The sequence below is a fragment of the Sphingomonas sediminicola genome, assembly GCF_014489515.1.
GTDB lineage: Bacteria > Pseudomonadota > Alphaproteobacteria > Sphingomonadales > Sphingomonadaceae > Sphingomicrobium > Sphingomicrobium sediminicola.
This window is the reverse complement of the sequence record NZ_CP060782.1, coordinates 112,250-221,814: the sequence shown is the minus strand read 5'-3', so window position 1 is coordinate 221,814 and position 109,565 is coordinate 112,250. Positions and strand designations below refer to the sequence as shown.

General features: G+C 63.6%; 109 protein-coding genes, 2 tRNA genes and 15 pseudogenes (2 of these 126 running past the window's edge). 49 read left to right on the top strand and 77 right to left on the bottom strand.

The window, feature by feature from the left end:
* Positions 1–2,264 carry the 3' portion of a ligase-associated DNA damage response DEXH box helicase gene (locus H9L14_RS01205; RefSeq protein ID WP_187709817.1) on the top strand. 157 nt of this gene lie to the left of the window's left edge, so 2,264 of the gene's 2,421 nt are visible here — the last part of the coding sequence; its start codon lies beyond the left edge, outside the window; its stop codon occupies positions 2,262–2,264.
* Between the two features lie 100 nt (positions 2,265–2,364).
* The gene (locus tag H9L14_RS15385) at positions 2,365–3,660 is read left to right on the top strand and encodes an extracellular catalytic domain type 1 short-chain-length polyhydroxyalkanoate depolymerase (RefSeq protein ID WP_187708899.1); all 1,296 of its coding nucleotides are present in this window, start codon (positions 2,365–2,367) and stop codon (positions 3,658–3,660) included.
* On the opposite strand, the gene H9L14_RS01195 is transcribed toward H9L14_RS15385, so the two are convergent.
* A complete protein-coding gene (locus H9L14_RS01195) occupies positions 3,661–5,166 on the bottom strand; it encodes a M20/M25/M40 family metallo-hydrolase (protein ID WP_187708898.1) in 1,506 nt (501 codons plus the stop codon).
* Between the two features lie 93 nt (positions 5,167–5,259).
* On the opposite strand from H9L14_RS01195, the gene H9L14_RS01190 reads away from it, so the two are divergent.
* From H9L14_RS01190 to H9L14_RS01180, 3 genes and pseudogenes are all read left to right on the top strand, one after another.
* Positions 5,260–5,712, top strand: coding sequence for a hypothetical protein (locus H9L14_RS01190; protein ID WP_187708897.1), 453 nt, complete (start codon positions 5,260–5,262; stop codon positions 5,710–5,712).
* Positions 5,713–5,735: 23 nt separating this feature from the next.
* Positions 5,736–6,397, top strand: a pseudogene (pdeM, locus tag H9L14_RS01185) (ligase-associated DNA damage response endonuclease PdeM).
* A gap of 56 nt (positions 6,398–6,453) precedes the next feature.
* A complete protein-coding gene (locus H9L14_RS01180) occupies positions 6,454–6,657 on the top strand; it encodes a hypothetical protein (protein ID WP_187708896.1) in 204 nt (67 codons plus the stop codon).
* Between the two features lie 11 nt (positions 6,658–6,668).
* On the opposite strand, the gene H9L14_RS01175 is transcribed toward H9L14_RS01180, so the two are convergent.
* The 3 genes from H9L14_RS01175 to H9L14_RS01165 all read right to left on the bottom strand — a co-directional run bounded on the left by H9L14_RS01175 (position 6,669) and on the right by H9L14_RS01165 (position 7,616).
* Positions 6,669–6,744 (bottom strand) — tRNA-Glu (locus H9L14_RS01175).
* A gap of 43 nt (positions 6,745–6,787) precedes the next feature.
* Positions 6,788–7,093 (bottom strand): hypothetical protein, encoded by a 306-nt coding sequence (locus H9L14_RS01170; protein ID WP_187708895.1) that lies wholly within the window; start codon positions 7,091–7,093, stop codon positions 6,788–6,790.
* The gene (locus H9L14_RS01165; RefSeq protein WP_187708894.1) at positions 7,086–7,616 is read right to left on the bottom strand and encodes a DNA-deoxyinosine glycosylase; all 531 of its coding nucleotides are present in this window, start codon (positions 7,614–7,616) and stop codon (positions 7,086–7,088) included. The genes H9L14_RS01170 and H9L14_RS01165 overlap by 8 nt, the downstream gene beginning before the upstream one ends.
* Positions 7,617–7,666: 50 nt before the next feature.
* Here H9L14_RS01165 and H9L14_RS01160 point away from each other — a divergent pair, with 50 nt between their 5' ends.
* On the top strand, positions 7,667–8,836 hold the full coding sequence (locus H9L14_RS01160) for a glycosyltransferase family 4 protein (protein ID WP_187708893.1): 1,170 nt from the start codon (positions 7,667–7,669) through the stop codon (positions 8,834–8,836).
* Here the strand turns inward: H9L14_RS01160 and H9L14_RS01155 are convergent, their stop codons facing one another.
* Positions 8,837–9,463 (bottom strand): PadR family transcriptional regulator, encoded by a 627-nt coding sequence (locus H9L14_RS01155; protein ID WP_187708892.1) that lies wholly within the window; start codon positions 9,461–9,463, stop codon positions 8,837–8,839. It abuts the gene before it with no gap.
* 98 nt (positions 9,464–9,561) lie between these two features.
* Here H9L14_RS01155 and H9L14_RS01150 point away from each other — a divergent pair, with 98 nt between their 5' ends.
* The 4 genes and pseudogenes from H9L14_RS01150 (at position 9,562) to H9L14_RS01135 (ending at position 14,952) form a co-directional block, all read left to right on the top strand.
* The gene (locus tag H9L14_RS01150) at positions 9,562–10,890 is read left to right on the top strand and encodes a replication-associated recombination protein A (protein WP_187708891.1); all 1,329 of its coding nucleotides are present in this window, start codon (positions 9,562–9,564) and stop codon (positions 10,888–10,890) included.
* 12 nt (positions 10,891–10,902) lie between these two features.
* Positions 10,903–12,216, top strand: a complete 1,314-nt coding sequence (locus tag H9L14_RS01145; protein WP_187708890.1) for a mechanosensitive ion channel — start codon at positions 10,903–10,905, stop codon at positions 12,214–12,216.
* A pseudogene (locus H9L14_RS01140) lies at positions 12,213–13,066 on the top strand (hypothetical protein). The gene H9L14_RS01145 and the pseudogene H9L14_RS01140 overlap by 4 nt, the downstream one beginning before the upstream one ends.
* A gap of 8 nt (positions 13,067–13,074) precedes the next feature.
* Positions 13,075–14,952, top strand: coding sequence for a glycoside hydrolase family 15 protein (locus H9L14_RS01135; protein ID WP_187708889.1), 1,878 nt, complete (start codon positions 13,075–13,077; stop codon positions 14,950–14,952).
* Between the two features lie 24 nt (positions 14,953–14,976).
* Here H9L14_RS01135 and H9L14_RS01130 read toward each other — a convergent pair whose 3' ends face one another.
* From H9L14_RS01130 to H9L14_RS01105, 7 genes are all read right to left on the bottom strand, one after another.
* Complete coding sequence (locus tag H9L14_RS01130) at positions 14,977–16,404, bottom strand: hypothetical protein (protein WP_187708888.1); 1,428 nt, start codon at positions 16,402–16,404, stop codon at positions 14,977–14,979.
* A complete protein-coding gene (locus H9L14_RS01125) occupies positions 16,401–16,580 on the bottom strand; it encodes a hypothetical protein (RefSeq protein WP_187708887.1) in 180 nt (59 codons plus the stop codon). The genes H9L14_RS01130 and H9L14_RS01125 overlap by 4 nt, the downstream gene beginning before the upstream one ends.
* A complete protein-coding gene (locus H9L14_RS01120) occupies positions 16,577–17,092 on the bottom strand; it encodes a DUF302 domain-containing protein (RefSeq protein ID WP_187708886.1) in 516 nt (171 codons plus the stop codon). Before H9L14_RS01120 ends, H9L14_RS01125 begins: the two co-directional genes overlap by 4 nt.
* 103 nt (positions 17,093–17,195) lie before the next feature.
* Positions 17,196–17,930 carry a DUF3734 domain-containing protein gene (locus H9L14_RS16405; RefSeq protein ID WP_343070272.1) on the bottom strand — a complete coding sequence of 245 codons (735 nt, stop codon included), beginning with the start codon at positions 17,928–17,930 and terminating at the stop codon, positions 17,196–17,198.
* Positions 17,888–18,334, bottom strand: coding sequence for a patatin-like phospholipase family protein (locus H9L14_RS15375; RefSeq protein ID WP_281389401.1), 447 nt, complete (start codon positions 18,332–18,334; stop codon positions 17,888–17,890). The genes H9L14_RS16405 and H9L14_RS15375 overlap by 43 nt, the downstream gene beginning before the upstream one ends.
* Positions 18,331–19,629, bottom strand: a complete 1,299-nt coding sequence (locus H9L14_RS01110; RefSeq protein WP_187708885.1) for an NAD(P)/FAD-dependent oxidoreductase — start codon at positions 19,627–19,629, stop codon at positions 18,331–18,333. The genes H9L14_RS15375 and H9L14_RS01110 overlap by 4 nt, the downstream gene beginning before the upstream one ends.
* A 7-nt stretch (positions 19,630–19,636) precedes the next feature.
* On the bottom strand, positions 19,637–20,461 hold the full coding sequence (locus H9L14_RS01105) for a 3-hydroxybutyrate dehydrogenase (RefSeq protein ID WP_187708884.1): 825 nt from the start codon (positions 20,459–20,461) through the stop codon (positions 19,637–19,639).
* A 244-nt stretch (positions 20,462–20,705) separates the two neighbouring features.
* On the opposite strand from H9L14_RS01105, the gene H9L14_RS01100 reads away from it, so the two are divergent.
* The 4 genes from H9L14_RS01100 (at position 20,706) to H9L14_RS01090 (ending at position 22,837) form a co-directional block, all read left to right on the top strand.
* Positions 20,706–21,155, top strand: coding sequence for a cupin domain-containing protein (locus H9L14_RS01100; protein WP_187708883.1), 450 nt, complete (start codon positions 20,706–20,708; stop codon positions 21,153–21,155).
* 88 nt (positions 21,156–21,243) lie between these two features.
* Positions 21,244–22,047, top strand: coding sequence for an MFS transporter (locus H9L14_RS01095; RefSeq protein WP_222949880.1), 804 nt, complete (start codon positions 21,244–21,246; stop codon positions 22,045–22,047).
* 11 nt (positions 22,048–22,058) lie between these two features.
* On the top strand, positions 22,059–22,436 hold the full coding sequence (locus tag H9L14_RS14890) for an MFS transporter (protein ID WP_222949879.1): 378 nt from the start codon (positions 22,059–22,061) through the stop codon (positions 22,434–22,436).
* The gene (locus tag H9L14_RS01090) at positions 22,436–22,837 is read left to right on the top strand and encodes a carboxymuconolactone decarboxylase family protein (RefSeq protein WP_187708882.1); all 402 of its coding nucleotides are present in this window, start codon (positions 22,436–22,438) and stop codon (positions 22,835–22,837) included. Before H9L14_RS14890 ends, H9L14_RS01090 begins: the two co-directional genes overlap by 1 nt.
* Here H9L14_RS01090 and H9L14_RS01085 read toward each other — a convergent pair.
* The 4 genes from H9L14_RS01085 to H9L14_RS14885 form a co-directional block, all read right to left on the bottom strand.
* Entirely contained in the window at positions 22,772–23,707 is a 936-nt protein-coding gene (locus tag H9L14_RS01085) for a LysR family transcriptional regulator (RefSeq protein ID WP_187708881.1), read from the bottom strand. The two genes, H9L14_RS01090 and H9L14_RS01085, sit on opposite strands and share 66 nt — an antisense overlap.
* Before the next feature lie 111 nt (positions 23,708–23,818).
* Positions 23,819–24,454, bottom strand: a complete 636-nt coding sequence (locus H9L14_RS01080; RefSeq protein ID WP_187708880.1) for an NrsF family protein — start codon at positions 24,452–24,454, stop codon at positions 23,819–23,821.
* The gene (locus tag H9L14_RS01075; protein WP_246444318.1) at positions 24,444–25,013 is read right to left on the bottom strand and encodes a sigma-70 family RNA polymerase sigma factor; all 570 of its coding nucleotides are present in this window, start codon (positions 25,011–25,013) and stop codon (positions 24,444–24,446) included. The genes H9L14_RS01080 and H9L14_RS01075 overlap by 11 nt, the downstream gene beginning before the upstream one ends.
* Positions 25,014–25,034: 21 nt before the next feature.
* On the bottom strand, positions 25,035–25,244 hold the full coding sequence (locus H9L14_RS14885) for a hypothetical protein (protein WP_222949878.1): 210 nt from the start codon (positions 25,242–25,244) through the stop codon (positions 25,035–25,037).
* Here H9L14_RS14885 and H9L14_RS01070 point away from each other — a divergent pair.
* The 5 genes and pseudogenes from H9L14_RS01070 (at position 25,243) to H9L14_RS01050 (ending at position 28,305) form a co-directional block, all read left to right on the top strand.
* Complete coding sequence (locus H9L14_RS01070) at positions 25,243–25,521, top strand: BufA1 family periplasmic bufferin-type metallophore (RefSeq protein WP_187709815.1); 279 nt, start codon at positions 25,243–25,245, stop codon at positions 25,519–25,521. The genes H9L14_RS14885 and H9L14_RS01070 overlap by 2 nt on opposite strands.
* Positions 25,522–25,525: 4 nt before the next feature.
* Positions 25,526–26,352, top strand: a pseudogene (gene bufB / locus H9L14_RS01065) (MNIO family bufferin maturase).
* On the top strand, positions 26,342–27,061 hold the full coding sequence (locus tag H9L14_RS01060; RefSeq protein WP_187708879.1) for an HvfC/BufC N-terminal domain-containing protein: 720 nt from the start codon (positions 26,342–26,344) through the stop codon (positions 27,059–27,061). The pseudogene bufB and the gene H9L14_RS01060 overlap by 11 nt, the downstream one beginning before the upstream one ends.
* Before the next feature lie 80 nt (positions 27,062–27,141).
* Positions 27,142–27,522: a DoxX family protein gene (locus H9L14_RS01055; RefSeq protein ID WP_246444666.1), complete on the top strand. Its 381-nt coding sequence runs from the start codon at positions 27,142–27,144 to the stop codon at positions 27,520–27,522.
* A 21-nt stretch (positions 27,523–27,543) separates the two neighbouring features.
* Complete coding sequence (locus H9L14_RS01050) at positions 27,544–28,305, top strand: isocitrate lyase/PEP mutase family protein (protein ID WP_187708877.1); 762 nt, start codon at positions 27,544–27,546, stop codon at positions 28,303–28,305.
* Between the two features lie 149 nt (positions 28,306–28,454).
* Here H9L14_RS01050 and pnp read toward each other — a convergent pair whose 3' ends face one another.
* The 18 genes and pseudogenes from pnp to H9L14_RS15365 all read right to left on the bottom strand — a co-directional run bounded on the left by pnp (position 28,455) and on the right by H9L14_RS15365 (position 44,637).
* A complete protein-coding gene (pnp, locus tag H9L14_RS01045) occupies positions 28,455–30,839 on the bottom strand; it encodes a polyribonucleotide nucleotidyltransferase (RefSeq protein WP_187708876.1) in 2,385 nt (794 codons plus the stop codon).
* 164 nt (positions 30,840–31,003) lie between these two features.
* Complete coding sequence (rpsO, locus tag H9L14_RS01040) at positions 31,004–31,273, bottom strand: 30S ribosomal protein S15 (RefSeq protein ID WP_187708875.1); 270 nt, start codon at positions 31,271–31,273, stop codon at positions 31,004–31,006.
* A gap of 17 nt (positions 31,274–31,290) precedes the next feature.
* Entirely contained in the window at positions 31,291–32,172 is an 882-nt protein-coding gene (gene truB / locus H9L14_RS01035; RefSeq protein WP_187709814.1) for a tRNA pseudouridine(55) synthase TruB, read from the bottom strand.
* Positions 32,172–32,792, bottom strand: coding sequence for a thymidine kinase (locus H9L14_RS01030; RefSeq protein ID WP_187708874.1), 621 nt, complete (start codon positions 32,790–32,792; stop codon positions 32,172–32,174). Before H9L14_RS01030 ends, truB begins: the two co-directional genes overlap by 1 nt.
* Positions 32,793–32,795: 3 nt before the next feature.
* Entirely contained in the window at positions 32,796–33,191 is a 396-nt protein-coding gene (locus H9L14_RS01025; protein ID WP_187708873.1) for a hypothetical protein, read from the bottom strand.
* A complete protein-coding gene (locus tag H9L14_RS01020; protein ID WP_187708872.1) occupies positions 33,179–33,715 on the bottom strand; it encodes a GNAT family N-acetyltransferase in 537 nt (178 codons plus the stop codon). Before H9L14_RS01020 ends, H9L14_RS01025 begins: the two co-directional genes overlap by 13 nt.
* A complete protein-coding gene (gene rbfA / locus H9L14_RS01015; protein ID WP_187708871.1) occupies positions 33,712–34,104 on the bottom strand; it encodes a 30S ribosome-binding factor RbfA in 393 nt (130 codons plus the stop codon). The genes H9L14_RS01020 and rbfA overlap by 4 nt, the downstream gene beginning before the upstream one ends.
* 3 nt (positions 34,105–34,107) lie before the next feature.
* Positions 34,108–36,623, bottom strand: a pseudogene (gene infB / locus H9L14_RS01010) (translation initiation factor IF-2).
* Position 36,624: 1 nt separating this feature from the next.
* The gene (locus H9L14_RS01005) at positions 36,625–37,341 is read right to left on the bottom strand and encodes a DUF448 domain-containing protein (RefSeq protein ID WP_187708870.1); all 717 of its coding nucleotides are present in this window, start codon (positions 37,339–37,341) and stop codon (positions 36,625–36,627) included.
* Positions 37,322–38,902 carry a transcription termination factor NusA gene (gene nusA / locus H9L14_RS01000; protein WP_222949957.1) on the bottom strand — a complete coding sequence of 527 codons (1,581 nt, stop codon included), beginning with the start codon at positions 38,900–38,902 and terminating at the stop codon, positions 37,322–37,324. Before nusA ends, H9L14_RS01005 begins: the two co-directional genes overlap by 20 nt.
* Positions 38,903–38,949: 47 nt before the next feature.
* Positions 38,950–39,494: pseudogene (gene rimP, locus H9L14_RS00995) on the bottom strand (ribosome maturation protein RimP).
* Positions 39,495–39,595: 101 nt separating this feature from the next.
* Entirely contained in the window at positions 39,596–40,099 is a 504-nt protein-coding gene (locus H9L14_RS00990) for an isoprenylcysteine carboxyl methyltransferase family protein (RefSeq protein ID WP_187708869.1), read from the bottom strand.
* A complete protein-coding gene (locus H9L14_RS00985) occupies positions 40,099–41,145 on the bottom strand; it encodes a type III polyketide synthase (protein WP_187708868.1) in 1,047 nt (348 codons plus the stop codon). Before H9L14_RS00985 ends, H9L14_RS00990 begins: the two co-directional genes overlap by 1 nt.
* A gap of 105 nt (positions 41,146–41,250) precedes the next feature.
* Positions 41,251–41,568, bottom strand: coding sequence for a hypothetical protein (locus H9L14_RS00980; protein ID WP_187708867.1), 318 nt, complete (start codon positions 41,566–41,568; stop codon positions 41,251–41,253).
* A 125-nt stretch (positions 41,569–41,693) separates the two neighbouring features.
* Positions 41,694–42,347: a TorF family putative porin gene (locus H9L14_RS00975; protein ID WP_281389400.1), complete on the bottom strand. Its 654-nt coding sequence runs from the start codon at positions 42,345–42,347 to the stop codon at positions 41,694–41,696.
* A gap of 55 nt (positions 42,348–42,402) precedes the next feature.
* Entirely contained in the window at positions 42,403–43,653 is a 1,251-nt protein-coding gene (locus tag H9L14_RS00970; RefSeq protein ID WP_187708865.1) for a S8 family peptidase, read from the bottom strand.
* A complete protein-coding gene (locus tag H9L14_RS00965; protein WP_187708864.1) occupies positions 43,650–44,282 on the bottom strand; it encodes a zf-HC2 domain-containing protein in 633 nt (210 codons plus the stop codon). Before H9L14_RS00965 ends, H9L14_RS00970 begins: the two co-directional genes overlap by 4 nt.
* 10 nt (positions 44,283–44,292) lie before the next feature.
* Complete coding sequence (locus H9L14_RS15365) at positions 44,293–44,637, bottom strand: RNA polymerase sigma factor (protein ID WP_246444315.1); 345 nt, start codon at positions 44,635–44,637, stop codon at positions 44,293–44,295.
* Between the two features lie 372 nt (positions 44,638–45,009).
* Here H9L14_RS15365 and H9L14_RS17245 point away from each other — a divergent pair.
* Positions 45,010–46,127 (top strand): annotated as a pseudogene (locus H9L14_RS17245) (PQQ-dependent sugar dehydrogenase).
* A 4-nt stretch (positions 46,128–46,131) separates the two neighbouring features.
* Here H9L14_RS17245 and H9L14_RS00950 read toward each other — a convergent pair.
* From H9L14_RS00950 to trmB, 3 genes and pseudogenes are all read right to left on the bottom strand, one after another.
* Complete coding sequence (locus H9L14_RS00950; RefSeq protein WP_187708863.1) at positions 46,132–46,836, bottom strand: peroxiredoxin; 705 nt, start codon at positions 46,834–46,836, stop codon at positions 46,132–46,134.
* A gap of 40 nt (positions 46,837–46,876) precedes the next feature.
* A pseudogene (locus H9L14_RS00945) lies at positions 46,877–47,907 on the bottom strand (cysteine synthase A).
* A gap of 18 nt (positions 47,908–47,925) precedes the next feature.
* Positions 47,926–48,633 carry a tRNA (guanosine(46)-N7)-methyltransferase TrmB gene (trmB, locus tag H9L14_RS00940; RefSeq protein WP_187708862.1) on the bottom strand — a complete coding sequence of 236 codons (708 nt, stop codon included), beginning with the start codon at positions 48,631–48,633 and terminating at the stop codon, positions 47,926–47,928.
* 57 nt (positions 48,634–48,690) lie between these two features.
* Between trmB and H9L14_RS00935 the strand changes: the two genes are divergently transcribed.
* The gene (locus H9L14_RS00935; protein ID WP_187708861.1) at positions 48,691–49,041 is read left to right on the top strand and encodes a hypothetical protein; all 351 of its coding nucleotides are present in this window, start codon (positions 48,691–48,693) and stop codon (positions 49,039–49,041) included.
* On the opposite strand, the gene metK is transcribed toward H9L14_RS00935, so the two are convergent.
* From metK to H9L14_RS15340, 3 genes are all read right to left on the bottom strand, one after another.
* A complete protein-coding gene (metK, locus tag H9L14_RS00930; protein WP_187708860.1) occupies positions 49,038–50,267 on the bottom strand; it encodes a methionine adenosyltransferase in 1,230 nt (409 codons plus the stop codon). The two genes, H9L14_RS00935 and metK, sit on opposite strands and share 4 nt — an antisense overlap.
* Before the next feature lie 62 nt (positions 50,268–50,329).
* Complete coding sequence (locus H9L14_RS15345) at positions 50,330–50,920, bottom strand: apolipoprotein N-acyltransferase (protein ID WP_246444308.1); 591 nt, start codon at positions 50,918–50,920, stop codon at positions 50,330–50,332.
* 59 nt (positions 50,921–50,979) lie between these two features.
* A complete protein-coding gene (locus tag H9L14_RS15340; RefSeq protein ID WP_246444305.1) occupies positions 50,980–51,855 on the bottom strand; it encodes an apolipoprotein N-acyltransferase in 876 nt (291 codons plus the stop codon).
* Positions 51,856–51,929: 74 nt separating this feature from the next.
* Between H9L14_RS15340 and H9L14_RS00920 the strand changes: the two genes are divergently transcribed.
* Positions 51,930–52,352, top strand: a complete 423-nt coding sequence (locus H9L14_RS00920) for a VOC family protein (protein ID WP_187708859.1) — start codon at positions 51,930–51,932, stop codon at positions 52,350–52,352.
* On the opposite strand, the gene H9L14_RS00915 is transcribed toward H9L14_RS00920, so the two are convergent.
* The 17 genes and pseudogenes from H9L14_RS00915 to H9L14_RS00835 all read right to left on the bottom strand — a co-directional run bounded on the left by H9L14_RS00915 (position 52,349) and on the right by H9L14_RS00835 (position 64,717).
* Positions 52,349–53,230, bottom strand: a complete 882-nt coding sequence (locus H9L14_RS00915; protein ID WP_187708858.1) for a hemolysin family protein — start codon at positions 53,228–53,230, stop codon at positions 52,349–52,351. The two genes, H9L14_RS00920 and H9L14_RS00915, sit on opposite strands and share 4 nt — an antisense overlap.
* Positions 53,230–53,733 carry an rRNA maturation RNase YbeY gene (gene ybeY, locus H9L14_RS00910; protein WP_222949956.1) on the bottom strand — a complete coding sequence of 168 codons (504 nt, stop codon included), beginning with the start codon at positions 53,731–53,733 and terminating at the stop codon, positions 53,230–53,232. The genes H9L14_RS00915 and ybeY overlap by 1 nt, the downstream gene beginning before the upstream one ends.
* 10 nt (positions 53,734–53,743) lie before the next feature.
* Positions 53,744–54,744: pseudogene (locus H9L14_RS00905) on the bottom strand (PhoH family protein).
* Positions 54,744–56,057, bottom strand: coding sequence for a tRNA (N6-isopentenyl adenosine(37)-C2)-methylthiotransferase MiaB (gene miaB, locus H9L14_RS00900; RefSeq protein WP_187708856.1), 1,314 nt, complete (start codon positions 56,055–56,057; stop codon positions 54,744–54,746). The pseudogene H9L14_RS00905 and the gene miaB overlap by 1 nt, the downstream one beginning before the upstream one ends.
* A 127-nt stretch (positions 56,058–56,184) precedes the next feature.
* Entirely contained in the window at positions 56,185–56,919 is a 735-nt protein-coding gene (locus H9L14_RS00895) for a lysophospholipid acyltransferase family protein (protein ID WP_187708855.1), read from the bottom strand.
* Positions 56,813–57,235, bottom strand: a complete 423-nt coding sequence (locus tag H9L14_RS00890; RefSeq protein ID WP_187708854.1) for a Fur family transcriptional regulator — start codon at positions 57,233–57,235, stop codon at positions 56,813–56,815. The genes H9L14_RS00895 and H9L14_RS00890 overlap by 107 nt, the downstream gene beginning before the upstream one ends.
* Before the next feature lie 70 nt (positions 57,236–57,305).
* Positions 57,306–57,737, bottom strand: a complete 432-nt coding sequence (locus H9L14_RS00885) for a Ros/MucR family transcriptional regulator (protein ID WP_187708853.1) — start codon at positions 57,735–57,737, stop codon at positions 57,306–57,308.
* Positions 57,738–57,857: 120 nt separating this feature from the next.
* A complete protein-coding gene (locus H9L14_RS00880) occupies positions 57,858–58,343 on the bottom strand; it encodes a GNAT family N-acetyltransferase (protein WP_187708852.1) in 486 nt (161 codons plus the stop codon).
* A complete protein-coding gene (gene tsaB / locus H9L14_RS00875; protein ID WP_187709812.1) occupies positions 58,340–58,948 on the bottom strand; it encodes a tRNA (adenosine(37)-N6)-threonylcarbamoyltransferase complex dimerization subunit type 1 TsaB in 609 nt (202 codons plus the stop codon). Before tsaB ends, H9L14_RS00880 begins: the two co-directional genes overlap by 4 nt.
* 72 nt (positions 58,949–59,020) lie before the next feature.
* Positions 59,021–59,593, bottom strand: coding sequence for a NifU family protein (locus H9L14_RS00870; protein WP_187708851.1), 573 nt, complete (start codon positions 59,591–59,593; stop codon positions 59,021–59,023).
* Between the two features lie 31 nt (positions 59,594–59,624).
* Positions 59,625–59,765 (bottom strand): hypothetical protein, encoded by a 141-nt coding sequence (locus H9L14_RS00865; protein WP_187708850.1) that lies wholly within the window; start codon positions 59,763–59,765, stop codon positions 59,625–59,627.
* An 8-nt stretch (positions 59,766–59,773) separates the two neighbouring features.
* Positions 59,774–60,271, bottom strand: coding sequence for a cytochrome b/b6 domain-containing protein (locus H9L14_RS00860; RefSeq protein WP_187708849.1), 498 nt, complete (start codon positions 60,269–60,271; stop codon positions 59,774–59,776).
* A gap of 14 nt (positions 60,272–60,285) precedes the next feature.
* The gene (locus H9L14_RS00855) at positions 60,286–60,834 is read right to left on the bottom strand and encodes a c-type cytochrome (RefSeq protein ID WP_187708848.1); all 549 of its coding nucleotides are present in this window, start codon (positions 60,832–60,834) and stop codon (positions 60,286–60,288) included.
* An 8-nt stretch (positions 60,835–60,842) separates the two neighbouring features.
* Positions 60,843–61,745: a 3-hydroxyisobutyrate dehydrogenase gene (gene mmsB, locus H9L14_RS00850; protein WP_187708847.1), complete on the bottom strand. Its 903-nt coding sequence runs from the start codon at positions 61,743–61,745 to the stop codon at positions 60,843–60,845.
* A 2-nt stretch (positions 61,746–61,747) separates the two neighbouring features.
* On the bottom strand, positions 61,748–62,524 hold the full coding sequence (locus H9L14_RS00845; RefSeq protein ID WP_187708846.1) for an enoyl-CoA hydratase: 777 nt from the start codon (positions 62,522–62,524) through the stop codon (positions 61,748–61,750).
* Positions 62,521–63,578, bottom strand: a pseudogene (locus tag H9L14_RS00840) (enoyl-CoA hydratase/isomerase family protein). The gene H9L14_RS00845 and the pseudogene H9L14_RS00840 overlap by 4 nt, the downstream one beginning before the upstream one ends.
* The gene (locus H9L14_RS00835) at positions 63,575–64,717 is read right to left on the bottom strand and encodes an acyl-CoA dehydrogenase family protein (RefSeq protein WP_187708845.1); all 1,143 of its coding nucleotides are present in this window, start codon (positions 64,715–64,717) and stop codon (positions 63,575–63,577) included. The pseudogene H9L14_RS00840 and the gene H9L14_RS00835 overlap by 4 nt, the downstream one beginning before the upstream one ends.
* Before the next feature lie 157 nt (positions 64,718–64,874).
* On the opposite strand from H9L14_RS00835, the gene H9L14_RS00830 reads away from it, so the two are divergent.
* Entirely contained in the window at positions 64,875–67,235 is a 2,361-nt protein-coding gene (locus H9L14_RS00830) for a PAS domain-containing protein (RefSeq protein ID WP_187708844.1), read from the top strand.
* A gap of 35 nt (positions 67,236–67,270) precedes the next feature.
* Positions 67,271–67,555, top strand: coding sequence for an EF-hand domain-containing protein (locus H9L14_RS00825; protein WP_187708843.1), 285 nt, complete (start codon positions 67,271–67,273; stop codon positions 67,553–67,555).
* Between the two features lie 5 nt (positions 67,556–67,560).
* Here H9L14_RS00825 and H9L14_RS00820 read toward each other — a convergent pair whose 3' ends face one another.
* From H9L14_RS00820 to H9L14_RS00810, 3 genes are all read right to left on the bottom strand, one after another.
* Positions 67,561–69,897 carry a putative bifunctional diguanylate cyclase/phosphodiesterase gene (locus H9L14_RS00820; RefSeq protein WP_187708842.1) on the bottom strand — a complete coding sequence of 779 codons (2,337 nt, stop codon included), beginning with the start codon at positions 69,895–69,897 and terminating at the stop codon, positions 67,561–67,563.
* Between the two features lie 69 nt (positions 69,898–69,966).
* A complete protein-coding gene (locus tag H9L14_RS00815; protein WP_246444300.1) occupies positions 69,967–71,826 on the bottom strand; it encodes a M1 family metallopeptidase in 1,860 nt (619 codons plus the stop codon).
* A 66-nt stretch (positions 71,827–71,892) separates the two neighbouring features.
* Positions 71,893–72,477, bottom strand: a complete 585-nt coding sequence (locus H9L14_RS00810; protein ID WP_187708840.1) for an HD domain-containing protein — start codon at positions 72,475–72,477, stop codon at positions 71,893–71,895.
* A gap of 184 nt (positions 72,478–72,661) precedes the next feature.
* On the opposite strand from H9L14_RS00810, the pseudogene H9L14_RS00805 reads away from it, so the two are divergent.
* Positions 72,662–73,746: pseudogene (locus H9L14_RS00805) on the top strand (sensor histidine kinase).
* Positions 73,743–74,546 carry a LytR/AlgR family response regulator transcription factor gene (locus H9L14_RS00800; protein WP_187708839.1) on the top strand — a complete coding sequence of 268 codons (804 nt, stop codon included), beginning with the start codon at positions 73,743–73,745 and terminating at the stop codon, positions 74,544–74,546. Before H9L14_RS00805 ends, H9L14_RS00800 begins: the two are co-directional and overlap by 4 nt.
* 77 nt (positions 74,547–74,623) lie before the next feature.
* Here the strand turns inward: H9L14_RS00800 and H9L14_RS00795 are convergent, their stop codons facing one another.
* Entirely contained in the window at positions 74,624–74,890 is a 267-nt protein-coding gene (locus H9L14_RS00795) for an SPFH domain-containing protein (RefSeq protein ID WP_187708838.1), read from the bottom strand.
* Positions 74,891–75,041: 151 nt separating this feature from the next.
* Here H9L14_RS00795 and H9L14_RS00790 point away from each other — a divergent pair, with 151 nt between their 5' ends.
* Positions 75,042–75,917 carry an isocitrate lyase/PEP mutase family protein gene (locus H9L14_RS00790; protein WP_246444299.1) on the top strand — a complete coding sequence of 292 codons (876 nt, stop codon included), beginning with the start codon at positions 75,042–75,044 and terminating at the stop codon, positions 75,915–75,917.
* Here the strand turns inward: H9L14_RS00790 and H9L14_RS15335 are convergent.
* From H9L14_RS15335 to H9L14_RS00780, 3 genes are read right to left on the bottom strand one after another with little or no spacing between them, the layout of a single operon-like run.
* The gene (locus H9L14_RS15335) at positions 75,914–76,315 is read right to left on the bottom strand and encodes an ABC transporter permease family protein (RefSeq protein WP_246444298.1); all 402 of its coding nucleotides are present in this window, start codon (positions 76,313–76,315) and stop codon (positions 75,914–75,916) included. The two genes, H9L14_RS00790 and H9L14_RS15335, sit on opposite strands and share 4 nt — an antisense overlap.
* Positions 76,279–77,115, bottom strand: coding sequence for an ABC transporter permease (locus H9L14_RS00785; RefSeq protein WP_246444297.1), 837 nt, complete (start codon positions 77,113–77,115; stop codon positions 76,279–76,281). Before H9L14_RS00785 ends, H9L14_RS15335 begins: the two co-directional genes overlap by 37 nt.
* Positions 77,112–78,077: an ABC transporter ATP-binding protein gene (locus tag H9L14_RS00780; RefSeq protein ID WP_187708837.1), complete on the bottom strand. Its 966-nt coding sequence runs from the start codon at positions 78,075–78,077 to the stop codon at positions 77,112–77,114. The genes H9L14_RS00785 and H9L14_RS00780 overlap by 4 nt, the downstream gene beginning before the upstream one ends.
* A 34-nt stretch (positions 78,078–78,111) precedes the next feature.
* On the opposite strand from H9L14_RS00780, the gene queG reads away from it, so the two are divergent.
* Positions 78,112–79,200: a tRNA epoxyqueuosine(34) reductase QueG gene (gene queG, locus H9L14_RS00775; RefSeq protein ID WP_187708836.1), complete on the top strand. Its 1,089-nt coding sequence runs from the start codon at positions 78,112–78,114 to the stop codon at positions 79,198–79,200.
* On the opposite strand, the gene H9L14_RS00770 is transcribed toward queG, so the two are convergent.
* Positions 79,164–79,520 (bottom strand): hypothetical protein, encoded by a 357-nt coding sequence (locus tag H9L14_RS00770; protein ID WP_187708835.1) that lies wholly within the window; start codon positions 79,518–79,520, stop codon positions 79,164–79,166. The two genes, queG and H9L14_RS00770, sit on opposite strands and share 37 nt — an antisense overlap.
* A 102-nt stretch (positions 79,521–79,622) precedes the next feature.
* On the opposite strand from H9L14_RS00770, the gene H9L14_RS00765 reads away from it, so the two are divergent.
* Positions 79,623–80,618, top strand: coding sequence for an adenosine kinase (locus H9L14_RS00765; RefSeq protein WP_187708834.1), 996 nt, complete (start codon positions 79,623–79,625; stop codon positions 80,616–80,618).
* 51 nt (positions 80,619–80,669) lie between these two features.
* Here H9L14_RS00765 and H9L14_RS00760 read toward each other — a convergent pair whose 3' ends face one another.
* Positions 80,670–82,244 (bottom strand): amino acid permease, encoded by a 1,575-nt coding sequence (locus H9L14_RS00760; protein ID WP_246444295.1) that lies wholly within the window; start codon positions 82,242–82,244, stop codon positions 80,670–80,672.
* A 69-nt stretch (positions 82,245–82,313) separates the two neighbouring features.
* Positions 82,314–82,690, bottom strand: a pseudogene (locus H9L14_RS00755) (histidine triad nucleotide-binding protein).
* A 48-nt stretch (positions 82,691–82,738) separates the two neighbouring features.
* Here H9L14_RS00755 and H9L14_RS00750 point away from each other — a divergent pair.
* The 3 genes and pseudogenes from H9L14_RS00750 (at position 82,739) to H9L14_RS00740 (ending at position 85,121) form a co-directional block, all read left to right on the top strand.
* Positions 82,739–83,220, top strand: a pseudogene (locus H9L14_RS00750) (SspB family protein).
* Between the two features lie 105 nt (positions 83,221–83,325).
* Positions 83,326–84,716: pseudogene (gene fumC, locus H9L14_RS00745) on the top strand (class II fumarate hydratase).
* Between the two features lie 12 nt (positions 84,717–84,728).
* Complete coding sequence (locus H9L14_RS00740; RefSeq protein ID WP_187708832.1) at positions 84,729–85,121, top strand: hypothetical protein; 393 nt, start codon at positions 84,729–84,731, stop codon at positions 85,119–85,121.
* Here the strand turns inward: H9L14_RS00740 and H9L14_RS00735 are convergent, their stop codons facing one another.
* Positions 85,122–85,646, bottom strand: a complete 525-nt coding sequence (locus tag H9L14_RS00735; RefSeq protein WP_187708831.1) for an acyloxyacyl hydrolase — start codon at positions 85,644–85,646, stop codon at positions 85,122–85,124.
* Positions 85,647–85,668: 22 nt separating this feature from the next.
* Positions 85,669–86,262 carry a DUF2585 family protein gene (locus H9L14_RS00730; protein ID WP_187708830.1) on the bottom strand — a complete coding sequence of 198 codons (594 nt, stop codon included), beginning with the start codon at positions 86,260–86,262 and terminating at the stop codon, positions 85,669–85,671.
* Positions 86,263–86,327: 65 nt separating this feature from the next.
* Here H9L14_RS00730 and H9L14_RS00725 point away from each other — a divergent pair, with 65 nt between their 5' ends.
* The 5 genes and pseudogenes from H9L14_RS00725 to H9L14_RS00705 all read left to right on the top strand — a co-directional run bounded on the left by H9L14_RS00725 (position 86,328) and on the right by H9L14_RS00705 (position 91,325).
* Positions 86,328–87,308 carry a magnesium transporter CorA family protein gene (locus H9L14_RS00725; protein WP_187708829.1) on the top strand — a complete coding sequence of 327 codons (981 nt, stop codon included), beginning with the start codon at positions 86,328–86,330 and terminating at the stop codon, positions 87,306–87,308.
* A 95-nt stretch (positions 87,309–87,403) separates the two neighbouring features.
* Positions 87,404–90,083 (top strand): annotated as a pseudogene (gene acnA / locus H9L14_RS00720) (aconitate hydratase AcnA).
* On the top strand, positions 90,080–90,427 hold the full coding sequence (locus tag H9L14_RS00715) for a hypothetical protein (protein WP_222949877.1): 348 nt from the start codon (positions 90,080–90,082) through the stop codon (positions 90,425–90,427). The pseudogene acnA and the gene H9L14_RS00715 overlap by 4 nt, the downstream one beginning before the upstream one ends.
* On the top strand, positions 90,424–90,687 hold the full coding sequence (locus H9L14_RS00710) for a CBU_0592 family membrane protein (protein WP_187708827.1): 264 nt from the start codon (positions 90,424–90,426) through the stop codon (positions 90,685–90,687). Before H9L14_RS00715 ends, H9L14_RS00710 begins: the two co-directional genes overlap by 4 nt.
* Positions 90,651–91,325 carry a cyclase family protein gene (locus H9L14_RS00705; RefSeq protein WP_187708826.1) on the top strand — a complete coding sequence of 225 codons (675 nt, stop codon included), beginning with the start codon at positions 90,651–90,653 and terminating at the stop codon, positions 91,323–91,325. The genes H9L14_RS00710 and H9L14_RS00705 overlap by 37 nt, the downstream gene beginning before the upstream one ends.
* Here H9L14_RS00705 and ygfZ read toward each other — a convergent pair.
* Complete coding sequence (gene ygfZ, locus H9L14_RS00700; RefSeq protein WP_187708825.1) at positions 91,307–92,014, bottom strand: CAF17-like 4Fe-4S cluster assembly/insertion protein YgfZ; 708 nt, start codon at positions 92,012–92,014, stop codon at positions 91,307–91,309. The genes H9L14_RS00705 and ygfZ overlap by 19 nt on opposite strands.
* Before the next feature lie 28 nt (positions 92,015–92,042).
* Between ygfZ and pyrC the strand changes: the two genes are divergently transcribed.
* Positions 92,043–93,071: a dihydroorotase gene (pyrC, locus tag H9L14_RS00695; RefSeq protein WP_187709809.1), complete on the top strand. Its 1,029-nt coding sequence runs from the start codon at positions 92,043–92,045 to the stop codon at positions 93,069–93,071.
* Here the strand turns inward: pyrC and H9L14_RS00690 are convergent.
* The 5 genes from H9L14_RS00690 to H9L14_RS00670 all read right to left on the bottom strand — a co-directional run bounded on the left by H9L14_RS00690 (position 93,068) and on the right by H9L14_RS00670 (position 96,365).
* A complete protein-coding gene (locus H9L14_RS00690; protein WP_187708824.1) occupies positions 93,068–93,829 on the bottom strand; it encodes a Crp/Fnr family transcriptional regulator in 762 nt (253 codons plus the stop codon). The genes pyrC and H9L14_RS00690 overlap by 4 nt on opposite strands.
* 197 nt (positions 93,830–94,026) lie before the next feature.
* Complete coding sequence (locus H9L14_RS00685) at positions 94,027–94,362, bottom strand: hypothetical protein (RefSeq protein ID WP_187710014.1); 336 nt, start codon at positions 94,360–94,362, stop codon at positions 94,027–94,029.
* On the bottom strand, positions 94,281–94,880 hold the full coding sequence (locus H9L14_RS17240) for a Gfo/Idh/MocA family protein (RefSeq protein WP_425506888.1): 600 nt from the start codon (positions 94,878–94,880) through the stop codon (positions 94,281–94,283). Before H9L14_RS17240 ends, H9L14_RS00685 begins: the two co-directional genes overlap by 82 nt.
* The gene (locus tag H9L14_RS00675; RefSeq protein ID WP_187708822.1) at positions 94,852–95,481 is read right to left on the bottom strand and encodes a 2-dehydro-3-deoxy-6-phosphogalactonate aldolase; all 630 of its coding nucleotides are present in this window, start codon (positions 95,479–95,481) and stop codon (positions 94,852–94,854) included. The genes H9L14_RS17240 and H9L14_RS00675 overlap by 29 nt, the downstream gene beginning before the upstream one ends.
* Positions 95,478–96,365 (bottom strand): 2-dehydro-3-deoxygalactonokinase, encoded by an 888-nt coding sequence (locus tag H9L14_RS00670; RefSeq protein ID WP_187708821.1) that lies wholly within the window; start codon positions 96,363–96,365, stop codon positions 95,478–95,480. The genes H9L14_RS00675 and H9L14_RS00670 overlap by 4 nt, the downstream gene beginning before the upstream one ends.
* Before the next feature lie 116 nt (positions 96,366–96,481).
* On the opposite strand from H9L14_RS00670, the gene H9L14_RS00665 reads away from it, so the two are divergent.
* Positions 96,482–97,789, top strand: coding sequence for a family 1 glycosylhydrolase (locus H9L14_RS00665; RefSeq protein WP_187708820.1), 1,308 nt, complete (start codon positions 96,482–96,484; stop codon positions 97,787–97,789).
* Positions 97,786–98,925, top strand: coding sequence for a galactonate dehydratase (dgoD, locus tag H9L14_RS00660; protein WP_187708819.1), 1,140 nt, complete (start codon positions 97,786–97,788; stop codon positions 98,923–98,925). The genes H9L14_RS00665 and dgoD overlap by 4 nt, the downstream gene beginning before the upstream one ends.
* Before the next feature lie 4 nt (positions 98,926–98,929).
* On the opposite strand, the gene H9L14_RS00655 is transcribed toward dgoD, so the two are convergent.
* Positions 98,930–99,259 (bottom strand): hypothetical protein, encoded by a 330-nt coding sequence (locus H9L14_RS00655; protein WP_187708818.1) that lies wholly within the window; start codon positions 99,257–99,259, stop codon positions 98,930–98,932.
* A 124-nt stretch (positions 99,260–99,383) separates the two neighbouring features.
* Between H9L14_RS00655 and H9L14_RS00650 the strand changes: the two genes are divergently transcribed.
* The 5 genes and pseudogenes from H9L14_RS00650 to H9L14_RS17570 all read left to right on the top strand — a co-directional run bounded on the left by H9L14_RS00650 (position 99,384) and on the right by H9L14_RS17570 (position 102,738).
* Positions 99,384–100,268, top strand: coding sequence for an aldose 1-epimerase (locus H9L14_RS00650; RefSeq protein WP_246444292.1), 885 nt, complete (start codon positions 99,384–99,386; stop codon positions 100,266–100,268).
* A 61-nt stretch (positions 100,269–100,329) separates the two neighbouring features.
* Positions 100,330–100,422 (top strand) — tRNA-Ser (locus tag H9L14_RS00645).
* 111 nt (positions 100,423–100,533) lie between these two features.
* Positions 100,534–101,228, top strand: a pseudogene (locus tag H9L14_RS16400) (ribonucleotide reductase N-terminal alpha domain-containing protein).
* On the top strand, positions 101,189–102,163 hold the full coding sequence (locus H9L14_RS16395; protein ID WP_222949874.1) for a hypothetical protein: 975 nt from the start codon (positions 101,189–101,191) through the stop codon (positions 102,161–102,163). Before H9L14_RS16400 ends, H9L14_RS16395 begins: the two are co-directional and overlap by 40 nt.
* On the top strand, positions 102,097–102,738 hold the full coding sequence (locus H9L14_RS17570; RefSeq protein ID WP_484592947.1) for a TSCPD domain-containing protein: 642 nt from the start codon (positions 102,097–102,099) through the stop codon (positions 102,736–102,738). Before H9L14_RS16395 ends, H9L14_RS17570 begins: the two co-directional genes overlap by 67 nt.
* Position 102,739: 1 nt before the next feature.
* On the opposite strand, the gene hemN is transcribed toward H9L14_RS17570, so the two are convergent.
* A complete protein-coding gene (gene hemN / locus H9L14_RS00635; protein ID WP_222949872.1) occupies positions 102,740–104,098 on the bottom strand; it encodes an oxygen-independent coproporphyrinogen III oxidase in 1,359 nt (452 codons plus the stop codon).
* Between the two features lie 109 nt (positions 104,099–104,207).
* On the opposite strand from hemN, the gene moaA reads away from it, so the two are divergent.
* The 4 genes from moaA to H9L14_RS16390 form a co-directional block, all read left to right on the top strand.
* Positions 104,208–105,215, top strand: a complete 1,008-nt coding sequence (gene moaA, locus H9L14_RS00630) for a GTP 3',8-cyclase MoaA (RefSeq protein WP_187708816.1) — start codon at positions 104,208–104,210, stop codon at positions 105,213–105,215.
* Positions 105,216–105,306: 91 nt separating this feature from the next.
* Complete coding sequence (locus H9L14_RS00625) at positions 105,307–106,317, top strand: MFS transporter (RefSeq protein WP_187708815.1); 1,011 nt, start codon at positions 105,307–105,309, stop codon at positions 106,315–106,317.
* A 79-nt stretch (positions 106,318–106,396) separates the two neighbouring features.
* Positions 106,397–108,037, top strand: a complete 1,641-nt coding sequence (locus H9L14_RS00620; RefSeq protein WP_187708814.1) for a NarK family nitrate/nitrite MFS transporter — start codon at positions 106,397–106,399, stop codon at positions 108,035–108,037.
* A 12-nt stretch (positions 108,038–108,049) separates the two neighbouring features.
* A protein-coding gene (locus H9L14_RS16390) for a nitrate reductase subunit alpha (RefSeq protein ID WP_281389398.1) crosses the window boundary here: on the top strand, positions 108,050–109,565 show its 5' portion. Its footprint extends 668 nt past the window's final position; 1,516 of the gene's 2,184 nt are visible here — the first part of the coding sequence; its start codon is at positions 108,050–108,052; the stop codon falls past the right edge of the window.

Genomic DNA, 109,565 nt, shown 5'->3' with positions numbered 1-109,565 from the left:
GATTCCTGCCGACGATCGCCGAGCTGACTGAGAAGCCGACTGAAGGTCTCCATACGCTCTACATCTCGCCGCTGAAGGCGCTGGCAGTTGATGTTCAGCGCAATCTGCTCGGCCCGATCGAGGAGATGGGGCTTCCGATCCGGGTCGAGACGCGCACCGGCGACACCCCCTCAGACCGCAAAGCTCGGCAGCGGATCAGGCCGCCGCAGATCCTGCTGACGACGCCCGAGTCCCTGAGCCTGCTGCTCAGCTATCCGGACAGCTTCACCATTTTCGAGAATCTCAGGACGATCGTCGTCGACGAGCTTCACGGCTTCGCGAAGGGCAAGCGCGGCGACCTGCTGTCGCTGTCGATGGCCCGGCTTCAGAAGATCGCGCCGAACCTCCGGCGCGTCGGTCTGTCGGCGACCATCAGCGATCCAGACGCATACCGGAGCTGGCTCGCGCCCGATGCCGACATGGACGAAGTCGAGATCGTCCAGGGCGATCCGGGTGCCGAACCGCATCTTTCGATTCTCATCCCCGAAGGCAAAATTCCATGGGGTGGACACTCCGGCCGCCACGCCGTCCGCGAGATCATGGACCTGATCGAGCGACACAAGACGACGCTCGTCTTCTGCAACACGCGCGGGCTCGCAGAGCTGATCTTCCAGGATTTGTGGTCGGCGAACGACAAGGGCCTGCCGATCGGAATCCACCACGGCAGCCTGGCGCAGGAGGCTCGCCGCAAGGTCGAGGCGGCGATGGCTGCGGGAAAACTCCGCGGGCTCGTCGCAACCGCCAGCCTCGACCTCGGCATCGACTGGGGCGACGTTGACCTCGTTGTCCAGATGGGCGCGCCCAAGGGTTCCTCTCGCCTTCTTCAGCGCATCGGGCGAGCGAACCACCGCCTCGATGAACCGAGCGAGGGTGTGGTCGTCCCAGGCAATCGCTTCGAATATCTCGAAGCACGGGCGGCGCTCGACGCGATCGACGATGGCGAGCTGGACCCGGAGAACTTTCGGCCGGGAACGCTCGATGTTCTTGCGCAGCACATCCTCGGCGTCGCCTGCGCGGCCCCGTTCGAAGAGCATGAGCTGCTGGCCGAAATCCGCTCATCCGCTCCCTACGCAGGCCTGAAGGATGAGACCTTCACCGAAGTCCTGAACTTCATTGCCACCGGCGGATACGCACTGAAGGCCTACGACCGCTTCCGTCGCCTGGTCCCGGCAGGCGACGGACGCTGGCGCGTCGCAAGGCCGCAGATCGCTGCACAGCACCGCATGAATGCCGGCGTGATCGTCGAGCAGCCGCTGCTCACCGTTCGCTTCCGCAACGGCCGAAGGCTGGGCACGATCGAAGAGGGTTATGCGTCCACGCTGGCGCCAGGTGACCTGTTCTTCTTCGCGGGCCTCAGCCTCGAGGTCGAGCAATTCAAGGACACGGACGTCATCGTCCGCGCCTCGTCCAGGTCCGGGCGTATCGTCACCTACGGCGGACAGCGCATGTCGATGTCGACGCACCTCGCCAATCGCGTGCGCCACATGCTCGCCGATCGCAACGACTGGCACCGCTTCCCCGATGACGTCCGCGAATGGCTGGAGGTGCAGGAGCGCCGCTCGACAATCCCAGAGCCGGAGCAACTGCTCGTCGAGACGTTCGAGCATGAGAAATTGCACTACATGGTCGCCTACAGCTTCGAGGGCTGGAACGCGCACCAGTCGCTCGGCATGCTGATCACGAGGCGGATGGAGAATGCGGGCCTGAAGCCTCTCGGCTTCGTGGCCAACGATTACGCCCTCGCCTGCTACGGCCTGCATCCGATCACCGACCCGAAGGCGCTTTTCTCACCCGACATCCTCGAGCAGGAGTTCGTCGACTGGGTCGAGCAAAGCCTCCTCCTCAAGACCGCCTTCCGTGAGGTCGCAGTGATCGGCGGGTTGGTGGAACGGCATCATCCGGGAAAGAAGAAGTCGGGCCGACAGGTCAGCTTTTCGACTGACCTCATCTACGACGTCCTCCGCCGCTACGAGCCGGGTCACCTCCTGCTCCGCGCGGCGTGGGACGATGCACGCGCGCGGATGACCGAGCTGGGGCGCCTTGTCCGTCTCGTCGACCGGGCCTCCGCGACGATGCTTCACGTCGACACCGGCCGCATCACCCCCATGGCGATCCCGCTGATGGTCATCATCGGCCGGGAGTCCCTGCCACCTGGGGCGGAAGCGGATGCCACTCTTCTTATCGAAGCCGAGGCGTTAGCCGACGAAGCGATGCGTCTTGGTTAGCGGCCGGCAATCTTGATGAACGCAGCACGACCAAATCTCTCAGCCATCGTTCACGAGCCGTAATGAAATCTGAAGCCCTGAGATTCGAAGGGGTGAAGAGATGACATCGCGATTCCTGGTGGGCGCAACCATGCTCGCCGTGATTACCGGCACGGCCGTCGCTCAACGTGTCGGCGAGCGGGCGCAAATTTTCGAGCGAGTGCGGGAGCGCGCCGCCCAGCGGCAGACGAAGCAAGCCGATCCCAACCCCAGTCGCATCACCGCACCCGGAGACTACCGGTTCACCTTCGTACACGACGGAATTTCGCGGGAATATCTCGTGCACGTTCCCAAGAGCTACCGCCCGAACCGGCCGGCACCCTTGCTCCTTGCCCTGCACGGAGGCGGAGGTGACGCCGATTTCCAGTCGGATGATGCGAAATACGGTCTGATCGGCAAGTCCGAGCAAGCGGGATTTATCGCCGTCTTCCCGAACGGGTACAGCCGCTTTGCGAGCGGCATCCTCGCGACATGGAACGCGGGAGCGTGCTGCGGAAAGGCTGTCCAGAACAAGGTGGATGATGTTGGCTTCCTGAAAGAAGTCATCGAGCGGGTATCTCGCCAGGCAAACGTCGACAGGAACCGAGTCTTCGCGACCGGTATGTCGAACGGGGCGATGATGTCGTACCGCCTCGCCTGCGAGCTTCCGGGCATGATCCGCGCCATCGCTCCCGTTGCGGGCACCGACAATACGTCTTCGTGCTCTCCGTCGCGCCCGGTGCCGGTGATCCATTTCCACGCCAAGGACGACAGCCACGTCTTGTTCAATGGCGGCCATGGACCGGACTCTCTCGTCAACGTCGATTTCGCGTCGGTGCCCGCCTCTATAAACAAATGGGTTACGCTCAACCGGGCCCAGCCCACGGCCAAGCGCGCGCTGACGGTTCCCGGCGCGCATTGCGACCTATACCCTGCGAGGAAGGGCGGCGCTCCCGTCGAACTGTGCGTGACGGACACCGGTGGGCACAGCTGGCCGGGCGGTGGCACCCAGCAGGGTCGCAAGCAGCCGTCCAAGGCAATCAGTGCGAACGACTTGATGTGGGACTTCTTCTCGGGCTATGATGGGCAGATGACTGTTTCGAAACGAATATTGCCGATCGTCGCCGCGATCCCGCTCCTTTCAGGATGCGTCGTTGGAACGGTGGCGAAGACCGCCGTCGATGTGGTGACGCTACCGGTTAAGGTCGCGTCAGCCGGAGTGGACGCGGCGACGACCAGCCAGTCCGAGGCAGACGAGAAGCGCGGCCGCGAGATGCGCAAGCAGGACGAGGAGCGCGGCAAGCAGGCCCGCGCCATGGCCGAACGCTGCCGCAAGGGACGCGCACTTCCGACGGACGCCTGCCCCGTCAATCCGTAGCTAGCGGCCCCCCTTCGCCATGCTGGCGAGCTCGTAGAGATAATCGACGTAGAACATCGCCGAATCGTCAAATCCGGCGATCTTGGGATTCTTGCTGTCGATCAGGACCCATTCGTCAGGAGCGTGCGCGCCGCCGCCGGTACCGATTCCGAAGCCGACCGCGGGCAGGTTGAGCGGCGGTCCGGTGAAGGTCACGCCCGGCCAGGAACCCGCCGAGCGTGGCGACAGCGCATATTCGATCCCCGCCTTCTTCAGCGCCGCAATCTGCGACCGGATTAGGATGCTGTTCTCGTCGGTCTGGGTCGGACTGTAGCCGCCGCTGACGTTCACGACGATGTCGGAGAAGCCGTGCTTGGCAAGATGGGCCTTCAGCTTGGCGACGGCATCCTCCCGGGTCATGTCCGGAACCAGCCGCATGTCGATCTTTGCCTCGGCGCGACCCGGCAGGACGGTCTTGCCACCCGGGCCGGTGTAGCCCGCTACCAAGCCCTCGATGTTGATCGTGGGCTGCGACGCCAGCCGCAACTGGCTGGTCAGGAAGTCCTCGTCTCCAATCCAGTGCTTCACGCCGTAGATTTTCTTGATCTCGGCCTCGTCGGTCTTCTTCACGCCGTCAGCGATCAGCTCCTTTTGCCGCTCGGTCAGCGGCTTCACGTGCTCGAACCAACCCTCGATCGCCGGTGTATGGCCGTCCGGCCCGACGAGCGTGTTGAGCGCCTGGACGAGCCGCCAGGTGGGGCTGTCGACGATCGCGTGGAGGCTCGAATGCACGTCCTTTTCCGGTCCGCGGCCCCAGTCCTTCCCGCTAGAGATCAGCTGCAGCTCGACCACGCCCTTGGCGCCAAGCTCGACGGTCGTCGAACCGGTCGGCTCCTGACCGGCGCCGGGAATGAACACCCCCACGGCCTTTTTCATCGCCGCCTGGACCTCGGGATTGGCAACGATCTGCTTGAAATGCGGTGAGCCGATCTCCTCCTCGCCTTCGGCGACAAGGACAAGGTTCACCGGAAGCTTGCGGCCCGTGTCCTTGAACGCATGGAGCGCGGCCAGGAACTCCGTCTCCGGGCCCTTCTGGTTGACGGCGCCGCGGCCCACGACCGCTTTTCCTTCGGGACGATCGACGAGCTTTCCTTCAAGCGGCGGCGACGACCACTCGGACGGCACGTACTGCTTCACGTCGTACATGAAGTAGATGCCGAGCGTCTTGGCCGCGCCCGCGTCGAGCGTTGCGAACACGCCCGGAACTCCGTCCGTCTGCACGATCTTGGCCTGCTGAAAGCCGGCGTCGAGCAGGAGCTTTCGCATATACTCTGCACCGCCATCGACGTTGACCCTCTCCGCGGCGATCGTCGGCTGCGCGATCCAGTCCTGCAGCCGCTTCAGATTGGCATCGTGGCTCGCCTTTACCGAACTCGCGAGCTGCGCGCGGTTGGGCGTTTCGGCGGAAGACGGAATGGAGACGCTCGCAAGAAGCGCGGCGAATACGGCGGCGCGGAATGTGCGCATGGACGACTCTCCCCCTGTTGGGACGCAGCAAAGCCCCGTCCGGTCTTTCTGTCCAGCATTTGCCAATCTGCGCGAGGTCGCTAACCGCGTTATGTGCGTTACTTCCTCGACACCGAGTTCAACGGCTTCGGCGGCTCGCTGCTGAGCCTCGCGCTAGTTCCGGAGGACGGGGAGGAGTTCTACGTGACGTTGGGCTGTGAAGCCGCACTGCTTCCCTGGGTCGAGCAGAATGTCGCGCCCTTCCTGGACCATGTGCCGGTTGGGCTGGTCTCGCCGAGGCTCAGCCGCCGCGATGCGGCAATTGCTCTGTCGCACTATCTCGCGATCGATCCGCAGCCGGTGATCCTTGCTGACTGGCCCGAGGACATCTCGCAGTTCTGCAACCTATTGATGACCGGTCCAGGCGAAATGGTCCCTGTGCCGGCGACCACATTCCAGCTCGTTCCGCTGGGCGGATTCAGCACGGCCTCGAACAGCGCCGTGCCGCACAACGCCTTGCACGATGCCCGCGCATTGAAAGATCATATTCTGGGGCTTGAGCCCTGAAGCCGCTCGTCTAAACCGAAGCGATGGTTCCCTTTTCGTTCGCAGGCGAAACGTTTGTCGCGTCACCCGAAGGTGCGCTTCACTGGCCTGCGCAAAAAGCGCTGCTGGCGGCCGACCTGCACCTTGAAAAGGCAAGCTGGTTCGCGCGGCTGGGACAGTTCCTCCCGCCCTACGATTCGGTCGCCACGCTCACCGCCCTGGCGGCCGTCGTTGAGGCGACCGGAGTCGAGAAACTCTACTGCCTCGGCGACAGCTTCCACGACCGCTTCGGCTGCGAACGCTTGCCCGATCAGGCGCGCAGCCTTCTCCTGGAAATGACGACCAAGCTCGACTGGACCTGGATCCTGGGCAACCACGATCCGGGCTTCGCGGATCATTGCGGGGGCAAGCTGGTCGAAGAAATCGAAGTCGCAGGCATCACCCTCCGCCACGAGGCGGACCGGAGCGATCCCCGGCCGGAAATGTCAGGCCACTTCCATCCCAAGTATCGCGTCAATATCCGGGGGCGCCATGTCTCTCGTCGCTGCTTCGTCGCATCGTCGACCAAGCTGATCCTACCCGCCTTCGGTTCGCTGACAGGGGACTCGACGCCTCCCATCCCGAAATCGTGAAGCAGGTCGGCCCCGCCGCTTCGGCTCTCGTACCACTGCAGGACCGGATTCTCCGTTTCCCGCTAGCGGCTTAGGCCTTGCCGGGCGTCGGCATGTGCAGTTGAGCCGTTTGCAGAGTACAATGTCGGCTATGGAGTCGCAGCGGGACTATCTAAATCGCCGGGCCCTCGAGGAAGAGGAAGCAGCCGCTCGCGCAACCTGCGAGAAGGCCCGCGAACTGCACGAGGAAATGGCATCCCGATATCGCGACGCTGCTGGCGCCAACGACGAAGGGCGCGAGGTCGAAGGCGAACTGGCGACGACCTTGCCGGCGGGCTTCCGAATCATCGAGTAAGCCAAGAAGGCTGGTGACCCCTACGGGACTCGAACCCGTGTTTTCGCCGTGAGAGGGCGACGTCCTAGACCGCTAGACGAAGGGGCCTTCGCTGAAGGCGTCGGGCATATGTGGGCTGACGCCCGATGAGTCAATCGCGGGCGGAATCGCGCTCACTCAGGTAGCGCATCAGCTCGGCGAGGGTCGCTTCCATCTGGTCCTGCATCTGGGTGACCAGCTCGTTCTCCCGCATTCCGACATGGTCGAGCGGCTTGGAATAGCTGTCGGAGAAAGACTTCAGATCGTCGCGATCGAAAACACCTTTCGCGACCAGCTTGGCGAGGATCACCAGCAGGCCGTTGGTGTTGGCAATCGTGCCCGCGACCAGAGCCTCGTCAACCATCGACAGCCTTTTGTCGCTGTCGGTTTCGACCTCGAGTTCGTCTTCTTCAGTCATCGGCGACAATCTCGGCCTGATTGCCTGCCGAGACAAGGGGTTTCAGGACGACCCAGGCTGCGGTCTTTTCGACGATAGGCCGGGTGTTGGCCGGGCTGGATGATGGCAGGTCGACAAGTCGGATGCCCGTCGCGCTTCCGACCAACTTGCGGCCAATCGCGGCCGAAGTCGCGCCGTTGAAGGCGATTGCCTCGAGCGCCGGGAAGTCGTGGATGAGCCTCTCGATCCGGTTGTGATTTGCAGTTCGGATGGCTTGGTCGAGGCTCCCGCGCCGGACCGCCGATCCAATGACATCCCACAGTCCTATCCGATGCTCGGCAAGGCGCTCTAGCCGCCGCTCATAAGGCATCGAATGAAGGTCCTCGCCGACGACAGAACCCACCAGTCGCCAGAATTGATTCTGCGGATGCGCATAATATTGACGGGCCGCGAGCGAAGCATCGCCGGGCAAAGAGCCGAGAATGAACAGCCTCGCGTCGGGCCTCGCAACAAGGGGCAGTCCGGTCTTCACTCCCTCTGTCATGAACAGCCGTGCATTGCCTTTGCGGCTTTCACCATTAATTGCTGCTGCCCGTGCTTCCCAACGAGATCCGCGTCGCCCTGTTTTCGGGCAATTACAATTATGTTCGGGATGGCGCCAACCAGGCGCTGAACCGGCTGGTGGGCTATTTGCTCCGCCAGGGCGTGCACGTCCGCGTCTATTCGCCGACGACCGACACTCCGGCGTTCGAGCCCGCAGGCGATCTTGTCAGCATCCCGTCCGTCCCGGTTCCGGGGCGCGCCGAGTATCGCATTGGTCTTGGCCTTAGTGCCGCCGTAAAGCGCGACCTCGAAAAGTTTGCTCCGAACATCGTCCAGATTTCCGCTCCAGACATTACCGGCCATCGCGCCGTAACCTGGGCGCGCCGGCGGAAGATCCCGATCGTGGCGTCGGTCCATACGCGCTTCGACACCTATCTCGGCTACTATCACCTGCAGAGCCTGGAGCCGGTAGCGCGCGGAATCATGCGCCGGATATACCAGCGCTGCGACGCCATCCTCGCGCCGGCGGAATCGACCGCGGCGGTGCTTCATGCCCAGAGGATGAGCCGCGACATTTCAATCTGGAGCCGCGGCGTCGACCGCCAGCAGTTCAATCCCGACCGCCGCGATGTGGCATGGAGACGTGGGCTCGGGATAGCGGACGGCGATCTGGTTATCGGATTCCTGGGCCGGATCGTAATGGAAAAGGGACTCGACATCTTTTCCGACGCGATCGACGCGCTCTCCGATCGCAAGGTCGCGCATCGCGTGCTCGTGATCGGCGACGGACCGGCGCGCGGCTGGTTCGCTGAACGGCTGCCCGGAGCGGTGTTCGTCGGGCATCAGGTCGGAAACGACCTGGCGCGCGCGCTGGCGAGCTCGGACGTCTTCCTCAATCCGTCGATCACCGAGGCGTTCGGTAACGTCACGCTTGAAGCTATGGCCTGCGGGCTTCCGGTCGTCGCGGCCTCGGCGACAGGCGCGACGACCCTTGTTCAAGACGGCGAGTCAGGGACGCTGGTGCCACCCGGAGACGTCGAAGCCTTCGCCGACGCCCTGGAGGCCTATGCGCGCGATCCAGATCTTCGCGAACGGCACGGCGAGGCCGGCCTTGCCTACGCGAAGACCCGTGACTGGGACGTGATCAACTCGGTCGTGCTGAAGACCTACCAGCGGGTCATCCAACGCCGCGAGCGATACGCGCGCCTCACCGGCCGCTAGCTATTTCAGCCGTTCGATCCGCTGCGCGGCCTCGTCGAGGATCGCGGTGATCTCGTGGGTCAGTTCGTCGTCCCAGCCTGTGCGAGACACGCGATTGCGGATTGCAGTCATCAGATTGGAGACGCCGCGCCCGAGGGACGCGCCGCTCCCGTGAGTTTCTTTGGGAGCCATGTCGTCCAGTCGCTCGAACAGTTGTTCGACTTCCTGCGCCTTCTCATCGAGGTGAACGCGGCCGTCGCTGGTTACCTGGAACGGCTTACGGGGACCCTCGCCCGCCGCCTCCTCGATCAGACCCATGTCCTGCAGCAGCGTCAGCGTCGGATAGACCACGCCCGGGCTCGGCGCATATTCGCCGCCAGTCAGGTCTTCGATCGCGCGGATCAAATCGTAGCCGTGGCGCGGCTCGTCGGCGATCAGCTTCAGGAGGACCAGCCGCAACTCGCCGGACTCGAACATCCGCCGGCTTCTGCGACCGCCGCCGCGGCGACCGCCGCTCCAGCCATTGTCATCAAATTCGAAGTGAAACGGACCCCAGCCACCCGACCTGCGGCCCATGGCCAACAGAGCGTCCGGAACGTCGATCTCGATACGGCCGCGCGGATGGCAGCCTCCGTGTCTATGTCTCATCAAAGACTCCTTTCGATGCATCTAAGATATATCTCAGTAACATCTTCGACAAGACGGGTGATGCAATTTTCGGAGCACTGGGCCATTGGCATTCGCAGATGGCCGACCTGTTCAGCGACGAAGAGCTAGAGCACGCCCGACCGGCGACCGCGGCGAATGCCCCGCTTGCCGACAAGCTGCGGCCGCAAGGGCTCGACGAGGTCGTGGGGCAGGAACACCTCACCGGACCGGACGGTGCGATCGGCCGCATGGTGGCGGCCGGCAAATTGTCGTCGATGATTCTGTGGGGCCCGCCGGGGACCGGCAAGACGAGCATCGCCCGTCTTCTGGCGGATGCGGTCGGCCTGCGCTTCGTGCCGATCTCCGCCGTGTTTTCCGGCGTCGCCGACCTCAAGAAGATCTTTGCCGAAGCAAAAACCGCGGCTCGCGCCGGACAGCGGACGTTGCTGTTCGTGGATGAGATTCACCGCTTCAACCGCGCCCAGCAGGACGGTTTCCTGCCCTATGTCGAGGACGGCACGGTCACCCTGGTCGGCGCGACCACGGAGAACCCGAGTTTTGAGCTCAACGCGGCGCTCCTGTCACGCTGTCAGGTGCTGATCCTTCGCCGTCTCAACGAAGTAGCGTTGGAAACCCTCATCCAGCGCGCGGAAGCCGAAGTCGGCCGACCGATCCCGCTGACCAAGGATGCTCGCGATGCACTGGTGGCCAGCGCCGACGGCGACGGCCGCTTCCTGCTCAATCAGGTCGAGACCTTGTTCGACGTCGACCTCGACAGCCCGCTCGATCCAGCGGGCATGGCGGCGCTGCTCCACCGCCGCGTCCCAGTCTACGACAAGGACCGCGAGGGGCATTACAACCTCATCTCCGCGCTTCACAAAAGCCTGCGCGGATCGGATCCGCAGGCCGCGCTTTATTATCTCGCGCGCATGCTCGTTGCGGGCGAGGAGCCGCTCTACGTCCTCCGCCGCCTGACTCGGGCTGCGATGGAGGATATCGGCCTCGCCGACCCGCAGGCGCTGGTGCAGTGCCTCGCTGCCAAGGACGCCTACGATTTCCTCGGCTCACCCGAGGGCGAACTCGCGATCGTCCAGGCCTGCCTCTATCTCGCGACCGCGCCCAAATCGAACGCGGCCTACATGGCGCAGAAGAGTGCCTATCGAAGTGCGAAGGAGACCGCGTCGCTGATGCCGCCGTCGCACATTTTGAATGCGCCGACGCGGCTTATGAAGGACATCGGCTACGGCAAGGGCTATGCCTACGACCATGACGCCGACGCGGGCTTTTCCGGCCAGGATTACTGGCCCGAAGAAATGGACCGGCAGATTTTCTATGAGCCCAGCGAGCGTGGCTTCGAAGCGCGGATTGCCGAGCGCATCGCCTTTTGGAACGAGCTTCGCGAGAAGCGCAAAACCGACGACGACTAACGGAGGGTGAGCATGTACCAGACCGAACCGCCTGCGGCCTATTGGCGCGACCAGTTGATCCAGTGGGGACCGCGAGTGGTCTTCGCGATCCTCATCCTCATCGCCACGCACTTCATCGCCAAGGCGGTGCAATGGGGCGTGGCCAAGCTCATCGACCGTATGCCGGTGCTGAAGCGCCATCCGCAGGCGGGCGTGGACTCGGTCGGAACTGAGCTCGGCCGCCTCGTCTATTGGCTGGTCTGGCTCGTCGGCTTGGTCGCCGCGCTCCAGCCGCTCGGGCTCAACGAAGTACTCACTCCGGTAACGGTGATGACCAATGAGGTCTTCGCCTTCATTCCGCGAGTAATCGGCGCTGGCGTCCTGTTCTTCGCAGGTCTGATCCTCGCTCGCGTCGTCCGCCACGTTGTGGAGGCGGCGCTCGGAGCGCTCAACCTCGAGCGCCTTTTCAGCCGCGCCGGAATCTCGATCGGCGACGCGCCTCTGGCGGTCGACGAAGGTGGCGTTGCGCAGGACGGTGTAGCTCCGGCACGCGGCTCGATCGCCAAGGCGGTCGGGGTCACGGTCTCCGCGATCATCATCATCTTCGCGGCGATCGGTGCCCTTCGAGTCTTGCAGATCTCGGCGATCTCCGACCCTGCGACCGCGATGCTCCAGACCATCGCTTTGTCGATCCCCAACGTGCTTGCAGCACTAATCATCCTTGCATTCTTTTTCGTCCTAGGGCGCTGGGGAAAGAGCCTGGTCGAAACCGTCCTCCCGGGCCTGGGAATCGACAACGCGCTGCGCGCGCTCGGCATGATGCCGGCAACCGCCGTTCCGTCGCGGATCCTGGGCAACATCGTCATGATCGCGGCGCTCATCGTCGGCTTCATGGAAGCGGCCCACAAGATCGGCGGCGATTCCACCGCGATGCTGCTGTTCCAGGTTACCGCGCTCGGCGGAAAGGTTATCTTCGGCACCGTCATCATCGTTGTCGGAATCTTCCTGGCACGCATCCTGTCGACCTTGGTCGGGAGCTCCACGGGGGAAGGCAATTACGCGCAGACGATTATCAAATATGCCATCATCGCCCTGTTCACCGCGATCGGCCTCACCTTCATGGGACTTGCCGACCAGATCGTGATGATGGCGTTCGGCCTGATCCTCGGTTCTGCGGCGGTTGCCACAGCCATCGCGTTCGGCCTCGGCGGACGTGATGCAGCCGCGCGAATCCTGGAGCGCTGGGCGGACGAGCAAATGCCGCCAGCCCGCCGTCCCGCTCCGCCCAGACTGAAGAAGCCGGCGGACCCGACGGGCGAGGATGAGCGCCAGCCGCCCCTGGTGTGACGCCGCACTTCGACGCGTTCGTCGCGATCGACTGGTCCGGCGCGAAAGGGCGGCGGCACAAGGGCATCGCGATTGCCGAGGCCCGGCACGATGCTCCGCCCCGCCTGATCCGGCCGGGGCATATCTGGTCGCGAGAGGAAGTCCTTCACTGGTTGCTGAAGCGCGCCTCTAAGGAGCCGACCCTGTTCGGGTTCGACTTCAGCTTCGCCCGCCGATCATCGAGCGCGGCGAATATCTGCTTGGCGAGCCCGGCGTTCCAAAGACCGCGCGCGAGTTTTGGGCTTATGTCGACGCGAAGTGCGACGACGAGGATCTCGGAGCGGCGAGCTTTCTCGAGATGGCTCACCGGCGACACTTCTATTTCGGCATCGCCGACGGCGTGAAGGCAGACTTCATGCATTTCCGCCAGTGCGACGCTCGGCTGAACGCGCAAGGCGGACGCAAGACAGCAAGCGCGTTTGACGCGATCGGCGCAGCGCAGGTGGCGAAGGCCAGCTTCTCGGGGATGCGGCTGCTCCATCGGCTCGACGGCAAGGTAGCGATCTTTCCGATGGACCCACTCCCGGAGCACGGCAGTGCGGTCGCCGAAATCTACACGCGAATTTACTTGCGCCGCGCCGGTATGACAGGCGCCAAGCTTCGCACCCGTGCCGAGCTCAACCGCGCATTGGCCGGCCTCGGCAGCAAGCCGGCTCGGCTGAGCTTCGAGCCCAACGATCACCAGACCGATGCCCTCGTCACCGCCGCCGGAATGCGCGCGCTTGCGACACAAGAGACGGGCGCGTTCGAGCCCGAGGGATTGACGCGGGAGATTGCGCTGGCCGAAGGCTGGACCTTCGGCGTCCTGTGAAGGCTGCGATGCGCGTTCTTGCATTCATCTGCTTGTGGTTTTCGTTCACCGTGCCGGCGGCGGCTTCCCATCTGGTCACGGGCAATGGCTTTGGGTTCGCGGTCATCGCGCCGGAGAGCGGGACTGCGACGAAATTCTACCCCCATCCCCACAGCTACACGCGGCCTGATCCGGCCAGTTCGTTGGGCGAAGGGATCGAGACGCCCACCTTCATCAAGTCGCTCGGCTGGGGCGAACCGGGCCGGGCGAGCATGGCAGAATACGTCAATGACACGCACGTCATCCGAATGCGCAGGGCCGACGGCATCGGCACGCTCTACATGCCATTCGGATTCAATCGCCCGGCACTGATTATCGGCTCGAGCACGGCGACGTGGCGTGTCGAATGGAACCGGCCGCTCGCATCCCAAAAACTTGTCAGCGCCGCCGGGACCAATGCCCGGATGATGCGCTTCAACGGGATTGAAGAGCACTTGCTGGTGATACCCTTGGACGGGCCGCGAGGTGGAGCGGCGCGGATGGACCAGACCCTGGTGGGGAGTTCGGCCTGGGCGTTGATCTCCATTGAGAAGGAGAGCGAGGCCGAAACGGCCATCGAGGAATTCGTGCGCTGGCGAGCGGGCCTTTCTTCCGGGAAACTGCTCACCCGCGAACTCGCCCGGTTCGAGCAATGGCGCGCCAAGCCGGCCGTGCACTTCAAGTCCGAGAAAGAGCGTCACCTCTGGCGTCAAAGCGAAACCATGCTGCGCATCGCCCAGAGCCGCGAGCCGAACCGGCCCGGCCGATACGGCAACGGGCTGATCGTTGCTGCCCTGCCGGACGTTTATTCCACGCCCTGGGTCCGCGACATGGCCTGGGCGACTGCAGCGCTCATTCGCATGGGGCACCGGGCTGAAGCGCGCGCGGCCCTGCTTGCCTATTTCAATGCCCGGCCGACCGGCAAAATGCGGAGTGAAGTGAACGGCGCGGACTATCAGGTCTCGGTCGTGCGCTATTGGGGGAACGGCGAGGAGGAGCCCTTCTTTACCCAGGAGGGCAGCACCAACATCGAGTTCGACAATTGGGGCGAAGTGCTCTGGGTGGTGGGCGAGTATCTGCGCAAGTACGACGATCCGGAGCTGCCGAAGGCCGCAACCCATCGCGGACCACTGTATGAAAGCGCCCGCGATCTCATCGTGAAGCCGCTCATGGCCAATACGGAGAAGCATGGCGACGGGCTGATCGTCGCCGCCGACACCTCGATCTGGGAGGAGCGGCAGAAGGACAAGAAGCACTTCGCCTTCTCGACCGCTTTGGCGATCGTCGGGCTGCGCGAGTTTGCGGAAGTTGCGCGGCGTGCCGGCGATGAGGCGTCACGCAAACAAGCGATCCATGACGGCGCTCTTCTGGAGAAGGGCTTCAATGAAGCCTTCATTCGCGATGGAAGGCTGCGCGGCACGCTCGAGGACGGCGTCAAGAACGACATCGACGGAGCGTTGGTTCCGGTCATCAATTTCGGCCTCGTCCGTAACCCGGAAGTGATCCGTGATACGGTGAAGAGGATGGAACTGCTGAAGGTTGCATCGGGCGGATACCGCCGCGTTCGCAGCACTTACACGGACCCCAAGATCTTCGAATATTGGTACGAGCGGCAGGAGTTCCTGTTCGTCGATTTCACTCTGGCGGAACTCTACCGGAGGCTTGGCCGGAACGCGGAAGCCGACGCGATGCTCAGCCGCATCGTCGACAAGTCCGCCGCCGACCACAACATCATCCCGGAAATGTACGTTGCGGTGCCGTGCGAGCTTTTCCCCGGTGAAATCGGTGATCCTACGGGCGCGATCCCGATGGTGGGCTATGGCCCCGGGGCGTACGTCCTGCACCTGCTCGAGCGGGAGCGCCTGTAGGACAGCGCAAAGCTCCCCTGCCGGCTAGGCCTTCAATTCCAAGCTTCGAATCCGGATGGATATCTCAGCGATCTGCGCTCGGAGCGAGCGCTGCATCCTGGCCTGTGAGCGATAAGCCGTCTCACGTTCGAGGGCGGCCAAGAGCGATCGGCGCAGCGCTGGGAGAACTTCCTCGAGCGCCTCGATCTCATCCTTTCCGTAGGAACTGCCGTCCGGGCGCGGGCCGACCAGCAACCTGCCTTGCACTCCGCCGAAGGGACATCGAAACGGAAGGCGCAGCAGAAAATCATCTGCGGACCGCGACACCTTACCGATCTCAATTCCGTCGGCCGCGATCACCTTGCCTTTGATTACAATCGCCAGCTTCGTCGCATGGATCGCGTCGGCGATGCGCGGTAGGACCGCATTCCCGACCTGGCGAGGGGACCAGCCAGAGGGCGCCTCCGAAAGGAAGGCAGGCAACTCAGCCTTCAGCTGTACCAGGTCTCGTTGGAATCTCTGCTCTGCCCACGCGCTGATGCGATCGTTCAGTGGAGTCAGGAGAACCGCGGCGATTGCTGCTCCGATTGCTCCTGATACCTGGCCGATGCCCGAGCCGAGGTACTGCTGGCCGAGCAATTCGATCAGGGATTCACTGCCGGCGAAGGTCGCGACCAACGTTACTGTCAGGACCGCGTAAGCGGCCGACCTGCTGATGACGGCCTCGGCGTCGTAGAGCCGATACCGCAACAGGGGAACGAGGAAGCCGAGCGCCACCAGCACGATACCAAGCTGGAACATCGCTTCGAATGCCACGGCGGGCATGGAAAGCGCAGCTCCGGTCCGCGCCACCAAAATCAGCCCGACGCCGCTCACCAGCCCGAGAGCAACCCATTTCAGCTGTTGCTGTTGCATCTCGCTCGAGCTGGCCCGGAAGCGCTGGATCAGGCCAACGATTGCAGCGAGGACGCAGACGATCGCAAGAGGTAGGAAGAGCGACGTTGGAAGCAGCCCGACGGCTTCCAGAACCCCCAGCAGGAAGACTGCGATGCTGAGAACGGCAACACCCCGCGTCCATCGCGGGCGCCACTTGCCGTCAGGGAACAGCAGCAGCGCAAAGGCGAAGAACAGAAAGCGCAGGCGGTCGAGTAGCATCGGCAAAGCCGCCGCCGACGTGAAATCGAAGCTGCTGGTGATCGTCCAGCAAAGGAAGGCCAGCGAGAGGATCGCGGCAACTGGGTCGCGCTGCCGGCGCCAGAAGAGGACCGTCGCTACCGCGCCAACAATTGCGGACTTGAGAAGTCTTAGACCGAGGACCAGCGGCTGAACGGCTGGATCGAAAAGCGCCAAAGCAAGGGTGGCGAGCGTCGCCGCTGCAAGCAAAACCCAGGCCAGCCTGTACGTCCAAAGGAGCCTTCCCCTCAGCGGCGGAAGACCCCTTTGAATTGCGTCGATCGCCAATTCGGCGGTCATTGCATCCGGGCGGCGGCGGCCAGTCGGTCCAGGAATCTCTCAGCGGCGTCGCCGTTCGTCTCGGCCCTTCTGTTCGCCGGTTGGCGATTCAGGAATGCGCAAACGGCGAGGATGTCGCGGCGTGGCAGCGGGCCGACGATGCGTTCGTTGGGGGAGGTGAAATAGGGCATGATCACTTCCTCGTCGAAGATGCGATGGAGGCCGCGACTTCGCTCGCCATGGCGATCTGCGCGTCACGATCGGTGAGCTGGTAGCGGTTGGCTACGAAGCGGAAGTCGCTCCAGCTGACCCAGACTTGTCCGGCGTCGTCCTGGGTAACGAGCATGCGCACGGGCCAGTCGAGGCCGGCAAGCGGATTGGACTGCAGGAACTGCACGCCGAGCGGCGGATTGCCGAACAGCAGCAGCTTCGAGCGATTGATCGGAAGGTCTGCGCTGGCGCCGAGAGCCGTGTGGTCGATCTCGTCGAAAAAGCGGATGCCCTTGCCGGCGATGTCCGCCTTGATGCGGGTAACCGTCTCATCGAAGGCGAAGTCGCTCTTCTGCCTGATCACGCCCTCGGCCGGTGCCGTGGCGACCGGAGTTGCAGCCTTCGCGGCCGTGGCCACCAGTGGCGTAACCACCGTCGCGGGACCTGCGAGAAGCAGGACCGCCAGGAATTTCTTGTGGAGCTTCGTGCTTCTGAACATCTGATCTCTCCTTGTCCTGTCCGGGATTTTCGCCGTTTTGGAGGCTCAGGAGAAATCGCGATTGCTCATGGTTTCGATGCGCCGGACGCATGCGCTTCGCGCATCACCTCGCCGCAGCAGTCTGGACCATCCGCCCACCGCTCGCTTCGTGAAGTATGAAACCCTCGATGTCGTCAACCGGAGCGCGCCACGGCGCTTTCTCCAGTGTCTCCATCGTGTCGCGGTACCCAGCCTCGCGCCGCCGGCGGATGCCGTTCGCGCTGAAGTCGATGTCCTTGCTGTGATCTTCATGATCGAGCGCCGGCGCCAGTAATCGGACGACGTGCATCCGCGTCAGGCAGCCGTAGGACGCCATGTCCGCCAGCCGATTGTCGCGGCGCTTGTCCTCGGGAAGCATTCTGCTCAGCTCGGCAATGATGTGCCGCATCTTGTGCAGCTGCCGCTGGCGCTTGATGTGCGCTGCGGCCCGCGACGAATATTGCACGTCCTTCTGTCGGTTCATCACTTCCCAGATGGTCTCCGGCTCTGGCCCGTGCGGGTTCCAGATATGCACCGCGAAAACGAGACTGTCCTTTCGCGGATTGTCGTCGAACACGACCTCGACCGGCGTGTTCGAGAGGATGCCGCCGTCCCAATAGAGCTCGCCGTCGATCCGCACTGGCGGAAAACCCGGGGGAAGCGCGCCTGAGGCCAGAACGTGGTCCAGCGTCAGCGGCATGTCCCGGGAATCGAAGTAGCGCATCTCGGCCGTGCGCACGCTCGAGGCGCCAACTGTGATGCGAGTCCCACCCTTGTTCAGCTGGTCGAGGTCGACCAGTTCCTCGAGCGTGCGGCGCAGCGGATCGACCGTGTAATAGCCGGCCTTTTCTGCCCCGAGCCGGTTGTGGGGCTCAGGAACGCCATCGGATTGGGAGTGAAGAAGGACGGCACGCCCGCGGTGATCGCGCGGAAGTTGCGCGCGGCGGTGGCCATCCAGTTCGGCATGCCCTGCGGAATGAGATGATCGTTCTGAACCCGCGACCAGAACTCGCACAGCTTCTCGACGCGCTCGCCGGGCTTGCTCCCGGCAATCAGAGCGGCGTTGATCGCTCCGATGGACGTGCCGATCACCCATTGCGGAGCGATCCCGGCTTCGTCGAGCGCCTCGTAAACGCCGACCTGGTAAGCACCGAGCGCACCACCGCCCTGAAGGACGAGCACGGTCTGGCCAAGCGCGGCCACTTCGTTGGCGAGAGTTGTCATGCGCATTTCCTTTCGAGCGTCGGAAGACGCTTCAGTTGAGTTGGTGTGCTTGGGTGCTCGCCGGTGATGAGGCGGGCGTTTCGCTGGTAGGTCGCGTAGCTCCACAGCCAGCTGATCGCGACGGCGATGCGGCTTCGGAAGCCCACGAGGAACCAGATGTGGGCGACCGACCAGATCAGCCAGGCGGTCAAGCCGCTGAGCTGCAGCGCGCCCCAGTCGATGACCGCTTTGCTGCGGCCGATCGTCGCCAGATTGCCGAAGTCACGGTAGGCAAAGGCAGCCTTGCGCCGGCCGAGAATGACGTCGGCGACATATTGCCCCTGTTGCTTGGCGACGGGTGCGACGGCGGGCAAAGGCTTGCCACTCCTATCGGCTGCGTTGGCCGTGTCGCCGATCGCGAAGATGCGTTCGCGAGATGGAACCCGAAGGTTGGGCTCGACGAAGATCCGGCCGTTCATGTCCTGCTCGGCGTCGAGCCATTCCGCGGCGGGCGAGGCCTGCACGCCTGCTGCCCAGACAATCGTGCGAGCCAGGATCAACTCGTCGCCGAGCTGAACGTAGCCCGAGCCGACGTCGAAAACCGGGGAACCGAGCCGCACCTCGACGCCGAGATCGACCAGGGACCGTGCCGCATCGTCCGACAGCTTGCCGGGAAAAGCGGAAAGTACCCGCTTTCCTGCCTCGACCAGGACGACGCGTGAGCAATGCGGAGTGATGCTTCTAAAGTCGCTGGAGACCGCGCGGCGCGCCAGTTCGGCAATCGCTCCGGCCATCTCGACGCCGGTCGGGCCGGCGCCGATAACGACGAACGTAAGCAAAGCCTTGCGGCGCTCGGGATCGGTCTCGTTTTCCGCTTGTTCGAGCGCGAGCAGCACCTTGCGGCGAATTGCGAGCGCATCCTCTATGCTCTTGAGGCCCGGGGCATGCGCGGCCCATTCGTCGCGGCCGAAATAGCTGTGGCGAGCGCCCGTCGCGAGGATCAGCCAGTCATATTCCAGGCTCCGTCCGCTCGCGAGGGCGACGCGGTTTGAGTCTGCGTCTACGTCGTGCACTTCGTCGAGAAGCACGCGGACGTTCCGCGCATTCGCTAGGATCGAGCGAATTGGCGCCGCAATGTCGGCGGGCGACAAAGCTGCGGTCGCAACTTGATACAGCAATGGCTGGAACAGGTGATGATTGCGCCGGTCGACCACAGTCACATCGACGGCCCGGCCGGCCAGCCTTTTGGCTGCGGCCAGTCCGCCAAAGCCGGCTCCGACGATGACGACGCGCGGTCGAGTGCTCACCTCCTGCATTTCAGTCTCAGTGCGCCGTCCAGCCGCCGTCGACCGGAAGCGCGGTCCCGGTGATCGATCGGCCGCCGGGTCCGCTCAGAAAGACCGCGAGCGCACCCAGCTCCTCGACTTCCGCAAAACGCTTGTTCGGCTGAGCTGCGAGCAGGACGTCCCGGATCACCTCTTCGCGGGAAATACCCCGCGCTTTGGCGGTGTCGTCAATCTGGTTCTCGACCAGCGGGGTCCAGACGTAGCCCGGGCAGATCGCGTTGCAGGTGATGTTGTGCTCGGCGCCCTCGAGCGCGAGCGTCTTGGTGAGGCCGATCACGCCGTGCTTGGCGGCGACGTAGGCGCTCTTGAACGGCGATGCGACGAGGCCGTGTGCAGACGCGACGTTGATGATGCGGCCGAAACCGGCCTGCTTCATCTGACTGAAAGCGGCGCGGGACGTGTACCAGGCGGCCGAGAGGTTGAGGGCGATGATCGCCTCGTACTTCTCCGGCGGAAAGGTTTCGATCGGGCTCACGTGCTGAATGCCCGCATTGTTCACGAGGACGTCGATCCCGCCGAACTCGGCGATTGTCTCTTCGACGAGGCCGGTCGCCTCATCGGGCTTCATCAAGTTCGCGCCATTGTAGACGATGCGGCTGACCGGGCAGATCCCGTCGAGCTCTTCACAAACGAAGTCGATCTCGCGCTGCTCTGCCAGGCCGTTGATGACCACGTTTGCACCGGCTTCGGCGAAGGCGCGGGCGATCCCGAGCCCGATACCGCTGGTGGATCCGGTGACAACCGCGACCTTACCTGCAAGCGGACGATTCATGTCCGTCATTTCCTGGACCTGCATGTCCATCTTCGAGCACTCCAATCTGGTTGAGCGCTTAGGATCGGCCACACACGCGAATGATGGAAATGCGCTTCGTGCATGAAGTCCATGCGGCCTTGCGATTTCCGCGAGAAGCCCGCGCTCCGTAATTTGATGAAGCGTCGTGAAAGCCGGCAACTCAGCCGATGACGCACGGGACTGAAGACACTCTCTGGCATCCTGCAGTCCGGCTTTCGCGACCGTCCCATTCGAAGATTTCAAGGAGACGGCAATGTTCAATCTCAAGACCAAGCTCGCGACGGCTGCCATTGCCGTTGCGGCCATGGGCAGCTTCGCCACCCCGGCAGTTGCTGGCCAGTGCTCGACCGCCGGTGCAAGCGATCTCGCCAATGCGCCGACGATGCCGAAGGGCGTCACCGACGACGTGATCGGATCGATCAATCTCGGTTCCGAGATCGGTGTCGACGGCCGCCAGTTGCGCACTCGCCGCCTGGTCGTTCAGCCGGGCGGGATCGTCCCACTTCACAGCCACAAGGATCGTCCCGCGCTGATCTACGTGATCAGCGGTTCGATCACCGAGCATAGCTCCGCTTGCGGCGCTCCGATCGACCACAAGGCCGGCGACATCAGCCGCGAAGCCGATGGCCTCAGCCACTATTGGGAAAACCACGGCAACGTGCCGGCCGTCCTGCTCTCGTCGGACGTCTTCCACGGCCAGTAATCCCCGCGCCGGCAACCGCTCCCTCGCCGGCAAATCGGCGTCCCGCCTCTGCCCCCGGGCGGGACGCCATCCCTTTCAGGACTGCGCCATGACCGACATTGCCCGCGCTGCGATCGCACATGAGCCGGCCGGACTTTCGGCTAACCGATCGCTGCTCATCGCGGTGATCGGCTTCCTGACTCTGGTCGACCTTTTCGCCACCCAGGCAATCCTGCCCAGCTTGGCGCAATCCTACGGGGTCACACCGGCCCAGATCGGCCTGGCAGCCAACGCCAGCACGCTCGGCATGGCGATCTCCGGGCTTCTCGTCGGCGTGTTCAGCGCGAATATCGAGCGCAAGCGCGCGATCGCGCTCAGCCTGCTCGTACTATCCTTGCCGACGGCGATGCTCGCCTTCGCTCCCAACCTTACTGTCTTCGCGATCCTGCGAGTGGTGCAGGGCCTATTCATGGCCGCGGCCTTTACATTGACGCTGACGCACCTTGCGGAACGTTGCGAAGTCCGGACTGCGCACGCGCTTGCCGCCTATGTAACGGGGGTCGTCGCGAGCAACCTCATCGGACGCCTGACCGCCGCCTTCGTCGCGAGCCTGGTCGGCGCCGAGCACAGCTTCCTTTTCTTCGCGCTGCTGAACATCGCGGGCGCGTCTCTGGTCACCGTGGCCCTGCATCGGAACGCACCCGAGCCGATGGATCGCAAGGGCCGTTTCTGGAACGCATGGCTCGAGCATCTGTCCGACCCCGCGCTGCGCCGCACGTTCGCGATCGGATTCCTGATCCTGTTCGGCTTCATCGGAATCTTCACCTACGTCGGCTTCGTTCTGATGCGCCCGCCGCATGCGCTGTCGATGGCCGCGCTGGCTTGGTCTTCCTCGTCTTCCTGCCCTCGATGATCACAACGCCAATGGCCGGATCCACGGTGCGCCGGATCGGCCCCGGCCCCGCAGCGGCGGGCAGCCTCGCCGTCGCGCTCGTCGGCCTCGCGCTGGTGCTCCTGCCAAGCCTCTATTCGGTCATCGCGGGACTGACTCTCGTCGGCGTAGGGACGTTCTTTGCACAGGCTGTCGCGACCGGGCATGTCGGACGCATCGCCCGAGGAGACAAGGCGGCCGCCAGCGGTCTTTACCTCTCTTCCTATTATTGCGGCGGCCTCGCCGGCGCAGCGGTGATTGGCCAGTTGTTCGACCGCCTCGGATGGACCGCGGCAGTTGCGGGCGTGTTCGCGGCGTTGGCCCTGGCCGCGTTGCTGGGGTCCAAGCTTGTCAGACCGGAAGGTGCGTAATGAGTGAGCGTTACCGTCGTGGCGTGGAGATTATGCAGCAATTGTCGTCAGGCTCGCTCGAGCAGTTCCTGACGAGCCGGGTTGCGGAAGTGGCGCCCGATTTTGCGCGGATGGCGATCGAATTCCCTTTCGGCGACCTCTACTCGCGAGCCGACCTCGGCATGCGTGACCGCGAGATCGTCGCGATCGCTGCGCTCGCAACGCTCGGGCACGGCGGCCCGCAGCTGCGACACCATGTCGCAGCAGCGACCAAGCTTGGCATCTCCAAGGCGGAAATCGTGGAGATCCTGATGCAATCCGCCGTCTACGGCGGATTCCCGGCGGCGCTGAATGCCTTAGCCGACTGCCATGATCTGCTGCTGGAGGGAGATCGCGTCTGCCCCGGCGGCTGCCATTCGTGACGCCGGCCAAGGATATCGCCGAGCCTCCTGCACGAACGCTCCGACCGCCGGCGAATAGGGACGGCCTCGCACTGTCGTGAGATAGATCGTCCGGGTGAAGCTCGGCTCGACCAAAGGCCGGACCACGAGATCGGGATCGGTCACGCTGAATTCCGGGAAGAAACCGAGTCCGAGGCCGGCCTTGATCATCCCCTGCACCCAATCGTCGCGGGGCGAGCTGAAGACCTGTTGCAGATAGATGTTGCGAGCGAACAGCTCCTTCCGAACCGGCTCGAACACCTCGCAATTGGAGCGGCTGACATATGGCTCTTTGTCCAGCTCGGCGGCGCGGACCGGGTTGTGCGCAACCAGCCGATGGTTCGGCGGAAGAACGATTACAAACCGTTCCTCGAAGATCGGAAGCTGATGCAGGGTCGGCGGCAGCTCGTCCGGGACGCCGACAATGGCAACCTCGAGGTCGCCTTTCTCCAGCAATTCGATCATCTGGGGGGCGCCGGTATCGATGATCCGCACTTCCACGCCCGGATGCTGTGCCTGGAATCGAACGAGCAAATCGGAGACCAATTGGGGACCGATCGTGCACATGGTGCCAATCGTGAGTGTCGCCTGCTCGAGCTTTTTTACTGCCTTGGCCTGGTCGCGCGCTGCCCGGCAGCTTTCCTCGACCGTCTTCAGGTAGGGCAGCATCATCCGTCCGAGCTCGGACAGGTGTGTGTTCCCGCGTTCGCGATGGAATAGCGGGCCGCCCAGCTCGTGCTCCAGCTGCTGGATTGCCCGAGTGAGCGCGGGCTGGCTGACGTTGCACTGCTCGGCAGCGCGCGTGAAGTTCAGCGTACCCGCGAGGGCGACGAAATACCGAACCTGCTGCATTTCCATGAGCGCGTTCCCCTCGGGGTTCGAGGCGTGGATTACTTACACGCCCGCAACGACAGGCGCCAGCAGATCGGGCATGCCCGGTAGGCATTGATCCGATACGCTGGCCTACCAGCGCAAAAGCTGCTGCCCGGCTGCCATCCCCGCCAAAGACGCCAGGAGAGCACCAGGCGTATACGCCGCGAGTAGGAAGCAGGCAGTCGTTTCCGGGCAATAAAGCGCATAGGCGAAGGCGGCGGCCGCTCCAGCGCTCAGGCCGACGAGCAGACCTGCGACGGCGGGCCGCGTCGGCGCCATTTCGCGATAAGCCCAAAAGCCGGCGACGAGGACCGGAATGCTTCCGAGCACGATAGCCGTCAGACAGGTGATGAATGTCGTTCCGAAAAATAACTCACCCCAGGCATCCCGTGGCGTCGAGCTAATTTCCAGCGCCGCAAGAATGGCGAGGACCAAGAACGGCGCCGCAATCAGGGACAGCCGGAAGGCAATCCGTTTGCCTGGCCTGCCCGCCGCGATCGAGGCGAGCACCGAGAAGACGGTGAATGTCAGCGTGAAACCAAACTTTACCGCGAACGGAAGGAGGCCGGTTTCACGCACGGCAGCAAATGGCGGGCCGAGCGCCAGCACAAGGCCGACCAGCGCAATGGCCCAGCCGGTGAGGAGCGCGGCTGCAAGGCGCATCGGAGGCCGCTCGCGGGGCCAGGGGCTTTCGGCCAATCCGGCGATGAGATCGTCAGTTCGCATGTCCGCCGCCCTTGATGGTCGCCATGAGCCGTCCGAGGCCGCGGTGTACATTGACCTTGACCGAAGGCTCGCTCTGGCCGGTCAGTTCGGAGGTCTCGCGCACCGAATACCCCTCAATGCGCGTCAATCGAATTGCGGCGACCTGGTTGGGAGTCAGTCTGGCGAGCAGGCTCTCCAGGTCGATCTCGGCGAGTATCGCGGCGAAAGCGTCCCCGCCCTCCAACTCGAAAGCGTCATCGTCCACCGGGACTTCGAATTTGCGCCTGTCGCGACGCAGAAAGTCGATCAGCCGATAGCGCGCGATCCCGTGCAGCCACGCGGTGAATGGAAGCGACTGGTCGTAGGTTGCCCGCTTGCGATGAATCGCAATCAGCGTTTCCTGCACGAGATCCTCCACGTCATGCTCGCGACCGGCAAGGCGACGCCCAAAATAGGAACGTAGCCGGACGGAGCAGAGGCGGAGCAATGTCTGATACGCCTCGGATTGGCCGCTCATGCTCGCGATCATCAGCGCGCGCAGCTTGGCTTCGAGCAGATCCGCCTCGTCATGCTGCTTCATTCGACCGCTCCGAGCTCGCGGTTACAGCACCAGCCGGACAACCATGAAAGATTTTTTCTCCGGTCCGTAACGCATCACGCTCCCCTGCCGAATGAGCGGGACATGGCCGCATTCGACGCGGTCATGGGCTGAATGCATCGAGATTATGCCGAAGGGGCATTTCATCTCCGACGCTCCAACCGCGATCATGACGCCCGGGAAACCGCCACTGAACTGGAAGGAAAAGGACATGAAGAAGTTCGCTACGATCGTCACCGCCACGGCGCTCAGCGCGTTCGCGGCCACCGCAGCGGTCGCCTCGCCGGTCAAGCCGCAGCCGACCAAGGACAAGTGCTTCGGCATTTCGCTTGCCGGCAAGAACGACTGCGCCGCGGGCGCCGGCACGACCTGCGCCGGCACGTCCAAGAAGGACTACCAGGGCAACGCCTGGAAATATGTCGCCAAGGGCACCTGCGCGTCAATTAAGACTCCAAAGGGCGTCGGCTCGCTGAAGCCGATCGCACGGTAACGCCATGACTCCCACCGCCGGCCTTGGATTCAAGCCGCAGCACTTCAGCGATGCGATGGCATCGCCGGCGGTGGGACTTTGGTTCGAGGTTCATGCCGAGAACTACATGGTCGATGGCGGGCCGCGCCTGGCCATGCTCGAAGAGCTTCGCCGCGACCGTCCCTGTCACTTCACGGCGTAGGCCTTTCACTCGGGAACGCTGCCGAACCGGATCGCGATCATCTCGCGGCCTTGAAGCGCTTGGTCGATCGGTTCGAGCCGGCGCTGGTCTCGGAACACCTTGCCTGGTCGCGCTTCGAGGGCCGGAGCTTCCCCGACCTCCTGCCTCTGCCGCGGACGAACGAGGTGCTTGCCCGCCTCAGCGCCAACATCGGCCAGGTACAGGACGCGCTCGGGCGCGAGATCCTGATCGAGAATCCCACCCATTATCTGCCGCTAAGCCAGCATCGCTGGAGCGAGACCAGCTTCCTTCGCGAGCTCGCCCGTCGCAGCGGCTGCAAGTTGCTCATCGACGTGAACAACGTCGCAGTCGGCGCGAACAATATCGGTTTCGATGCCGCGAGCTGGTTGCTCGACATACCCGCCAAGCTCGTCGGCGAGATACACCTTGCCGGTCACAGCCACGACGCAGGCGGCACCTTGCTCATCGACAGTCATGACGAGCCGGTCAGCGAGCTTGTCTGGTCCCTTTACGAAGACTTCATCGGTCGCATCGGGGCCCGCCCTACGCTGATCGAGCGGGACGGCAATGTCCCATCCTTCGACGAGCTGCTTCGCGAGCGCGACCGCGCTCAGGCCGTCCTCGACGGAGGGCTCCGCCTTGCTGCCTGACCTGATCGCCTTCCAGCGCCAGTTCGTGGCAGCGATCGACCGTCCGGCAACCGGGCCGCTCGCCGTCTACCGTAATACTGTGATCCACGGTGCGGTCGAGGCCCTGCGATCCAATTACCCGGTCGTCGAACAGATCGTCGGCGAGGAAATGTTCGAAGCAATCGCCGTCGAATATTCGACTGCCCACCCGCCGAAATCACCCGTGCTCGCCCTCTATGGAGACGAGTTCGCCGATTGGATTTCCGAGCAGCCCTGGATCGCCGATCTTTCCTATTTGACCGACGTCGCCCGAGTCGAACGCCTGCACGTCGAATCGCTGATGGCGGCGGACGAAGAGCCGCTTGTTGCCGCCGGCAATCTCGAACTTTCCTGCCTTCGGCTGAACCTCCATCCCGCGGTCAGGTTCAACTGGCTGCAAACGCCCGCGATGAGCATCTGGCTCGCCCACCAGCGCCCGCTGCCGTCGACCATCGAGCCCGAATGGAAGCCTGAGGGCGCATTGTTCGCGCGGCCCTCGCCATTCGAAATGCACACGCCTCGAATCGGCGCGGCGGCTCACCGGATTCTGTTCGGGATCCGGCTCGGCGAGCACGTCGGCCAAAGCCTTGCCGCCGCCGCCCGGCTCTACCCCGACGAAAACGGCGAGGCGATCTTCGTCTCGCTCCTCAACCTGGGCGTGTTCGCCCAACCCTTACCTGGAAGGAATTAAGAATGGCAACGCAAGCTTCCGCACCGGTGTGGCGCAGACCCTACGATTTCTTCGCCAGCACTTCGGAGCAACTCCTCCCGATGTCGCTGCTCTTGCTTGTCCAGAGGCTGGGCATAGCCGCAGTCTTCTTCATGTCGGGCCGAACCAAGGTGGACGGGCTGCTGACGGTGAACGACACCGCATTCGAGCTCTTTCGAACCGATTATGCCCTGCCGCTAATCCCGCCGGAAGCTGCCGCCTACGCCGCGACCTATTCCGAGCATCTTTTCCCCATTCTGCTTACGCTTGGCCTGTTCACCCGGTTCAGCGCGACTGCACTTCTCGTCATGACCTTGGTCATCGAGATTTTCGTCTATCCCGACGCGTGGCCGACGCATCTCAGCTGGGCGGGGCTTCTCCTTCCGCTCATTGCGCTCGGTGGCGGCAAATTGTCGCTGGATCGTCTTTTGAAACTGCCCTGAACGGCGTTAGGGACGCCTTGCATGACCCAGCAAGACAAGACCTCCGCCTTCAGGGCGCTGCATAAGCACGGTTCGCCCCTGATCCTGTTCAATGCCTGGGATGCGGGAAGTGCGCAGGCCGTCGCGAAGGCCGGAGCCGCCGCGATCGCGACAGGAAGCTGGTCGATCGCCGCCGCGAACGGGTTCCCCGATGGCGAGAAGGTGGATCGAAACCTCCATCTCGACACGATCCGACGGATTGCGCAGGCAGTCGATCTGCCGCTGACTGCCGACCTCGAGAGCGGATTCAGCGCGGATGCGGCCGGCGTAGGCGCGACGGTTCGCCTTGCGATCGAAGCGGGCGCCATCGGCTGCAACTTGGAGGACAGCAATCCCGCCGACGCGAGTCTGAGGCCGGCCGATGAAGCCGCGGCCCGGTACGAAGCAGCGCGCCGCTCGGCCGATCAGGCCTGTCCCGGCTTCTTCGTCAATGCGCGCACCGACGTCTTCTTCCAGAAGCCCTCGGAGGAGCACTCCATGGCGATGGTCGAGGAGGCGCTCGAGCGCGGCCGCGCTTATGCTGCTGCCGGAGCCGACGGCCTTTTCGTCCCGTTTGTCACCAACCTCGACCTGATCCGCGAGCTGGCGGCCGGTTCGCCGTTGCCGCTCAACGTGATGCGCATGTCGACCACGCCGTCGATCGCCGATCTGACCGACGTGGGCGTCGCCCGGATCAGTCACGGACCCTATCCCTATCTGGTCGCGATGGGAGCGCTGGAAACCGCCGCGCGAGAACTGGCCTGATCCCTTGACGCCGGCTTCCTTATCTCGGGAGGCACCTTGTTGGTCTTGTGTCCGAAAGGAGTTGAGATGGGCATTAGCGGGGAAGCAAAAAGGCCCCGCGATTGCTCACGAGGCCTTTTCGATTTCAGTTAGTCTGACTGGCTAGACGCTTAGTCCTCGTCGTTTCCGCCGGTCAGGAACGCGGGTGCGAACTCGGGTGCATTGCCTTCGTTCTCGCCGCCTTCGCGCTCCCGGCGCGGGCCGCGGTCGCCACGGCCTTCGCCCCGCGGTCCGCGGTCGTCGCGCGGGCCCCGGTCACGGTCGCCGCGCGGGCCACGGGGACCACGGTCGTCGCGTCCGCCGCGATCACGTCCGCCGCCACGATGACGATCGCCACGGTCACCGCGCGGGCCACGGTCGCCGCCTTCGCGCGGCTCCCTCGGCGGGCGGGTGTCCGGAAGCTCTTCGCCAGTCTCCTGGTCAACGAGGCGCATCGACAGGCGAACCTTGCCGCGCTGGTCGACCTCGAGCAGCTTGACCTTCACTTCCTGGCCTTCGGTCAGGACGTCGCGGACGTTCTCGACACGCTCGTTCTTGATTTCCGAGACGTGCACGAGGCCGTCCTTGCCCGGCATGAAGGTGACGAACGCGCCGAAGTCGACGAGGCTCGCGACCTTGCCGGTGTAGATCGTGCCCGGCTCCGGCTCCGCGACGATGCCGCGGATCCAGTTGCGGGCGGCCTCGATCTTGGCCGGGTCCGAAGACGCGATCTTGATCGTGCCGTCGTCGTCGATGTCGACCTTGGCGCCGGTCTCCGCGACGATTTCGCGGATGACCTTGCCGCCGGTGCCGATGACTTCGCGGATCTTGTCCTTCGGGATAGACATGGTCTCGATGCGCGGCGCGTGAGCCGACAGCTCTTCGCGCGTGTGATCGAGGGCCTTCGCCATTTCGCCGAGAATGTGAGCACGGCCGTCCTTCGCCTGGGCGAGAGCGGTCTTCATAATCTCCTCGGTGATGCCGGCGACCTTGATGTCCATCTGGAGCGAGGTGACGCCTTCCGACGTGCCCGCGACCTTGAAGTCCATGTCGCCGAGGTGGTCTTCGTCACCTAGGATGTCGCTGATCACCGCGAAGTCCTTGCCTTCAAGGATCAGGCCCATGGCGATGCCCGCGACCGGACGCTTGAGCGGAACGCCCGCGTCCATCAGGGCAAGCGAGGCGCCGCAGACCGTCGCCATCGACGAGGAGCCGTTGCTCTCCGTGATGTCGGACAGGACGCGGATGGTGTACGGGAACTCCTCAACGCTCGGCAGCATCGGGTGGATTGCCCGCCATGCGAGCTTGCCGTGGCCGACTTCGCGACGGCCCGGAGCGCCGAAACGTCCGACCTCGCCGACCGAATAGGGCGGGAAGTTATAGTGCAGCATGAAGCGCTGGTAGGAGAGACCTTCCAGGCCATCGATCATCTGCTCGGCTTCCTTGGTGCCCAGCGTTGTGGTCACGATCGCCTGGGTCTCGCCGCGCGTGAACAGGGCGGAGCCGTGCGTGCGCGGAAGGAAATGGACCATCGCCTCGATCGGGCGGACCGTCTTGGTGTCGCGGCCGTCGATGCGGCGGCCTTCCTTGAGGATCGCCGTGCGGACGATGTCGGCCTCGAGGCCCTTGACTGCCTTGCCGGCAATCAGCTGCTCCTGCGGGTCCGCTTCGGCGAAGGCTTCCTTGGCCTTTTCGCGGGCGGCGTTGAGTGCAGCCGAGCGCTCCGACTTGTTGGTCAGGCGGTAGGCGGCGTCGATGTCGGCTCCGACGAGCTTCTTGAGCTTGTCCTTAACCGCGGCCTTGTCGTCGCTCTGCGCGAGCTCCCACGGATCCTTCGCGGCCTTCTCGGCCAGATCGATGATGAGGTTGCAGATCTTCTGGCTGGCGGCGTGGCCGAACATGACGGCGCCGAGCATCTGCTCTTCGCTTAGTTCCTTGGCCTCGGACTCCACCATCATCACGGCGTTCGGAGTGCCGGCCATGACGAGATCGAGCTGACCTTCGGCGATCTGCGCCTGGGTCGGGTTGAGGATGTACTCCCCGTCAACGAAGCCGACGCGGGCGGCGCCGATCGGGCCCATGAAGGGCACGCCGGAAATCGTCAGCGCGGTCGAAGCGGCGATCATCGCGAGGACGTCGGGCTCGTTCTCGCCGTCGTAGGAAAGGACCTGCGCGATCACGAGGACTTCGTTGTAGAAGCCTTCGGGGAAGAGCGGGCGGATCGGGCGGTCGATCAGGCGGCTGGTCAGCGTTTCCTTTTCGGTCGCTCCACGCTCACGCTTGAAGAAGCCGCCCGGGATACGGCCGGCGGCGGAAAACTTCTCCTGGTAGTGGACGGTCAGCGGGAAGAAGTCCTGCCCCGGCTTGACCGACTTTGCGGCGGTGACCGCGCAAAGCACCACGGTTTCGCCGAGGGTCGCGATGACCGCGCCGTCGGCCTGGCGGGCAACATGGCCCGTTTCGAGCTTCAGCGTCTTGCCGCCGATCTCGGTTTCAACAGTATGAATTTTGAACATTTATCGTCCCTTCACCCGGCGGCCGGATGCCTGCCGGGGTCATCATTTTCGCGAACTAGCCGGTTCACGGTCGGTCGGGGCGTTCGTTCCTGCCCCATGAACGCCCCACCGAAATGCGGGACTTTCAAAACGTAAGCGGCCCCGGAATGGGGCCGCTGAGTGAGTTACTTGCGGAGGCCGAGCTTCGCGATCAGGTCCGTGTAACGCTGTGCGTCCTTGCCACGGAGATAATCGAGGAGCGAGCGGCGCTGGTTGACCATCATGAGTAGGCCGCGGCGCGAATGGTTGTCCTTGGCGTGGCCCTTGAAGTGCTGGGTCAAATTGTTGATGCGTTCCGTGAGGATCGCGACCTGGACTTCGGGAGAACCGGTGTCGCCCGAACCGCGGGCATGTTCCTTGATCAGCGCTTCCTTGCGCTCTGCGGTAATCGACATCGTCTTTACTCCTGTCTCTAGATGTTGAACCCCCGGACGACCTTCAGGCCGTCGGCCGTTGCTTCAACGAGAGCGACCGGGCGTCCGCCCTCTGTCGCCAGTTGAAGCCCCGGCTTTTCGGGGAAACCGATCAGGCGCTGTCCGAAGCGGAGCAGTTGTGCCTGGTCGGGAGTGATGGGGAGGGCCGGGATGTCGTCCAGCGCCGCTTCCAGCGGAAGTACCGCCCCAATCAGCCGCCGCGCCTTAGCGGCTTCGGCAAGAAAGTCCAGTGAAATGGCCTTTTCGAGCCCGAACGGGCCGGCCCGCGTCCTCCTTAACATGGTGACGTGGCCGACCGTGTTCAATGCGTGGGCGAAGTCCCGGGCGAGGGAGCGGATGTAGGTGCCTTTCGATACGTGCGCGTGGAAGGTCGCGCTGTCGGGCGTGGTTTCTTGGAGCCTGAGCTCGAAAATGGTGACCTTGCGCGGCTTGAGTTCGACCTGTTCGCCAGCGCGGGCGCGGGCGTAAGCCGCCTTCCCTTCCACTTTCAGCGCGGAGTAGGCCGGTGGAATCTGGTCGATCTCGCCGGTGAAGGCTCCGATGACGGTCTCGATCTGGTCGCGGGACGGACGGACGGCGCTCGTCTCGACAATTTGCCCTTCCCTGTCGAGCGTGTCGGTCTCCTCGCCGAACTTGACCGTGAACTCATACGCCTTGCTCGCGTCCAGCATTCGTCCGCACAGCTTGGTGGCTTCGCCGATAGCTATCGGGAGCACGCCGCTGGCGAGCGGATCGAGCGTGCCGCCGTGACCGACCTTGTGCTTGGGTTCTCCCGCATCGCGAAGCGCGCGCTTTACCTTCGACACGGCCTGCGTCGAGCCAAGCCCGACCGGCTTGTCGAGCACGATCCAGCCGTTGATCACTGGGAGCGAGGAAGGCCGAGGCTGAGCTGGCGCGCCCGGCTCTCGTTCAGCCGCTCGAAGAAATGCTTGCGGCAAAGGGCGATGTAGCGGTCGTTTCCGCCGATCTCTGTCTGTTGGCCGCGGACGATCGCGTGGCCCTCCTCGTCGACCCGCAGATTCATCGTCGCCTTGCGCCCGCATTCGCAAACGGCCTTCAGTTCGACGAGTGTATCCGCCAGAGCAAGCAGCGCCGCCGATCCGGGAAAAAGCTTGGCCTGGAAGTCGGTACGCAGCCCGTAGCAGAGCACTGGGATGTTCAGCTGGTCGGCGACTTCGCAGAGTTGCAGCACGTGCGGTTGCGACAGGAATTGCGCTTCGTCGATCAGGATGCAGTCGAGCTTGCGCTTTCTCAATTCATTGCTGATCGCGACGAAGAGATCGCTACTTTCGTCAAAGGTGTGTGCTGCGGCCGACAGGGCGATGCGGGAGCCGATCGCGCCGACACCCAGCCGGTCGTCGACCGCCGCGGTCCACAGCATCGTTTCCATCCCGCGCTCGCGGTAATTGAAGTCGGCCTGAAGCAGCGTCGTCGATTTCCCCGCATTCATTGCCGCATAATAGAAATAGAGCTTGGCCATCGGTCAGCAGGTCCCGTCCGCGCTGGCGACTTTGAAACCGCCGATGCGGACGGCATCGGCGTTCTGTTGCCATTGCTCGAACGACGGGCGGGCGTTCGGCGGCAGGGTGCAGGATCGCGCGACCGAAGCCTTGCCGCCCGACAGAAGCTCCGCGCGGTAGGTGTAGGCAATCGCGCTGTTGTTGGTGACAGTCATGGCCGTACCGAGCATGGGCCGCACCGAAACCTTGATCTGGCCCTTCGGAATCCTCGCGGACGGGGCGACGCGGCGAGCGTGCGCCGGTTCTCCCTTCTTGACCGTGAAGATCCAGGTCTCACCGGTACGGACCGTCAGGCCGGCCGCCTGAACGGGAACGGCGGCGAGGAGGAGAAGTGCGGCGACAAGCTTCATAACGGCCACTCTTCCTTGAGAATCGCGAACAGGACGGTGTCGCGGACGTGGCCAGTCCAGGTGATGCGGTCAGCGCGGAGCACTCCTTCCCGGACAGCACCGAGCTTCTTCATCGCCGCCAGACTGCGCTCGTTGCGAGCGTCGACGCGAAACTCGACGCGGCGCATCCCACTGTCGAACGCGCGTTTGAGCATCATGTCCTTCACGCGGCGGTTGAAACCGCTGCCGCGCAGGTGCGGCCGATAATAGGTGCCGCCGATCTCGAGGCATTGGCGGTTATCATCGATACCGAGGAAGCTCGACATTCCGGCAAGTTCGTCGCCTTCGAAAAGAACGAAGGTCCGGTTGCGCGGGCTGGACCGGTAGAGCGCGATGCTCTCGTCGAAACCGTCCGGCCCGAAATTGTTGGCGTAGATCGCCCAGATTTCGCGGTCCTCCGCGCAGGCGGCTTTGAGCGTTTCAAGGCGTTCGTCGGTGACCAGCTCGGCCCGGCAGCCGTCGCCGGTCATGGGCGCATCGAGGCCGTCGATCATTCTTCGTTGAGGTCCTGCGCGACGTGCCCCGACCGGAGGATGCGGTCGATGTGCGTGCCTTCGTCGAAGCTCTCGTCGGCTTTGAACTTGAGCTTCGCCGCATATTTCTTCCGGACGCGATGGGCGACCTCGCGCTGGAGGAAGGCGGTGTTCTGGCGAAGCGCCTTCAGCACCGCTTCTTCGTCTTGACCGAGCAGCGGCTTCACGAACACGGTCGCATGCCGAAGGTCCGGCGACATGCGCACCTCGGTGACGCTGACGAGGTGCGACTGAAGCACATCGTCATGCACGTCACCGCGCTGGAGCAATTCGCTCAAAATGTGGCGCACCTGCTCGCCAACGCGAAGCAGGCGTACGGAGCGGCCCTCTGCAGTTTCCTGACGGCGCATTCGTTATAGCGTCCGTGCGCGCTCCTCGACCTCGAAGACTTCGAGCGCGTCACCCGGCTTGATGTCATTCGTATCCGCCAGAAGCACGCCGCACTCGAGGCCCGAAGTGACTTCCGCAACGTCGTCCTTGAAACGCCGAAGCGAGCTGATCGTCGTCTTCGACACGATGACGTCCTCGCGCGTGAGGCGTGCGTTGAGGCCCTTGCGGATAACGCCTTCGAGGACGAGCAGGCCGGCAGCCTTGTCCCGCTTGCCTGCTGGGAAGACTTCCTGGACCTTCGCGCGGCCGACGACCGTTTCGATGATCTCCGGACCAAGCTCGCCGGCCATCGCACCCTTAACCCAGTCGGTCAGGTGATAGATGACGTCGTAGTAGCGGAACTCGACCTTGGTGCGGTTCGCGACTTCGCGAGCCTTGGCGTTCGGACGGACGTTGAAGCCGATGATCGGCGCGCCGCTCGCGCTGGCCAATGTCACGTCGCTTTCGGTGATCGCGCCGACGCCCGAGTTGAGGATGCGCACGCGTACCTCGTCGGTCGACAGGCGGTTGAGCGCATTGACGATCGCTTCGACCGATCCCTGCACGTCCGCCTTGATGACCAACGGTACTTCCGCAATCGTCGAAGCGTGCGCCGAGAACATGTTCTCGATGCTGACCGGTGCAGCGGTCGTCCGCTTCTTGTCGAGGACGCTCTTGCGGTAGTCCGCGACTTCGCGGGCGCGAGCCTCGTTCTCGACGACGGTGAACGGATCGCCGGCCGCGGGAACCGCCGACAGGCCGAGAACTTCGACCGGGAATGACGGACCAGCTTCCTTAACCTGCCGTCCGTGATCGTCGACGAGCGCGCGCACCTTGCCGCTCGATGCACCGGCGACGAACACGTCACCGACACGCAGCGTGCCGCGCTGGACAAGGACGGTCGCGAGCGGGCCGCGGCCCTTGTCGAGCTTCGCTTCGATTACGGTGCCTTCGGCTGCACGGTCCGGGTTGGCCTTCAGCTCCAGGATCTCCGCCTGCAGCTGGATGGCCTCGAGTAATTTGTCGAGGTTGGTCTTCTTCGTCGCGGAGACTTCCACATCCTGAACCTCGCCGCCCATGTCCTCGACGATGATCTCGTGCTGCAGAAGCTCCTCGCGGACCTTCTGCGGCTTGGCTTCGGGCTTATCGATCTTGTTGATCGCGACGATCATCGGGACGCCTGCGGCCTTGGTGTGATTGATCGCCTCGATCGTCTGCGGGCGAAGGCCGTCGTCGGCCGCAACCACCAGAATGACGATATCGGTGACGTTCGCACCGCGAGCGCGCATTTCCGAAAAGGCTTCGTGGCCCGGGGTGTCGAGGAAGGTGACCTTTGACTTGTCGGGCAACTGCACCTGATAGGCGCCGATGTGCTGCGTGATGCCGCCGGCCTCGCCCGACTGGACGGAGGCGCCGCGGATGGCGTCGAGCAAAGACGTCTTTCCGTGATCGACGTGACCCATGATCGTGACGACCGGGGGACGCGGCTTGAGCGTATCCTCCGGATCAACGTCGACCGTCGTGTCGATATCGACATCGGCGTCGCTGACACGGTTGATGCGGTGACCGAACTCCTCGATCAGCAGCTCGGCCGTATCCTGGTCGATCGTCTCGGTGATCGTGACGGGCGTGCCCATCTTGAAGAGGGCCTTGACCAAATCGGCGCCGCGCTCACCCATGCGCTTGGCGAGTTCCTGGACGGTAATCGCCTCGGGAACGTCCACGTCGCGATACTGCTTTGCGGCGGGACCGGACTGTTGATGGGCACGCTTTTCCTTCTCGCGGGCACGACGCAGCGCAGCCAGCGAACGGGCGCGGCTGTCATCCTCACCCGAAAGGGCGCGAGTGACGGTCAGCTTGCCATGGTGACGGCGGTCGTCGCCGCGGCCGCGGCTCGGACGAGCGGGCTCGGGACGGCGCGGCGCCGGGGCATGACCGCCGGCCGGACGGCGAGCGCCACGATCTTCGCTTTCTTCCTCGATGACAGGCTCGGGCTCCGGAGCGGCGGCCGCCTCAGCAGCAGCGCGAGCTTCTTCCTCGGCCTGGACGCGCGCCTGCTCGATCGCAGCCTCTTCGGCCTTGCGATTGTCTTCGGCGCGGCGCTTTTCGTCTTCGCTTTGCTCGGTGCGCTTGCGATCATCGCGACGGCGAGCTTCCTCCAGCGACGCGAGGCGCGCTTCCTCGGCCTCGCGAAGGAGGCGGGTCTGCATCTCCTTGCGCGCCGTAATGTCGTCGATGGGTGCGGTGCGCTTCGGCTGCGGAGCCGGGGCAGCGGGCTTCGGCGCCGGCTTGGGCGCTTCGGCGACGGGTTCCGGCTTCGGAGCCTCGGCGGGGGAGCCTCGCCCGGACGTCCGAGGATCCGGCGCTTCTTGACCTCCACCACGACGGTGTTCGAGCGGCCGTGGCTGAAGCTCTGCTTGACCTTGCCGGTCTCGACCGTGCGCTTGAGGCCCAGCGGCGGCCGGGTTCCAAGCTTCGGCTTGTCGGTCTGGTCTGTCATCCTATTCCTTCGTCAAATCTGCGTCAGCCGAGCCGGGGCCAGAAGCGGGGTCGCCGCCCTCTAGACCCGCACGGGGATCAATGAAAGCGCGCCACCGGGAAAGCGCGTGGAGAACACGCGCTGCGGCGGCACGATCGGTCAGCGCGATATGTACCACATTCTCGCGCCCCAAGGCCATCGACAAGATGGTGCGTTCCTCGGGAAATAGAAGACCTTGGCCACCGCTGTTGGCAACGGTTTCCGGGTCTGAGCCAACTCGCCAGGCCTGGTCGAGCTTCCTGCGCCCGTCCTCGCCCGCGTCCGACGCATGGATCAACAGATGGACGCTACCGTTGCGGGCAGCGGTCTCAACGCGATCGGCGCCGTTGATCAGATTGCCCGAACGAGCCTCCATACCTAGCCGGTCGAGCGTTGCCTGGCGCAGGGCCTGGGCGATAAGTTCGCCAAGGTCGTCGGGCACTTTCACGTCGTTCGTCTTGAACGCGCGCTGGAGTGCGCCCTTCAGTCTCCCCTTGGCAATGGCCTCATCGAGCTCGGAGCGCGACACTCCAATCCATGCGCCACGACCCGGAGCTCGGGCGCGGACGTCCGGTGCAACCGTGCCGTCAGGACCGAGCGCAAGCCGAATCAGCTCCTCCCGCGACGCGGTTCGCCGCGAGAGGATGCAGGTGCGCTCCGGAACGTGCGCTTCTAGCGGATCATTGCGAGGATTCCGCATCGGCGGCCTCCTCGGTCTTCGGCTCGTCCTCGAACCAGTGGGCGCGAGCGGCCATGATGATCTCGTTGCCCTGCTCTTCGGTCAGCGAATAGTCGGCCAGGAGTCCGCCCTTGTCCTCGGCGCGCTTCGGCGCGTTCTCGGCGCGGCGGCGCGGCTCCTGCCGCTTCTTCTGGATCAGCTCGTCGGTCGCGAGATCGGCGAGATCATCGAGCGTCTTGATGCCCGCCTTGCCCAGCGTCACCAGCATCTGCTCGGTGAGGTGCGGAAGCTCGGCCAGAGCATCCTCGACGCCAAGGGCACGGCGCTCCTCGCGCGAAGCGGCTTCGCGGCGCTCGAGCGCTTCGGCAGCGCGGCTCTGAAGCTCGCCGGCGATTTCGTCGTCGAGGCCCTCGATCGACGCAATCTCGTCGAGCGTGACGTAGGCGACTTCCTCGAGGCTGGTGAAGCCTTCGGCGACCAGCAGCTGCGAAAGCGTCTCGTCGACGTCGAGCTCGCTCTGGAACATCTCGGTGCGTTCCATGAACTCGCGCTGTCGCTTCTCGCTCGCATCAGCCTCGGTGAGGATGTCGATCTGCGAAGATGTCAGCTGGCTGGCTAGGCGAACGTTCTGGCCGCGGCGACCGATCGCCAGGCTGAGCTGGTCGTCGGGAACCACGACCTCGATACGGCTCTCTTCCTCGTCGATGACGACGCGGCTGACCGTCGCCGGTTGTAGCGCGTTGACGACGAAGGTCGCGAGGTCGTCCGACCATGGAATGATGTCGATCTTCTCGCCCTGGAGTTCCTGGACGACCGCCTGAACGCGGCTGCCCTTCATGCCGACACAGGCGCCGACCGGGTCGATCGAGCTGTCGTGGCTGATAACGCCGATCTTGGCTCGGCTGCCCGGGTCGCGGGCGGCGGCCTTGATCTCGATGATGCTGTCGTAAATCTCCGGCACTTCCTGTGCGAACAGCTTCTTCATGAAGTCCGGGTGAGCGCGCGACAGGAAGATTTGCGGGCCGCGGGCTTCGCGGCTGACACGAAGGATCAGCGAACGGATGCGGTCGCCGACGCGAACCATTTCGCGCGGGATCTGCTGGTCGCGGCGGATAACGCCTTCGGCGCGGCCGAGATCAACGACAACGTGGCCGAACTCGACGCGCTTGACGACGCCGGTGATGACCTCGCCGACGCGGTCCTTGAACTCTTCATGCTGGCGCTCGCGCTCGGCGTCGCGGACCTTCTGGAAGATCACCTGCTTGGCGGCCTGGGCAGCGATGCGGCCGAACTCTATCGGCGGCAGCGGATCGACGATGAAGTCGCCAATGGCTGCATCCTTTTGCAGCTTCTGGGCGCCCTTCGGGTCGATCTGCTTGAAATGATCCTCGACTTCTTCGACGACTTCGAGGACGCGCCACAGACGAAGGTCGCCGGTCTCGCCGTCGAGCTTTGCGCGAATATCGTTCTCGGCGCCGTAGCGGGCACGGGCGGCGCGCTGGATCGCGTCTTCCATCGCCTCGATGACGATGCCGCGATCGATCAGCTTCTCACGGGCAACCGCGTCGGCAATTGCGAGCAGCTCGGCCTTGTTCGCTGATGCGACGGGCGGGCGGCAGTGGCCATGTGTTAGTCCTCTACAGTCTGGATGGTGTCGGCGCCCTCGGTGCTGAGCGGCGCGGTTGCGTTGATGAGCTTGTCGGTCAGCAGGAGCTTGGCCGAGTGAATTGATGCGAAGGGAACTATATAGTCGTTTCCGTCCTTGCCGGTGACATGGACTGTTCCGCCTTCGCCCGTCCCGCGAGAGTACCGGAGAATTGCTTGCGACCGTTGAGCGGTTCCGCGAGCGATACGCGTGCCTCGTGTCCCTTCCAGTCGTCGTAATCGGCGAGCCGGGTCAGCGGACGGTCTATGCCGGGCGAGCTGACCTCGAGCCGGTAGCCCCCTTCGATGAGATCGCGGCCTTCCGCTTCCATCGCGTCGAGCTTTTCGGACAGCCGCCGCGAAATCTTCTCGCAGTCACTGAGGTCGAGCTGACGAGTGCTCGGATTCTCGGCCATGATCTGAAGAGTCGGGTCGGAACGCCCGCCCACGAGCGCGACGCGCACGAGCCGATAGCCGAGGCTCTCCACCTCGGGCTCCAGCAAAGCGTTCAATTCGGCGATGTCCGTCATGCGACCTTCAAATCCAAAAATCTCTCGGACCGGAGCCGTGGGGCCCCAGCCTCAGGCATCTAACGATGTCGAGGAGAGGAGTGCGATATAGGCTTGAACAATTAGCTTCGCAAGCTGGCCAGGGCGCGGTTTTCCGCCCGTATTCGGACCGCGAGAATGATCGCGTTCAACAGGCTGAAAACGAGTGCAATTCGCCAGAGGCCGAAGACCATGGGCAGGACGGCGATTTCCAGGGTCACGATGAGATAGTTCGGGTGCCTGAGGAAACGATAGGGGCCGGTCCGGACAAGTGGCGCGCCGGGCATCACGATGATACGCGTCGTCCATCGACCCCCCAAAGTGGCGATCACCCACACGCGTCCGAGCTGGAGCAGTGCGAACAGGACGAGCAGTGCAAAGTCGATCGGCTGCCCTGGCGCCCACCACCAGAGTGCCGCGATCCAGATCATGTGCAGACCGACGATGAACGCATAGTGGTCGCGGCCGAATTCGACAGCACCCTCGGAGAGCAGCTTCCTGCTGTTGCTGTCGGCGAGCCGGAGTTCGATGAGCCTTTGCAGGGTTACGAATCCGAGAATGACTACCGCCAGCCAGAGCGGGCTCATCAGGCGGCTTCCAACAGGAGTCCGGCGCAGGTGAAACCTGGCCCGAAGGCTGTCATTAGCACTCGGTCCGGAAGTCCCTGCTTCAGCAGACGATCGAGCACGAACATCACGGTCGGCGCACTCATATTGCCGAAATCGCGAAGCACCTCGCGCTCGATGTTGAGCTCGCCCTGATTGAGATGCAGAGCCGTCTCGATCGCGTCGATCACCTTCACTCCGCCGGGATGGCAGCACAGGCGGTCAATGTCGCTGCGGTCGATGCCAAGCTTGGCGCACATCTCGTCGACGGTGCTTGCGAGATTCTTTTCGATAAACGGCGGGATCGCGCGATCGAACACAACGGCCAGACCCGGGTCTTCGACATCCCAGCCCATGATCCTGAGCGTATCGGGAAAGAGCTTCTCGGCGCCCCCCATGATCCGGGCGATGCTGTGCTCGCCGCTGGTGACGACGGCTGCGGCCGCTCCGTCACCGAACAGGGCAGTCGCGACCACCGCAGCGGGGTCGTCGCTGTCGAGGCGAATGGAGATGGAGCAGGTCTCGACGGTCACGAACAGCCAGTTCGTCCCCGGCTCCGAGGCGGCAAGCCGCGAGGTCGTCGCTAGGCCGTTCACCCCGCCCGCGCAGCCGAGGCCGAACATCGGGACCCGGCGGACGTCATCCCGAAACCCCATGAGCGGTCCCACGCGCGCCTCAAGGCTCGGAGTCGCGATTCCGGTGGTGGAAACGGTGACGACGCCGTCGATCTGTTCGGGCGCCAGCCCTGCTTTCTCTATCGCATCGCTCGCTGCCTCGACGAACAAGCTCTCGGCGGCTTCCAGATAGACGGCATTGCGATCATGCCAGCCGTGGGCGGACATGTACCATTCCTGCGGAGCAACGATGTGGCGCCGGGCAATGCCGGCATTGTCGAAGACCCCCGCGAGGCGGTCAAACAAGGCCTTCTTCCCACCGAAGGCTTCGCGGGCACACGCCTTCGCGTCTTGTTGCTCGATTACGTGCGGTGGGACCGCAGTCGCGAGAGAGAGTAAGCTGCATTGTTGCATCGGCTTGGGCCTTCCGGCTTATATCATCAGTCACGCCGCACAAGCCGAATGCTTAAGAGGCAACTGGCCCGCCCGAGGGCGAGGCGGGCCAGCCTTGGCCGGTCACTACTGACCAGGCCCCTTGAAGCAGGCAATGTCGTATTGCGAAACGGACGCGGTGTTCTTGTTGTTGATGCCGTCCTGATTGCCAGCATAGTGCGAACCGGAAACGCTGTCCTCCTGGAAGGGGGACCCAGGACCAGGCTCCCGGCCCGACTGGCTAGGAGGTGTGCCGCCCTCGTCGCATTCGAGGCCGTTCTCGCCTCCCACTTGCTGACCCGTTTCATGGTTCGGTGAAATGCTGCCGGGGGCCGGTGGGGCCGGAACCGCAGCGGACGGCAGCGCGATTGCCGTCGCGGCAAAGAGACAGAATGTTCGTCTCATGATCGAAGCTCCTTGTTCTGCCCCCGCTCAGGAACGACACACGCCGACAGCGATGCTCGGATGAGCGGATCGCCGTCACAGCAGTGCGTTAGTGCGCCCAGGCGACCAAAGGGTTCAATCGGCTGTCAAAGAGGACAGCTGAGACCCACGATGAGCGCATTCCGGTCGTGGTATCGGCCCCGGTAAAAATCCTTTCCCGGTCCGCCGCCTGACCAGATCAGATGGAGGGAGACGCCACCGAACTCGCGGGCGGCGCCGACGCGCCAGTCATATTGCACATCCGGACTTTCGCTTTCGTCGTTGTAGCTGATCGGAAACAGCGCACCGAAATGCCCGTTCAGGTGGAGCTTCCGAAAGGGCGTAACGTTAGCGTCCACCTCTCCGTAAAGCGTGCTTGCGCCATGCTCGAAGTAATGCGGCGCAAAGGTGATACGAGACGACAGGAACTTGTGGGTCACGCCGGCGTAGAGTTCGGTGTAGGAACTCCCCGACGCTCTGGCCGCGTATTTCGCGTAGGCGGCATGCACAACGCCGGCATCCAGGACCAAGCCGGACGAAAGCCGCTTCGCGTAACCGCCGTTCAATACCAATCCCAACGGCCGGACCGAGTCCTCCCCTCCCATGACCACAGCCGCCGACAGGCCTCCGTAAAGCCCTCCAGGATAATCATAAGACAAGTCGAGGCTCGCGACCGGGCGACCGGCACTCAGCGAATAGCCGCGGAATCTGGCCTCGCTGAAGACTGACACTGTAGCCCCGATCTCTGCCGCTGCAGGCATAGAGAGACAGAGGCCAATTACTGAGGCGAGAAGATAGGTTCCGGTCCGACTGGCTCTAACGATCGAGCTGCGCGGTCGCGACGCGGGAAGGCGCGCAGCTGCACTCACAGCCGCTCGCTGCACGAAGGACCGAGGCGCAGGCATCGATTGCGCCTCCATTCGAGATAAGTGCCAATGCGGAAGACGGATGCCGCTGTCTCATCAGGGCGACCAAACCGCTGACGTGCGCTGCGGCGTACGAGCTTCCATTGACGAGAAACCATCGTCCTCCCGGCTCGGTCGTTGGCACGTCCTGCCCGGGCGCAGTGTAAACCGCGCCCTGCGAACGCGCCATTAGCGTGTTTGAGACAGCGATCACCCCGCGCACGGACGCGGGAAATCCACCGTTCGGCCGGTCCTTGTCGACGGCGGCAACGATTGCGAGACCGCGCGAAAGCCCGACATCGATAAGCTCGTGAATGAGCCGGTCCTCGGGTCCGCTGAGGCTGAGGTTGATCACGTCGGCCTTCTGGTCGATCGCGAAATAGAGCGCTTTCACGAGGCTGAAGCTGTCGCAGACCGTAGGACTTTCGAATGATCGGCCGGACTGCCAGCACGCGCGAAGACCAAGGATGTGCGCCTGAGGTGCTACCCCCGCGATGCCAAGCCCATTGTCGGCCTTGGCGGCGATAATGCCCGCGACGCCAGTGCCGTGCATCTCTGCCACCGACTGCCTGCCCGCTACGAAGTTTCGGTTGACCAGCAACTGTCCGGTGAGATCCGGGTGACCGGAGTCGATCCCGCTGTCGATGACGGCCACGCGCATGCCCCGGCCGGTCGCAAGCTCGTGCAGGTCGGCGAGATGCCACGCACGTGCTGCCGGCTGCACCGGATAAAGCGGGTCGTTGTGCGTGGCCGGCTCTGCCTCGGTCCGATAGAGCCCGACGGGCTGCGCCCAGGAGACCGCGGAATCCTTTGAGACCTGCTCGACGGCCGAAGCAGGCGTCCGGTCTTCAGGAACCTCCATGACGAAGCAGTCGAGGCCCATCATCGGCATCGGCCAGTCATCGACGAGGGTAAGACCGTAATTGCGCGCGATCCGCCGGGCGAGCCGCTGGCGCGCACTGCGAGCGAGCTCATCGCCATATCCGCCGCCGTAGACGCCGTTTGGACGATAATGATCGGGAGCATGCCGGACCATGACCAGGATCTGGCGCTCGGGACCGGCGGCCGCGCTGCCTCTAGCCATCGCCGGCACGGCTAAGAACACGAAGACGAGTGCCGCGCAGAGCGCGAGCAGGCCGCGAAGGGCCAGACGAAGCGTCATCGCGTGGCCTCGTCGATCGGCTCCGCCATCATCACATCATCGTCGGCCTGGAGCTTCTCCAGCGCAGCGGGGCGCTTCCCGGCCGGCACGTGCAGCAGATAGGCATCCGCGGCGGTCGGGCCGCCTACTAGAGATGCGCCGCTTGCCTTCAGCGTGTCGCGCATATCGCCTACAGTCGCTTCAGGGCGGAACAGGATGATGACGTTCGCTGATGGCGGCGCTTGAGATGAACCGAGCGCTTCGTAGGCGGGAGTAGTGAAGTACGGAACGATTGCCGCGGCCACCGCAAGAAGCGCCAGTTGCGCTGTCGCAAGCGCCGCCACTGCAGGTCGGGTGAGGAGGCGCCAAAGGTCAGTCGCGAAATCCCCGACTGATGTACGGGGCCTTGAGACCGGTGCTTCGATTCGCCCGCGAAGCCGGGCCCAACCGGAGTCGACCTCGGGCGAAACGGTCTGGAATCCGTCGATGAGCTTGCGTTCGACGGTCAACTGTCTCTGGCATCGCGCGCATGTCGAAAGATGGGCCTCGACCATCGACCGGTCGACTGCGTCAAGTTGGCCGGTCGCGTACCACGGCAGCAACTCTTCCGCCTGCTCGTGGGGATCGCTGACGGGATGTTCAGAGTTCATGCCGTCCTCCCTAAACCCAGTCCGAGACTGAGCCTGGCATCGCCTGCCTCAGGCGGCGCCGGGCATGGAACATCCGGGTTTTCACCGTATCGACCGGGCAGTCCATGACCTCGGCGATCTCGCGATAGCCCAAGCCATGAAAGTAGGTGAGATCGACCACTGCGCGATGATCCGCCGACAAGGATCGCATTGCAGCGGCCAAGGCTTCGCGGAGCCGGCTGTGCTGGAGTGACTGGTGGGGATTGGGATCGTGGCTCGCCTGGCCGAGGTCCGGCTCTTCCTCGACCGGGTCGGGCCAGCGCGCCCTCGCCTTGATCGCCTTGCGATAGGCAATCGAGAAGATCCAGGTGGACAATCTACTTGTCCCCTGAAGCTTTGAGCCGTTTCCCAAACCACCATCATCGTATCGTCGAGCACCTCTTCCACGAGCTGCGGGCGCTGGACGAGATTGCTCAGGAATCGCGTCAGCCGCGGCTGATAAATCCGGTACAGCTTCTCGAACGCAGCCAAGTCCCGGTTGCTGACGCGACTGATCAGCTCCCGTTCGTCCGGCGCGCCTGGTCGGGATACGGTCCGCGGGCGACTGGTCGCCCTGTCTACACTCACCTGCGCACCCTCCCGGCTGTCATGGGTGCCTCCGTGCGGGAGAAAGGTTCACTTTCATCGCGATGAATGGAACTATCGGCTTTCAATCGCAATTGCGATCAATCCAGTGAAAGAGCGCCGAATGCGTTTCCGCTTAATGCAATCCTTGGCGTTCCTTGCTCTTGCGGCATGCGGGACCTCTCCGGGACAGTCTTCCGGGCAACAGGCTTCCTCTGACAGGCCGTTCACAGTTTCGGAGGTGACGCGCTTCGATTCTCCCTGGGCCATGGACTTTTTGCCGGGCAGCGGCGTTCGCACGACCAATCTCGCCCTGGTCACCGAAAAGGGCGGCAGGCTCTGGCTTCTCGACACGGCCACGGGGCGGAAGCAGCAGGTCTCTGGGGTTCCGTCGGTGCATGTCGCGGGCCAGGGTGGGCTCGGCGATGTGGTCGCGCATCCCGGTTTTGCGGGAAACCAGCGCATTTATCTGAGCTATGTCGAACCGGGTCCGAACGGGACCAGCGGCGCCGTAATCGGCTACGGGCGACTGATTCTCGGTCAGGGCGAGCCGCGGATCGAAGAGTTCAAAATCATCTGGCGCCAGTCGCCGAAAGTGGCCGGAAACGGCCATTTCTCGCATCGCATCACCTTCGCCCCGATGGGACCATGTTCATCTCGTCCGGCGAACGGCAGAAGTTCGATCCGGCGCAGGACCAGAACAGCGACCTGGGCAAGATCATCCACATGACCGACGAAGGCCAGCGCATCGGCGGCCATCATTACACGATGGGCCATCGCAACGTGCTCGGCCTCTCGTTTGCACCCGACGGGCGACTGTGGGCGTCCGAGATGGGACCGCAGGGCGGGGACGAGGTGAACCTCATCCTCCCCGGCAGGAATTACGGCTGGCCGCGCGTTTCCTATGGCTCGCACTACGGCGGGGCTGATATACCCAACAATCACAAGAGCCGGGGCTTCGAAGAGCCTAAGGTCTGGTGGAACCCATCGGTCTCACCGGGCGCCTTGATGATCTACACTGGTGACCTGTTCCCGCAGTGGAAGGGCGACGCCTTGATCGGTGCGCTTTCGGGCCAGGCGTTCATTCGGGTCGACATCGACGGCGACCGGGCGCGCAAGGCGGATCAATGGGACATGGGTGAGCGAATCCGCGCGGTCGACCAGGGAGCGGGCGGTGAGGTTTATCTTCTGGAAGATGGACCGGGCGGACGCCTGCTGAAGCTGACGCCCACCCGGCGGTAACTGCTTACTGGGCGACCGGAACCTCGAGCTTCTGCTCGACGGCCGGCTCATCCTTCGGTTGCGGCACGGTGCGGAGGTACGGCTTCAGCGTCTTCCAACCGCCCGGGAATTTCTCGCGAGCCGCCTCGTCGGACAACGACGGCACGATGATGCAGTCCTCGCCCTGCTTCCAGTTCACCGGCGTCGCGACCGAATGCTTTGCCGTGATCTGGATGGAATCGAGCAGTCGAAGAACCTCGTCGAAGTTACGCCCGGAGCTCATCGGATAGATGAGCATCGCCTTGATGAGCTTGTCGGGCCCGACGATGTAGACCGTGCGGACGGTCGCATTGGTTGCCGCGGTCCGGCCCTCCGACGTCTCGCCGGCGTCGGCGGGAAGCATGTTGTAAAGCTTGGCGACCTTGAGGTCGTGGTCGCCGATCATCGGGAAGTTCACGTCGTTGCCGGTGACGTCCTTGATGTCGCGCGCCCAGCCTTCGTGATCGCCGACCTTGTCGACCGAAAGGCCGATGACCTTGGTGTTGCGCTTGGCGAACTCGTCGGCCAGCCCGGCCATGTAGCCCAGCTCGGTCGTGCAGACCGGCGTGTAGTCCTTCGGATGGGAGAACAGGATGGCATAGCTGTCGCCGATCCAGTCATGGAATCGGATGGGGCCCTGCGTCGTTTCTGCCGTGAAATCCGGCGCGACGCTGCCAATGGATAGGGTCATTGATGCCTCCCGATGAGTCGTGACGGCAAGTCCCATACTCTCATAGCAAGTCGGGTTCGAGACTCTCAGGATGCTCGAGCCAGTCAGGCGGCGTCAGTCCCTTGGAACGAAGGAATTCCGGGTTGAACAGCCGCGACTGGTAGCGGGTCGCGGGGTCGCAAAGAACGGTGACGATGGTCTTGCCGGGCCCGAGCTTGCGGGCGAGGCGGACTGCTCCGGAGACGTTCACGCCCGTCGAAAGGCCGACATTGAGCCCTTCGTCCCGAATGAGGCGCAAGGTGGTCTCGAGGCTCTCCTGGTCCTGAATGAGGAAAGCGTCGTCGACGCTGAGGCCCTCGAGATTTGCGGTCACCCGGCCCTGCCCGATCCCTTCGGTGATCGAGCTTCCCTCAGCCTTGAGTTCGCCCGTCGTGTAATAGCTGTAGAGCGCTGCGCCGGGGATGTCCGCGATAGCGATCGCAACGTGCGGCTTGCGCTCCCGAAGCGCGATCGCGGTGCCGGCGAGCGTTCCGCCGGTGCCGACCGCGCTGACGAATCCGTCGACCTTGCCGTCGGTCTGGGCCCAGATCTCCGGCCCTGTCGTCCGGACGTGCACGTTGCGGTTGGCGACATTGTCGAACTGGTTGGCGAAGATCGCTCCCTGCGCGTGCGCCTTCGCAAGGCGCTCTGCCATGCGGGCGGCGACCTTCACGTAATTATTGTCGTTTCGGTACGGCACGGCCGGCACTTCGACCAAGGTCGCCCCAAGCGATCGCAGCGTGTCCTTCTTTTCCTGGCTCTGCGTCTCGGGAATGACGATGACCGTCTTCATTCCGAGCGCATTGCCGACGACGGTCAGGCCAATACCCGTATTGCCCGCGGTTCCCTCGACGATCATGCCGCCTGGACGAAGCTGGCCTTTATCGATGGCGTCGGTGACGATGCCCAGTGCCGCCCGGTCCTTCACCGAGTGGCCGGGATTCATGAACTCCGCCTTCCGAGGATCGTGCAGCCCGTCTCTTCGGAAGCGCGGCGGAGCTTGATCAACGGCGTGTTGCCGATCGCGGCGAGGACGGTTTCGCGAATGTCCATGCGGCGCGCTGTACAGATTCAGCCGATGCGGCGGTAGCGCAGATAATAGGGCCGCCGACCCTCGCGCCGGGACTTGGCGCCGTAGCGTGTCTCGATCCAGCCGCCGGACGGTTCGAGGAAATCCTTGGGCGTCCTCGCCAGCCATTCGAACTGCTGCTGATGCCCATGCCGCTGCATCACCATCAGCGCCCAGTTGAGATAAGTCGGGTCGTCGGTCGCCAACCGGAACTCGCCGCCCGGCTTCAACTTCGCCGCGAATAGGTCGACCGGCCCGTCGTTGACCATCCGTCGCTTGGCGTGACGCGCCTTCGGCCAGGGATCGGGGTGCAGCAAATAGATGAAGCTCAGCGCTCTGTCGGGCACGCGCCGGAGGACTTCGAGCGCATCGCCCTTCCAAAGGCGAACATTGGTCAGATGCTGGTCGCGGACGTGGCCGAGCGCGGTCGCGACACCGTTGAGGAACGGCTCGCAGCCAATGAACGCGTGATTGGGCAACAGATCGGCGCGGTAGACGAGATGTTCGCCCGACCCGAAGCCGATCTCGAAGTGAAGCGGACGATCCTCGCCGAACAGGCGGGCCGATGTGACCTCGCCCTCGGCCGGAACCTCGATCTGCGGCAGTAGCCGGTCGACAAGGTCCTGCTGGCCCTTTCGCAGCTTATGCCCGCTCACTCGCCCGTAGAGACGGTTCAGGGTCGTCGGGTCGCCCGCCTTGTGCGCAGTCATGCCGTTCCGCCTAAACGCGCAATCTTTGGTTCAGCAAGGGCGGCGGAGATTCGCGGAATGAACAAGTCGCTCCTTTTCCTCTCGCTCGTTGCGACGGCCGCTCCTGCGCAGGCAACCGGCGGTCTCGCCTGCCGAACTTCCGGAGCGCGTCCAATTGAGGTCTCGCTGGTCATCGGCCATTCCGCCGTCCAATCGATGGTTTCTGCCCGCCTTCGCGACAATGACCGCGACGTGCGCGTGGTGATCGCCCAATCATGGCTCGATCCATCGGAACTGCGCATCGATCTGGTGGACCCGAATGCGATGCGCCGCGAGGCGCGCCTGCTGGCGAAGAAGAACGGGCGCTTCTACGATGGATCGATCTGGCGAGGCGGGCAGCGCCGCTGGGTGCGCTGCCGCGAAGCCTAGGCGGCGACGGCCGCCTTGAGGTCGTCGACCAGGTCCGTCTTCTCCCACGGGAAGAAGTCGCCTTCGGGCTTGCGGCCGAAGTGGCCATAAGCTGCCGTCGCCTGGTAGATCGGCTTGTTGAGCGCGAGGTGCGTACGGATGCCGCGAGGCGTCAGCCCGCCGAGCTTCTCGATCTTGCCGATTGCCTGCTCCAACTGCTCGTCACCGACCGTGCCGGTGCCGTGCGTGTCGACATAGAGCGACAGCGGCTTGGACACGCCGATCGCGTAGGCGAGCTGGATCGTGCAGCGCTTGGCAAAGCCGGCCGCGACGATGTTCTTGGCGAGGTAGCGCGCGGCATAGGCAGCCGAGCGGTCGACCTTGGTCGGATCCTTGCCCGAGAAAGCGCCACCGCCGTGCGGAGCCGCACCGCCATAGGTGTCGACGATGATCTTGCGTCCGGTTAGGCCGGCGTCCCCGTCAGGCCCGCCGATCTCGAAACTGCCGGTCGGGTTGATGTGATAGACGGTCTCGTTGCCGAGAAGCTCCGCCGGGATAACATCGGCCACGACTGCCTTGACGTAGGCGTGCAACTCGGCCTGCTTTTCGCCTTTGTCGTAACCAGGTTTGTGCTGGGTCGAGACGACGATGGCCGTCGCCTTCGCAGGCTTTCCATCCTCGAAGCGCAAGGTAACCTGGCTCTTCGCGTCGGGCTCGAGAAAGGGAGCCGCGCCAGAATGGCGGTCAGCGGCCATCCGCTCGAGAATATGATGGCTGTAGTAAAGGGTCGCCGGCATCAGCTCCGGCGTCTCGTCGACCGCGAAGCCGAACATGATTCCCTGGTCGCCCGCGCCCTCATCCTTGTCCTCCGCCGCGTCGACGCCCTGGGCGATATGCGCCGACTGGCCATGAAGGTGATTCTCGAAGCTGGCGGTCTGCCAGTGGAAGCCCGCCTGTTCATAGCCGATCCGCTTCACGGTGTTGCGGACGATCTGTTCGATCTCATCACGCGCGCCGGGCGCCCAGCCGTGCGTGTCCTTGAACCGTTCCTCGTCATAGACTGGTGGGCAACGGATCTCGCCGCCAATCACGATCCGCTGAGTTGTGACCAGCGTCTCGCAGGCGACGCGCGATTCGGGGTCATGGCCGATGAAATAGTCCACCAAAGCGTCGCTGATCTGATCTGCGACCTTGTCGGGATGGCCCTCGGAAACGGATTCGGAGGTGAAGAGGTAGGAGTTGCGCATGGTTTGGTTGAAGTCCTTGCGAGTCTGGGCCGGCTGGGCCGGAACCTCATATAAAGAATGCTTTATGTGTTCCGCCGATAGCGCCCCGCCCGTCCGAGGGCAATGCCCGCGATGACGAGCGCGAACCCGAGAAGCAAGGGTATGACATTGCCGTATCGGGCGAAGAAAGTCGGGTTTGCGGCAGGCAGCGGCAAAGCGGCGTCGAAGAAGGCCGCCTCTCGCCAAGGAAGCGATTTTACGACCTGCCCGTGAGCATCGACCAAGGCGCTGATCCCGGTCGGGGTCGAGCGGATGACCGGGATTCCCTCTTCGGCCGCCCGCAAACGCGCCTGGGCAAGGTGCTGGGGTGGTCCCCAGGAACCGAACCAGGCATCGTTAGACGGATTGAAGATGAAGTCCGGCCGGTTGCGGCGGTCAACGACCTCGCCCGAGAAGATGATCTCGTAGCAAAGCTGGAAGCCGACCTTGCCCCAGCCCGGCAATGCAACTGTTCGCGGGCCGGGCCCCGACGCGAAATCGACGTCGCCCGGAGCGAGCCGCGAGAGGCCGATCGACGAGAGCAAAGGCCGCATCGGCAGATACTCGCCGTAGGGAACGAGGTGTGCCTTGTCGTAGCGCGCCGCCAATCTGGCACCCTGCCCGAAGACGAACACGCTGTTCGCCGCTCCGGTGACATTGATCCCATCCTTCGAAAACAGCGCAATGCCGCCTGTCAGCAGATATTCGCCCGGCCCGACAACCGACGCAGCGCGCGCCTGCTCGAAGGCGGCGTAGGCCTGATAGGGACCCCGCGCGCATCCTGCAGTGGATTGGTGACTGCCGCTTCAGGCCAGAAAAGCAGGCGCGGGTGAGCGCCGCCGGGCTTCAGCGAAAGCTGCGCGAGACGCTGGTTGGCGATTTCGGAAAAGCCCGGCCGCCATTTGTCCTGCTGACCGATGTTCGGCTGCACGACCCGGATCGGTCGAATGTTTTGCGGATGATCCGGAACGTCGGGCCTCGGCAGGAAATGCAGTGCCAGCAGGACCGCTGCGATACCACCGGCAACGCGCCATTCCCGGCGAACCAGCAGCCAGACCAGGCCGCCCGCGAGGACGACCAGCAGGGACAGACCGTAGGTCCCGATCGTCGCGGTCGCATTGAGCAGATGTGTGTCATCGAAGGTGGCGGCGACCGGATTCCAGGGGAAACCAGTGAAAATGCCACCGCGCAGCCATTCGGTGATCGCCCAAGCTCCGGCGAGGCAGAGCACGAGCGCAATCGGCCGGCTGCGGCCAAACGTCCAGGCAATGCCGACGGCGAGCATAGGATAGACCGCGAGGTAGAGTGACAGGAGCACTACGGCGATCCAGCCGAGCCATGCGGGCATGGCCGCCTGGTAGGTGAAGGCCGTCGCGATCCAGTTCAGGCCGATCACGAATTGGCCGAGGCCGAACAGCCAGCCGATGAGAAGAGCGCGCTTCAACTTGGCGTCGCGCGAAAGCAATTCGCAAAGCAGCGCAATCGCGATGGGCATCAGCGGCCAGAGACCAACCGGCTGAAAGGCGAATGCGGAAACCGCACCGGCAACGAACGCGACGAGGAAAAGCATCCGCTGCTCGCTAGCCGCTACTCTCGTTCGCCGAAAGTCTGGACAGCATTGAGCCGGGCGCGCACGAGAGAGCAATGACGCTTCCACCCTTTCATCTCGCATTCCCGGTAGACGATCTGGCGGCGGCGCGCCGATTCTATGGCGGCCTTCTCGGCTGCGCTGAAGGGCGGAGCGCCGATCATTGGGTCGACTTCGACCTGCACGGCCATCAGATCGTCGCGCATCTTGCGCCCGATGCGGTTCGTGCCCGTGCAAGCAATCCGGTCGACGGCGAGGACGTTCCCGTGCCCCACTTCGGGCTCGTCCTGGCGATGGCCGACTGGAAGGCGCTGGCCGACCGGCTTCGCTCGGCGGGCACGAAATTCGTGATCGAACCGACGGTTCGCTTCGAAGGCCAGCCCGGCGAGCAGGCGACCATGTTCCTGCTCGATCCTGCGGGCAATGCTCTCGAATTCAAGGCGATGGCCGACCCGGCCAAGCTGTTCGCGAAGAACTAGCGCTCTTCGCCTTCGGGCGCATGAAGGCGCGCGCGGACGATGCGCTTCGGGTCCGCCGCAATGGATTCGAGGCGCCAGCCGCTTGGATGGCAGACGGATTCGCCCGGCGGGATGATGTGACCCGCAAGCAGGAACATCAGTCCGCCCAAAGTATCGACCTCATCCTCTTCCCATGTGAGACGCGGATCGACCGCCTTCGCAAGTTCGTCCAGCTCGATCCGGGCGTCGGCTTCCCAAACACCGTCGTCGAGCATGGTCAGCATGCCCGCTTGCTCGATGTCGTGCTCGTCCTCGATGTCCCCGACGATCTCCTCGACCACGTCCTCGATTGTGACCAGGCCTTCGGTTCCGCCGAACTCGTCGACGACGATTGCGAGGTGCATGCGCTGGGCTCGCATCCGGGCGAGCAGATCGAGCACGCCCATCGATTCCGGGATGAAGAGCGGCTCGCGCATGAGAGCGCGCACTGAGCGGTCGCGTTCAAGATCGACGGAAACCTTGAAGACGTCCTTGATGTGAATCATGCCGACCACCTCGTCGAGGCTCTCCCCATAGACGGGCAGCCGGCTGTGCTCCGCGTCCGCGAACGCGCGGACCAGGTCATCGAAACCAATCGTCGAGGGCACGGCGATCATGTCGCCGCGGGTTACGCAGATGTCGCCCGCAGTCCGCTCCCCGAAGTGAAGCAGGTTGCGGAGCATCTGGCGCTCGGTCGGGCTGAGGTCGCCTGCGATGGAGCGCGAGGCGCCGCCCTCCTCCGCTTCGTCGATCGCTTCCTCGATCTCGTCGCGAAGCGTCTGTTCGCTGCCCTCGCCGAAGATCAGCGAGCGCATGCCTCGCCATAATCGGGAGCCGCCTTCATCGTGACGAGTCGCCATCAGTGGCCGCCCTCATAAGGGTCGGCGATGCCGAGGCGGGCAAGCGCCCGTACCTCGCGGCCTTCCATGTCGGCTGCCTCGTCATAGTCGTGATGATCATAGCCGAGCAGATGCAGCGTCCCGTGCACGAGAAGGTGCGCCGCGTGGGTTTCGACCGGGATAGCCTTCTCAGCCGCCTCACGCTCGCAGACGCCGCGGGCGAGGACGATGTCGCCGAGCATCAGTTCGGGGCCTTCGCCTTCGGAGCTTCCTAGATCGTCGGCTTCCGCGAGCGGAAACGACAGCACGTTTGTCGGCTTGTCCTTGCCGCGCCACTCGGCATTGAGCGCGCGAACCTGCTCGTCGCTGGTCAGCCGGACGGAGAGCTCGACCGGTCGGGCACCGGCGGCAAGCTGCGGGAATGCGCTTTCGGCAACGGCGGATTCGGCGGCACGGCGGACGAGCAGCGTCCAGTCGATGCTACTGTCCCACTCCGCGTCGGCTTCTATGTCGATGTCGAGCATCATCCGCGCATCAGGCCCTTGGGCCTTCATAAGCCTCGACGATGCGTCCGACCAGCGGATGGCGCACCACGTCGGCGGCGGAGAAGCGGACGACCTCGATCCCTTGATGCCTTCGAGCTTTCCGACGCCGTCATTGAGGCCGGAAGTCACACCGTTCGGAAGGTCGGTCTGGTGCGGGTCGCCGCAGATCACCATCCGGCTGCGCATGCCAAAGCGGGTCAGGAACATCTTCATCTGCTGAGGCGTGGTGTTCTGCGCCTCGTCGAGGATGATGAAGGCATCGTTCAGGGTACGGCCGCGCATGAAGGCGATCGGCGCAATCTCGATCTCGCCCGACGCGATGCGGCGCTCGACCTGCTCGGTCGGGAGCATGTCGTAGAGGGCGTCGTAGAGCGGGCGGAGATAGGGATCGACCTTCTCCTTCATGTCGCCGGGAAGGAAACCGAGCCGCTCGCCAGCCTCTACGGCCGGACGCGACAGGATGAGCCGATCGACCGAACCGGTGATGAGCTGCGAAACAGCCTGGGCGACGGCGAGATAGGTCTTGCCGGTACCCGCCGGGCCAAGCGCGAAGATCATCTCGTCGCGCGCCAGCGCTTCCATGTAGGTCGTCTGGGTCGTGGAGCGCGGGACGATCGTCTTCTTGCGCGTGCGGATCATCACCCGGGGTGGAGAGGCGACTTCCTCGTTGATGATGCCGTCGAGGTTCGGCTGGACGGCCATGCCAAGCACGGCTTCGACCGCCTCAGCATCGACATCATGGCCTTGGTCGAGCCGGTTATAGAGGCCCATGAGCACTTCGCGAGCGCGCGCCGCGGCATCAGCATCGCCCTCGATCTGGACCCGGTTTCCGCGCGCCGAAATGTGCACGCCGAGGCGCTGCTCGATGGTGATCAGGTGGCGGTCGTAGTCGCCGAAGAGCGGACCGAGCAGGTAGGGCTGCTCAAACTCCAGTTCGAGGCGGGCGCGGCCGGCGTCGTTGGCGACGGCGGCCGGTTCGCGGCGGGCCATCAGGCGGCCACCTTCGTGATGAGCGAACCAGTCATGCTGTTCGGACCGGCGGCCGCTAGCGTGACGCGAACCACGTCACCCGGCACCGCGTCCGTCTCGACGTGGACCGACTGAAGCCAGGGAGAGCGGCCAATCATCTGGCCCGCATATCTGCCGCGACGTTCGATCAGGACCTCTGTCTCTTTTCCGATGCTCGCCCGGTTGAACGCGGTCTGGTGCGTGTTGATCCGATCATGCAGCCGTTGAAGCCGCTCATCCATCAGCTCGGGCGCGATCTGGTCCTCCATCGTGGCGGCGGGCGTGCCCGGCCGCGGGCTATACTTGAACGAATAAGCGGATGCGTAGCCCACCTCGTCAACGAGATTCAGCGTGGCGGTGAAATCTTCTTCCGTTTCGCCCGGGAAGCCGACGATGAAGTCGCCGGACAAGGCGATGTCGGGCCGGGCCTCGCGCACCTTTGCCAGTATCGCGAGATATGTTTCAGCCGTGTGGCTGCGGTTCATCGCCTTGAGGATGCGATTGCTTCCCGACTGCACGGGGAGGTGCAGGTAGGGCATCAGCTTTTCTACCTCACCATGCGCCTCGATCAGAGAGTCGGTCATGTCGGCCGGGTGGCTGGTCGTGTAGCGGATGCGCTCCAGCCCATCGATACGGTCCAGCTCCCGGATCAACTCGGCCAGCCCGCGATCCCCTTCAGTCCAGGCATTCACGTTCTGCCCGAGCAGCACGATCTCGCGGGCGCCGGACTCCACCAGTTCACACGCCTCGTTGACAATATCCGTCCACGGGCGAGAGATCTCCGCACCACGCGTGTAGGGCACGACGCAATAGGTACAGAACTTGTCGCAGCCTTCCTGCACGGTGAGGAACGAGCTGGGATTCGCGCGCCGCCGCTTCGGGAAGGCGTCGAACTTCGAAATCGCCGGCATCTCCGTGTCTACCGGACGAGCCCCGCGAACCGCGTCGGCGACCATCTCCGGAAGGCGGTGATAGGCTTGCGGACCGACCACCATGTCGATCATCGGCGAGCGCTTCCTGGCCTCGGCACCCTCGGCCTGGGCAACGCAGCCGGCCAGCGCGATCAGCGGCTTCGAGCCATCTTCGCGCCGCAAGCGGCCGACGTCCGAATAGGCCTTCTCGGCGGCCTTTTCGCGGATGTGACAGGTGTTGAGCACGACCAGGTCGGCGTCCTCGCCATCGGCGGCCGCGGTCAGGCCGTCGGCGCCAAGCAGCTCGGCCATGCGCTCGCCGTCGTAGACGTTCATCTGGCAGCCGAAGGATTTGACTCGAAAGGTTTTTGGAACGGAATTCATCTGTGGTCCGGGTATAGGGGAGCCGAGCCGCGACTTGAAGCGAGGGTTTCGGCTATCGCGTCGCGCGCCTTCTGCGCCAACGCCTTGCGGTCGCTAGTCCGATCGAGCGGCGGAAGCAAATGGACGATCACCGGCAAGGTGCCCTTCCTCCGAGGATACGAAGCACGTTCTCCTTGCCACTCTCGCCATGCCAGCCCACCTCGGTCGCAGCAGGTCCGTAATCCAGGACCACCGGCCTGATCTGCACGTTCGCCGATGCGTAGGACGTCGCTTCCAGGAGCGACGAGCGAAACGGAAGCAGATGATCTCCCGGGCCGGTTGTCCCCTCCGGAAACAGGGCGATCGGCTGGGCTCGCTCGGCGGCGCGGGCAATGGCCATGGCCTGGTCCCTCGAGCCCTTGCGGTCCTCGCGGCGCACGTAAAGCGTGTGGTTCTGATCGGCGAGCCAGTGGATCACGCCATGCCCGAGATTGTCCTTCGAGACGAACGCCGTCCCGGTCGTTCCGCCAAGAATCAATATGTCGAGCCAGCTGACGTGATTGCTGATCAGCAAAGTGTGCGGATCGAGTGCATCGCCGATGACAATTGGCCGGGCACCCACGATGCGCGCGGCGATCCCAAGGAACCGCTTCGGCCAAGCCGACTTGCCAAGGAGATGCTTGGTCGCGACATGGATCGGGCAGATGACTGCAAAAAGCAGCAGAAGCAGAAGGCTGCGGATTGCGGCCCGGAGCTGTGAGCTTTCGGTCTCGCTCTTAGCGGTTGCGGTCGAGTGCGACGCCGTAAAGCTCCATGCGATGGTCGACGAGGCGGAAGCCGAGCTTCTCCGCGATCCGTCTCTGAAGCGCTTCGAGCTCTTCATCGACGAACTCAATGACGTTCCCGGTCTCGACGTCGATCAAATGGTCGTGGTGCGCATCCGAAGCGGCTTCGTAGCGCGAACGTCCGTCGCCGAATTCGTGGCGCTCCAGGATGCCCGCTTCTTCGAACAGCCGAACCGTCCGGTACACGGTCGCGATCGAGATTTTCGGATCGACCGCCGCGGCGCGCTCGTGCAGCGTCTCGACGTCGGGATGGTCTTCGGCTTCCGACAGGATCTGAGCAATGACGCGGCGCTGCTCGGTGATCCGCAGGCCCTTGTCGGCACAGAGGGCCTCGATATCGATCTTCCGGGTCATGTTATTCAGTTAAGGCGCGCATGCCGCAGCGTCAAAGGAAAGGGAGCGGTCGCCCCGCTCCCTTCGTAATTCAACCCGCTTTCCGGCCACGCGGCTTGCGACGCTTGGTGCCGAGCCCAATCGACTTGGCGAGCGTCCGGCGCTGTTCGGCGTAATTCGGAGCAACCATCGGGTAGTCGGCTGCAAGTCCCCACTTCTGCCTGTATTCGTCGGGAGTCATTCCGTGGTTGGTCATGAGATGCCGTTTCAGCATCTTCTGCTTCTTACCGTCTTCAAGACAAACGATGTAATCCGGTTTTATCGAAGCGCGGATCGAGACTTTCGGCTCCGGCCTTGCTTCCGGCGCAGCGCGGCTTCCCGAAATTCCGGTAAGTGCGGAATGTACATTCTGGATCAGTTGAGGAAGATCGTTCACAGCGACGCTGTTGTTGCTGACATGCGCCGCGACGATGTCCGCAGTCAGAGTAAGCAGCGTGTCTTCCGCGTCTTCATTTCCGTTCATTTGAAGAATTCCCCGAGCAAGAGTTCGCACGAAAACGTAACAGGCGCGTACTTGTTCAAAACTAAGGGATGTCCCGTAGCGCCGCAATAGCAGCGGGCTAATGCTTCAGGTTAATCGTAGTTATATTTGACGGGATAATGTCAGCGCGTCGAACTCGCCGCCAAATCGTCCCCTGTAATATTTGCGGCGACGCCCAACCAACGCAAAACCGGCTGACCGATACATGATAACTGCCGGATTTCCTTCACGAACTTCCAAATGAACCCGGCTCGCACCATTATCGCGGGCTTGGCTGAGGAAATGGTCGAGAAGCATCTTCCCAATGCCCCTGCGGCGAAATTCCGGAGAGACCGCGAGCAAGAGCAATTCAGCTTCGTCGCTGATACCCCTCTGGAGCGAGAAGCCCGCGACCCTTCCGTCACCGAATCGCGCGATCATCAGGCTGACACCCGGCATCGGCAGGATTCCCGCGCATTGCGACCTCGTCCACGCTTCGCCGAAGCGATCGTCGAAGGCAGCATTCATGATCTCGATGACGGAATCGAGATCGGACGAACCGCCGGCGGCCAGCTGGAGTTCTGCGCTCGAGGCGGCTGTGGCGTTCATGCCGCGCTTCTCGCGCGGGCGTCCGGAGCACGCGCGTAAACCGGTCTTGGCGGAAACGACCGGAGCTCTTCTGGCAGGCGGAGCGCATTGCGCGCCGAAGGCAGCGCCTCAACGGCGCGACCACTTCCGCGCGCATCGACCAAGGCCCCTGCGCCGGGACCGATCACCAGCTCCGCACCGATGCAATCGGCGGCCTCGTCGGGCGGCAGGTTGAACATATCGGTCGTCGGCCGGAGCCTTGCGTCGAACTGCTGGACGAACAATTCGCCATGCCCACCATCGACAGCCGCTGCGACGTCGCCGTCTCCACTGTCACCGGCGGCAAGAAGCGCCAGCGACGACATTCCGCTCAACTCGCAATTCCAGGCGATGGCGAGGCCCTGCGCAGCGGCGATCCCGACGCGAATTCCGGTGAAGCTTCCCGGCCCGACGCCAACGAGGATCCCGTCCGCCTGGCGGCCGTCGAGCAGCTCGTCGAGCATCGGCACCAGCCGCTCGCTATGGCCGCGGCCAATCACTTCGTCTCGATGTGCAATGCACTGGCCGTCGCTGTCGAACAGCGCGGCGCTGCATGCTGCAGTCGATGTATCGATGGCCAAGATCACGTCCGATTCCCAACTCACCTGTCGGGAATGTGTTCACATGAACCCGAAGGGGCAAGTGGATAAATCCCCAAGTCAGACCGCTTCGACGGATTCCACTTCGGGAACGTAGTGGCGGATGAGGTTCTCGATGCCGCGCTTCAGCGTGATCGTCGACGAAGGGCAGCCGGAGCAGGCACCCTGCATCCCCAGGTAAAGCCGGCCGTCCCTGTAGCCGCGATAGACGATATCGCCGCCATCCTGGGCTACCGCCGGGCGGACCCGCGTCTCGATCAGCTCCTTGATCTGATCGATGATGTCCGCGTCCGCAGGATCTTCCTCAACCGTCGGAACCTCCTCGACGAGGATGCCGGCGGCAGTGCCTTGGGCGAACAGCGGAGCGCCGCTCACGAAATGGTCGAGCAAGGTTTCGAGCACGACCGGCTCCAGGTCGCCCCACGAAATACCTGGTGCTGCGGTCACGGAAATGAAGTCGCGGCCGAAGAATACGCCCTCGACCATTCCGTTCGCGAACAGGCCCGACGCCAGCGGCGAGGCCTCCGCGCTTTCGACGTCGGGGAAATCCCGCGTCCCGCCTTCCATGACCGTCTGGCCAGGAAGGAACTTGCGCGACGCTGGGTTCGGAGTTTGCTCGGTGCGGATCAGCATGCGCGCCATGTGGTCTTCAGGCCCTGCCCGATCAACCCCCGAACGGCGGTGCTCCGGCGATGATCCACCGAGTAATGCCGATCGCGGCCGCAAGACAGAGCAGCGCGGCCCACCATTTGCCCGGACGCATCGGTTCGACGCCCGGCTCAACCTCTCCTCGTCCCGTAAGCATTGGCCCGATCAGGCGCTTCCCCGAAGTCGATAATAGAGGATCGCCGCGACATGCAGCCCGATGAGGGCCAACAGCACATTGAACAGCTCTTCGTGCAGCTCGGTCGCAGCGTCGGAAGTGCCCACGCTGACAAGGTTCACAAGCGGGCCCTGCATCAACCCGTCCTCGTCGCTCGCAATCAGCCCCAGCACGGTCTGCCCCGACACGAGCCCAAGCAAAGCGATGACGCTAAGCGCGCCCAACGGGTTGTGGCCGAGCCCGCGCCATTGGCCGCGCAGGTAGCCGAATACGGCGCGCGGACCGCGGACGAAGTTGGCGAACCGCGCGGTTGAGCTTCCGAAAAAGCCCCAGAGCAAGCGGAAGATCAGCAGGCTCAGGACCGCCATTCCCGACCAGATGTGAAGGTCGTCGTAATGATATTCCGCCGACCACCAGCTGAATGCGATCAGCCCGACCAGTAACCAGTGGAAAAGGCGGGTCGGGAGATCCCAGATCGGCAGCTTCATCGATCCCCCGCCTTTTAGTGGTGCATGTCCGAACGATATTTGTCGTGACATGCCTTGCAGGTCTTGCCGAGGTCAGCGAAGCCCGCCTTGATCTGGCTCAAGTCGCCACTTCGGGCCACAGCGTCGAACGTCTGGGCCGCCCTTCCGAATTCGCGATCCTTAGCGACGAAGTCTGGATAGTTCTGCCAGATCTCCGGCTTCGCCCCGGTCTTGCCGAGTTCCGGACCAGTGCCTTGCGGGAACCAGTTGGGCGACTTCGCCGCAAGCTCAGCTATCGTGGCGGCGGCCTTTTGGATCTCGGCCATATCCGGCGAGGAGGAGTCGAGTGCTCGTTTGATCGTCTTGGTGGACTTGCCGATCTGCTCCATTCCCTCATGCCGCTCGTGCATGACTTTCATCGCCTCTTCCTTGGTCGCGGGGGCAGGCGCAGGCGTGGCGGCGCTTTCAGTCGCCTCGACCGAATTGGCACTGTTTTCGGCAACCTCATTATTCGTCGAAGTCGCATTCTGCCCGCACGCAACGAGCGAAACACTTGCAAGGGCAGTCAACACGGCAATGCGCATGCGATCTCCTATTTCTGTTCTGGCGCCTTCCAGCTGTCGTCCAGCATCTTGATGATCCCGGAGAAGTCTTTCGACCCCCCGCCTAGAGTCACGAAGCGCTGATACAGTTCCTCAGCTTCCGAGCCGATCGGCGTGTAGGCACCCGCGTGCTGGGCGGCGTCCATCGCGAGCTTGAGGTCCTTGAGCATGAGGGCGGCCGCGAAGCCGCCTTCGTAGTCGTGGTCAGCCGGCGTATCGGGACCGACGCCCGGGACAGGCGTGTAGGTGGTCATTGACCAGCTCTGCCCCGAAGCCTTGGAGGCGATGTCGAAGAAGACTGCCGGGTCGAGCCCGAGCTTCTGCGCCATGACGAACGCCTCGCAGGTGACGATCATCGTCGCGCCGAGGATCATGTTGTTGCAGATCTTCGCCGCCTGCCCTGCGCCCGGCCCGCCAGCGTGGATCACGGCCTTGGCCATCGGCTCGATGATCGGCTGCGCTTTCGCAAAGGCTTCGTCCGAACCGCCGACCATGAAGGCGAGATTGCCAGATGCAGCGGCCGCAATGCCACCCGAGACCGGTGCATCGACCATCGTATAGCCCTGCGCGGCAGCTTCTTCTTCGATCGAACGTGCAGAGGCGACGTCGATGGTCGAGCAATCGATCAGGAGAGCGCTCGTTGGCGCCTTCCCAAGAACCTGGCTGCGGTAGACATCGAGCACGTGCTTCGCAGCGGGTAGCATGGTGACGACGACATCCGCGTCGGCGACAGCTTCCTCGGTCGAACCGGCACGACTGCAGCCCTGTTCGACCGCCCGCGCGAGCGCTTCCTCGCTAAGGTCGAACGCGCGAACCTCATGTCCCGCCTTCGCAAGGTTCGGCGCCATTCCGCCGCCCATGTGGCCGAGCCCGATGAATGCGATCTTCGCCATGCTCAGCGCCCTTTCCAATTACCGGGCCGCTTCTCGACGAAGGCGGTCATGCCTTCCTTCTGGTCCTCGGTTCCGAACAGGCCGTGGAAAAGGCGGCGCTCGAAGCGGATGCCCTGGTTCAGCGGCATCTCGAACGCGGCGTTGACCATTTCCTTGTTCGCGATTGCCGCGAGCGGCGCCATTCCGGCGATCGCGTCGGCGGTTTTCATGACTTCGGCGAGGAAATCGGCGGCAGGAACCACGCGGGCGACGAGGCCTGAGCGCTCCGCTTCGGCGGCGTCCATCATCCGGCCAGTCAAGCACATCTCCATTGCCTTGGCCTTGCCGACTGCATGCGCCAGCCGCTGCGACCCGCCCATACCCGGCGTCACGCCGAGCTTTATCTCTGGCTGGCCGAACTTCGCGGTGTCGGCAGCGATGATGAAGTCGGCCATCATCGCGACTTCGCAGCCACCGCCGAGCGCATAGCCCGCGACCGCCGCGATCCACGGCTTGCGGGTGGAGGTGACCTGCTCCCAGCCGCCGAAGAAGTTGGCCGAATACATGTCGGCAAAGCCCTGCGACTGCATTTCCTTGATGTCGGCGCCGGCGGCGAAGGCTTTCTCAGAACCCGTCAGTACCAGGCAATGCTGGCTGTTGTCGGCGTCATAGGCCGCGAAGACCTCGATCAGCTCCTTGAGCACTTCGCTGTTGAGAGCGTTGAGGGCCTGCGGCCGGTTCAGCGTGACGAGCGTCACAGCGCCGCGCTTATCGACGAGGATGGTGTTGTAGTCGGTCATTCTCCGGTCTCCGGAAATGGGATCCACGCTTCGCGGTCGGGAAGCGGCGCGAACAGGACGTCGAGCATCTCGCCGTCGACCTGTTCCGGCGTCGGCGGGTCCCACTGGGGGCTGTTGTCCTTGTCGATCAGCAATGCGCGGACGCCCTCGCGGAAGTCATGAGTGCGGACGATCCGGCCCGCTAGCGCATATTCGGCGCGCATCTCCTCCGCGAAGCTCGAGCGGACCGCGCCCTCGGCAAGAAGCCGCATCGAGACCTTGCACGACAGCGGGCTCTTGGACTGCAGGGTTGCAAGTTCGGTTTTCGCCCAGTCACTTTCGTCGGCGTCCAGAGCGGCGAGCACATCTTCCAGCTTGTCCGAGGCGAACAAGCGAGTGATCGCCGCAAGGTTTGCCTCGATCTTTGCTTCGGGCGGGGTGGCGGAAACGGAGCCCAGCGTGCCCTTCAAACGAGTGGGGGCTTTCAGGATGCGATCGTGCAATTCCTCCAGCGACGACTGCTCGACGTAATTGGTGGCAAGGCCAAGGTAGAGGCACTCGCTAGCATCGAGCCGGGCACCGGTCAGCGCCATGAACTGGCCGACGCGTCCGGGCAGCCGCGACAGATACCAGCCGCCACCGACGTCCGGGAAAAGGCCAATGCCGGTTTCGGGCATTGCGAGACGCGTCGCCTCGGTCGCGATACGATATTCGCACGGCAGAGAAATCCCGACGCCGCCCCCATGGTGATGCCGTCCATGATCGCAACGGTCGGCTTCGGGAAAGTGAACAGCAGGTGGTTGAGGCGATACTCGCTGAAGAAGAAGTGCTTGGCGTCGCTCGCATCGCTCGCGCCGCTCCGCGCCAGCATGACCACATCGCCACCGGCGCAGAAGCCGCGGCCCTCGGCATGATCGATGACGACGACCTGGATCGACGGGTCCTCGCGCCACGCGAGCAGGACTTCGCTCATGGCGTCGCACATTTCGCGCGTCAGCGCGTGAATCGCCTTTGGACGGTTCAGTCGAATCCGGCCAACATTGCGATCGGTTGAGAACAGGACGTCGTCGGTCACTGGCGGAGCATGTCCCGGCTGACGATGACCCGCATGACCTGATTCGTGCCCTCGAGGATCGAGTGGACGCGAAGGTCGCGCCAGAAGCGCTCGATCGGATAGTCCATCAAATAGCCGTAGCCGCCATGGAGTTGCAGTGCGCGGTCGACAACGGAAGAGCCAGTGTCGGTTGCAAGGCGCTTGGCCATGGCCGCAAAGCGCGTCTTGTCCGCAGCGTTCGCGGTGACCTTGGCGGCCGCTACGTAAAGCAGGTAGCGAGCCGCCTGCAACTCGGTCTCCATGTCGGCGAGCGTGAACTGCGTCGCCTGGAAATCGGCAATCGCCTGCCCGAACTGCTTGCGATCCTTCGTATAGGCGACGGCCTCGTCAAGGCAGCGCTGCGCACCGCCCAATGAACAGGCGCCGATGTTCAGCCGCCCGCCGTCGAGTCCCATCATGGCGATGCGGAAGCCCTCGCCTTCGCCGCCCACGCGGTTGGCTACGGGGACACGGACCTCGTCGAAATTGACCTGCGCGGTCGGCTGAGAATGCCAGCCAAGCTTCTTTTCCTGAGCGCCGAAGCTGACGCCCTTCATGTCCTTGTCGATGACCAGTGCGGTAATGCCCTTTGGGCCATCGTCGCCCGTTCGCACCATGGTCACGTAAACCTCGTTCTCGCCACCGCCCGAGATAAACGCCTTGGAGCCGCTGACCACATAATGGTCGCCGTCGAGCACGGCCTTTGTCCTGAGCGCCGCCGCGTCGGAGCCGGACGAGGGCTCGGTCAGGCAGTAGCTGCCGATTTTCTCCATCGTGATCATCGAAGGCAGATATTTCTGCTTCACTTCGGGCGAACCGAAGCGGTCGATCATCCACGACGCCATGTTGTGGATGGAGATGAAGGCACTGGTCGACGGGCAGCCGTAAGCCATCGCCTCCATGATCAGCGCGGCTTCGAGCCGGCCAAGGCCGATGCCGCCGCTCTCCTCACTGACATAGATGGCGCCGAAGCCGAGCTCGGCCGCCTCGCGGATCGTATCGCGCGGGAAGATGTGCTTCTCGTCCCACTCGGCCGCGTTCGGAGTGATCGCGTCCGCAGTGAACTTGCGCGCCATCTCCTGAATCTGGAGCTGGTCCTCAGTAAGCTCGAATTGATGCATGGCGGCGGCCTGTAAGCTGAGGCACAGCGGTCAGCAAGACGCCAGCCATGGGACACCAAGGAACCGCGCACCCTTCGCGCGGTTGAATCCGTCGGAGTTCCGATCCGCGACGCTTCGCGCGTGACTCTTGGGGAAATCGTTTCAGCATGAGCCGGTCATGAGCGACGGTGCCAAGGCATTGAAAAGTGGCGCTGCGCAGCCTGTGCAGGAGCGCGCGAATGCCGCGACCGGTGGCTTCGATTTCGCGTCCATCCTTGCCGTGGCCGATGCATTGCCGATGCCGATCGCCTACCTCGATGAAGAGCAGCGCTATCGATTCATCAACAAGGCCTTTGCGGAATTCTTCGAGCGCCCTCGCTCGAGCATTCTCGGCCTGACGGCGAAGGAGCTCTTGGGGGACGAGGTTTACGCAATCCGCAAGCCGCTGTTCGACGCGGCCTATGCGGGCGAGCGGCAATGGTTCGCCGCCGACTTTCCGCACCCAACGCGTGGACCGCTGGCGGTCCAGGCCGAATACGTGCCGCAGATCGGGCCCGATGGACGCGCACGCTCGATCGTCGCGCTGGTGCTCGACGTCACCGAGCACCGAACTGCCGAGCGAGCGCTTCGGGAAAGCGAGGAGCGTTTTCGCCGGATCGCCAACCAGGCCCCGGTTTTGATGTGGGTAACACGGCTCGACCGGACGCGCGACTTCGTCAACGATGCTTACATGGCATTCGTCGGCGGAAGCCGTGAGGAGGCCTGCACGCTCGACTGGCGGACAAAGATTCATCCAGATGACCATGACCGGATCGTCGCAGAATCGATTGCCGGGGAAGCATCCCTCGAAACGTTCACGCTGGAGGGCCGCTACAAGCGCGGCGACGGCGAATGGCGATGGCTGAAGAGCACCTCTTCGCCGCGTTTTAACCCTGACGGCGAGCTGGCGGGCTTCATTGGAGCGGCCACCGACATCACTGTCGCGAAGGAAGCCGAGCTCGACCTCAAAAGACAGGTCGAACAGCGCACCGCCGAGCTAGCACGGCGCGAAGCTCAGTTCCGAGCGGTGTTCGAAGCCGCACTGGAAGTCATGGTTCTCCTAGAGCCCGACGGCACCGTCCTTGCCGTCAACAACCGGCGCGAGATCTGGCGGCACCCGAATCCCGACGATGCGATCGGGCAGAAGCTGTGGAATTCGCCGACCATGCAGGCCTATCCGCAACACATCCAGACAATGAAGAAAGGCATCGCGCAGGCTGCGAAAGGCCATATCTTCACCGCCGAGATCCGGATGGAGCGCGAGGGGCTGCCCACCGCGCACCTGGACGTCTCTGTGCAGCCGGTCCGCGACCAGGATGGAACCATCATCTACCTTCTCTTCGAAGCGCGCGACATCACGGAGCTGAAGGCGGCGCAGGAGCAGCTTCGCCAGAGCCAAAAGATGGAGGCTCTCGGCCAGCTCACGGGCGGCATCGCGCACGACTTCAACAACCTGCTGACGGTGGTCGTGGGCGGGCTGGACCTGATTTCGAAGCGGATCGAGGACGAGAAGCTTCGCAAATATGCAACCAACGCACTGACTGCCGCCGAGCGCGGCGCGCGGCTGACCGGCCAGCTCCTGGCGTTCAGCCGAGTGCAGCGGCTCGAAGTGCGCGCAACCAATATCGCTCCACTGATCGAGAACATGCGGCCTCTGCTGCGCAACGTCCTCGGCCCAGGCATCGAGAAGAACTTCGATCTGCACGAGAACCTTAAGCCGGTGCTCGCGGATCCCACGCAGGTCGAAGTCGCGGTATTGAATCTCGCCATCAACGCGCGCGATGCCATGCCCAACGGTGGCGTGTTGTCGTTCGTTTCTCGTCCCGTCGAGATCGCCAACGACCCGGGCCTCGAGGACGGCGAGTATATCGAGCTTTGCATTAGCGACACGGGCGTTGGAATGCCTGAAGACGTGCTCGATCGTGCGTTCGAGCCGTTCTTCACCACTAAGGAAGTCGGCAAGGGCACCGGCCTTGGACTGTCGATGGTGTACGGCATGGCTCGGCAGTCCGGCGGCGTCGCCCGGATCGAAAGCGAGCCAGGCAAGGGCACGACCGTCAGGATCTATTTCAGGGTCGCCGGTCGCGCGGCCGACCATTCTGGAGCGAGCGAGTCGGACGAGGCCACGGCTCACCGCGAGGTGGCAGCCGAGCGCATTCTCGTCATCGACGACGACCCGGACGTCCGGGCGTTCATCAGCGAATCCCTTGCCGAGGAAGGATACAGTGTTCGGGAAGCGGCCGACGGCAAATCGGGTCTGAGCGCCTTCGCGGCGGAGCCGCCGGATCTCGTCGTCCTCGACTTCATCATGCCCGGCCTGTCCGGAGCGGATGTCGCGAGCCGGATCCTGTCCAAGCAGCCACTACAGCCGATTCTGTTCGTCTCCGGTTACAGCGAAACGGACTCGATCAAGCGCATCGCACCCAATGCGCCGCTACTGACCAAGCCGTTCCGAGCCGAGGCTCTTTCCAAGGCGGTTCGGTCAGCGCTTCGAGCCTGACGGCACAAGCTCCGCATCGGAGCGTTTGACCTCCGATGTTCGATGCGCTTGTCGTCTTGCTGGCCGTGCAGGCGGCAACTCCTCCCTCCGCATCCAACGCGGCATTCAACCCGCGCGCAGTCGAGCTGTTCGAGCGCGACTGGGTCCTCAATCAGTGGGCGAAGCGTCGGTTCGACACGAACGGGGACGGGATCATCTCGGTCCAGGAGGCTCAGCCCGCCGCGCTCGAGTTCAAGGAAATCGCCGACGGTGACGGCGATGGCCGGGTGACACCCTATGAGTACGAGCGGGCGCGGGAGTTCATCATCGCCCGCTATTGACCGGATTAGCCGGCTAGCCTCTTAGCGCCGAGCCCGACAACCATCTGGTTCGCGCGCTCGTAGGACAAAGGCTTGCCGAAGAGGTAACCCTGGATCGTGTCGCAGCCGAGTTCACGCATGCGCTCGAAGTCTTCGGCAGTCTCCACACCTTCCGCGGTGACCGACATGCGGAAGCTTTTAGCCAGCTGAACGATCGACTTGATGATAGCGACGTTCTCAGGGCGCGAGCCCGCTTCGCGGACGAAGCTGCCGTCGATCTTGAGCTTGTGGAAGATCGCCTTGTTCAGATAGCCAATCGACGAATAGCCGGTGCCGAAATCGTCTAGCGCAATGCCGACGCCAAGGGCACGAAGGCGCTTCATCACGTCGAGCGTCGGGCCATTGTCGCCAAGGAATATGCCTTCGGTAACCTCTAGCTCGATCCGGTTGCCCGGGACTTTCCAACGCGACAGGGCCTCGCTGACAACGTTGGGCAGCGACGGCAATACGATCTGCTTAGGGCTGATGTTGAGCGCCAGGGTGATCGGGTCTGGCCACGTGGCGACGGCGCGGCACGCCTCGTCGATCACCCACTCGCCGATGGCGACCATCAGGCCAGTTTCCTCGGCGACCGGGATGAAGACGTTGGGCGGGACGAACCCGCGCTGCGGATGGTTCCAGCGGATGAGGGCCTCGAACCCGACGAGCTTTTGCGTCTTCGCGCTGACGAGCGGCTGAAACACGAGGTGAAATTGCTTCGCCGCAACCGCCTGGCGCAGATCGTTCTCGAGCCGGACGCGATCTTCCTGTTCCGACTGGAGCTCGGACGAGAAGTACCGCGCGACGCCGCGGCCGGAATCCTTTGCCTGGTAGAGGGCAAGATCGGCCTTGAGGATCAGGTCGTCGACCGTGGCGCCATCGATCGGGCCGAAGGCGCAGCCTATCGACACGCCGATCCGGATCTCGGTCTGGTCGATCATGTACGGCTCCTTGATCGCAACGATGATGCGATCGGCGAGCTGTTCGACCTTCTTGCGGCTCTGCGCGTCGACGATGACGATGGCGAACTCGTCGCCGCCCATGCGTCCGACATGACCGTCGGCGCCTACCTCGTCGACGAGTCGCTTGGCGACCGCGCGGAGCACGGCATCTCCCTTCGGGTGACCGAACGTGTCGTTGACCGGCTTGAAGCCGTCGAGATCGAGGAAGAGGATCGCGCAGGGGACGCTGGATGCCGTCGCGGCGCGGAGGCAATCGCCGAGCAGCTGGCGCACCCGGCCGCGGTTCGGAAGTCCGGAAAGCACATCCATGTTGGCGAGGTGGGTCAGCCGCTCCTGCGTCTGGCGCATCTCGGTGATGTCGCTGCCGACGCCGCGGAAGCCTTCGAAACGGCCGGCGGTATCGATAATCGGGTCGCCCGCGATCGAGATCCATCGCGGTCCGCGTGCTGTCTGAAGCTCCATGTCAAGCTGATTGAACGGCTGTTTCTCGAGCAGCTTGCGCCCGAGCTCCGCATTTCCGCCGAGCAGGGAAGGCATCGAATGGCCGAGCAAGGCGCTGGCCGGTCGGCCCAGCAGGGCCGTCATTCGCGAGCTGATGTAGGTGACGCGATTTTCCGCATCGACCTGCCACAGCCAGCCCACGCCGCGCTGTTCATACTCCTGCAGAAGCAGGCTCGCGCTCTCGCTCTGGGCGCTGAAATCGGCGTTCGTCCTCAACTGCTCGAACGCCCAGCGGGCGACGTTGAGGACGCCGAAGATGGAAACTCCCAACGTGAACAGGATCGATAGCATGTGCGGAAACGGCACCGTGTCCCGTCCCAGGAACAGGGCTCCGCAAAGGCCGGCCGTGAACGCCGACATCCACCCTATGGCGGAGCGCGGATGGACCACCAGGCCGAGCCCGGCGATGCCGAGACCCGCAGCGATCGACGCTGCGATGACCTGCGCTCCGGGCGGGATCGTCGTGAAGAAGTAGAGAGGGATCGACAACCAGATCGCAGCGCGAGCGAGCACTTCCCCCACCAACATCCAGTCGGGGATCTTCCGTCCCGATCGACCGACGTGGGTGATCGACTGGGTCTTCGCGATTTGCATCGCGGCGAGGTTTACGATGGCGACGGCGCCCAGCCAGGGGAGCAGTAGCACGGAGCTTACCTCATCCCACAAGGCAGCGATCATCATCACCGCGGCGACGATGTTCGCGGCCGCGAAAAAGGGTGCGAGCTGAGCCCGCGAGATCAGCTGGGCGTCCTTCAGCGGTGAACTCGCATTGTCGTCCTGCTCACTGGCAAGTCCAAGGGACTCGCCATCGGGCAGGCGCGCCGCAATCATCCGCTTGTAACGGTCGGGAGCTTCGTACATCAGCGCTCGCTAAATCTGGTCTCAGCGAGCGGTAGCTGAAGAGGGTTGAGACGCGGTTAAGAACCGACCTCAGTTCGTCAGATTTAGCTTGTCCAAATCACGCTGCGTAATCGGGTGATAAGAGGCCCGTGCGACCCTATAAATCCGCACCGCGATCGGGCGCCCCCACTGCCGATCCTCCGCAAGCGTTTCGATCAATGGTCTGACGAACCTGCGCCGTCCCTGAGTGGTCAGGAACCTCTCCAGCGCCGGCACCGCGGGATCGAAGCGATTGCGGATTGCAAGGTCGAGCCACGAGAACATGACCTCGTAATTGCCCACTTCATTCAGCTTCAGGCGCCGGTTCAGCTCTTCAAGGCGCGCAGTTGGCATCTTCCTTGGCAACTTGTTGAGAAAACGCATTTTTTCGGCGGTAGTCCAGCTGCCGAAAGCAGCCGGGACAGGGCCGCCTGATGCAAAGGCCTTAACCGCCTGATCGACTTCGGCGAACGCTGCCGGATCCGGGCGAACGACGTTCGACGGCAATCCTGGCTTGTAGACCCAATCGTCAAGCTGGAGCTTCTGCTCGAGTGCCTTGTCGCCGTTCACGAGATTCGCGCGCATGTCGGCCAGGAAGAGCGCCGAGGTCATCGGCTGGAAGGCGTGGCGATCGAAGTAGGAGCGCAGATAGGCATCCCATTTTTCGCGGCCGACAATTTTTTCCATCGTTCGAAGGAAAACCGCGCCCTTGTCGTAGATGATTCCGCTCGTTCCGCCGTCCGGCACCGCCTGCGCGGGCGGCAGATTCAGCCGGGTGATGGGAGCGTTGCGGCCTTCTTCGGCGAACGCTTTCTCGATTTCGTCGAAGCTGAGCGCTGCCTCCTGCCTTGCGCGACGCGGACCGTAGAGGGCCTCCATGATCCGGTTTTCGAAATAGGAGGTAACGCCTTCGTTGAGCCAGCTGTCCGCCCAGGTCGCATTCGTCACCAGATTGCCCGACCAGCTGTGCGCAAGTTCATGCGCAACAAGACTGACAAGGCTCTTGTCGCCGGCAATGAAGGTCGGAGTCAGGAATGTGAGCGTCGGATTTTCCATCCCGCCGTACGGGAAGGCCGGCGGAAGGACGAGCAGGTCGTAGCGTCCCCAGCGGTAAGGGCCGTAGAGCTTCTCGGCGGCCTCGACCATTTTCTCCGTGTCTTCGAGCTCCTTCGCTGCCCGGTCGAGCATGACCGGCTCGGTCCAGACGCCGGTCCGGGGGCCAAGCGACTTGAACGCCAGGTCCCCTACCCCGATCGCGATCATGTAGGGCGCGACGCTGTGGTCCATCCGATAGGAGAAAACGCTTTCTCCGCCCTGGGTGATTGGCTCAGCCGCTTTCGGTGCGCTCATCACCGCGGTCAGCCCGGCCGGGACGTGGATGGTCGCCTCCCAGGTCTGGCGGATTCCGGGTGAATCCTGCGTCGGAATCCAAGTCCGGTTCTCGATCGCCTGACCCTGGCTGAAGAGATAGGGCTTCTTCTTCCCCGCAGTCTGCTCAGGCGTCAGCCACTGGAGAGCTCCCGCGTCCGGAGCACTCTTGTACTTGATCACCAACCGCTTCGTGTCGGGTCCTAGCGTCACCGCCAGAGGCGACCCGAGCTTGGGATCGGCGGCGCCTACCTTCCATTGCAGCGGCTGGCCCGCGCCATCGGCGATGCTCTCGATCTCCAGGCCCTTGTCATCGAGGACGATTTCCTTGGCGTCGGGCTTGCGATCGATATCGAGCGTCGCAGTTCCGCCTATGCGCTTCGCTTCGAAGTCGACGTTAAGGTCGAGCGCGATGTGGTGAACCCGCGCTTCCAGCGGCCGCGCGTAGCTGGCCGTATCCTTGGCTTCCGGAGTCGTGAGGATCGGCGCGATCTGCGCTTCCTGCTGATTTTCCGCCGGCGCCGCGCTGTTGTCTTCGGACATCTGACAGCCGGCAAGCACGAGAGCGGCCGCGGCAACGGCCGTACGTAAGAACGTCATGAAGGATCCTTATTCGGCGGTGCTAACGTAGATCGAGCGTTTAGGTGCCGAGAAAAAGCGCTGCACCATCGGCTCGAAGAATTCGAGCGGCGCCGTATCGTAGGTCTCGTCGAAGGCCGTCTGGTCGTAGAGCTCGCAGAACCGGGCAGTGTCCTCAAAATGCGGATGCCCGCGGAACTGCTCGCGCATGTCGCGATCCATCCCGAGGTAGTGAAAGAAATAATAGCCTTGGAAGATGCCGTGGTGCTCGCACATCCAGTGCAGCTTTTCATCGGCGAAGGGCTTGATGATCGCGGCGGCGATGTCGGGATGATTGAGCGTTCCGAGCGTGTCGCCAATGTCGTGGAGGAGCGCCATCACGACGTAATCCTCGGATTCTCCTCCCCGGTGCGCGCGGGTCGCGGTCTGTAAGGAATGCTGCAGCCGGTCAATCGGGAAGCCGCCGTAGTCGCCGTCCAGCAGCTTGAGGTGGGTCAACACGCGCTCGGGAAGGCCCTTGGCGTAAGGAAAGAAATGGCTGCCGATCAACGCCCAATCCTCGGCCGTGCCCTCGTCCATGCTGCGAAACTTCGCGCGCGGTGCGTGTTCGTTCATCCGTGCCTCTCCCGTGGCGGAAACGGATTGCCCCTTCCCGCTGCTGCTCGCAATGGCCGATTTGCCTCTCTATATCTCAACCGGAGATGGCAACCGATAGCGCGGTATTGAAGCAGCAGCACGGGCTGGGAAGCGGGCGAGCGGGGGAGCAAAGCCTTCCGCCGACCGCTCGCCCGCGGCTCCGATCGCACGCGGGGTCGGTCTCGACCGTCCCTTCTTCGACGACAAGAACCGCGCATTCTGGCTGCTCCAGAGCGCCGGCTGGACCGGCTATTTCATCCTGCGTTCGCTCTCCGGTTTTTCCAACAGCATGGGCGCGATCTGGATCGTCCACACCGCGCTGCTCACCGCGACCGGCTATTCGCTGACCCTGCTGATGGCGTCGCTGTTCCGGCGGCTGATCGTCATGCGGCCGCTCTTCACCCTGGTCCTGTCGCTGGCCGTGGTAGTCCTGGCCTCGACCGTCTTCTCGATCATCGAGACTTGGAGCGTCGCCACCTTCCTCAAGCCGAACCTGGAGCTTGGCCCGCGCACCTATCTCAGTGCCATCCTGCTCAATTTCGCACTGCTCGCGGCCTGGGCCGCGCTCTATTACGGCATCAATTACTTCCTGCTGCTCGAAGGGGAGATCAAGCAGCGCGAGCGGCTGGAAAGCCAGGCGTCGACGGCTCAGCTCGCGATGCTCCGCTACCAGCTCAATCCGCACTTCCTGTTCAACACGCTCAACTCGATCTCGACCCTGGTGCTTCTGAAGCAGACGGAACGGGCCAATGCGATGCTGGCGCGGCTGTCATCCTTCCTTCGCTACACGCTCGCCAACGAGCCGACGGCCAAGGTGACGCTGGCGCAGGAGGTTGAAACCCTGAAGCTCTATCTCGAAATTGAGAAGATGCGCTTCGAAGACCGGCTACGGCCGCACTTCAAGATCGAGTCCGAGACGATCGGCGCGAGGCTGCCGTCGCTGCTGCTGCAGCCCTTGATCGAGAATGCGATCAAATATGCGGTCACGCCGAGCGAGGATGGCGCGGACATCTGGATCACCGCGCATCGCGAGGGGCAGGCTGTGCGCATCGAAGTGGCCGATAATGGAACCGGCGAAGGCTCCGAACTTTCTGCAAGTCCTTCCACCGGAGTCGGACTGGCGAACATTCGGGACCGTTTGACGCAAGCCTACGGCCCGGCCCATGGCTTTACGACGAGAGAGAACGACAAGGGGGCTTCAGCGTTATCATCGAAATTCCCTACGAAACCGGAGACAAGGACACATGACCATCCGCACCGTGCTCGTCGACGACGAGCCGCTTGCGACTCAGGGGCTTCAGTTGCGCCTTGAGGCGCACGACGACGTCGAGGTGGTGGCTACCGCCGCCAACGGGCGTGAGGCCATCCGGGCGATCAAGACCCACAAGCCCGACCTCGTCTTCCTTGACATCCAGATGCCCGGTTTCGACGGCTTTTCCGTGATCCAGGGCCTGATGGACGTGGAGCCGCCTCTATTCGTATTCGTGACGGCCTATGGCGACCACGCGCTCCGCGCATTCGAGGCGCAGGCGGTCGATTACCTGATGAAGCCGGTCGAGGAAGACAGGCTGGCGGCCACTCTTGACCGTGTGCGTCAGCGTCTTTCCGAAAAGCGCAGCGCCGGCGAAGCCGAGCGGCTGAAAGAGGCGCTTGCAGAGCATGCGCCGGAAGCCGCCGAAGAGCTGGCGGATGCAGCGCCCGAAGGCCCCGCACCCGATCGCTTCGAGAAGATGATCAACATCAAGGACCAGGGCCAGATCTTCCGCGTCGACGTGGACACGATCGAGCGGATCGATGCCGCAGGTGACTACATGTGCATCCAGACCGGCGACAACACCTTGATCCTGCGCGAGACGATGAAGGACCTAGAGAAGCGCCTTGATCCGCGCCGCTTCCAGCGCGTCCACCGCTCGACGATCGTCAATCTCGATCTCGTCCGGCAGGTGAAGCCGCACACCAACGGCGAATGCTTCCTCGTGCTGGATTCCGGTGCTCAAGTGAAGGTGAGCCGGTCGTACCGCGACGTCGTCGCGCGCTTCGTCCACTAGGCTGAGGGCATAAAAAAGGGGCGCCCCGTTAGGAGCGCCCCTTTCAAGCCGCCTGCGTGCGAGCGGCCTGAATGAACTTAGTTGGCGCTGTTGCCGTCAGCGTCCGCACCGTTGCGGGTCGCATCAGCAGCATTCTCGCCTTCCGCGCGAACCGTGTCGGCGGCGTTCTCGGCATTCGCCTGCATCGTGTCGGTGACGTTCTCGGCATTCGCCTCGATGGTGTCAGCAACGTTCTCAGCATTCGCCTCGATGTTGTCAGCGGCCTGCTCTTGCGGGCTCTGGTTGCACGCTGCGAGAGCAGCAGCGCCGAGGGCCACTGCGAAAGCGGTCGAAATCTTCTTCATCGCAAATTCCCTGTTGTGGTTGAGGACCCTTGGGTTAGCGCCAAGACCTCGGAGTGGGCAATACGCTTGGGCACGCTTTTCTGTTCCAGCACCGGAATATTTAGAGCCGGAGGCGCAGTGAAATCCATTTTGAAGCAGGATTCTTCATATAATGCAGCGATTTGAGGGAACATCGCTCGGCAAATCCGATGTCTTGCAGGCGACGCTCGCCCAGACAGTTTCGATGCAATTCCGGATCCCGGATGCTACTGGCGCGCCGTTCACATCGGTCGGAGCCGAACAGATGGCATCTAAATTCGAGCAGTTCGCAGAGCTTCACGTTCCCGGAAGTCCGGTAATCCTCTATAATATCTGGGACGTCGGCAGCGCCCATGCGGTCGTAAAGGCCGGAGCGAAGGCGCTCGCGACCGGGAGCCATCCCGTGGCCGACGCGCAGGGTTGGCTCGACGGGCAGCAGGTCCCGCTGGATTTCACGCTCGCCAATGCAAAGCGGATCGCTGACGCGGTCGACATCCCTCTCACCGTCGATTTCGAGGGCGCTTACTCAGACGATCCCGAGCAGGGCGGCGCGAACGTGGTTCAGCTGGCCGCCACTGGCGCGGTCGGCTGCAATTTCGAGGACCAGGTCATCGGCGGAGAAGGCCTCCACCCGCTGGACCTTCAGGTTCGCCGGATAGCCGCGATCCGCCGCGCCGTCGGCGATGCGTTCTTCATCAACGCGCGAACCGACGCCTTTCTCAAGACGCAGGATTACAGCGACGCCCTGGTCGACCAGGTAATCGAACGCGGCAAGGCCTTCGCCGACGCTGGAGCAAGCGGCTTCTTCGTCCCTCGCCTCGCCGATCCCGCACAGATCGAGCGCATCGTCCGTGAAGTGCCGCTTCCGCTGAACGTCATCGCCTTCCCTGGAGCGCCGCCCAAGTCGGTGTGGGCAGATGCCGGCGTCGCGCGAATCAGCCACGGCCCCTTCCCTCACCGCGCGCTCATGGCGAAGCTCGAGGAAATGGCCCGCGAGGCGATCGGCTAAGTTCGCGCAGGCTTCCGTGGTTTCTGTCGGACAGGTCCGGACTTGAGGACGTTCTTGCGGAAGATGTTCGACGCGACGCGCAGGAACAAGGCGACCCAGAGAAGTTGCCAGACGACCGCCATGACGTGCGGCCACAGGTCGGAGACTTCGCCGGCACGGGCGATCATTACGTAGGGAGATGAGAGCGGGAAGATCGCTGCGGCCAGCGCGCGACTGCTGTCCGGCGCGCCGACAGCGATCGATGCGAGGGCGAAGATGACGACCTGCGCCATGGTCACCGGCATCGACAGGGTCTGGACCTCGCGCGCGCTCGACGCGTGGGCGCCGATGCCGAGGAAGATCGCGCCGAGCAGCAAATAGCTCATGGCGAAATAGACCACGCCCAAAATGACGAACATCGGCCATCCCACCGCAGGCGGCGGCAACGCGCTGAGCCCGTTGGGGCAAAGGCCGCAACGGCGGCAGCGGCGACACCAGCCCAGATCGCGATCCCGGTGAGCGAAGCGGCGAGCATGGCGAGCAGCTTCCCGAGGAAGATTGCGTCTACCGGAACAGCGGCGGCCAGCACCTCAATCACCTTGTTCGACTTTTCCTCGATCAGCTGGGACAGCAGCATGCCCGCCAGCAGAATCGTCAGCAGGAAGAGCAGGGATTGCCCACCGCGCGCGGTAAGCGCCTGCGCTCCGGCGTTGGGGGCGCTCGGGGAAGGACTGGTAAGCAGGACCGGCAGATGGACAGCGTCTCCGGCGCCGGTCGATCGCCGTGCTTCCGCAATGAACAGCCGAATCTGCTTTGCAGTCCCGCTTTGCGCGCTGACCGATCCGACCAAGCGGGGATTGGCAAGGCCGCCGTCCAGGACTGCGATGAAGGCGGGCTTGCTGCTCCGAAGCACGTGTGCAGCCTGTTGAGGCTCGCTAGAGGGCTCGACGCGCTGCAGATTGATCATCGAGATCGCGCCGAACGTGTCCTGCAGCCGGTTACGCGCCTGGTCGATCTGCTGGAACTCCGCGGCCGGCGCAATGACGCCGACGGTCGGGCGCTCGGTTGCACTCATCGGAGCGGTTGCCGCACCGAACACGGCGATCATTAGGACAGGGAAGAAGGGTCCGAGCAGGAACAACAGGAAGGTTCGAGAAAGCACGGTCGCAGAGAAGTCGCGGCGGGCGATCACGAAGGCTGCGCGAAGGAGCTCCTTCATGGGGCGATCTCCTCGGGTTCGTCCATTGCCCGCGCGGCAGCCGCGCCGGCGATCGCCACGAACGCTTCGTGAAGGCCGGGCCGCTCGATGGCCAACGTCTCGATACCCGCGCCGCCATCGATCAGCGCCTTCAACAACGGCTCCGGACCCGTTTCAGGCAATTCGAAGATCCACTCGCCGCCTTCGTTCCGCGCATCGCTTGGGATCGCCGAGCGCCAGGGCCCGTTAGTTTCGCGCGTTCGCAGCCGAACGATCGGCCGGAGCTTCGCCCGGGCCTCGTCGACCCGGCCGTTGAAGGCGACCTTTCCGGCGGCGATGATCGCGATCTGCTCGCACAGCCGCTCGGCATGAGCGATGACGTGGGTCGAGAAGATGACCGTCACGCCGTCCGCAGCGCGGCCGCGGATCACGCGCTCCAGCTTTCCCTGGTTGAAAGGGTCTAGGCCGGAAAAGGGTTCGTCGAGGATGATCAGGCGTGGGTCGTGGACGAGGGTACCGAGCAACTGGACCGTTTGCGCCATTCCCTTCGACAGGTTGCGGATCGGCTTCTTCGCCCAGTCGCCGAGCCCGTTTTCTTCCAAAAGCTGATCGGCGCCGCGCCGCGCGGCAGACAGATGCATGCCCCGCAAAGCACCCATGAAAGCGATGCCTTCACGCGCATTCATCGAGGGGTAGAGGCCGCGCTCTTCCGGCAGGTATCCGATCTGGTGCGCCGCTTCGATCGGCCGCGTATGTCCGAGGACGCAGCGCTCGCCCGATGACGGCTCGATGATTCCGAGCAACATGCGGAGCGTGGTCGTCTTGCCCGCGCCATTCGGGCCGAGCAGTCCGAAGATCGAGCCTTTCGGGACCTCGAGGCTCAGGCCATCGACCGCGCGCTTCTCGGCGAAGTCTTTGACCAGGTTTCGGGCTTCGACGGCATATTCGCTGGTCCAGCTTTGCGGCGAGGCCTGTCGAAGCACTGGAATTCCTTACAGAAACCCGCATTTGCGAGCTATGGCGCGACCTGTGGATAGGAGCCAAACCCTTAAGGAGGCAATACGGGCCGAGGCCGAGCGCCTGGGCTTCGTTGCCTGCGGCTTCACGCGGGCGGATGCGGCCGATGCGGCCGGGCTCGCTATCCGGCGCTGGCTTGAGGCCGGGCATCACGGGACGATGGACTGGATGGAGGCTCGCGCCGACCATCGCGTGTCGCCGACGGCTCTGTGGGCGGGCGCGAAGTCGGCGATCGCACTTGGAATGAGCTACGCGCCCGCTTCGGACCCGATGGTGCTCGCCGACGAGGCGGAGCGCGGACGCATCTCGGTCTATGCCCAGGGCGGCGACTATCACAAGACGGTCAAGAAGGCGCTGAAGGCGTTGGCGCGGTTCATCGTCGGGCGCTCGCCGTCGGAACTGAAGGTGTTCGTCGACACGGCTCCAGTGATGGAAAAGCCCCTGGCCCAAGCGGCCGGAATCGGATGGCAGGGCAAGCACACCAACCTCGTTTCGCGCGAGCATGGCAGCTGGCTGTTCCTGGGCGTGATCCTGACGGAACTGGAGCTTGAGCCGGATGAGCCCGCGACCGATGGCGTCCACTGCGGCACCTGCACCCGCTGCCTTGATGCCTGTCCGACCCAAGCGATCGGGCCGAGCCATCGGATCGATGCGCGCAGGTGCATATCCTACCTGACGATCGAGCATGACGGGCCGATTCCAGTCGAACTCCGGGAAGCGATGGGGAACCATATCTACGGTTGCGACGACTGCCTGGCGGTTTGCCCGTGGAACCGGTTCGCCGAGGCGGCGGCAGCCAATAAGGCGTTCCTGCCTCGAGCAGAGCTCACCGCGCCCCAACTCGCGGACTTGCTCGGACTCGACGATGCAGCCTTTCGCGAGATGTTCGCGGGCTCGCCGATCAAGCGGATCGGCCGCAACCGGATGGTGCGCAATTGCCTGGTCGCCGCCGGAAACAGTGGATCAGCGGCACTCGCAGCAAGCGTCGAGCCGCACCTTTCCGATCCCGATCCAGTAATCGCCGAGGCAGCTAGCTGGGCGATGAGCCGGCTTCAGGAGCGGGTCAGCGAGGCGATGCAGGCAGGCTGAGACGTGTCGTTGCCGTTCTCAAGTCGCGTGTCGACATGCGTGACACGCTCGACTCCAGTCCCTTCGGTCGGTGGGTAGAGATAGGCATCGAGGATGCAGGAGCGTCCGCGAAACTGCAGCTTGAGGCCCGGTCCCTCGCGGACCTGAAGCGCGGGCTGGCCCATGCGCTGGATCAACTCGCCGGCCGACATGCCGATCAGGTTGCTCCTTGCCTGCGGAGTCTCCACGACCGGTGGCGGCTTCGCTGGCTCGGGCTGCGGCGCTCGTGCCATACACCCGGCGAGCGACAAGGCAGCGGCGACTAAGAGGATACGGCGCATCGCCTAGTCATGGCGGCGGTCGAGGTGCGAGGCAAGCTTGCCGCCCGCGCCCGGCGAAGCTAGGCGCGCGCTTTCCCCCGTAAATTCAACAGGTGCCCTTACATGACCGACTGCCGCCTCGACGTTCTGTGCATTGGTAATGCGATCGTCGACGTCATCGCCAACGCAACCGACGACTTCCTGGACGCCGAAGGGCTGGTGAAGGGCTCGATGCGCCTGATCGACGCCGAAGAGGCCGAGCGGCTCTACTCGCACATGGGGCCTGCGCACGAGGTAAGCGGCGGATCGGCCGGTAACACGGCTGCGGGGATCGCGGCGTTTGGCGGTCGCGCAGGCTTCATCGGCCAGGTCGCTCCGGACCAGCTTGGACAATTCTACCGGCACGACCTCACTGCCGCGGGCGTGGAGTTCATAACGCCTGCCTCCGACATCGGCATTCCGACTGCGCGGTCGATGATTCTCGTCACTCCGGATGGCCACCGGACGATGAACACGTTCCTGGGCGCTGCGCAGCATCTGCCGGCGAGCGCACTCGACGAGGAGCAGATCCGCTCGGCCAAGATCCTCTATCTTGAAGGCTATCTGTGGGACCCGGAAACGCCGCGCTATGCGATGGTCCGGGCGATCGAGGTCGCACGTGAAGCGGGCCGGAAGGTGGCGTTCACTCTGTCGGACACGTTCTGTGTCGATCGTCACCGCGACGGCTTCAACGAGCTGATCGACGGTGGCCGCATCGACATCCTCTTCGCCAACCAGGCCGAGATCGAGGCGCTCGCCGGAATCCCGCATCTCGAGAGCGCGGTTGCCGCGGTGAAGGACAAAGTCGAGACGCTCGTGGTCACCCGCAGCGAGGATGGCGCACTGGCGACCCGAGGCAGCGAGCGGGCCGACGTTCCCGCTGAGCCGATCGGCAAACTGGTCGACACGACCGGCGCAGGCGACCTGTTCGCGGCCGGCTTCCTGCTCGGCTCGGCACGCGGACGGAGCCTCGAAGAGTCGCTGCGTATGGGCGCGATCGCGGCCGCCGAGGTTATCCAGCACTATGGTGCTCGGCCCGAGGCGGACCTCAAGGCGCTGGCAGGCGATTTGGTCGAATAAGAAAAGGGCGGCCCCGAAGGACCGCCCTCAACTTTTGGTACTTTCCCGTCGTTACGGACGGACGATGGGCTCGCCCTTTTCGTCGAGCGGGGCGTCCTCCGGGAACAGCGGGAACTCGCCCTCGCCGGTCTCGAAGTGGCCCTTGGCGAGCTCCGAGTTCCTCATTCCGTAGACGAAGTAGAGGACGATCATCGCTCCTGTGTACCAGGCGAAGAAGACCAACACCCTTGTCTCCACGGTGAAAATCAGCGCGAAGCACGAGAGAATGCCGAGCGCCGGAAGCACCGGATAGAGTGGCACGCGATAGCCGCGCGGAATGTCTGGGTGGGTGCGGCGCAGCCAGATCACCGTCAAGCAGACGATACCGAAGGCCGCGAGCGTTCCGACCGAAGTCATGTCGCCCAGCGTGTTGATGTCGAAGAAGCCCGCGGCACAGGCCACGATCACGCCGACGAGCATCGTGTTGATATACGGCGTGCGAAACTTCGGGTGGACCTTGGCGAAAGGCTTCGGAAGCAGGCCGTCGCGAGCCATCGTATAGAAGATGCGAGTCTGTCCATACATCAGCACGAGGATGACCGAAGTCAGGCCGATGATCGCGCCGACCTTGATGGTCTTGGCGAACCACGCCCACTGCGGACCGAAAGCGTCGACGGCTACGGCGACGGGATCCGGCACGTTCAGCATCTTGTAGTTCACGATCATCGTCAGGACGATCGACACCAGGATGTAGATCACCGTGCAAGCGAGCAGCGAGCCGATGATTCCGAAAGGCATGTCCTTGCCCGGGTCCTTGGCTTCCTGGCCCGCGGTCGAGACCGCTTCGAACCCGATGTAGGCGAAGAAGACGATCGAGGCGGCGCGGAGGATTCCGCTCCAGCCGAACTCGCCCTTCTCTCCGGTCGGTGCCGGAATGAACGGATCCCAGTTGGGCGTATAGGCCGGCAGGTTCTTCAGAATGATGAAGCCGCCGACGATGATGAATGCGACCAGCACCGTCACCTTGATGGCGACGATGGCGTTGTTGAACTTTGCCGATTCCGAGACGCCGATCACCAGCAACATTGCCAGGGCGCCGCAGACGAGGAACGCGGGCAAGTTGAACAAATAGCTTGCGCCGGTAGCCACGCCGTCGACCATGATCGGATGACCCGTCGGACCGGTGAGATCGGCTGGTATGTGAAGTCCCATGTCGCCCAGCAGGCTGACCATGTAGCCCGACCAACCCACCGCGACGACGGATGCCGCCAGACCGTATTCGAGGAGGAGCAGCGCGCCCATGACCCATGCGGCGAACTCGCCGATGGTCGTGTAACTGTAGGTGTAGGCGGAGCCCGACACCGGGAGCGTCGAGGCTAGCTCAGCGTAGCATAGGCCGGCGAACGCGCAGACAACGCCGGCGATCAGGTAGGAAATGAGCACCGCTGGGCCAGCGTGGAGCGCGGCGGCATTGCCCGTACGGACGAAAATGCCGGCGCCGATGATGCAGCCGATGCCGAGGAAGACGAGATTCCACGGTCCGAGGGATCTTTTGAGTTCGCTAGTCCGGGTCTCTTCTTGAACCTGGGCCACGCTCTTGCGCAGCATCATGCGTCCGAGCACGCCCCGTGGTGCGGCAGTCGCCATCAATTCTCCCCTTAAATGGCAGATAGGTTTGCGGCGGAGCCTAGCGGCTCAGCCCGAGAGGGCAATCCCCTAGCGCGCGAGCATCGGCCCGAGAGGCTCGCCCCGAAGATGTGCGCGTGGAGGTGCGGCACTTCTTGGCCTCCGCGCATTCCGATGTTGGCGAGAATGCGATACCCCTGCGCGACGAGTCCCTCTTCCCGGGCAATTCTGCCCACGGCGCGGATGAAGCCGGCGATCTCCTCGTCGGAAGCCCTTTCCGAGAAATCGTCCCAGGAGACGTATGACCCCTTCGGGATGACGAGAATGTGAACCGGCGCGAGCGGGTTTATGTCGTGAAATGCAAAGGCAAAATCGTCCTCGTAGACCTTCTTCGACGGCAGTTCCCCGCGCAGGATGCGGGCAAAGACATTATTGTCGTCATAGGGTTGCGTCGGATCGATTGGCATTGCGGACTCCGCTTGACCGGGGGCGCTGCCTCGCTACCACCTTTGCTTATGAGCGACGAGACTCCAGAAAGCCTCATCCCGTACGACGAGATCGTGCAGGAGGCTCTGCGCGACGTGGTCGGCCGCGTTCTGGGCAGGTCGAGCGCACCGGAGCACTGCCCGGCGACCATCATTTCTACATCACCTTCAAGACCAAGATGCCGGGGGTCAGTATCCCCAAGCATCTCTCCGAGCGCTTCCCGGATGAGATGACCATCGTGCTCCAGCATCGCTTCTGGGACCTGAAGGTCGAGAAAGACGGCTTCACCGTGGGCCTGTCATTCGGAGGCGTGCCGTCGACACTTCAGGTGCCGTTCGCCGCGGTCACCGATTTCGTGGACCCGTGCGTCGACTTCAGCCTCAAGTTCCAGGCTAACGGCGCCGAGGACCTTCACGAGGAACATGAGGAAGCGGAGAACGACACTCCCCAGGTTGAGCCGGGCGAGGATGGCTCGAACGTCGTCAACGTGGACTTCACTCGCAAGAAGTAGCGTGCGCTTTCGTCGTGCCGGGCTTGACCCGGCGACCGCCTGCCTTCCAATGCGCCCAAACGAGGATGCGGGTCCCGGATCGAGGCCGGGATGACGGAGGAACATTTGAAAAGCACGCGCACCGAAACCGACAGCTTCGGCCCGATTGAAGTCCGCGCGGACGCCTATTGGGGCGCTCAGACCGAGCGGTCGATCGAGAATTTCCCGTTCGGCCCGCGCGAGCAGATGCCGCTCGAAATCGTCCACGCCTTGGGGTTCATCAAGCAGGCCGCGGCGCGGGTGAATGCCCGGATCGGAGGCTTGGACCCGCAGCTCGCAGAAGCGATCCAGCAGGCAGCCGCCGAAGTCGCCAGGGGCGATCTCGACAGCCAGTTTCCGCTGGTCATCTGGCAGACCGGCTCCGGCACGCAGTCGAACATGAATGCGAACGAGGTGATTGCGGGGCGAGCCAACGAAAAGCTGGCCGGGACGCGCGGCGGCAAGGAGCCGGTTCACCCCAACGATCACGTGAACAAGGGCCAGTCGTCCAACGACAGCTTCCCGACTGCCCTCCACGTCTCGGCCGCGAGGGCGATTAATGCCCGGCTCCTGCCGGCGCTAAAGACGATGCACGACCGTCTGGTCGACCTCGCGGGCCGCTGGGACAAGATCGTCAAGATCGGGCGGACGCACTTGCAGGACGCGACGCCGCTCACGCTGGGACAGGAATTCTCCGGTTACGCCCAACAGCTCGCGGACAACATCGAGCGCGTCGAAGGCGTGCTTCCGAGGATCTATCGCCTGGCGCAGGGTGGAACGGCCGTTGGCACCGGCCTGAACGCACCCAAGGGCTTTGCGGAGGCCTTCGCCAAGGAGATGGCCAACCTTACGCGCCTTCCGTTCACGAGCGCCCGAACAAGTTCGCCGAGCTCGCCGCCCATGACACGATGGTTGAGCTTTCGGGCATTCTGAACACAATTGCCGTATCGCTGACCAAGATCGCGAACGACATCCGTCTGCTCGGCTCCGGCCCGCGCTCCGGCCTCGGCGAGCTGAAGCTGCCGGAGAACGAGCCGGGGAGCTCGATCATGCCTGGCAAGGTCAATCCGACCCAGGCGGAAATGCTGACGATGGTCGGCGCGCAGGTCATGGGCAATCACGTCGCGGTGACGATCGGCGGTCTTCAGGGCCACCTCGAGCTTAACGTGTTCAAGCCGTTGATCGGGGCCAATGTGATCCGCTCGATCAACCTGCTCAGCACCGGCATGGAGAGCTTCACCAAGCGGCTGCTCGACGGGCTACAGCCGGACGAGAGCCGCATCGCCGAGCATATGAGCCGCTCGCTCATGCTGGTTACCGCCCTGGCTCCGGAGATCGGGTACGACAATGCGGCGGCGATCGCGAAGCATGCACACAAGACCGGCCAGACGCTGAAGGAGGCGGGGCTTGAGCTTGGCCTTGTCGATGAGGCAACCTTTGATCGGGTAGTGAAGCCGGAGAACATGATCGGCGGCTAGACAAGGGGGTGGATGAAAGCGCTTTTTGCAGTTTCCCTATTTGCGCTGGCGGGCTGCTCAACGCTCGGCCAGGGACCGACGACATTGAGCGGCTCCTGGGGCGGACCGGGCATCGGCCTCGTGCTGGAGGGCGGCCTCGGGACAGTCGAGTACGACTGCGCGTCGGGGACGATCGACCAGGCCATCCCGTCCGCCGAGGTCCCCTTCACCGTGACCGGGACACATCGGACCGGAGCGTCGGGGCCGATCCGCACCGGGCAGATCTTCACGTCGCAACGCGCGACCTACACCGGGCTTGCGATCAAGCAGGACCTAACGCTTAGCGTGAAGCTGGAAGACGGGACCGAGCTGGGGCCGTTCAAGCTGACCCAGGGCACGGCGCCCCAGATCAATCGGTGCCTTTAGCTAGAGTTTGAAACTCAGCCGGCCGCCGATGTTATCGATGCCCGGGTTCTGCTTTCCAAACAGAGTGCCGTGGCTCATGTGGACCCAGCTCGCCTCGATCGTCATTCGATCGTTGATGCGCGTGCCAATGCCCAGTTCCGGTTCGAACAAGATGCGGCTGCCGAATTCCAGCTCGCCATTGCCCTCGATTTGGTAATTTTTCGCCGAGCCCGTGTGGACCGCGATGCCGAGACCAGGGCGAATGAAGAATCGCTTGCCGAACTTCGCTGAGAGCCCGATCGCTCCGTAGTTCGTCTCCCCGGCAGTGTTGATGGCAACGAAGGCATAGGGCTGCAGCGGGGTCTTGCCGATCCGGTCTCCCCGCCATCCGATCTGCACGTCCGCGCCCTTCTCGACGCCGGCGATCGTCAGGATGGTGTCGACGTCGTGGACATAGACGCCGCCTACGATCTCGTCGGCCTGTGCGGGGGCCGCTGCGAAGGCAGTTGCAAGAAGAGCAGTCGCGGCGAGGGCAATTGATTTCACGTTGGTGTGTTCCTTGGCGGGTTCAATGCATGAAGTGCGCAATTAGTGCCGAAGCGGAGCCGCCCGACTGCCACGCCTTGAGCGCTTCGTTCGGCGCGAGCAACATCCAGACGTTGAGAGTCAGATTGTCGCGGATGACGAACAATGGGACGAGCTCGAGGACCAGCACGATGGCGACGGAGGCCCAGACCGGAAGCCTGCGCGCCACCAGGAAGCCGCCGATCATCATCGCGATATCGGAAATGGAATTGAGCACACTGTCGCCGGTGTAGCCGAGCGCCGCGGTTTCTTCGCGGTAGCGATTGATGATCAAGGGCGTGTTCTCGACGATCTCCCACGCCGCCTCGATGGCTAGCGCGATGAGGAATCGCCTTTCCAACGGCCAGCGCCGCCCAACCAGCCACAGGCCGGCAAAGAACAGAAAGCCGTGAACGATGTGGCTCGGGCTGTACCAGTCCGACAGCATCTGGCTGGTTCGCGAGCTGTTCGGCTCGCCGACCCACAGATCGATCGCCCCGCAAGTGCAGATTGGCGGCCGTCCCATCAGGTACAGCAGCATGGCGGTCGCAGCGAGGAGGACAATGGCGGCGACGGCCGCGCGCTTCGAGCGAGTCATTCCTGCTAGGCTTAGCAGAGCGAAGCGGCTTGCAAAGCCGGTCTGTTGGGTGGACACGACGCACGATGTTGCGCGCCTACGGACCAAATTGTGACGGAAGCATCATCGATCCGGGCAAGGGCCAACGGATTCCCGACGACGCGACCTGGATCGACCTCGAGGAACCGACCCGCGAGGAAGACAAGCTCGTCGAAGAGTGCGTTCGCGTCCAGGTGCCGACCCGCGAGGACATGCGCGAGATCGAGCCGTCGAGCCGTCTCTACGAGCAGAATGGCGCGCTCTACATGACCTTGAGCGCCCTTTACGGCGTCGAGGAAGGCGGACCGAAAAGCGATCCCGTCGGCTTCGTTCTCACCAAGGATCGCCTCGTGACGGTTCGCTATGTCACCCCGAAGCCGGTGCGCGCTTTCCAGCAGCATGCGCGGCGCGAGCACTCGCTGGTTCAGGACTCCCTGACTGCACTGTACGGAATCCTCGACGCGATCGTTGACCGGCTCGCCGATGAGCTGGAATCGGCGGGTTTGGAGATCGAGAAGATCTCGACGCATATCTTTGCCAAGCAGACGAATGCGCGCAGAATCCCGGCCGACCGGCTGACCGCGCTGCTGACCCGCATAGGCCGTGCGCAAACATTGCTCGCGAAGGTCCGGGAGACTGCGGTGAGCACCGGCCGGCTGCTCAGCTTCCTTTCGGCGTCTACGCACATGAAGAGCGAGGGGGCCGCTATCATCAAGGATCGCGTCGGCAGCCTATCGACCGACGTTCATTCCCTGATCGAACACAGTAGCTTTCTCGGCGACAACCTCATCTTCCTGCTCGACGCATCGCTCGGCTTGATCAGCATCGAGCAGAACGCCGCGATGAAGCTGTTTTCGTGGGCGGCGCTCGTGTTTCTCCCGCCGACCCTGATCGCCGGCATCTACGGCATGAATTTCAAGCACATGCCGGAGCTTCAGTGGGTATTCGGCTATCCCATGGCGCTTACGCTCATCCTCATCAGCGCCGTCGCGCCGATCTGGTATCTGAAGCGGCGCGGCTGGATCTGAGGTGGTTTGCGGCCTGCCTAGGTGATTGCTAAGGGCCGGTGCGCTGCCCATCTAGCGGGCGCTCCCAGAACTCAAGCACTCACAGGACCTCATCGATGATTCCGACCGGCCAGGACAGCCTCAACACTCGCTCGAACCTGACCGTCGGAAGCCGAACCTACGCTTATTATTCGCTGCCAAAGGCGGCGGAACAGCTTGGCGACATCAGCCGCCTGCCCTTCTCGATGAAAGTGCTGTTGGAGAATCTGCTCCGCTTCGAGGACGGCACGACCGTCACTCGCGACGACCTGCAGGCAATGGTCGACTGGCAGAAGGAACGGAGCATCTCCCGCGAGATCCAGTACCGGCCCGCGCGCGTGCTGATGCAGGATTTCACCGGCGTACCGGCGGTCGTCGACCTTGCCGCCATGCGCGACGCGATGAAGCAGCTCGGGGGCGACCCGCAAAAGATCAATCCGCTGGTACCCGTTCACCTCGTCATCGATCACAGCGTGATGGTCGACGAGTTCGGCACGCCCAAGGCCTTCGAACGAAATGTCGAGCTGGAATATGCCCGCAACGGAGAGCGCTACGAGTTTCTAAAGTGGGGCAGCGGCGCGTTCGACAATTTCAAGGTCGTGCCTCCCGGAACCGGCATCTGCCACCAGGTGAACCTAGAGCACATCGCGCAGGGTGTCTGGAGCGGTGAGGACCAGAACGGCGAGACGGTCGCGTTCCCGGATACGCTCGTCGGAACCGACAGCCATACGACGATGGTCAATGGCCTCGGCGTTCTCGGCTGGGGCGTCGGCGGCATCGAAGCCGAGGCGGCGATGCTCGGCCAGCCGGTGTCGATGCTCATTCCGGAGGTCGTCGGCTTCCGGCTGTCGGGTCAGCTCAAGGAAGGCATCACCGCCACCGACCTCGTGCTGACCGTCACCCAGCTGCTTCGGGCCAAGGGCGTCGTCGGACGCTTCGTCGAATTCTACGGTCCGGGCCTCGCGACGATGAGCGTCGCCGACCGCGCGACCATCGCCAATATGGCGCCGGAATATGGCGCGACCTGCGGCTTCTTCCCGATCGACGATCGAACGATCGAATATCTGAAGCTCACCGGCCGCTCCGACGAGACGATCGAGCTGGTCCGCGCCTATTGCCAGGCCAACGGCTTCTGGCACGACATCTCAAACCCGGAGCCGGTATTCACCGACACGCTCGAGCTCGACATGAGCACAATCGAGCCGTCGCTCGCCGGACCGAAGCGCCCTCAGGACCGCGTCGTGCTGGGCGACGTCGACGACCAGTTCAACGCCGAGCTTGAGCACACCTACAAGAAGCACAAAGACCCTCGCGTCGCGGTCGAAGGCGAGCAGTTCGACCTTGGCAATGGCGACGTCGTGATCGCCGCGATCACCAGCTGCACCAACACGTCCAACCCGTCCGTGCTCGTCGCCGCCGGGCTGGTCGCGAGGAAGGCTCGCGCCAAGGGCCTGCTTCCCAAGCCGTGGGTCAAGACTAGCCTCGCCCCGGCAGCCAGGTGGTCACCGATTATCTGAACGCCAGCGGGCTTGGTGAGGATCTGGACGCCTTGGGCTTCGACCTCGTCGGCTACGGCTGCACGACCTGCATCGGCAATTCCGGTCCTCTCGCCGAGCCAATTTCAAAGGCGATCAGCGACAATGACTTGGTCGCGGTCAGCGTGCTGTCGGGCAACCGCAATTTCGAAGGCCGGGTCTCGCCGGATTGCCGCGCCAACTATCTCGCATCGCCCCGTTGGTGGTCGCTTATGCTCTGAAGGGTTCCGTTCGGGCCGACCTGATTCACGAGCCGATCGGCACTGCGACGAATGGCGAGCCGGTATTCCTCAAGGATATCTGGCCGTCGAACGAGGAAATCCGCGCGCTGATCGACGCGCACGTCCATTCGGACATGTTCCGGACACGCTACGCGGACGTCTATCGCGGCGATGAGCGCTGGCGGGCGATCCCGGTCTCGGGCGGCGACACCTACGGATGGCCGGCCGCATCGACCTACATCCAGAACCCGCCTTACTTCACCGGCATGACGATGGAGCCGGTTCCGCCGGGCGACATCGAGGCGGCCCGTCCGCTAGCCGTGTTCGGGGATTCGATCACCACCGACCACATTTCGCCTGCGGGCGCGATCAAGCCGGACAGTCCCGCCGGCCGCTATCTGCTGGAGCGACAGGTCAGCCGCGGCGAGTTCAACAGCTACGGATCGCGGCGCGGCAATCACGAAGTGATGATGCGGGGCACGTTTGCCAACATCCGCATCCGCAACCGCATGCTCGACAATGTCGAGGGCGGCTTCACCCGCTACGCGCCGACCGGCGAGACGATGGCGATCTACGACGCGGCCATGCTCTACAAGCAGGATAATCGTCCGCTCGTCGTCATCGCGGGCAAGGAATATGGCACAGGCAGCTCGCGCGACTGGGCGGCCAAGGGCACTGTGCTGCTCGGCGTCCGAGCGGTGATCGCCGAAAGCTTCGAGCGCATCCATCGCTCGAACCTTGTCGGCATGGGCGTGCTTCCGCTGCAGTTCCAGACTGGAGAGAATGCGGAGAAGCTCGGGCTCGACGGAAACGAGAAGTACACGATCACCGGCATCGGCGAGTTGAAGCCGAGGCAGGATGTCACCGTGCAGGTGGTGAAGGACGACGGGCGCGAGTTCAGCTTCACCGCTCGCTGCCGCATCGATACCTACAACGAACTCGAATATTTCAAGTCGGGCGGCATCCTGCACTACGTGCTTCGGAGGCTCGCGGCGGCGTGAGGGACGCTGCCGGCTGGCTTGTGTCCTTCGCCGGCGGCACGTTGCTGTGGTCTGCTGCGACCCTTTCATCCGGCGGCCGCGAGCCGTGGGACACAGGCGAATATTGGGCGATCTACTTACCCGTCGCCTGTGCGCTTAGCGGGCTACTTGGCTACGCATTTCCAGAGCGGACCTGGCGCTGGCCCCTGATCCTCATGCTGGCGCAGTTTCCGGTCATGGCCGTCACCAGGGGCATCGGCAGCCTCTGGATTCCGGGCGTCGTGATGCTGCTGGTCTTGGCTCTTCCCGGAATGCTGATTGCCGCCCTTGGAAGTCTGCTCCGCAGATCGGGGCGAGCGGCATGACGGCCGTCGAGATTGCCGTCGAAGTCGTCGGCTGGGCCGGCGCGCTGCTTATCCTGCTGGCCTATCTCTTGCTTTCCGCCGGGAAGCTGACCGGCCAGTCGGTCGTCTACCAAGGCATGAACGTCGTCGGCGCCGCCGGCTTCACCATCAACGGATGGTGGCACGGAGCGCTTCCTTCGACCGCGCTCAACATCGTCTGGATGGGAATAGGATTGGTGGCTCTATGGAAGATCACTCAGCGCCGCGGCTCGTCGACCTAAGCCACGTCATCACCGAGGGTATGGTGACCTACAAGGGCCTGCCCGGCCCCCACGTCTGCGACTTCATCTCGCGCGAGCAGTCGGCGGCCAATTACGACGACGGCTCGACCTTCCAGATCGGCCGGATCGACATGGTCGCCAATACCGGCACCTATGTCGACGTTCCGTCCCATCGTTTTGCCGACGGCAAGGACTTGAGCGAGGTCGGCGTCGAATCCTTCGCACACCTTCCTGCAATTGTCGTTCGGCATCCGTTTGAGTCCGGACTGGCGGTCGACGCCGGAGCGTTCGACGGGCTTCATTTGCGAGGATGCGCGGTGCTCGTTGCGACTGGCTGGGACCGGCATTGGGGGCAGGACGCCTATTATCACGATCATTCTTTCCTGACCCCGGCGGCTGCCGAACGGCTGGTCGCTGAGGGCGCTGCTCTGGTTGGGATCGACAGCCACAACATAGACGATACGCGGGTGCGTACGCGCCCCGTGCACACCGCATTGCTTCGCGCCGGCATTCCGATTTGCGAGCATATGACGGGCCTCGGGAGCCTGCCCGATAAAGGCTTCCGATTTTCGGCGACACCGCCGAAGGTGAAGGGGATGGGGACCTTCCCGGTGCGGGCTTACGCCGTGCTTGGCTGAGCCAGCGCGGTCGCGAGCCACTGCGGGATGATTGCGCCGGCGAAGTCGTCCAAGCGCCGATGCTCAACCGCCAACCCGAGGTGCTCGTAAAGCACGCGAGTACGAGGCCCTGCTTCCGTTGCAGGCACGACGACGAGCCGGCGATTGATCTTCTGCCGCCAGTTCATCCGGGCGGTGTTTTCCTGGCCGACAAAGCAACCTTTCGTAAAGCTGACGCCGTTGAGCTCCGCCGCATTGCATTCGAGCCAGAGCAGGTCGCCAAGCTCCGCGCGGCCTTCGCAGACACCGAGGTTGAGCCGATGTTCGAGCCAGCCGCTGGCCGCTTCGGAAGCGGGGGCGAGCCACCTATGGCCAAGTTCCGCAAGTCGCGGATCGGCGGTTTCAGCGCCGTTAAGCGACCAATGCACTGCCACCGTTTCGTCTCGCTCGATCCGGATCGGACGACGCAGGCGATACATCGACAGCCGCTTGATCAAGTCGTCCGCCGAATCTGCCTCGCAATCGAAAAGCAGGTCCTCGCCGTCCGCCCAGATCATGAAATCGAACAGGCATTTGCCTTGCGGGGTCAGCAGTGCCGCCCAAACCGGCAACTGGGTGATGTCGCTTGTGACCAATCCTTGCACGAAGCTGCCCACATCTTCTCCGGACAGGCGGACGATTGCGCGATCGGTCAGGGTGGTAGCGGCCATGACCTTCAGTTAGGGAGCCGCCGTGACGATGCAAAGCCTGACGATCCGCCGCCCCGACGATTGGCACGTGCATTTGCGTGACGGCGAAATGTTGCGAGTGGTCGCGCCCTTCACAGCGCGGCAGTTCGCGCGCGCCGTCGTCATGCCGAATCTCGTCCCGCCGATTACGACTATTCCGGCGGCCGCCGATTATCGCGAGCGGATCTGGGAGGCGGCAGGACGAGAGTTCAGGCCGTTGATGACTTATTACCTGACCGACGAGTCAAATCCGGACGTCGTCGAAAGCGGCTTCAACGACGATGTCTGGATCGCGGCCAAGCTTTACCCCGCTAATGCCACGACCAACTCTGCATTTGGGGTCACGGACGTCCACAATCTCCATCCGACCTTGGAAAGGATGCAGCGGATCGGAATGGTGCTGTGCGTCCATGGCGAAGTGACCGACCCGGACGTGGACGTCTTCGATCGGGAAGCCGTGTTCATCGACCGCGTGCTCATCGGCCTCACTCGCGACTTTCCCGATCTGAAGATCGTGCTCGAGCACATCACGACCGCCGAAGCGGCGGACTTCGTGCGGGACGCCGGCCCGAATATCGCGGCAACGATTACGCCGCAGCACCTCCACCTCAACCGAAACGCTCTGTTCGCCGGTGGCTTGCGGCCGCACGCTTACTGCCTGCCGGTCGCAAAGCGGGAGAAGCACAGGTTGGCGGTGCGCGCCGCTGCCGTTTCAGGCTTGCCCAAATTCTTCCTCGGGACCGACACCGCACCGCATGCCCGCCATGCCAAGGAATCTGCGTGTGGTTGCGCGGGGATTTTCAACGCGCCCTACGCTCTCGAAAGCTATGCTACGGTCTTCGAAGAGGAAGGCGCACTCGACAAATTCGAAGGCTTTGCCTCCGAGCATGGCGCGAATTTCTACGCCCTGCCGCTTAACGAGGGAACGGTCACGCTGGAGCGGGACGAGGAATACGTGCCCGAACGGCTGGGCATCGGCGATATCGAACTCGTCCCGTTCCACGCCGGACAGCGGCTGAACTGGACGTTCGCCGGCTAGCAGCCCTCGCTTCCGCCCGACCCGCTTGGGCCGATCACCGATCCGAAATGTTCGCCGACGATCGAATAGCACTCGCAGGCGTGACGTTTCAGACCGGCCCGGTCGACGACGATTACCCGGCCGCGCCGGGCCGAAATCAGACCCAGGTCCTGGAGCGCGCCGACCACCGCATTCACCGTCGTGCGCTGCACTCCAAGCAACTCGGCCAGGGCCTCCTGTGTCAGTTCGATCCGGTCGCCTGCGCGGTCCTGTGCCGTGAGCAGCCATCGTGCAGCTCGCTGCTGGATCGAATGAAAGCTGTTGCACGCGGCCGACTGCATGACCTCTGCAAGGAGATAGTCCGAGAATCTGCAGAAGAGATTGGCGACGAAGCCGGATCGGCTCTTCGCTTCTTCGAGCGCTTCCATCGGAACCCGCATCGCGGGCCCGCCGACCATGACTTGCGCCTGCGCGAACGCGGGCGCGCTTCCGCAGCTGACGATGCCCCCAACTGCGCCTTCGCGTCCGATCGAGGCGACTTGCACGGTCCGTCCGTCGTCCATCTCGACGACCAGCGAGATCATCGTCGTCCCGAATGGAAAGTAGCTCCACTCCACGTCCTGGCCCCGGACCTGCACGTGATCGCCGACAGCGAGGCTGACGACGTCGCCATGCGGCTCGAGCAATCCGCGAACTTCAGCGGAAAAGGTCGCGAGCAAGAGATTGCCCGCAAATGCCCCATCGAGCCTGTCCAGCTCGTTGATAGTGGTGTCTGACATACGCAACAAAACCCTCAGCGTGCGCTGACAGCGCCGCCTCGCAAGTCATTACGCTTGCGGTACGGCATTTAACAAGGATTAACCACGCCAATCATCTCATAGGCTAACCGGTTCGACGATCCTCCGGCGCGATGCCAGGAGGCAATCGGCCACCAAACGCAGAGGACGCACATCCACGGAACTGCGACGTTCGTCGATCAAATCGACGAATTCACGATAGATGTCCGAGTATTCACCGCTTTTGCCGACATTTTGTTCCACGCCGCCAACAAACAGCCGTGAGCCCCTTCGGTCAGCTGGACCTCCGCGCCATCGGCCGTCCGTGCCGAAATCGTCCATTCTTCTCCCTCGGTGCGGCGCCAATCGAGACTGCAGTGGAGCGGCCCGTCGGCGACGTCGCCCGCGAATTCGATCTCCGCAGCGATGGGGGTTTGCGCGTTCTCGGGGAAGCTTAACTCGGCTGACCGAACAAACAGCGAGCCGGGGAAAATCGCCGTCGCGATCGAGAAGGCGTTGATGCCGGGATCGAACACGCCGAAGCCCCCGGTTCCCAGATCCATTGCTGACCCGGGTGCCATTTGTGAACGTCCTCGTGCCAGAGAATCCGCATTTCAGAAATGCGCTTTCCCGCGAGCAACCGCGCTGCAGTCGCGACCGCCGGGTTGTGCCGCGCATGCCAGGTCGCAAAAAGCGTTACACCTTTCGCTTCCGCGAGGCGGGCCAGCTCGTCGGTCTCGCTGAGAGTCACCGTTGGCGGCTTTTCCATCAGTACGTGGAGGCCGCGTGCAATGCACTCGCGGACAATCTCGTAACGCGGGGAGGGTGGCGTGGTGATCGCGACCGCTTCCAGTCCTTCGACTTGCTTCAACAGTTCGCGCCAGTCCGTAAAGACGGGATGGACGCCTTGCCCGGAACGGCTCGACGATGCGGCCAGCTCAAACCGTGGATTCCCGGCGATCGAGGGACATGCTGGTCCGCGGCGATCTTGCCGAAGCCGATGATGGCAATTCGGATCGGCTGCATCAGCGCTTGACCGCCGCCACAAAGGCACGCGCCTTCTCGAGCGTCGTTTGCGGGTCCTGGCCCGATTTGTAGAGCCCGCCACCAAGCCCAAAGCCGTCGGCACCCTCAGCCATCCAGCCGGGAATGGATTCGGGCGTCACACCTCCCACTACGATCAGCGGAACGTTCTTAGGAAGCACGGCCCTCTGTGATTTCACGACCGTCGGAGATGCCGCTTCGGCCGGAAACAGTTTGATCGCGTGCGCACCCGCGCGGATCGCTTCAAAGGCTTCCGACGGGGTGAAATAGCCGGGCGACGAGACGAGCCCGGCGGCGACGGTGGCCCCGATCACCGCCGTATTCGTGTTGGGCGAAACGACCAGACGGCCTCCTGCTTGCGCGACCCGAGATACGTCTGCCGGATCGAGGACGGTTCCGGCGCCGACCAGCACTCGATCGCCGAACCTTTCGGCGATGATCCGGATACTTTCGAACGGCTCCGGCGAGTTGAGCGGAACCTCGATGATCCGCATGCCGGCGTCGTAGATCGCGCCGGCTATTGCTTCCGCGTCGGCGAGGGTCACGCCGCGGATGATCGCGACGAGCGGGCACTCCGCAAGATAGGTCCGAAAGTCTTTGGCTGCGTTCATCCGATCAACTCCACGATCCGTTTCGCACCGGCAAGGAACGCTTGCTCCCCGTCCACCTCGTGGCACCGTTTGCCGGCGATCCGAAGCGCTTCCGAATAGAGTCGGGTCAGCTCCGGTCGGCCCATTACGACGATCTCGGCCTCACCACGCTGACGGAGGCCAGCGCGGACGTCCGCTCCGATCAACAGGCCGCTTCCATAGGATGGCGCATCCTTCGCATCGGCTTGCCCAAGCAGGACCCTGGCTCGGACCTTGAACAGTTCGGCGGTCAGGCATTCGTCATCAAGGCCTCGGCGGACCCCGGATGCAAACGCCTCGCCGGGCTCGGCGCTCCCTGACAGCAAGTCGGCAAGGATGCTGTGCTCACGCAGGAGGTTGAAGAGCTCGCCGGTCATTACAGTCGTGAACCGCGCGATTCCCCCGCTTTCCAGCCGCGCCCATTTATTGTGCGTGCCGGGATGGCAGACCAAAGCATTCGCGGAGACGAGCCCGGCCGCATAGGCGCCCAAAAGCTGGACTTCCTCACCACGCATGACGTCCGCTTCGTCGGCATCGATGAAGGAGACGCCGGGCACGATCGCCGTTTGCTCAGCCTCAGCCCACACCAGCGCCTTGGCGAGATCCTCGATCCCGGCGGGACAGGGCACGTAGGGCGCCTCGATCCAGCCGCGGTTCGATCCGACCATGCCGGCGAGCAACAGCGGCCGGTCGCCGAGACGTTCGCGAATTTCCTGGACAGCAGCTTCGAACCCGCCCTTGGGAACCGAAAGGATGCCCTTCTCGTCCTCGAACTCGTCGATGCACTTGCCGTCACCATCGATCAGGTACGCACGGCGGTTCGTCGTCCCCCAATCGGCGGCAATGAAACCTTCTGCCCAGTGCATGCGTCAAAGAACATTGGGAACGCGACAAGGCTCCATGGTTTCTTGTCGTTTGACGGGACTGGCGGGCACCCGTCCGGAATAGCGGCGCCTAAGGAGACTGGACCATCGCAAACTTCATGTTCGCGACCGGGATCGAGAACAGCATCCCCACGATCAATAACGGCAAGACCCGCGTCGACGAGATGGAAAGCTGCGGGCACTATCAGCGCTGGCGCGAGGACTTCGACTGCGTCCAGGACATCGGGATCAACTACCTCCGCTATGGCCCGCCGATTCACAAAACCTACCTCGGGCCCGGCAAGTATGACTGGGAATTCGCCGACATCACTTTTGCGGAGCTGAAGCGGCGCGACATCATCCCGATCGTGGACCTCTGCCACTTCGGCGTTCCCGACTGGATCGGCAATTTCCAGAATCCGGATTTCCCGCATCTGTTCGCGCAATATGCGGCGGCGTTCGCCGAGCGCTTCCCGTGGGTGCAGCTCTACACGCCGGTCAACGAGATGTTCATCTGCGCGATCTTCTCGGCCAAGTACGGCTGGTGGAACGAGCAGATGAAGACGGACCGGGGGTTCGTCACCGCGCTGAAGCACATCGTACGAGCCAACGTTCTCGCGATGCTCGAAATCCTGAAGCACCGCGCCGACGCCATCTTCATCCAGTCGGAATCGTCGGAATATTTCCACGCCGATTCACCGGCAGCGATCCATCAGGCGGAAGTGCTGAACTCCCGCCGCTTCCTCAGTCTCGACCTCAACTACGGCCGCCGCGTCGACAGCGAGATGTACGAGTATCTGATGGAGAACGGGATGACGAAGGATGAGTATCATTTCTTCCTTCACAACCGGCTGAAGCAGCACTGCATCCTGGGCAACGACTATTACCGGACGAACGAACACCGAGTGTTCGAGAACGGCCACACGACCGCTTCGGGCGAAGTGTTCGGCTACACCGAGATCACGCGGCAATATTACAACCGCTACCGGCTTCCGATCATGCACACCGAGACCAATCTGGTCGAAGGGCCGGTCGGCGACGAGGCAGTCCACTGGCTGTGGAAGGAGTGGGCGAACGTCCTCCGCCTGCGCAACGTGGGCATCCCGACCGTCGGCTTCACCTGGTACTCGCTGACCGACCAGGTCGACTGGGACACGGCGCTTCGGGAGCAGAACGGCAACGTGAATGCGCTCGGGCTCTACGATCTCGACCGAAACATTCGGAACGTTGGCCGCGCCTACAAACGTCTGATCCGCGACTGGCGCGAGGTGCTTCCGGCATCGAGCCTCTGCCTCGTCGTCCCGATCGTCCCACCATCCCATTACGACATGGCGCACGCGCGGGAGCAGGAGGAACAGGCGCGTCGCCGCCTTCAGACTGAAGAGATCGATATCGGCCAAACCAACTCGCCGCAGGAAACGACATGAAGATTGGGAAGATCGAGACCTTCTATGTCCCGCCGCGCTGGCTGTTCGTGCGGGTGGAGTCCGACGACGGTGCCGTAGGCTGGGGCGAGGCGAGCTTAGAGGGCTGGGCTGAAGCGGTTGACGGCGCCTTCGCTGCGCTTCGCGACCGCTTCATCGGCCACGACCCCTTCCGGATCGAGGACATCTGGCAGATCGGATATCGCGGCGGATTCTATCGCGGCGGGCCGGTGCTGATGTCCGCGCTCGCGGGGTTCGAGCAGGCGCTGTGGGATCTCAAGGGTCGCGCGCTGAATCTTCCCGCGTGGGAAATGCTGGGTGGGCGCGTCCGCGACAAGGTTCGAGCCTATGCGTGGATCGGCGGGGATCGGCCGCACGAGATCGGCGCAGCCGCAAGAGCCCGCAGCGAGCAGGGCTTCTCGGCGGTCAAGATGAATGCGACCGCGGAGCTAGGCTGGATCGGCACGCCCAGGATTTTCGACGACGTAATCGCGCGGGTCGAGGCCGCGCAGGCGGCTGGAATGGACGTCGGGCTCGACTTCCATGGACGTGTCCATCGCCCGTTGGCGAAGCAGTTGGCGAAAGCTCTCGAGCCGCTCGGCCTGCTCTTCATCGAGGAGCCATTGCTGTCCGAGAATCCGGAAGGGCTTGCGCAAATTGCCAATCTCACCAGCACGCCGATCGCGCTCGGCGAGCGGCTCTATTCGCGCTGGGACTTCAAGCCCTTCTTCGAAGCAGGTGCGGTCGACATCATCCAGCCTGACCTGAGCCACGCCGGCGGAATTCTCGAATGCCGGAAGATCGCGGCGATGGCCGAAGCCTATGACGTGGCCGTCGCTCCGCACTGCCCACTTGGACCGCTGGCGCTAGCGGCCTGCCTGCAGGTTGCGGCCTGCGCGCCCAACGTCGCGATCCAGGAGATGAGCCTCGGCATCCATTACAATGTCGGCGCGGACCTGTTCACCTACTGCAAGCAGAAAGAGCAGCTGACTCCGCAGGATGGATACCTTCCGATTCCGGCCGGGCCGGGTCTCGGCGTAGACATCGACGAAGACATCGTGCGCGAGGCTCACAAGGACCCGCATTCGTGGCGCAACCCGATCTGGCGCCAGGCGGACGGGAGCTTCGCGGAGTGGTGAACTCTTATGCTACCCGGCGGATGCGGCGCTTGGCGACACGGTCGTCGCGCTCGAAGTCGACGTCGTCGAGCTGATGTCGAAGCTGCTCGATTTCGGCGTTAGCCTCGGGCAGGTCGGAACCGTTGTACCGGCCTTCCACGCTTGCCTCTTCCTCCGTCAGTTCGCGGAAGTAGCTGATCGACAGGCGCCGGCCGAACACGTCGTCGCCCTTCATTCGAAGTTCCGGATCGGAATCCGCCGGAAGATTGTCCCTGATCGCCGTCAGCGCGTTGATGAGCTGGTCGAGCGAGGTGTACTCGCTGATCTCGATAAAATCTTTGACGCGTCTACCCATGACCCTCTCCCGTCCCGGGGCAAAATACCAATCGCCTGAATCCCGGCGCAACGTCTAATCGGGTTTTATCCCCAGCGAAGTTGCGCATCCGTGAAGTTTCGGTTGTGTGAGGTTTAGAATTGCCATGCCTTCCGATGCCCTAACCCTTTCCTCAACCGACCTTGAATTGGAGCTAAGCCCTTCGATTGGCGGGGCAATTTCCCGACTGACCTATGTCGGCGAAGGCGGCCCACGGCCGATATTGCGCGAAGGACACAGTCCGCTTCAAAACGTTCTGGAGGCCGCAAGCTTTCCACTCGTTCCGTTCGTGAACCGGGTTCGGGGCGGGTCGTTCAGCTTTCGGGGCCGGACGGTCTCGCTTGAGCCGAACATGGGCGGGGACTCGAGTCCGCTGCATGGCCAGGGCTGGCTCAATCCGTGGAAGGTTGAGGAATCCAGCGATGGTTTCGCGACGCTTTCGTATCACCACGAGTCCGGCGAATGGCCCTGGGCCTATACCGCGCGCCAAGAGTTTCGGCTCGACGGGCCCGTTCTCGATCTGGCGCTCACCTGCCGCAACGAATCAAGCGAGCTCATGCCGTGCGGTCTTGGGCAGCATCCCTATTTTCCATGCACTGCTCAAACCCGACTGGACACGGAAGTCGGTTTCGCATGGACCATCGACGCGCAAGTCCTGCCGGTCGCGAAGGTCCCCGCGACGGGACGATACGATCTCCGCGACCGCCTCATCTGCGGGCAGGACCTCGACAACGGCTTCGAGGGCTGGAGCGGGCGCGTCGTGATGAACGACCCCGACTGGCCGTGCGAACTGGAGCTGTCGTCGCCGCAGGCCCGCTTTTTCCAGATCTTCTCGCCTACAAGCGGGGGCTTCTTCGTCGCCGAGCCGGTCACCCACGCGAATTCAGCGCTCAATGCTCCGGAGCCCGACTGGCCTGAGCTCGGATTGAGGATCATCGAGCCGGGCGAAGAAATGCGGCTCGACATGCGTATCGAAGTCCGCGCGAAATAGCGCGGTTCAGGTTGAAGCTTCCGGAAGCCGCCTATATAGCCCGCGGCCTAGCGCCGCTTCCGGAGACGTGGGTGAGTGGCTGAAACCAGCGGTTTGCTAAACCGCCGTACGGGGAATTCCCGTACCGAGGGTTCGAATCCCTCCGTCTCCGCCACCGGCTTGCGCCGCTTCTGACCAAGCAAATCCCGGCCCGCATTTGCGCTGGATCAAAAGCGCACCGGCCCGCGCGTGCCACCCTCCTTCGACGCCAAGTTTGGAGGGAACGATGGCATTCGAAATCGCGCTCGCTGAGGAAATCTGGACGGCGAAATATCGCTTCAGGTCGGGCGATGGAGAGGGCGACTCCAGCTTCGCGGAAACGGCCGATCGGGTCGCGCGTGCCGTCGCCGAAGCCGAGATTCCTGAGCTATGCGAGCAGTGGCAGGCGCGCTTCCGCGATGCGATCGAAGGCATGCGCTTCATTCCGGCGGGCCGCGTGCTTGCCGGTGCAGGCACGGACCGCAGCGTCACCTTGTTCAACTGCTTCGTCATGGGGACCATCCCCGACAGCCTCGACGGCATCTTCGAGCATTTGAAGCAGGCCGCGCTGACCATGCAGCAGGGCGGCGGCGTCGGGATGGACTTCTCCACCATCCGCCCTTCGGGAAGCGCCGTGCATGGAGTGGGCGCGGAGGCGTCAGGCCCGCTGACCTTCATGGACTGCTGGGATGCGATGTGCCGGACGGTTCAGTCCGCGGGGCAGCGGCGCGGGCTATGATGGGCTGCCTCCGCATCGACCATCCCGACATCGAGGCGTTCATCGACGCGAAGCGCGACCCAGCGAGGTTCCGCAATTTCAACCTGTCGGTGCTGGTGACCGACAGCTTCATGACGGCGCTTGGAAGCGATATGGACTGGCCCTCGTTTTCGGCGGCGAAACGGTGCGCACCGTCCGTGCTCGCGAGCTGTGGGAGCGGCTGATGCGCGCGACCTACGATGTCGCCGAGCCCGGCGTAATCTTCGTCGACCGCGTCAATCAGCAGAACAACCTCGCTCACTGCGAGTCGATCAGCGCGAGCAATCCCTGCGGCGAGCAGATGCTTCCGCCCTATGGCGCGTGCCTGCTCGGATCGATCAACCTCGCACGGCTGGTCAACAATCCTTTTGAAGGCGGAGAGCTCGACGAGGAGCAGCTTGCCGACCTCACTCGTACAGCCGTGCGGATGCTCGACAATGTCATCGACATTTCGCGCTACCCGCTTCCGGGACAGGAGGCGGAGGCCAAGGCCAAGCGCAGGATCGGGCTGGGCATTACCGGCTTGGCCGATGCGCTGCTGTTTTGCGGCGCGGCCTACGGAAGCAGCGAAGCCGTCGCGCTGACGCGTCAATGGCTCGGCATCGTCAAGCGCGAGGCCTATCGAGCCTCGGCCGGGCTTGCGGCGGAGAAGGGCGCCTTCCCGCTCTACGATCCAAGCATGCTCGACCGGCCGAACCTCGCAAATCTCGACGAGGAGACGCGCGCGCTCATCGGCGAGCATGGCCTGAGAAACGGCTGCCTTACGTCGATCGCGCCTACCGGCACCACGTCGCTTCTCGCCGGCAATGTCTCCTCGGGTATCGAGCCGGTGTTCGCCTACAGCTACACCCGCAAGATCCTCCAACCCGACGGGACCAGGCGCGAGGAACAAGTCGAGGATTGCGCGATGCGCGTCTGGCGGCAAGTGAGGGGCGATGCGCCGCCTCCCGCGGACCTGTTCGTCAGCGCGCAAACCCTTACGCCATCCGACCATCTAACCATGCAAGCGGCCGCCCAGGCTTTGGTCGACAGCTCGATCTCCAAGACTGTGAACTGCCCGAGGACATCGGCTTCGGCGCGTTCGCCGACATCTATGTTGAAGGCTACCATCTTGGCCTGAAGGGACTGACGACCTATCGTCCGAACCCGGTTACGGGATCAATCCTGAGCGTCGCCGAGACCGCGAAGCCTGTACCGAAGGCGGAAGAGCCGCTGGCGCCCCGCGCGGATCAGCTTCACGGAACCACCTACAAGCTCAAATGGCCCGAGAGCGCGCACGCGGTCTACGTAACGATCAACGACGTAGATTTGGATGGTCAGCGCCGCCCGTTCGAGATGTTCATCAACTCCAAGAACATGGAGCATTATGCCTGGACGCTGGGCCTCACTCGGATGATCTCGGCCGTGTTTCGGCGGAGTTCCGACGTGGCCTTCGTTGCCGAGGAGCTGAAAGCGGTCTTCGACCCGCGCGGCGGCGCCTGGATGCAGGGCCGCTACGTGCCGTCGCTGCTCGCGGCGATCGGCGACATCGTCGAGCGGCATCTCACCGGCCTTATCGTTGCTGAGGCGCCCGCGAAGGCCTTCGAACCGCAGGCTCGGCCGCTGCCCCTATGCCCGCAGTGCGGCGCGTCGTCGCTGATCAAGGTCGAAGGCTGCAACAATTGCCTGGAGTGCGGTTACTCCAAGTGCAGTTGAGCTAGACCGCGCGGCTGTAGCGGTCGGCCGACGGCGCGAGGTGCGCATCGAAAGCGGCGGCGATCGATCGCACCAGCGGCCTCGCGTGCGGCTTGACCGCAATCTCCGCACCGTCTCGTTCGACCAATCCATCCGCAATCAACGGTTCGAGCCTTGCGCTTTGGAGAAGCCATTTGGGATCTGTGTCGAACCCCCGGCACACCTCGGCGACATCGACGCGATTGTCGCACATCAGCCGCTCGATCACTGCGCCGCGAAGGCGATCTTCGCCCTCGAAGCGATACCCGCGCGCGATCGGCAGCCGACCCTCGGCTACGGTCCGCTGGTAGATCGGTATGCGGGTCTCGTTCTGAACGTAGCCCTCCGGCATCCGCCCGATCGACGAAGCGCCAAGCCCGATGAGCACCTCGGCCTCGTCGGTCGTATAGCCCTGGAAGTTGCGGTGAAGTCTGCCCTTCGCTGCGGCTTGCGAAAGCGGATCGTCGGGCAAAGCGAAATGGTCGAGGCCGATCTCGACGTAACCTGCGCGAACCAGCGCGTCGGCGATTGCGCGCGAATGGGTGAACCGCGCGTCGGAATTCGGAAGCGCGGCCTCGTGGATCTTGCGCTGGTGCGGCTTGAACGCCGGCACGTGCGCATAACCGAACACAGCGAGCCGGTCGGGACGCAGGGTCACTGCCTGCTCGACCGTGTCGAGGCAGGATTGCAGCGACTGCTTCGGAAGGCCGTAGATGAGGTCGAAGTTGATGCGCTTCATTCCGTTCGCGCGAAGCAGCCGAATTGCTTCCTGGATTTGCTCGAAGCTTTGAACACGGTTGATCGCACGCTGCACGTGGATGTCGAAGCTCTGGACGCCAAGGCTTGCTCGATTGAAACCACGTTCGCCGAGCGCCTGGGCCATTTCTTCCGACAGCGTGCGCGGATCGATCTCGATCGCGACTTCCGCGTCGGATTCGAAGGAGAATCGAGTCCGCAGTTCGCCCATGATCGAACGCATCTGGTCCGGGCTCATCATCGTCGGAGTGCCGCCGCCGAAATGGAGGTGGCTGATCGTCCGCAATCCCCGCACGTATCGCGAGACCAGTCCAATTTCCTTAGTCAGGCTGTCGAGATACCTCGCGACCGGCGCTTCGCGCGAGGCGACCGTCGTGTGGCATCCGCAATACCAGCACATCGCCCGGCAGAACGGGATGTGGACGTAGAGCGATGCGGGCCCCGGGGTCAGTGACGCGAGCCAGGATCGGTAATCCGCTTCGCCCACCGCGACCGAAAAATTCGGAGCGGTGGGATAGCTCGTGTAGCGCGGCATCCGCGCATCTGCGTAGCGGGCGAGCAGTTCTGGCGACAGCGTATCGGTCATTTCGATCGCGCTATCGAATGCGTTAGCGACAGGCCTTGATCCAAATCACCATCGGGGCCTAAGCCGCGCGCTAGCCGAAGCGCGTGGAAACGCGAGGTGAGTATTGGTCGTGACCAATCTTGCGAATGAAAGGCCGGACGGTCTTGTCGACAGCTTCGGCCGGCGAATCACCTACGTGCGCCTGTCGGTCACGGACCGGTGCGACCTGAGGTGCCGCTACTGCATGTCCGAGCACATGCAGTTCCTCCCGAAGCGCGACATCCTGACCCTGGAGGAGATGGTCGAGCTTTCGGAAATCCTGATCGCGCGTGGCGTTCGAAAAATTAGGCTGACAGGCGGCGAGCCGCTGGTTCGCAAGGGAATGATGGAACTCGTCCGCTCGCTCGGCCAGCGCATCGGATCGGGGCTCGACGAGCTGGTGCTGACGACCAACGGCACCCGGCTCGAACGATTCGCGACCGAGCTTCACGATGCGGGCATCCGGCGGATCAACGTCAGCCTCGACAGCCGGCGGCCGGAACGCTTCGGGCACATCACCCGAGGCGGCGATCTCAGCCAGGTCCTTCGCGGAATCGACGCGGCGCTGACCGCAGGGCTCGCGGTCAAGATCAACATGGTCGCGCTGGCCGGAATCAACGAGGACGAGATCGAGGGCATGCTGCGCTGGTGCGCGGCGATGGCGATGGACCTGACCCTCATCGAGACCATGCCGCTGGGTCAAGTCGAGGAGGATCGCACCGACCATTATCTTCCGCTCGACGCCGTAAAGCACAGGCTCGAGGAGCGCTTCACCCTCGTGCCATCGACAAAGCGCACGGGCGGTCCGGCGCGCTATTTCGATGTCGTGGAGCTGCGATCCCGGCTCGGCTTGATCACTCCCCTGACCAACAATTTCTGCGAAGGCTGTAACCGCATCCGCATCGCCGCGACCGGAACGGTCTACGGCTGCCTCGGTCACGACCAAAAGGTCGAGCTTCGCGATGCGCTTCGGTCTGGCGGGCGCGAGGAAGTCGACCGGCTGCTCGACCGGCTGCTCGCGGGCAAGCCCCGCCGGCATGACTTCCAAATCGGCGGCGCGCCGGCGGTGGCCCGGCACATGAGCGTGACTGGGGGATAGCCGCACTCCAAATGATTCTGATCAATCGGCTCCCTCCTCGTTGCTGCGAAAAGCCGCCTGCAACGAATCGCGGATCGCGAGGGGAAGCCCGATGATCATGATGACCGAACGGCCCGCCGAAGGCGCCAATCAGGCACTTTGGTCCAGCACCATCGCATTCACAGTCTGCTTCGCCGTCTGGACGATCTTCTCGATCGTCGGGTTGGGGGTAAAGGATCAGCTCGGACTGAACGAGACCGAGTTCGGACTGCTCATCGGAACTCCGATACTCACAGGCTCGCTGACACGGGTCGTTCTTGGCGTCTGGGCGGACCAGTTCGGTGGCCGCCGCGTCTTCGCGGGCGTGATGATCGCCGCTGCGATCGCGACGTTCCTGACTTCTTACGCACACACATACGAGCAGCTGCTGATCGCGGCGCTCGGGGTCGGCATTGCGGGTGGCTCCTTCTCAGTGGGCGTCACCTACGTCTCCAAATTCTACCCCAAGGAGAAGCAGGGCCTGGCGCTCGGCATTTTTGGGGCCGGCAATGTCGGCGCGGCGGTGACCAAGTTCCTCGCACCGTTCGTGATGGTTGCGATGGGCTGGCAGGCGGTCGCGCAGATCTGGGCGGGCGCGATCGGCTTAACCGCGGTCCTCTTCCTGCTGTTCACCAAGGAAGACCCGGAACAGCGCGGACGCGCAAAGTCGGGGCACAAGGCCGCGAGCATGGGCAACCAGCTTGCGGTGCTGAAGAACCTGCAGGTCTGGCGGTTCGCTCTTTATTACTTCTTCGTCTTCGGCGCGTTCGTGGCGCTTGCGCTGTGGCTGCCCCGCTACCTGATGGGTGTCTACAACCTAGACGTGAAGACGGCAGGCATGCTCGCCGCCTTCTATTCCGTGCCTGCGAGCCTGTTCAGGATTTACGGCGGGAAATTGTCTGATCGCTACGGCGCCCGCTCGGTGCTCTACGTCACTTTCGCGATCTCGGTGCTCTGCACCTTCATGCTGTCTTATCCGCCGACGACCTACATCATTGAGGGCGTGCGGGGCCGATCACCTTCCGCACCGAAATGGGCCTCATCCCGTTCTTGGTCACCATCTTCGTGCTCGGCTTCTTCATGAGCCTGGGCAAGGCCGCGGTCTTCAAGCACATCCCGTCTACTATCCGAACCATGTCGGCGCCGTCGGCGGCCTTGTTGGGATGGTCGGCGGGCTTGGCGGATTCATCCTCCCGCTTGCGTTCGGAGCGCTCAATGATCTGACCGGCGTTTGGACTAGCTGCTTCGTACTGCTGTTCGTGCTCGTCTCGATCGCGCTGGTCTGGATGCACTTCGCGGTCCGCCAAATGGAGCGTTCGGCCCAGCGTCGCGGCGAGGCGGCCCTCGTTCCCGAGCTCCCCGAAATGCAGGGATTTGGAGAGCCGGGTGTCGAAGCTCCACCGCGCCGCGCGGGACCGATCGCCGACTGGCGTCCTGAGGACGAGGATTTCTGGCGGAGCCGCGGCAAGGCGATCGCAAGGCGCAATCTCGGCATCTCCACCTACTGCCTGATGCTGTCGTTCGCGGTCTGGATGGTGTGGAGCGTCGTCGTCGCGCGCTTGCCCGCCATCGGCTTCGACTTCACCACCGATCAGCTGTTCTGGCTGGCAGCACTTCCGGGCCTTTCCGGCGCCACCCTTCGGATCTTCTACGCTTTCCTCGTACCCATCTTCGGCGGTCGCCTGTGGACGACCCTATCGACCGCGTCGCTGCTCATCCCGGCCTTCGGGATCGGCTACGCCGTGCAGTCGCCCGACACGCCCTACCTCATCTTCCTCGTGCTCGCGCTTCTGTGCGGACTTGGCGGCGGCAACTTCGCCTCGTCGATGGCGAACATCAGCTACTTCTTCCCGAAGGCAGAGAAGGGCAATGCGCTGGCGCTCAATGCGGGCCTCGGCAATCTCGGCGTCAGCGTCATGCAGTTCCTAGTTCCGGTCGTCGTGACCATGGGCCTGTTCGGAGCGCTCGGCGGACAGGCGCAGGTCGCCTCGGACGGCACGCAGCTGTGGATGCAGAACGCCGGATTCGTCTGGGTGCCGTTCGTCATGCTCGGCGCGATCGCGGCCTGGTTCGGGATGAACGACATCCTCAGTGCCAAGTCTTCTTTCGCCGACCAGTCGGCGATCTTCGGTCGGCTTCATACCTGGCTGATGTGCTGGCTCTACACCGGCACATTCGGGACCTTCATCGGCATGTCGGCGGGCTTCCCGCTGCTCGCCAAGCTCGTGTTCCCGGACGTCAATGCGCTCAAATATGCCTTCGTCGGCCCGCTGCTCGGAGCAATCTCGCGGGCAGCCACCGGCTGGGTCTCCGACCGCTACGGCGGAGCGCGGGTCAGCTTCTGGGTGTTCGTCGTTCAGATCGTCGCGATCGTCGGGATGATCTGGTTCCTCGACGCGCGGAGCTTCCCCGGCTTCTTCTCGATGGTCCTGCTGCTGTTCATCGCGAGCGGTGTCGGCAATGCATCGACCTTCCAGATGGTGCCCGGGATCATGCGCCGCGAAATCGACCGCACCGAGCCCGCACTTCCGGAACCGCAGCGCCGTGCGCAGGCGGAACGGGAATCCGCGGCGGTGATCGGCTTCACCTCTGCGATCGCTGCTTACGGCGCCTTCTACATTCCGAAGGCCTACGGCTCGTCGATCCAGATGACGGGAGCCGCGGACACCGCGCTGTGGGGCTTCCTGGTCTTCTACCTCAGCTGCGCCGCACTGACCTGGTTTGCCTACAGCGGCCCGCGCGGCGTGCTTCGTGACCTAGAGCGGAAGCCTGCCCTCCGATCCGCCGCCGCCGTGCCTGCATAAAAGGACGCAAGGATGAGTCATTTCCTCGACCGCCTCACTTACTTCCGTCGAACTCAGGAAAAGTTCGCGGATGGGCACGGGATCACGACGGATGAGGCGCGCGATTGGGAGGATGCGTATCGGAAGCGCTGGGCGGCCGACAAGATAGTTCGCTCCACGCACGGCGTGAATTGCACCGGTTCCTGCTCGTGGAAAATCTACGTGAAAGGCGGGATCGTCACCTGGGAGACCCAGCAGACCGATTATCCACGCACCCGGCCGGACCTCCCGAACCATGAGCCTCGCGGATGTCCGCGCGGCGCGAGCTACAGCTGGTACCTCTATTCCGGAACGCGCATCAAATATCCGCTCGTCCGCGCACGGCTGGTCCGCCACTGGCGCGAGGCCCGGAAGACCATGACCCCCGTCGCGGCCTGGAAGTCGATCGTCCAAGATACCGACAAGCGGCGCGACTGGGTGTCGAAGCGCGGTCGCGGCGGTTTCGTCCGCGTTGGCTGGGACGAAGTGACCGAGCTGATCGCCGCAGCCAACGCCTACACGATCAAGGAATATGGCCCTGACCGGATCGCGGGCTTCTCGCCGATCCCGGCGATGTCGATGATCTCCTACGCAGCGGGCAGCCGTTACCTCTCTCTGATCGGCGGCAATCTGCTCAGCTTCTACGACTGGTATTGCGACCTTCCGCCGTCGAGCCCGCAGACCTGGGGCGAGCAGACCGACGTTCCGGAAAGCGCCGACTGGTACAACGCGGGCTTCCTGCTCGTGTGGGGCTCGAACATCCCGATGACACGCGCGCCCGACGCGCACTTCTACTCGGAAGTTCGCTACCGCGGCGCGAAGAGCGTGGTCATCGCGCCCGACTACAACGAGGCCGCGAAATTCTCGGATATGTGGCTGCACCCCAAACAGGGCACCGACGCCGCGCTCGCGCTGGCGCTCGGCCACGTCGTGCTCCGTGAATTTTACGTCGACCGGCAGGCGGAATACTTCACCGACTACACGCGCAAATATTCGGACTTCCCGTTGCTCGTGAAGCTAGTCGAACGCGACGGCCGCCTGGTCCAGGACCGGCTGCTCCGCGCGGCAGACATCAAGGGGGCGCTTGGCGAAGATGCCAATCCCGATTGGAAAACGGTCGCCTACGACGAGAACAGTGGAAAGCTGGTCTGTCCGCTCGGATCGGCGGGCCACCGCTGGGGCGACAAGGGCAAATGGAATCTCGAGGAGAAGGACGGGAAGGGCAAGGACGTCCGCCTCCGCACAACGCTGGCCGACGACCATGACGAGATCGTCCCCGTGGCATTCCCCTACTTCGGCGGCGACGCCCCGCACGACTTCGTCGCGACGGATCACCCCGAAGTCCTGCTGCGCAACATCCCCGTCAAGACGCTGAAGCTCGCCGACGGCAGCAAAGCGCAGGTCGCAACGGTGTTCGACCTCTTCTGCGCAAATTACGGCGTCGACCGCAGGTTTGGCGGCGCCAACGTCGCGAAGAGCTTCGATGACGACGTACCGTTCACGCCAGCGT

Excerpts from the sequence above, each read along its gene's own strand:
- ybeY (WP_222949956.1), bottom strand. The coding sequence starts at position 53,733 with ATGCTCGACATCGACATAGAAGCCGACGCGGAGTGGGACAGTAGCATC.
- H9L14_RS00810 (WP_187708840.1), bottom strand. The coding sequence starts at position 72,477 with ATGAACGAACACGCACCGCGCGCGAAGTTTCGCAGCATGGACGAGGGC.
- metK (WP_187708860.1), bottom strand. The coding sequence starts at position 50,267 with ATGCGCAACTCCTACCTCTTCACCTCCGAATCCGTTTCCGAGGGCCAT.
- H9L14_RS00920 (WP_187708859.1), top strand. The coding sequence starts at position 51,930 with ATGACGCTTCCACCCTTTCATCTCGCATTCCCGGTAGACGATCTGGCG.
- rbfA (WP_187708871.1), bottom strand. The coding sequence starts at position 34,104 with ATGCGCCGTCAGGAAACTGCAGAGGGCCGCTCCGTACGCCTGCTTCGC.
- H9L14_RS00845 (WP_187708846.1), bottom strand. The coding sequence starts at position 62,524 with ATGACCGACTACAACACCATCCTCGTCGATAAGCGCGGCGCTGTGACG.
- H9L14_RS00625 (WP_187708815.1), top strand. The coding sequence starts at position 105,307 with ATGATCATGATGACCGAACGGCCCGCCGAAGGCGCCAATCAGGCACTT.
- H9L14_RS00690 (WP_187708824.1), bottom strand. The coding sequence starts at position 93,829 with ATGTCAGACACCACTATCAACGAGCTGGACAGGCTCGATGGGGCATTT.
- H9L14_RS15335 (WP_246444298.1), bottom strand. The coding sequence starts at position 76,315 with ATGTTCGTCATTTTGGGCGTGGTCTATTTCGCCATGAGCTATTTGCTG.
- H9L14_RS00975 (WP_281389400.1), bottom strand. The coding sequence starts at position 42,347 with ATGCCTGCAGCGGCAGAGATCGGGGCTACAGTGTCAGTCTTCAGCGAG.
- H9L14_RS00765 (WP_187708834.1), top strand. The coding sequence starts at position 79,623 with ATGACCGACTGCCGCCTCGACGTTCTGTGCATTGGTAATGCGATCGTC.
- H9L14_RS00725 (WP_187708829.1), top strand. The coding sequence starts at position 86,328 with ATGTTGCGCGCCTACGGACCAAATTGTGACGGAAGCATCATCGATCCG.
- H9L14_RS01165 (WP_187708894.1), bottom strand. The coding sequence starts at position 7,616 with ATGACAGAGGGAGTGAAGACCGGACTGCCCCTTGTTGCGAGGCCCGAC.
- H9L14_RS01150 (WP_187708891.1), top strand. The coding sequence starts at position 9,562 with ATGGCCGACCTGTTCAGCGACGAAGAGCTAGAGCACGCCCGACCGGCG.
- H9L14_RS01170 (WP_187708895.1), bottom strand. The coding sequence starts at position 7,093 with ATGACTGAAGAAGACGAACTCGAGGTCGAAACCGACAGCGACAAAAGG.
- H9L14_RS00665 (WP_187708820.1), top strand. The coding sequence starts at position 96,482 with ATGTTCGCGACCGGGATCGAGAACAGCATCCCCACGATCAATAACGGC.
- hemN (WP_222949872.1), bottom strand. The coding sequence starts at position 104,098 with ATGACCGATACGCTGTCGCCAGAACTGCTCGCCCGCTACGCAGATGCG.
- H9L14_RS01070 (WP_187709815.1), top strand. The coding sequence starts at position 25,243 with ATGAAGAAGTTCGCTACGATCGTCACCGCCACGGCGCTCAGCGCGTTC.
- H9L14_RS01055 (WP_246444666.1), top strand. The coding sequence starts at position 27,142 with ATGTCGCTGCTCTTGCTTGTCCAGAGGCTGGGCATAGCCGCAGTCTTC.
- H9L14_RS00950 (WP_187708863.1), bottom strand. The coding sequence starts at position 46,836 with ATGACCCTATCCATTGGCAGCGTCGCGCCGGATTTCACGGCAGAAACG.
- H9L14_RS00760 (WP_246444295.1), bottom strand. The coding sequence starts at position 82,244 with ATGGCGACTGCCGCACCACGGGGCGTGCTCGGACGCATGATGCTGCGC.
- H9L14_RS15340 (WP_246444305.1), bottom strand. The coding sequence starts at position 51,855 with ATGCTTTTCCTCGTCGCGTTCGTTGCCGGTGCGGTTTCCGCATTCGCC.
- H9L14_RS01080 (WP_187708880.1), bottom strand. The coding sequence starts at position 24,454 with ATGCGAACTGACGATCTCATCGCCGGATTGGCCGAAAGCCCCTGGCCC.
- H9L14_RS01145 (WP_187708890.1), top strand. The coding sequence starts at position 10,903 with ATGTACCAGACCGAACCGCCTGCGGCCTATTGGCGCGACCAGTTGATC.
- H9L14_RS00670 (WP_187708821.1), bottom strand. The coding sequence starts at position 96,365 with ATGCACTGGGCAGAAGGTTTCATTGCCGCCGATTGGGGGACGACGAAC.
- H9L14_RS01130 (WP_187708888.1), bottom strand. The coding sequence starts at position 16,404 with ATGACCGCCGAATTGGCGATCGACGCAATTCAAAGGGGTCTTCCGCCG.
- H9L14_RS00835 (WP_187708845.1), bottom strand. The coding sequence starts at position 64,717 with ATGCATCAATTCGAGCTTACTGAGGACCAGCTCCAGATTCAGGAGATG.
- H9L14_RS01005 (WP_187708870.1), bottom strand. The coding sequence starts at position 37,341 with ATGCGGAATCCTCGCAATGATCCGCTAGAAGCGCACGTTCCGGAGCGC.
- dgoD (WP_187708819.1), top strand. The coding sequence starts at position 97,786 with ATGAAGATTGGGAAGATCGAGACCTTCTATGTCCCGCCGCGCTGGCTG.
- H9L14_RS15375 (WP_281389401.1), bottom strand. The coding sequence starts at position 18,334 with ATGACAACTCTCGCCAACGAAGTGGCCGCGCTTGGCCAGACCGTGCTC.
- H9L14_RS00675 (WP_187708822.1), bottom strand. The coding sequence starts at position 95,481 with ATGAACGCAGCCAAAGACTTTCGGACCTATCTTGCGGAGTGCCCGCTC.
- H9L14_RS01180 (WP_187708896.1), top strand. The coding sequence starts at position 6,454 with ATGGAGTCGCAGCGGGACTATCTAAATCGCCGGGCCCTCGAGGAAGAG.
- H9L14_RS00895 (WP_187708855.1), bottom strand. The coding sequence starts at position 56,919 with ATGAAGAGCTCGAAGCGCTTCAGAGACGGATCGCGGAGAAGCTCGGCT.
- H9L14_RS00970 (WP_187708865.1), bottom strand. The coding sequence starts at position 43,653 with ATGACGCTTCGTCTGGCCCTTCGCGGCCTGCTCGCGCTCTGCGCGGCA.
- H9L14_RS00705 (WP_187708826.1), top strand. The coding sequence starts at position 90,651 with ATGGAAGATCACTCAGCGCCGCGGCTCGTCGACCTAAGCCACGTCATC.
- H9L14_RS14885 (WP_222949878.1), bottom strand. The coding sequence starts at position 25,244 with ATGTCCTTTTCCTTCCAGTTCAGTGGCGGTTTCCCGGGCGTCATGATC.
- H9L14_RS01105 (WP_187708884.1), bottom strand. The coding sequence starts at position 20,461 with ATGGACATGCAGGTCCAGGAAATGACGGACATGAATCGTCCGCTTGCA.
- H9L14_RS00820 (WP_187708842.1), bottom strand. The coding sequence starts at position 69,897 with ATGTACGAAGCTCCCGACCGTTACAAGCGGATGATTGCGGCGCGCCTG.
- H9L14_RS01095 (WP_222949880.1), top strand. The coding sequence starts at position 21,244 with ATGACCGACATTGCCCGCGCTGCGATCGCACATGAGCCGGCCGGACTT.
- queG (WP_187708836.1), top strand. The coding sequence starts at position 78,112 with ATGGCGCGACCTGTGGATAGGAGCCAAACCCTTAAGGAGGCAATACGG.
- H9L14_RS01075 (WP_246444318.1), bottom strand. The coding sequence starts at position 25,013 with ATGAAGCAGCATGACGAGGCGGATCTGCTCGAAGCCAAGCTGCGCGCG.
- pnp (WP_187708876.1), bottom strand. The coding sequence starts at position 30,839 with ATGTTCAAAATTCATACTGTTGAAACCGAGATCGGCGGCAAGACGCTG.
- ygfZ (WP_187708825.1), bottom strand. The coding sequence starts at position 92,014 with ATGGCCGCTACCACCCTGACCGATCGCGCAATCGTCCGCCTGTCCGGA.
- H9L14_RS00825 (WP_187708843.1), top strand. The coding sequence starts at position 67,271 with ATGTTCGATGCGCTTGTCGTCTTGCTGGCCGTGCAGGCGGCAACTCCT.
- H9L14_RS00860 (WP_187708849.1), bottom strand. The coding sequence starts at position 60,271 with ATGAAGCTGCCGATCTGGGATCTCCCGACCCGCCTTTTCCACTGGTTA.
- H9L14_RS00830 (WP_187708844.1), top strand. The coding sequence starts at position 64,875 with ATGAGCGACGGTGCCAAGGCATTGAAAAGTGGCGCTGCGCAGCCTGTG.
- H9L14_RS00655 (WP_187708818.1), bottom strand. The coding sequence starts at position 99,259 with ATGGGTAGACGCGTCAAAGATTTTATCGAGATCAGCGAGTACACCTCG.
- H9L14_RS00795 (WP_187708838.1), bottom strand. The coding sequence starts at position 74,890 with ATGAAGAAGATTTCGACCGCTTTCGCAGTGGCCCTCGGCGCTGCTGCT.
- rpsO (WP_187708875.1), bottom strand. The coding sequence starts at position 31,273 with ATGTCGATTACCGCAGAGCGCAAGGAAGCGCTGATCAAGGAACATGCC.
- H9L14_RS01020 (WP_187708872.1), bottom strand. The coding sequence starts at position 33,715 with ATGATCGACGGCCTCGATGCGCCCATGACCGGCGACGGCTGCCGGGCC.
- H9L14_RS00965 (WP_187708864.1), bottom strand. The coding sequence starts at position 44,282 with ATGAACTCTGAACATCCCGTCAGCGATCCCCACGAGCAGGCGGAAGAG.
- H9L14_RS01110 (WP_187708885.1), bottom strand. The coding sequence starts at position 19,629 with ATGCAGGAGGTGAGCACTCGACCGCGCGTCGTCATCGTCGGAGCCGGC.
- H9L14_RS00620 (WP_187708814.1), top strand. The coding sequence starts at position 106,397 with ATGGTCGGCGGGCTTGGCGGATTCATCCTCCCGCTTGCGTTCGGAGCG.
- H9L14_RS00730 (WP_187708830.1), bottom strand. The coding sequence starts at position 86,262 with ATGACTCGCTCGAAGCGCGCGGCCGTCGCCGCCATTGTCCTCCTCGCT.
- H9L14_RS00790 (WP_246444299.1), top strand. The coding sequence starts at position 75,042 with ATGCAGCGATTTGAGGGAACATCGCTCGGCAAATCCGATGTCTTGCAG.
- H9L14_RS01135 (WP_187708889.1), top strand. The coding sequence starts at position 13,075 with ATGCGCGTTCTTGCATTCATCTGCTTGTGGTTTTCGTTCACCGTGCCG.
- H9L14_RS00990 (WP_187708869.1), bottom strand. The coding sequence starts at position 40,099 with ATGAGCCCGCTCTGGCTGGCGGTAGTCATTCTCGGATTCGTAACCCTG.
- H9L14_RS01155 (WP_187708892.1), bottom strand. The coding sequence starts at position 9,463 with ATGAGACATAGACACGGAGGCTGCCATCCGCGCGGCCGTATCGAGATC.
- H9L14_RS00935 (WP_187708861.1), top strand. The coding sequence starts at position 48,691 with ATGAACAAGTCGCTCCTTTTCCTCTCGCTCGTTGCGACGGCCGCTCCT.
- pyrC (WP_187709809.1), top strand. The coding sequence starts at position 92,043 with ATGCAAAGCCTGACGATCCGCCGCCCCGACGATTGGCACGTGCATTTG.
- H9L14_RS00785 (WP_246444297.1), bottom strand. The coding sequence starts at position 77,115 with ATGAAGGAGCTCCTTCGCGCAGCCTTCGTGATCGCCCGCCGCGACTTC.
- H9L14_RS00710 (WP_187708827.1), top strand. The coding sequence starts at position 90,424 with ATGACGGCCGTCGAGATTGCCGTCGAAGTCGTCGGCTGGGCCGGCGCG.
- mmsB (WP_187708847.1), bottom strand. The coding sequence starts at position 61,745 with ATGGCGAAGATCGCATTCATCGGGCTCGGCCACATGGGCGGCGGAATG.
- H9L14_RS01050 (WP_187708877.1), top strand. The coding sequence starts at position 27,544 with ATGACCCAGCAAGACAAGACCTCCGCCTTCAGGGCGCTGCATAAGCAC.
- H9L14_RS00985 (WP_187708868.1), bottom strand. The coding sequence starts at position 41,145 with ATGCAACAATGCAGCTTACTCTCTCTCGCGACTGCGGTCCCACCGCAC.
- H9L14_RS01085 (WP_187708881.1), bottom strand. The coding sequence starts at position 23,707 with ATGCAGCAGGTTCGGTATTTCGTCGCCCTCGCGGGTACGCTGAACTTC.
- H9L14_RS00880 (WP_187708852.1), bottom strand. The coding sequence starts at position 58,343 with ATGAACGCCACAGCCGCCTCGAGCGCAGAACTCCAGCTGGCCGCCGGC.
- H9L14_RS00865 (WP_187708850.1), bottom strand. The coding sequence starts at position 59,765 with ATGCTTACGGGACGAGGAGAGGTTGAGCCGGGCGTCGAACCGATGCGT.
- H9L14_RS14890 (WP_222949879.1), top strand. The coding sequence starts at position 22,059 with ATGGCCGGATCCACGGTGCGCCGGATCGGCCCCGGCCCCGCAGCGGCG.
- H9L14_RS00770 (WP_187708835.1), bottom strand. The coding sequence starts at position 79,520 with ATGCGCCGTATCCTCTTAGTCGCCGCTGCCTTGTCGCTCGCCGGGTGT.
- H9L14_RS00915 (WP_187708858.1), bottom strand. The coding sequence starts at position 53,230 with ATGGCGACTCGTCACGATGAAGGCGGCTCCCGATTATGGCGAGGCATG.
- H9L14_RS00800 (WP_187708839.1), top strand. The coding sequence starts at position 73,743 with ATGACCATCCGCACCGTGCTCGTCGACGACGAGCCGCTTGCGACTCAG.
- H9L14_RS00890 (WP_187708854.1), bottom strand. The coding sequence starts at position 57,235 with ATGACCCGGAAGATCGATATCGAGGCCCTCTGTGCCGACAAGGGCCTG.
- H9L14_RS00980 (WP_187708867.1), bottom strand. The coding sequence starts at position 41,568 with ATGAGACGAACATTCTGTCTCTTTGCCGCGACGGCAATCGCGCTGCCG.
- H9L14_RS01090 (WP_187708882.1), top strand. The coding sequence starts at position 22,436 with ATGAGTGAGCGTTACCGTCGTGGCGTGGAGATTATGCAGCAATTGTCG.
- H9L14_RS00650 (WP_246444292.1), top strand. The coding sequence starts at position 99,384 with ATGCCTTCCGATGCCCTAACCCTTTCCTCAACCGACCTTGAATTGGAG.
- H9L14_RS00885 (WP_187708853.1), bottom strand. The coding sequence starts at position 57,737 with ATGAACGGAAATGAAGACGCGGAAGACACGCTGCTTACTCTGACTGCG.
- H9L14_RS15385 (WP_187708899.1), top strand. The coding sequence starts at position 2,365 with ATGACATCGCGATTCCTGGTGGGCGCAACCATGCTCGCCGTGATTACC.
- H9L14_RS01120 (WP_187708886.1), bottom strand. The coding sequence starts at position 17,092 with ATGTTCAGAAGCACGAAGCTCCACAAGAAATTCCTGGCGGTCCTGCTT.
- trmB (WP_187708862.1), bottom strand. The coding sequence starts at position 48,633 with ATGACTGCGCACAAGGCGGGCGACCCGACGACCCTGAACCGTCTCTAC.
- H9L14_RS01030 (WP_187708874.1), bottom strand. The coding sequence starts at position 32,792 with ATGGCCAAGCTCTATTTCTATTATGCGGCAATGAATGCGGGGAAATCG.
- H9L14_RS00740 (WP_187708832.1), top strand. The coding sequence starts at position 84,729 with ATGAAAGCGCTTTTTGCAGTTTCCCTATTTGCGCTGGCGGGCTGCTCA.
- H9L14_RS00815 (WP_246444300.1), bottom strand. The coding sequence starts at position 71,826 with ATGTCCGAAGACAACAGCGCGGCGCCGGCGGAAAATCAGCAGGAAGCG.
- H9L14_RS01195 (WP_187708898.1), bottom strand. The coding sequence starts at position 5,166 with ATGCGCACATTCCGCGCCGCCGTATTCGCCGCGCTTCTTGCGAGCGTC.
- H9L14_RS01100 (WP_187708883.1), top strand. The coding sequence starts at position 20,706 with ATGTTCAATCTCAAGACCAAGCTCGCGACGGCTGCCATTGCCGTTGCG.
- H9L14_RS00855 (WP_187708848.1), bottom strand. The coding sequence starts at position 60,834 with ATGCGCATTGCCGTGTTGACTGCCCTTGCAAGTGTTTCGCTCGTTGCG.
- H9L14_RS00870 (WP_187708851.1), bottom strand. The coding sequence starts at position 59,593 with ATGCTGATCCGCACCGAGCAAACTCCGAACCCAGCGTCGCGCAAGTTC.
- miaB (WP_187708856.1), bottom strand. The coding sequence starts at position 56,057 with ATGAATTCCGTTCCAAAAACCTTTCGAGTCAAATCCTTCGGCTGCCAG.